Genomic DNA, 97,236 nt, shown 5'->3' on the forward strand with positions numbered 1-97,236 from the left:
AAGGCAAAACTTGGACGTTTCGAACAAGGTATCGATGCCTCTATCACCAGCAAAGCATTCCAGATGGCTCAACCTGCTGATTCAGCCGTTGTCGATACAGTGGCGCTTGCCAATGGTTATGCCGTTATCGTGCTAGACAAGGTTAATCTTGCTGAAGGTATCGATGACAACTTACTGGGTGCTCTTGAACAACGTCTGAGCGCACAATACAGTGAAGGTGATTACCGCGCACTGATTGCGACATTAAAAGCCAAAGGCGATGTGGTATACAGCTCTACGCAGTAATGAACGCATTGTGAGTTTACTCACTTAAATTAAAGGTCAGCATCAGCTGACCTTTTTTATGTCCGGAACACTTATGAAGATTTACTAGGGATGGGTATAAATCTTCGTTATGTCTGGAAGATTTATGCCAACCCCCATGGATGGAATAGGGCTGGTATTTATGTCTGGCCATAAATGTTCCATTCATTCATGGCAGTCAGAAAATTTATGCTTTTTAGAACCTAGAACCTAGAACCTATAGGCACAGCCAATTTAAGTAAAAAAAATGCATCACTTCAAAGTGATGCATTTTTTAAAGACTTAACTTATTTGGGATGACAAACACCCCATAAGTATTTGTCTAAATCTGTTCGACGTCGAAGTTAACTTCTGGATTAACATCTAGTTCATAATCCACAGACTCAATACCGAAGCCGAATAGCTTGAGGAATTCATCCTTATACTCACGGTAATCGGTAAGCTCAGCCAAGTTTTCAGTGGTGACTAATGGCCATTGTTCGCGACAATGCTGCTGGATCTCTTCTCTTAGCTCCCAGTCATCGAGACGTAAGCGGTTAGCGTCATCAACTTGTGGCGCCTCACCATCTTCACGATACAGACGCTCAGTGAACATGCGGTTGATCTGTTCCATACAGCCTTCATGTAGGCCTTCTTCGCGCATCTTTTTAAATACCATGGCGATATATAGAGGCATGACCGGAATAGCCGAGCTGGCTTGAGTGACTACGCTCTTAAGTACGGCGACATTTGCGCTACCACCTGTGATAGATAATTTCTCATCTAATGCTTTAGCCGCGCGGTCAAGATCCATTTTGGCTTTACCCAGGGCGCCATGCCAGTAGATAGGCCAAGTCAATTCTGTGCCGATATAGCTATAGGCGACGGTCTTGCAACCATCGGCCAGTACCCCAGCCTCAGATAACGCTGCTAGCCACAGCTCCCAGTCTTCACCACCCATGACTGTCACTGTGTCTTGGATCTCTTGCTCGCTGGCAGGCTCTACACTGGTCTCGATAATAAGATCTTTATTAGTGTCTACTGCGGTAGCGGTATACGTCTCGCCAATAGGCTTGAGCGCTGAGCGGATAAGCTCACCCGAATCGGGTAATTTACGCACTGGAGAGGCTAAAGAGTAGACCACCATATCGACTTGGCCCAAGTCGGCTTTAATAATGTCGATGGCTTTTTGTTTAGCTTCATGACTGAATGCATCACCATTGAGGCTCTTAGAGTACAAACCATCGGCTTTGGCAAACCTATCGAAGGCTGCAGAGTTATACCAGCCGGCAGTGCCTGACTTTCTTTCAGTCCCTGGTTTTTCGAAGAAGATACCTAGAGTGGCTGCGCCACTGCCGAAGGCGGCAGCAATACGAGAAGATAGACCATATCCACTTGAAGAGCCGATAACTAAAACTTTCTTAGGGCCGTTTTTTAAGCTTCCCTTTGCCTTAGTGATATTGATCTGTTCGAGTACATTAGCTTCACAACCAACAGGATGAGTAGTGGTGCATATAAAGCCACGTGTTTTAGGTTTGATTATCATGTTTCAGCTTCTCTTTAAAAAGTGACGATAGGATAATTAATCAAGAGCCAAATGGCACTGATTATTCCTGATTTTCTTTAAAAATGGCCAGTGGTAAGAGCAGTTTACTGGATTTAAATATCGTTTAAGACGGTTAATCTTGATGGTTAAGCATGGATGAACTGACTATACCCTATGGGTTAACCATGCTTCTTGAGTGTCCTGTTGTGTCGTTTCTGACTAAACAGAGTTAGCTCCTGGATCAGACGTTGAGTATATTCATGTTTTGGTGCATTGAATAATTCTTCTGTTGTCGCTTTCTCAACCATCTCCCCATGATGAAGCACCATCACCTTATCGCTAAAGTGACGAATGATGCTGAGGTTATGCGACACGAAAATATAAGACAATCCCATCTCTTTTTGAAGTTTTAACAGTAAGTTGAGAATTTGCGATCGGACCGAAAGGTCAAGGGCGGTGAGCGCTTCATCCGCTATGATTATTTTGGGGTCCAACATCAGCGCACGGGCAACGGCAACGCGTTGCTTCATCCCCTCTGAAATCATGTGAGGATAGAAATCCGCGTGTTCGGGTAACAGACCCACCTTTCTGAGTTTATCAACGACTTGTGCTCTACGCTGTCTGGCATCGAGTTTGGTATTAAACTTGAGTGGTTCATCGAGTAAATCCCCGATTGTCAATTTAGGATTCAGTGATGTGTTGGGGTCTTGAAAAATCATCCTGATGAGTTTACATCTCTGCTTTAGGTTTCTTTTTTCCAGCGCTTCACCTTCGAAATAAATCTCGCCACTACTGCGGACTTCGGCGCCAACGAGTATCCTTGCCAGGGTGCTCTTTCCCGAACCAGCTTCGCCAACAATCGCTAAGGTTTCACCAGTATTGAGCTCAAAGGAGACCGGAGACAAAGCTTGATTATACTCACGTTTAAACCCTTTGTAGCCTGCATAGAAACGCTTACTTAGGTTGTTAACTTGAAGCAGTGGTGTCTTCATTACATGTTTCTTCTTGGTAAGGGAAATGACAGGCAAAATAGCGATTTTTTTTATGACTTAAATTAGGACGGATCACGCATTTCTTTTCGGCGCGTGGGCACCTTGGACCGAGTCGGCAACCTATGGGAAGATGTTGCAGTGCAGGTGCTGAGCCTGGTAGTGTGCGCATGATCGATTTGTGAGCGATTTGTCCCGTGTGGTCCGGAATATTATTAAGCAGTGTTTTAGTGTATGGATGATAAGGATGGGCTAAAATTTCAGCCGTAGGGCCTGACTCCATGATTTGTCCACAATACATTACCGACAGTTGATCACACCAGATTGATAAGGTCTCGAGCTCATGACTGATCAACAGAATGGATACATCCTGTAGCTGGTTTAATTTAGTCAGCAGGCGAAAGATCTGCGCCTGTGTGTCCATCTCCATGGAATTGGTTGGCTCATCGGCTATTAATAGCCTAGGTTGGTTGGCAATAGCCATGGCTATCATCACCTTTTGACACTCGCCTTCGGATAGCTCCCAGGCATAACTGGCCATGACTTTTTGTGTGTCCTTGATGCCAACCTTATGCAGCCATTTTTTGGCGGTCTTCCTTTTATCTGCGTTGCGTCGCCAGAAAGGCAGTTTTTTATTTTCTGGCATAGCTTCAACAAGCTGAGTGCCGACACAAATAACAGGATCTAGGCTGCTGGATGGGTCTTGAAATATCATGGCCATTTCGCTTCCCATCAGGTTGCGTCGCTGCTTCGAACTCATCTCTAACAGATTGTGTCCATCCCACAACATGCGATCGGCCTTGATCGTCCAGTTATGGCCTGGAATCCCTAAGATAGCTCGAGCTAATAAGCTGCGGCCAGAACCGGACTCTCCAACTAAGCCGTGAATTTCAGCCGGGTTGATGGTTAAGCTGACTCTATCCAGTGCCTTGACGCGCCCGTGAGGGGTGTCTAGTTCAATGGTGAGGTTACGAATATCGAGTAAAGGCATAATCAGGTATCAACATTAATTATTGATCGGCGACAGTGCAGATCGTAAGCCGTCACCGACTAAGTTAATGGCTAGGACACAGCACAAGATGGCAATGCCGGGTATCGTCACAGTCCATGGGGCGGTTAACAGGTTATCCATTCCCTGGGATACCATGGCGCCCCATTCAGGGCTCGGGGCTTGTGCGCCTAAGTTTAAGAAGCCCAGCGCGGCGATATCTAAAATGGCTGCCGAGATCCCTAAGGTGGTTTGTATGATTAATGTGTCCCATATATTTGGCATGATGACATACCAGAAAATTTGAAACTGATTCGCACCATCGAGTTTTGCCGCTGTGACATACTCTTTTTGCAACTCTTCATGAATGGCTTGATGAATGGCACGGACAAACTGAGGCGTAAGCGCAATGCCCACGGCCCAAAAAACGTTTTCTAATCCCGGTCCCATCACTGCGACTACTAATATCGCCATTAGCAGAGAGGGGATTGACAACAAGGCATCGAGCAGGTGACTGAGAATACTTGATTTTAGCCCTTTCATCATGCCTGAGATTGAACCGATAATAAAACCGAGAATCAATGATGCGAGGACTATGCCTAAGGCCATACCGAAGGTTAAGTGAGCGCCATGGAGCAGGCGACTGAAAATATCGCGACCTAAATCGTCGGTACCAAGGAAGTGCTCTACTGTTCCGGCTGCATCCCAGGATGGTGCCAACAAGAGTGCGTGTGGATCTTGCTGCTCCGGAGCATAGGGGGCGATAAGCGGACCAAATAGGGCCAGCAATAAGAAACAAATCACAGTCCATAATCCAGCAAAAGCGAACGGATTATCTGAAAAAGCATGCCAGAATCTGCGCATTGGAGAGGGTATCTCATCTTCCTGATAGATCTTAATTTGCGGCATAAAGCTCTTTCCTGCTTAGGGGGTTGATTGCCGTATGAAGGACTTCAATCATGATACTTAAAAATATGATGATCAAGGCAACTGCTAACACACCGCCTTGGATTACTGTGTAATCCCTTTGATAGATGCCCGAGACTAACCAGGCTCCTACACCTGGCCATGAGAAGATGACTTCAACAACCATGGCATAGCTGGCGAATGTGCCTAACATGAGACCTAGATTTTTCAGCACAGGTATCAAGGCGTTGGGAAGGGCATGACGTAACACTATGTGACTGGTATGTAGGCCTCTGGCCTCTGCCGCCTTAATGTAGGTCTTATCCATGATGGATATGATCGCCGAGCGTGTGCTTCTCAGCACCACAGTGAATGGGAGTACGGCCAGTGTAACAGCGGGCAATATGATGTGCTGCAGGGCATCGATAAAGGCTGAGTCTGCATAGGGTGAATCTGAAACAAGCGTGTCAATCAGCACAAATCCTGTGACAGGGGCAATTTCATAGAGCAAGTTTAGCTGACCAGAGATGGGCAACCAGCCCAGTTGTACACCAAACCAGAGTGATAAGGTTAAACCCAGCCAAAAAACAGGAATAGAATATCCAGTTAAGGTGATGGTCATTATGGTGTGTTGGGTGATCTTGTTTTTACTCATCGACGCCAAAACGCCAAGGGGTATACCGAAAAGCAGTGCTAACATTGCAGCGACAATAGCCAGTTCGAATGAGGCGGGTAATACTGCCGCTAGCTCATCTGTCACTGGTTGCTGTGATGTAGCTGAAATCCCCAAATTACCCGTTAACCTTTGCTGAAGATATCCAATAAATTGGCCGAATTGGTTGCTCTCGAGTCGATAATCTTGATCGATTTGTGCGATCTGTTCGACTGTTGGCGCATGTATGCCGGTCAGCGAAAACCGTATCTCGACTGGGAAGTGGTGTGTGGCGATAAACAGCACCGCGAGTAGTACCAAGGATGTGGCCACAAACAGATTCATTCTACGTAACAGATATCGAGCCATTATCTTACCTCCTCAATAGTCATCATATCCCTATGGCGATCGGCATTAAAGGATATTCCACCAAATGGAGTGAGCTGGCTATTATCTATTCCTTTTTTCTTCAAAATAAGTCGGGTCGCATGGGCAAAGGGCAGCATAGGTAGCTCTTGTGCAAATAGAGCCTCGGCCTCTTGGTAGAGGGCTTTACGTTCTTTTTTTGAAGTGATTGATTTTGCTTTAAAGAGAATCTCATCGAATTTTGGGTTACACCAACGGGAGCGATTACTGTTCGACAGTACGGATGCGCAGCTGAGGATCGGAGTAAAGAAGTTGTCTGGATCGCTGTTATCGGCATTCCAACCTATAAGCACAGAGTCGTAGCTCCTTTGACTTAATTTCTGGTTGAATACACTCCAATCATAGCTAACGATATTGACCTTAACGCCGATGTCAGCCAGGTCCGCCTGAATGAGTTCAGCCGTTTTATGAGCGTTAGGGTTGTATATACGCGCGACGGGCATGGCCCAGATATCGATAGCGAGATTTTTTATGCCTGCTTCTCTTAAGAGTTGTCTGGCTTTCTCGGGATTATAATCTACCAGGCTTTGATTTTTCGAATATGCCCAGGACATTGGCGGGAGCATGCCCGTGGAGCCAACAGCTGTCTTCTGGTAAACCGCTCTGAGAATATTATCCCTGTCTACGGCGTGGGCTAGGGCTCTGCGTACTCTGACATCATTAAAGGGGGCTTTTTGAGTATTAAACGCCCAAAATGCGACATTAAATCCAGGCAGTGAATCTACTTCTAGTTCATCATGTTCGAAAACAACCGAGAGCTCACCAGCCTTTGGGAGGGCGGAGACACTGCAATCTCCTGTGATGAGTTTAGCCAGTCTGGTGGTACTCTTAGGAGTGATATCAAACACTAACAGTTCTGCGCTGGGTAAGCGTCGCCAATAATCCTCATTACGATGGTAGCGTATATAGTCGTTTTTGACATATTTCACCAGCTGAAAAGGTCCAGTGCCGACGGGCTCTCGGTCAATTTTTTCTGATTCACCTTTTTCAACCAAGGTATCTGCATATTCGGCCGACAAGATAACGGCAAACCCAGATGCTAAGTTGGCGAGAAAAGAGGCATCTTTATGCTTTAGATGGAAGGCGACTTCATAGTCAGACAGTTTTTCAATTGATTCGATCTGTTTATCGAAGCCTATGCTCTGAAAAAACGGGTATCCCGTCTTGGAGATATGATGAAATGGGTGGGATGAATCGATAACCCTGTTGAATGAGAACAACACATCGTCAGCATTGAAATGACGTGTCGGTGCAAATTTTGAGGTGTGATGAAAATTAACTTCTCTTCGTAATTGAAAGGTGTAAGTTAATTCATCGTCACTGAGTTGCCAATGTGTGGCTAAGGAGGGTTCTATCTGGCCGGATCTTATATCGTAATCCACTAGCCCATTGTAGATCTGCTGTGAAGTTGCATCCACCGTCGTTCCTGAAGTGACCAGTTGAGGATTGAAAGATTCAGGGTTCCCCTCGGAGCAATAGACTATCCCAGGTGGGACTAGCTTGGGGCCACAACCTGCAAGCAAAACACAGATGCAGGATATGGTAGGGTATAAAGATAGACGCTTAAGCAGCACTCTCATCGACAGATCAATTTTTCAGGGCTTTGGTGGCCATTTTAGCAGTGCTGATCGTCGATGAGCAATGAACATATGTTATTAAGGCGTATTAAGTTTTATCGAGTAAGTTGTATTTTTTTAAAATGCCGCGTAATTGGTGATAACTTAAGTTTAAAAGTTCGGCGGTTTTCTTTTGATTAAATTGACCCGCCTCTAATGCTTGTTTTAGAAGTGAGACTTCCAAACTTTCACAATGTTCTTTAAAATCAATGGGGAAGGTTATTTGGTCACAGCTGAGTTCAGCTGAGTCCGATGACACTGCATCGCTGCTCGCAACCGGAGCTTGGTTGCTAGCCAGATGTTGTCTCTCGCGTGTCTTCACTCTTGTTGTAGGGCGATAGGGGGAGGCAAAAGGGTCGACCACGATATTGGTAATAGGCGTTTCGGTGTCAGGGTTTCGATAGACGCTTCTCTCCACCACGTTTTTAAGCTCTCGTATGTTACCCGGCCAGTTATGATCCATCAGTTGTTGTATCGCTCTGGGGTTGAAGCCGGGAAATAGCTCATGCTTTAGTTGCCTTGCCATTCCTATGGCAAAGTATTCGGCTAAGGTCATGATATCTTCCTGCCTGTGACGCAGAGGAGGCAAGGTGATCACATCAAAGGCCAATCTGTCGAGTAAATCGGCTCTAAATTCACCGGCTTCGGCTAAGGTGGGAAGATCTTCGTTAGCCGCGCAGATTAACCTGACATCTGTTCGTACTGTTTTACTGCCACCTACTCGCTCAAATTCACCGTACTCTATTACGCGAAGCAATTTTTCCTGGATCAGCCCAGAAGTATTAGCGAGTTCATCGAGAAACAAGCTACCGCCATCGGCGCGCTCAAATCGACCCTCATGCTTTTTATTTGCGCCAGTAAAAGCACCGGCATCATGGCCAAAGAGCTCACTTTCGAGTAAGTTTTCACTCAGTGAAGAACAATTAAGTTTAATAAAGCTTTGATCCCAACGTGTGGACAGGAAATGGAGGCGTTCTGCAATGAGCTCCTTACCTGTACCACGTTCGCCAATAATAAGGACGGGCTTAGACAGAGGTGCGATCTGTGAAACATGCTCCAATACTTCGAGGAGCGCATTTGATTGACCGATAAGATTATCTTGCTGAAATTGATTTGCCACAGTAAGTTTTAGTCTTTAACGCTAATAGTTGGTGAAAATAATAATAAGACCCTCTGTTATTAAAAGAAAGAAAAAGTTAATATATTGGTTAAGTTACTGTATTTTATGAAATATGAAAAGTTGGCACAGAAAGTGGATTAATATCTACGAAACCAACGTTAATTTAAGGACAGCATTATGGGAATTTTCTCTCGCTTCGCAGATATCATTAATTCAAATATCTCTTCATTACTGGATAAAGCCGAAGATCCAGAAAAAATGGTTCGCTTGATTATTCAAGAGATGGAAGACACCTTAGTAGAGGTTCGTTCTACATCGGCCAAAGTATTAGCAGAGAAGAAGGAGATAATCCGTCGCATCACTAAGGTGCAGGAGCAGGTCCACGACTGGGAAGGAAAAGCCGAGCTTGCATTGTCGAAAGACCGTGAAGACCTTGCTAAAGCTGCTCTGGTTGAAAAACAGAAGGCGAGTGAGCTTGCCGATACCTTGACTCATGAACTTGTGGTTGTTGAAGAGCAGATTACTCGCTTAAAAGAGGAGGTTAACTTGCTGCAGCAGAAGCTGGCCGATGCCAAGGCTCGTCAAAAGACCATCATTATGCGTAAGCAAACAGCATCTTCACGTTTAGAAGTGAAGAAGCAACTTGATTCTAGCAAGATAGATAACGCTATGAGTAAGTTTGAGCAGTATGAGCGTCGTGTAGAGGGACTCGAGTCACAAGTCGATGCCTATGACCTGGGCAATAAGAAAAGTTTAAGTGATGAGTTTGCAGCACTGGAAGCTGAAGACTCTGTCAATGCCGAGCTTGAGGCATTAAAAGCCAAAATAAAGAGCAGCAAGGCAAAGACTAAAGCCAAATAATTACAATTCAGAGGTGAGTTATGAACATGGATATTTTAATGGCCCCAATTATTATTTTTCTGATAATCGTGGCTCCCATTTGGCTGATACTTCACTACCGCAGTAAGCGTCAGGTGAGCCAGGGACTTACTGAAGAAGAGTATTCACAGCTTAATGAGCTCATTGGCAGAGCCGATAAAATGGCTCAACGTATCGATACATTGGAAGCGATTTTAGACAGCGAATCACCACAATGGAGGGGACGCAATGAGTAACAGTGACATCAGACTTTGGGCGGTTTCAACCGGCGGGGCAGACTCTTTAAATCGGGGAGTAGCAGTAAGCTATAGTGGCAACAGACTTAGGGTGGTTACAATCGGCGAGGCAGGCCTTTTAACGCGGAGGAATTGAAATGAGTGACACTAGAGGACGTACCTTATATCGCATTCCTCAATCAGGTAAAATAGCTGGGGTTTGTTCTGGAATCGCAGACTATTTCGGCTTTGAAACCTGGCTAGTAAGAGTCGTCGCCGCTTCAATATTTCTTTTAGGTGGCTCGGGAATTGTGTTGATCATCTATGTATTACTTTGGATGATTTTAGATATTAAACCCGGGACCGACAAAAATAAAAAAGCGCATAAGGATATAGAAATAAAGAAAAAGGTTTGGCAATCGGGTGAGCCTCCGAAGATGGCTCTGCGTGATGTAAACTCTCAATTTAGAAGTTTGGAAATCAGGCTTCAAAAATTGGAACGTCATGTCACCTCGGACAGTTTCGACTTGAAACAAGAGATCAATAACCTTTAATCCTTCCAATGGGCGGCCCTGTCGCCCACATAACTTTAAGTGCAGGCTATGGGTCGTATCAACCGCTCTTTATCTAAGTTTGGCAAAACAGTCAGTAATAAAACCCAATCATTCGCCCATAGGGCTTCAGATCGAAATATCAGATTAGCAGTCACTGGACTCTCAGGTTCAGGAAAAACAGCCTTCATCACAGGCCTTGTTAATCAACTTCTTAACGCGGGTCTCTCAGGAAAGAGTAATAACCTTCCTTTATGGCAAGTCACCAGAGATGAGCGTTTGTATGGCGTAAAGCGTGCGCTTCAGCCTGACTTGACCGTGGCAAGTTTCGACTATGATTTAGGCATGAATGCCTTAAAGCAAGCCGTTCCGCAATGGCCTGCATCGACACGCAATATTAGTGAAATCAGGTTAACCCTCAAATATCAACCTAGCCAAGGAATATTGGCTAAATTCACCGATAGCGCCAGCCTGTATCTGGACATTATCGACTATCCCGGAGAATGGCTACTCGACCTGCCTATGCTCAAACAAAGCTATGAGCACTGGTCCATGGCGCAGGAGCTGCGTAAGCCGATATTGGCTAAGTCACAATATTATCCGGATTTTGTTACGGCCTTGGACTCGCTGGAATTAGGGTCTAATGCCGACGAAGCAGAGTTAAAGCACATCGCCGAGTTATACCGACAGGTATTGGTAGATTGCGTGCATCAACATGGTTTTTATTATGCTCAGCCGGGTCGATTACTCCTTCCCGGTGAGTTTGCCGGCTCCCCAGTATTGGCTTTTTTTCCTTTGCTAAATACATCCGAAGATGCGCGGGAAAGTCTTGAAAACACCCATGCTAACTCGGCCTATCAAGTATTGAAAACCCGATACAAAGAGTATCAGGACAAGGTGATAAGGCCTTTCTATAAAGACTATTTTTCTACCTTTGACCGTCAGTTGCTACTGGTCGATTGTTTTACGCCGCTAAACAGAGGCAAGGAGCAGTTCGATGATATGACACAAGCGCTTAATGGCATCATGGAGAGTTTTAAATTTGGACAATCTAACCTATTAAAACGCCTGTTTTCCCCCCGAATCGATAAACTGCTCTTCGCGGCGAGTAAGGTAGATCATATCACCCGGGATCAACAAGGTAATGTGTTGTCATTACTGACCCAACTGGTTAAACAGAGTCAGAGACAGGCGAAGTTTGAAGGCTGTGAGGTCGAGACCATGGCCATCAGTGCCATCAAGGCTACCCAGCACGGAATGATCAGATCGGGTAAGGGCGAAATAGAAGTCGTCAAAGGTGTCAGTTTGAATGAGAGAGAGCCAATTACCCTGTTTCCGGGGGAAGTGCCAAAATCATTGCCTGGGGCTAACTTTTGGGGCTCTCAGGGGTTTGAGTTTACCAGCTTCGCGCCACCTAATTATGCTCCTCAATCAGATGAAGCCGATTTTGAACATATACGACTAGACCACTTGCTGCAATTTTTGCTCGGTGACAAGCTTAAATAGTTGGCCGTGTTGAGAGAATCATATGAAAGATAGAGAAGCTGCCTCTTCGCAAGAGAATAAGAAAGATAGTGAAAAAGAGGCTGAGCATACGATAAAACAGAAGCAGGTATTTGAATCCAGAGCGGGTGAAGTAGCGCCAAGCTTTCGGGAAGCTGAGCGATTCGAAGAGCAAGCTCAATTTATTGAGACCCCTCATGATAAAGAGGAGGAGGTCTTGACCGATGAGGTCATAGATAATGAAGTCGCCTCCAGCTTATCCGAACGTTCTGGATTATTTGAAAATAGTTCCAAACGTACAGTCAAACCTCGATGGTCTGTGCTTGCCAAACTTATCATCATGGGACTCATCGGCCTGGTTATCACAGAGACGACTCTGGGACTGAGGGACGCTTGGTTACAGAGCCCTTGGTTATTCGGTTTGTACTCCAGTGTGACTTTATTGATCACGTTATGGGCGGGGAAACTCATATTTCGTGAATGGCGTCATTTACTCAGGCTAAAGTCGGTGGAAGAGGCGCAACAAACCGGGGATAGACTCGCTCAAAGTATGCAGCAGGGTGAAGCCGATAAATTTATCGGTAATATCATCACTAATCTACCTGAAGGCATTGACTTTAATAAGTATCATGACGCCAGCCGAGATGGGCATAATGATGCTGAAAAGTTGATTTTATTCGATGAGATCATATTGAGTGATAGAGATAAAGTGGCAAAGAAAATTGTTCGCCGCTTCGCTCAAGAGTCGGCGCTGTTATTAGCGGCAAGCCCTCTGGCAGTGCTCGATATGGCCATTATTCTCTGGCGAAATCAACGTATGATAGTCAAGATTGCCCACTGCTATGGTATTGAATTGGGTTATTGGAGCCGTATCAAGTTGATAAGAGGTGTTATCACTAACATCATCTATGCTGGCACCAGTGAAATTGTCACAGATCTTGGCACTCAATTGCTTTCAGTTGAGATGTCCGGTAAGTTGTCCGCCCGTCTTGGACAAGGACTCGGTGGCGGCCTACTGACGGCACGTCTAGGTTATCAAGCGATGGCACTGTGTAGACCACTCTCCTTTAAAGAGTCTTCCAGGCCAAGGCTTTCAGGAATACATAAAGAGTTATTGTTAGATCTTAAGGAGTTATCTTCTTCGGTATTTAATGGCAAGGTCAAAGAAAAAGTCAAATGTAATAAAGACTTTACATCTTGAACTTGATTATTTCTCATCCGCTGTTTACTCCGGATAGTGTCTGGGTACATGGTTAAATAACTATCGGTATTTACGTATAATAAAATTAACCGCCGGTGGATACTCAAGTGCAGACCTCGGAGAAATTTTATGCAAGAAAAGTGGAAGCAGGCCACGCAAGTCATACACGCTGGACGTATCAAAGACAGTTCAGGGGCACTCGTTACCCCCTTGTGCCAGAGTGCGACTTTCGTATTTGATAATGCACAACAGGGAGGTGCCAGGTTTTCCGGCGATGAAGCTGGCTATATCTATACTCGACTGGGTAATCCGACCACAGCTGAGTTAGAGCGCAAAATGGCTCGACTCGAAGGTGCCGCAGCGGCAGCGGCTACGGCCTCTGGCATGGCGGCGGTTTCTTCGGCGCTGCTGGCTAACCTTTCACAAGGCGATCATCTGGTTGCTTCCAAGGCCGTATACGGCTGTACCTTTTCACTCATGAGTACTCAGTTAAACAAGTTTGGTATCGACGTCTCATTGGTTGATTTTAAGGATCTCGATGCGATTTCTGCAGCGATAACCGATAAGACCAGAGTGCTTTTTTGTGAGACACCAGTTAATCCTCACCTTGATGTTTTTGACTTGGATGCACTGGCGTCTATTGCAAAAAAGCATGGTTTGATAAGCGTCATAGACAATACTTTTATGACTCCCTTACTACAGCAACCTCTGGCTCACGGGATCGATCTGGTTGTTCATAGTGCGACTAAGTATCTCAACGGACACGGTGATGTCATTGCCGGAATCATCTGTGGCAGTGATGAGCAGATAGAGAAGATAAAATTTGAGACCATGAAAGATTTAGGTGGAGTCTTGTCTCCCCATGATGCCTGGTTGATCTTGCGGGGGCTCAAAACCTTAGATGTTAGAATGGAACGGCATTGTGATAATGCCGACAGAGTGGTCGAATATCTGTTATCTCATCCGAAAGTACTTAAGGTGTATTACCCGGGAATCGAGGGGAGCTATGGTCAGTATCTTCTTGGTAAACAGATGCGCAGGGGTGGTGGAGTGATTGCCTTCGAGCTCAATGCAGACTTAGACAAGTCCATCGAGTTTATCAATAGTCTGCAATTATTTTCTATCGCGGTGAGTTTAGGTGATGCCGAATCTCTCATACAACATCCAGCTTCTATGACCCATGCTACCTATGAGAAAGAGCAGCGGGAAGCCGCTGGCATAGGAGAAAATTTATTACGTATATCTGTGGGGCTAGAATCAGTTGAAGATCTTATTGTCGATCTGGAACAAGGCTTAGCTAACATATAACTCAATACCAATCGACATTTGTCCAATTTCATTATGGAGCCTATATAAAAAAGCCGCATCATGTCATTCATGAAGTGGCTTTTTTATAAGGATAATGCCTAGAAACTCCAGAAAGTATGAGCAACAACGTATAGGACTAACATACTGATAAAGTTGATTATCACACCCGCACGCATCATCTCTGACTGCTTGATAAAACCTGAGCCGTAAACAATGGCGTTGGGAGGAGTCGCCACTGGCAACATAAAGGCGCAAGAGGCTGCAATACCAATAAGCACAGATATCATGATAGGGGATAACCCCAGTGGTTCGGCAATTGCTGCAAATACAGGTACTAGTAATGCGGCACTGGCTGTATTACTTGCAAACTCGGTGAGCATCACTACAAAGAAGATGACAGCTAAAGTAAATAATGCCATATGTGTGTTACCGAAAATATCAGTAACCCAGTGTGCCAGAAACACACTAGTGCCAGTGGCTTTTAAAATTGCACTTAATGTTAAACCACCACCAAACAAGATCAAGACCCCCCAGTCTGTGGTTCGCTCAATCTTCTTCCATTCAACCAGACCAAGACCCGCTAACGTGACGACTGCGCCGAGTGCAACCACAGTATCAAACTGGGCAATGCCTCCAAGTGCTTGAGCGATAGGCTTACTAAATATCCAGCAGCAAACTGTGATAATAAAAACCAGGAGAGTTAATTTACCCTGAAAATTCAGCTTAGTATCAGAAGTCGGTATTTTACATATCACCGAAAGATCGGGCTTAAGGAACAGATACAAAGCAATAAGCATACTTGGTAGCATCAAGGCGACGGTGATCAAGCCAAATTCTAGCCAATCACTGAAACTTAAACCAACTTGTGCAGCGGCAATGGCATTAGGAGGACTGCCGACTAGAGTCCCTATACCGCCGATATTGGCTGAGTAAGCAATACCAAGAAGCATAAACAGATAAGTGTTCTTATGCTCTTTGAAATCAAGCTGCTGTAGAATTCCCAGTGCCAGAGGCAACATCATGGCTGCGGTTGCAGTATTGCTTATCCACATAGAGAGTAAAGCCGTTATGCCAAAAAGTAACATACAAGCAATGCTAAGTTTTCCTTTCGAGGCGGTTAGCACCTTTTGTGCTATGAGTTTATCTATTCCTTGATGGTTCAGGGCCGCTGCTAGTACAAACCCACCGAAGAAAAGGTATATGATTGGGTTAGCGAAGTTACTCATCGCCACTTTGGTTTCAAAGACGCCGAGAACAACAGCAAGAATAGGGATTAATATTGCTGTAATACTGATATGAATCGCTTCAGTTAACCACAAGATGGCAGCGAAGATCAGAATTGATAAACCAGTATTAATGCCTTCTTCGAAGGGAAGAAAGTTATACAGCATGATAAAAAGGACAATATCGGTGAATAATATGACCAGTTTTTTCTGTGGGGCACCGGTATTTTTTTTGATCTGTTCCATCTAAGTTCGACCTTCTTTCTCATTATTATATTTAGCACACACTAACCTAGACGAGGACTTCGGCATAATAATTTGAGGTGTATCTTTGTTACATTCAAGTAGAAATGATTGAGTGACAGGTATGGTGTTTTAGCCATTTGTGTGACAAGTCTTACGGCGCTCTGATCGAAAAAATATGTGATTGAATTTCAAATTTGCACTCACCTTCTTAAAAGCTTGTCAAAATGAAAATTTCCAAAACTAAAAACTGTGACACCCGTCCGGTTTAACTTCTTTTGGGTTGCCGTTAGATCTAAAAATGGCAAGAAGTGAGGGCTTGATCTACATTTAATGAGTGGCTAGGGATAAATGGATTAACGGCTGCATATTAACGGAATAATACTCAACATGGAGTTACTATGAAAAGCACACTCGTATCTGCGACACTTATGGCTGCAATTTTTTCACTCAGCGTCTACGCTGGTGAGGTTTCTAGCCAATCGAAAACGACCCATCAAAATGAAAATGCACGCCAAGTTCAACAGCTTAATGTCAATATCAACACATCTTCAATAGAGGAATTGGTTTTACTTAAGGGAATAGGTGAATCAAAAGCGAAAGCGATTGTCGAATATAGAGAGACTAACGGCAAGTTTAAGGTGATCGGTGATCTTTCAAATGTGAAGGGTATCGGGCCTAAGCTTGTTGAGAAAAATAGGGTATTTCTAAGCTTATAGCTCAGATCTATAGACTATCTGTTTATAGAAACAGCAGTCAGCAGTCAACAAGACGATAGTTGCTGTTTAGGACTTGATTGCTCGGCGGGCTTAGTAGATAATGCTCGCCGTTCTCTGAGGTATTTTACTCAAAGAAAGCAATGGTGACCTTAGGGTCCCCTCGCAATGATAACTTGTGAACTCGGCCAGGCCTGGAAGGGAGCAACCGCAGCAAGTGACTCATGTGCCGGGGTGTGGCTCTAGGGGAACCTCCAATCTCCTGGTACATCAATATCCTATACATCAATAGCTTACGTCATAATCACCTCTGGTGGTACATTTCGTGAGAATCAGTTCAGTACAAACTCTCCTTATTTGCTCCAATCTGGTTATGGTATGCGCGTATAGTCGTACCTGAAATTCTGCGTTCTAGTATTGGCAAGCGCGAGCTGAGAAAGTCATTAGCCACCAAAGACAGATTTTAAGCTGCTCGTAAGTCACTGCAAGTATTGGTCAACTTTATAAGAAGATGCAAGGGAGCACTGCAAGTGACTAATGTACTGATGTGTGGCTCTAGGGGAACCTCCAATCTCCCCTAGTTCATCCTTTTCTATTTCAAAATACTTCTTCAGTGACTAACCATTATTTTCAGCTGTTTTTCTTATGCAAGTTAGCCTTGAGAAATGCTCTCGATTTCTCCAATGCGGTTTGGATTTCAGATCTCATTTCGGACAGCTCACTGTAATCCTCAAAAAAATAGGTATCGACCAGATGCCGTATATAGCGAACCGGGAGCTGGTTTAGAGTGACACAACAAAGATCTGCCAGATAGTCTTCCGGTAATTCATCGAGTAATCCTTCATCGGACAAGAGTTCCATAAGAAGGACTTCGTAATAGTTTCGAATTTCTAATTGCATGCAGATGCTCCGTGACAGTTAGTGTCTAATAAGAAAGATAGTTTAGTTTGCAATCATATTTATATAGCGGCAATAGAAAAGTGCAATATCTTCAAAGATAACTTTAGCGCTAATTCGGCATTAATGCCTCTCACCTCTACTAAATCCGGATACAAAAACGCCAGCAAGTTATGCTGGCGTTTGGCTTTTATGCGAGATGGACGCTGTATTTATAGCTGCTGAATGGCCCAACCCATAAACTCTTTACGGGTCTTATCATCGGCATGAAGCCACCAGTACTGCAACATCTGTTGGGCATGCTCGCCTTTATCGGCTTTATTCCCTGCAGCCGGAACCATTGGCATAGCATCAATTGGGGCCGGGATACTGACTGGAGCCGTCGGTGTCGAACTTGCCGAGGCTGCAATCACAGCTCCACCAGTAGCAGCAGTCGTTATCGCTGCAATGTCTTGTTTATTTCCGCCACCAAATAGGCTAGTCACGAAGGAGTCTTCGGTGAAGTCTGTTTGAAGGACCTTATAATTTACAGTCCCCTTGTCAGTGCGGGTGATCACCACCTGCGGAGATTTAGCGAAAGACTTAGGTTGTTTTACGATGTCGCCATCGGCGGGCTTCAATGTGTACTCATAGTCGCCATCAACTGCAAGGGTAACGATGAAGGGAGATGACTTGATAAAGCTTTCACTGTCACTGAAATCATCTTGAACCATATCATGGTAACGGATCGCAATCTTGTGTGTGCCCTGGCCTAATTCAAGATCTGATTTATGGCTGAATAAACTGCTTTCGACTTTCTTACCGTCGATGGCCAGATATTCAAATGACATTGGGATATTCAAATTAGCTGCCAGGGCCGAAGATGAACCCAGCAGAGCCAAGATTGCGGTGATAGACATGAGTGACTTCATTGTTGCTCCTTAACGATTAAAAGGCTTATAGTTTTGAGAGAATGGACGCTCAAACGCTTGAATGCGATCTTCTATATAGCTGATGGCTTGTCGACACTTTCCTAGTCGTCGATGAACCAACAGGATCTCATTTTGCATCTGGATTTTGTCAGCACTATGACAGTTATTCAGTTGTGATTGCAAAATGAGGATTTTCTGTTCAAATTTACTCACCCAATTGAGATGTTTGTTGAGCTCTGCATACAGTTGGTGACTATTATGCATGACTCCGGCGGCGATCCAATTGAAGCCGCTCTCATCGTGGGACTTATTTCTACGCCTCTTTGCTTGGGCGACTCGAAAAGCTCTTTGCTGCGATGCCGAATTGGCCCCTAATGAGGTGGTATTTAGCGCTCTTCTTACGGCGGTAAACCTATCTTGGATACGTTCACAGCTCAAGGCTATGGTATGGGTAGATATGTTACCTTTTATCAGCTGACCTAGCTGCTTAATACTCTTGTTTATCTGTTCTATACAGGGCGCAAGCTTAGCGCCGGATTGGATAAAGAGTTGGTCGTTAAATCTGTCGGTATCTCTAAGCAGTTTCTGCTCTCTCTTGGGCAAATTAGCATCGTGTTGAAGCACGTCCTGCTCTAGCTGCTTCAATTGGACTGATAACTGCCTTAGGAGTTCATTCGTATTCATAGTTAGACCCATGCATCCCAAGCTAACTTTGCCGCGATCAACAATACCAGAGTGATAAATGCGGGTCTGATAAACTGGACGCCGAATTTTATCGCCGTTCTTGCACCGATAAAGGAACCTAGCATCATACATAGACCCATTGAAAGACCGATAATGACATTCACTTGCCCAAGTGTGAGAAAGATCACTAAAGAGGTGAGATTACTGGTGAATGTCATTGCTCTGGCTAAGCCACAGCTGTGAAGAAGCGGCAGCTTATGGTAAGTGGTACTGGTTATAGTCCAGAATGCGCCTGTACCAGGCCCGGCGAAGCCATCATAAAATCCAAGTGGAAAGCCTTGGAGCCATTGCTTAATTTTAGACGCTGGTTGCTTAAGTGGTGTGAATGTATTGCAGCCCATGGCATTGGGTTTGAGTAGCGTGTAAATCGCAATAATCATGATCATCAGTGGTAGCAGTTTTTCTAACCAACGGCTATCGATAAGAGAGACGATGAAGGTGCCAGCTATCGCGCCGAAAAAAGTGGCTATAAAGGTGTAGTACCACAACTGAGGCGTGAATAGGTTTTGTTTATAATAGGTATAGGCAGCCGTAGAAGACCCAAAGCATGCGGCTAATTTATTGGTGCCCAGTGCCGTATGAGGATTGATGCCCAAAGCGAGAAGGGCCGGAATAGAGAGTAAACCTCCACCTCCCGCGATGGCGTCGATAAAACCTGCGAGTAAACCGATCCCGGCTAGAATGGCCCAAGTGCTGGGTTCAAACAGTAAATCCAAAAAAAAATCCTACTCAATTACGCGTCTGAAGGGGGGGAGTGCATCGAGCAGTGATTTTCCATACCGTTTAGTGACTAAACGTCGATCTAAAATCGTGATACGTCCATAGTCTTGCTCGTTGCGTAGTAATCTACCACAACTCTGTATTAATTTGCGCGAAGCATCGGGGATTGTCAGCTGCATGAAGGGATTTCCGCCTTTTATCTTGATATATTCCGCGTGAGCCTGTTCGACGGGAGAGGTGGGCACCGCAAAAGGCAGTTTTGTGATGATCAAGTTAGTCAGGTAATCGCCCGGTAGATCTAATCCTTCAGAGAAGCTACCTGTACCGAATATGATACTAGGTTCATCGTTATCGCATCGTTTCTTATGGGCCGATAAAATTTCTTGTCTGGAAATAGTGCCTTGGATCAGTAAGCCTGTTTTGATCTTACTCTCGACCATATCGACGACCTTCTCCATCTGCCAATAAGATGCGAATAAGACTAAGGTGGCCATCTCACCTTCAATCAGGGCTAAGATCTGCTGGGCGAGTTCTTCGGTGAATTTTTCGTCCGTAGGCTCATTGTTCATCTGAGGCAGAAACAGGGTAGCATTCTGTTCAAAGTCGAAGGGCGAGTCCATGGCTAGAAAGCGGCTACCGTCGTTGAGTGACAGGCCAACTTGATGGGTGAAATGATTAAAATTATTTAAGGCTCGTAAAGTCGCGCTGCAAAGCACCACACCTGCGGCCTTATCCCAAAGTAGCTTTTCTAACATGAAGCCGACTTCTATGGGGGATGCACTGAACAGGTAATCTGTCTGTTTACCGGTTAATATTTCAATCCAGCGTGCCATAGGAGCCCCTTTGGGGTGATCTTCCTTCGCCATCATCTTCCACAGCTTCTGGAGATTTTCCAGCTTCTGCAACATGAAGCCCGTTTCTGTGAGCAGCTGTTCGGCTTGATGTTTTGGAATATCGCCATCTTTTATGGCTTCACTGAGCAAGGCTAACATCTTATTGAACTGCTTGAGGGCCGTAGTCGATACCGTGGCTAAGTTCTCTGCCTGGATAAGCAGCGCCTGGGGTAGCTTGCCATGCTCGAAGCGTAAACGATTCTCAGGATTGTCGAACCTGTGTGTTTGACTATCACAAAAATGAGCTATCTGAGTGAGTTGACCCGTAAGATCGGTAATATGGTCCTGCATTGCCTGCGCCGGGCCTATGATGTGGTTACTCTTTATTTGGTTTTGTAACTTGCTACAGGTCTTCTCTATTTTCTCCAGCCAGTCGACTGCGCCCCTGAGTGTGGTTTGTGCGCTGGAGAAGTCTCTGGCAACCATTGGCAGGTGGTGAGCTTCATCTATGATGTAATACACGTCTTCGGGATCGGGCAGAATGACTCCACCACCTAGTTCCAGATCGGCAAACAAGAGGCTGTGGTTAGCGATCAACACATCCCAGTTATCGATATCTTCACGTGCTTTATGGAAAGGACAATTCCTGTGGCTGGCGAGTTGTCTGTGACAGCTGTGTTTATCACAAGCTATCTGCTGCCATAGGTGGTCGGGGAGCTGTTTGACTAAGGTGTCACGCTCGCCGTTCCATTTACCTTCATGGTACTGCTTCAATAATGTCTGCAGCAGCTTTATCTGGCTGTTGTCGGGTTTGGTCTGCCACATCGCCATCTGAGTGCTGTTATCGGATCCGATTAACATCTCTAATTTAGATAGGCAAACATAGCGTTGCCGACCTTTGACTAAACCGAAGGTAAAGTTTAGCTCAGATTGCTGTAAAAAGAAGGGCAGGTCCTTGTGCAACAGCTGCTCTTGCAGGGCTACGGTCGCAGTGGCGATACAGACTTTTTTCTTACTGGCCAGTGCCAATGGAATAGAGCCTAATATGTAGGCTAATGATTTACCTATCCCTGTGCCAGCTTCGACCACGATAATTCGCCTGCTTTTATCGTATTCACCGGCTAAGGTCTTAGATATTTCGGCGACTATGTAGTTTTGCTCACGCCTTGGACGAAAGTCAGGCAAGGAGTTTGCAATACCTTTATATATGGAGCGGATCTGTGTTTTTACGTCGGCCGATAGCATAGGTATATATGGAAGAGAAATAGAGCTGTACATAATAACAGTGATTGCATAGCCTTAACTACTCTAATTTTATATTATTGAGTTAAATGTGATCCCATTTTCATCGAGTCCTTGTTTTGGATAGACAAATTATGTCAGTAAAGCCCTCTTTAGAGCTCAGTGGAACCTCATCGGTTAAGGGGCGGATTCTTTCTCGCCATACGGTGCAGCATTCGGGTATGGCTTGGCTGCATTATTATATTAAAACCACCGATGGCCCCGTTTTAGTCAAAGTTCCTCATGCTGAATATATGTGTTTCTGTGCAACATCTGCTGTGCCCAGTCTGCAAGCATTGCCGCAGTCAGCAAAACTAAGACTGGTGGATCTGCCGCTTAATAACTTTAATAGCGACCCTGTCACCGCCATTTATGCGAGCTCATCACAAGTATTCAGACAGGTGATCAGAGGCGCTGTCGATCTCGGCATTCCTCTGTTTGAAACTGATATTCGTCCAGAACACAGATACTTGATAGAGAGATACATAGCGCTGGATGTAGAGTTTATCGGTCAATTCGATCCTCAAAAGCAGGGAGGACTGGCCAGTTTTACTGCCACTCGAGCAAGAAAAAACTCTGTTGATATCCAACTTCAAGCCATATCTCTCGATTTTGAATGCAGTATGTCGGGCGAGCTTTACTCGGTCGGCCTCTACGGCAAGACATCAAATGACGAGTATAAGAAAGTGATCATGGTGGGCTCACCTTGTGAGATAAGCAGCGATACATCGGCAATATCTGATGACCAAGCTGATTATATAGAGTGGGTAGCTGATGAGAGAGGACTTATCCTCAGTTTAATTGATTGGTTTGCAGAGTATGATCCTGACATCATCATAGGTTGGGCCGTGGTGACGTTCGATCTGGCGCTTGTTTATAGAAGAGCAAAACTACATGGGATCAAGCTTGCAATCGGCAGGGGAGGCGCTGAACTGAGCTGGAAAATTCCGGATAAGTACCGTCCTGAGACTCTTTCTCTGCCCGGCAGAGTTGTGTTAGACGGCATTGATTGGTTAAAGGCGGCATTCTATCGATTCGATAGTTTCTCATTAGAGTCTGTTGCACGTGCCTTGCTCGAGGAGGGCAAAGCATTGCCCAGCGGTAAGAAGGGGGTTGAGAATCGAGGAGAGGAGATAACCGAGCTATTTCATCATAATAAAGCAGCGCTCGCCCACTATAATTTAACCGATAGCCGCTTGGTGTGGGATGTGTTCAAGAAAACCCAGTTGTTTGAGTTTGCTTTAGAGCGTTCTAGGCTGACCGGGTTAGAGCTCGGCAGAGTCGGCGCCTCGGTAGCGGCATTCAATAACTTATACTTGCCTCACCTGCACAGGGCGGGTTTCGTTGCCCCCGCAATGGCTACTAGCCAAGGATTAGAGAGTCCGGGTGGCTATGTGATGGATTCTATCCCCGGCCTTTATAAGCATATCTTAGTGCTCGACTTTAAGAGCCTTTATCCTTCCATCATCAGAACCTTCTTAATCGATCCTAAAGGACTTATCAAGGGACTGTCGGAACCTGAAGCAGATAATGTTGAGGGTTTCTTGGGAGCAAAATTTAGCCGGGATTCTCCCATATTACCAGAGCTGATTAAAACACTCTCGGAGCATAGGGAAGAGGCGAAGAGCGAAAATAATGCGCCGCTGTCACAGGCCATAAAGATAATTATGAACTCTCTCTATGGCGTATTAGGCTCCCGTGGTTGTGTATTCCATGATGCCAGGCTTGCTAGCTCTATTACCCTAAGGGGTCATCAGATAATGAAACAGACACGAGCCTGGATTGAGGAACTTGGCTACCAGGTCATCTACGGCGATACCGATTCAACCTTTGTCTGGCTGGGGAAAGATCCGACGGATATCGATGTCGATAAGATAGGTAAGGGCTTAGTTGAAACGATTAACACTAGATGGAAACATAAGTTAGATAAAGAGATGAATTTAGCGTGTCATCTAGAGTTGGAATTTGAATGTCATTATGAGCAGTTTTTTATGCCAACTCTCAGAGGTTCTACTGAAGGGTCTAAGAAACGATACGTAGGTGCTTTTACTAATCATGAAGGAGAATTGCAGCTCGTCTTTAAAGGAATGGAGCAAGTGCGCAGTGACTGGAGTCCGCTTGCCAGACGTATACAAGAGGCACTCTATTACCGGCTATTTTCTAAAGAAGATGTGATGGCCTTCTTACAAGAGGTGGTCAATGACTTGATGCAAGGCAAGTTGGATGAAGAACTCGTCTTTAGTAAGCGCCTGCGTAGAGATATTGCCGATTATACGGCTAAGTCATCTCCTCATGTTAAGGCGGCGAAAATGATGTGCGACTTTTCAGGCTCTGAGCGTTTCTCAAAGAGGGGGACTAAAATTGAGTACCTTATGACACTCAACGGCGCCGAACCGGTTAAGTATCGTCAATCTATTATTGATTATCATTACTATTTAACAAGGCAGCTTGCCCCCATCGCCGAACCTGTTCTAGGTTTGCTCGATAAACGCTTCTCGGACATCAGCTCTAAGCAGATGTCGTTAATTTAGTGAGTACTTTCTTAAGATTGTTCTGCTTTTATGTTAACAAATGGTTTATCGTCTGCTATAAAAAGGTTTTCTTGGTTAAAATGATGAAAAAACAGGTGGTTTTTGTGACTTTCGTCTTTGAGCGATAACTAATCTTTTGCTAACCTCAGCTGCAACTAGGAAGACAAAGAACAATGGAATGACAAAAAATAGAACCAAGCAGACTGAAAACATAAAGGTTAGACATCACATGAAAAGAACTTTAGTAGCATCGGCATTGGCAGCCGTCATATTTGTCCCGTCAGTATCGGCAATTGAAATCTATAAAGATGACAAAAACTCAGTAGAGATCGGCGGTTGGATGGATGCCCGCATCATCAACACTCAAGGTGCTACAGAGGTGGTAAATGGTTCATCACGTATCAACTTTGGTTTTACCCGTGACATGGATAATGACTGGAAAACATTTGTAAAACTTGAGTGGGGTGTAAACCCATTTGGTACTAGTGACATTGTTTACAGTAGCGAGAGTAACTTCGAATCTCAAAGTGGTGACTTCCTTACCAACCGTCTCGGTTATGCAGGTCTTGCACACGATAAGTATGGTTCACTCTCTATCGGTAAGCAGTGGGGCGTTTGGTACGACGTAGTCTATAACACCAACCTGGTAAACACTTGGGATGGTAATGCGTCGGGTACTTACACTTACAACAAGGCCGATGGTGCAGTAAACGGTACTGGTCGTGGTGATAACACAGTTCAATACCGTAATGCATTCGGTGATGTCAGCTTCGGCCTGCAAGTGCAGCTAAAGCAAGATAGTTTTGATCTGATTGAAGATAATTCTTTAATGTTCCCGACAGCTGATAATAGCGTGATGATCGGTAGCCCAATGGCTATTACGGGTGACTCTTTAGGTACAATTGAATACAACAATACTGTTGGTGGCTCTATCACTTATGCTGCCACAGATATGCTAACGCTTACTGCTGGTTTTAACTTAGGTGAGTTTGACGGTACTTTGGAGTCTGGTGAAGGTATCTCTGAAACAGACTACATCTATGGTGCTGGTTTGACTTGGGGCGGGTTTGAACAACCTGGTTTCTATGCGGCGATTAACATCAACAAGAACGAATTCCATGATACAGATAACATTGGTCGTTTAATGCCTGATGCTGTAGGTCTTGAATCACTGTTCAGCTACAAGTTTGATAATGGTCTTAAGCCTATCTTTGCTTATAACTACCTAAAGGCTGGCGACGCTTATGAAGCACTTTATAATGATGGCGAGTTTAAGCGTCAGTTTATTGTAGCGGGTCTTCACTATGTGTGGGATGAGCAGACAATGCTTTACATCGAAGCCCGTAAAGACATGAGTGACTTCAATGTTGCAAACCAGACTCCAGATGAGAGTGATGGCGTGGCAATCGGCATTAGATACTACATGTAATAAGCTGGCTACTTAGCTTGTTGTAAACGCCCTATACGGGCGTTTTTTTATGTGCGAAGAATACTTCATATGGGTAAATATTCTTGTGTAATTAACCAACCCATCAAATATATATGACTACTATCTCCTAGACTCTATTTTCCAGATTGAAAAACAAAAACTGACAAACCGTACATTAAAGTTTACGTAAACGAGAACTGTGGTAGAGAGCTAGAGTCGACATATACAAGTTTAATTATGTCAAAACACTCTTAATTTAATCTTGTTATGAGGGGAATGAAAAATTCAAAAGCGATATCCATGTTTTCTCGTGACTCTAATGTGCTGTTTTTAAATCGATAATTAATAATGTCGAAAGTTAATCCCTTCTTCTTGTTCATTCCTTCTCTTACCGCTGAGCATTTTACTACAACTCTTGTGAGGATTTAAATCAGCTTATAAATCTTTATTGTATACAAAATAATCAATAAACTGGAACGTCTGTGAAAGTTAGCGTGTACTTGTTGATTAAATGTTTCATGTGTGGTCTTATTTGTTTGCGAATGTATTCCAATGTAACGATTTGTGTTCATTCTAATGCATTTAAAAAATATAAAAAATAAGAGTCCAGGGAGAAACAACATGTACAAAAATAGCTTATTAGCTAATTCAGTGCGTTTCGCACTAATTAGTGGTGCTGCAGCAACAGCAGCAATTACAGCTCCAACAGCTTTTGCGGCTGATGAGTCTGCAAACGTAGAGAGAATTTCAGTAACGGGTTCACGTATCAAACGAGTAGATATTGAAGGTGCCAACCCAGTTACAGTAATTGAAAGAAGTCAGCTTGAAGATCTCGGTATCACTGATATCGGTCAGCTAATTCAAAAACTTCCAGCAATGAACGGTGGTGTGGTTACTTCGACGACAAACAATGGCGGTTCGGGGGCTGTAACTGTAAACTTACGTGGTTTGGGATCAATTAGAACTCTAGTCCTTATTAATGGTAAACGTACGGTTGATGGTGGTGACTTTCAAACTATTCCAGCATCTATGATTAAGCGTGTTGAAATTCTTAAAGATGGTGCTTCTGCTATTTACGGTGCAGATGCCGTTGCTGGTGTTGTAAACATCATTACTCGCAATGATTTCGAAGGTGTTGAAATTAGTGTTCAGCGAAAAGAGTGGACAGAAATCACTGATGGGGCCGCTAACGATTCTGTTTCATTAATCGCGGGTAAAGCTTTTGACGGTGGTAATATCGTTTTCGGTGCAGAGTACAACAAGCAAGAAGGCGCTGTACAGGGACAGTACGAAGGTGTTAAGCATTTCCAAGAGCCTCTGCACGTAGGGGATGTTGAAGATTTTGAAAAGAATGGCCTAACTGATGATAACTCTGTTTTTTGGGGGTCTTCACGTATTCCAAATGGTCGATTCTTACCTAATGGTGCTACTGGCGGACAAGTTTTTGATCCTAGTCTAGCTGGATGTAGTGGTAGTGTCCCTGCATCAACGAGTTGTTTCCGTGATGCAAATAATGATTTTTATAATTACTCTCCAGTAAACTACCTACAAACCCCGTTTGAACGCATCAACGTCTTTACTGAAGGGAATTTCGAAATCTCTGATTCTGTGAGATTTGAAAGTGCAATTCGTTTGAGTAATCGTAAATCTATTCAGCGTTTAGCTCCAATGCCTTATGATTCTCGATTTGATCCAGGTGCAAATGTGAGAGATGCTGACGGTAATGCTGCTCAAGGTATTTCAGCCGACAGTTATTACAACCCATTCGGTGTAGATGTAACAGATGTTAGACGTCGTGTTACTGAAAGTAACCGAGAGTTCTCACAAGATGTAACTAACGTTCAAGCTGTTGCAGGTTTCTCTGGTGAGTTCGCTGAGGTTTGGGAATGGAATGCCACTTATAATTGGGGCTACCGTACACGTACAGATATAGATAAAGGTCAGTTTGTTGCTGCAAACATTGCTAATGCATTAGGTGCTTCTTTTATGGACACGGATGGTGTCGTAAAGTGTGGTGAAGCTGGTGCGATTATCGAAGGTTGTACTCCAATGAACATGTTTGGGGAAGGAAATATTTCTCAAGAAGCATTGGACTATGTTGAAGCCGACCTCACAGATACATACAATACTCGTCAAGATGTATTAACTCTTAACCTCACTAATTCAGAACTGTTTGAATTACCTGCAGGTTATGTTGGAATGAGTGTAGGTTATGAATATCGTGATGAACAGTACACTTATTCACCTGACTCGGGTAAAGCGAAAGGTGCAGTTTCAGGTAACAAAGGAGCGGGTACTGAAGGCGGTTACCGTGTAAACAGTCTCTTTGGTGAGTTTGTTGTTCCTATTTTAGCTGGTGTTCCGGGTGCTGAACTCTTAGAAGCTAATGTCGGTGTTCGTTATGATAACTTTAGTTCATTTGGTGGTAATACTTCGGTACAAGGTTCACTGAAGTATATGCCGATTTCTAGTTTACTTGTTCGTGCTACAGCGGGTAATGTTTTCCGAGCTCCATCTGTAGATGAGCTGTTCAGCTCGCCAGCCGATGATTTCGACCAAGCTGTCGATCCATGTAGTACGATTAACTACGGTGGCTTAAGTGCTGATGGACAAGCACGTTGTATGGCATCTGGTGTAGCTGCTGGTGGATATGAGCAAACCGATACTCAGGTTCGTGGTCGTTCTGGTGGTAACCCAGAATTGCAACCTGAAGAAGGTGATACATTTACGGTTGGTTTGGCATGGTCTCCAGAGTTTATTGATGGTTTTAGCTTAACCGTTGATTACTGGGATATAGAGTTAACTAAAGGCATCGATGGTTTAGGTGCTCAAGCGACTATGGATCTGTGTTATGAAGAAGGAATTGATGAAGCTTGTGGTCAGATAAATCGTATGCCAAGTGGTAATATCGATACAATCAATACTACCAACCTTAACCTTGCAGACGAAAAAGCGACGGGTTTAGATACTGAGATTACTTACAGTTTTTCTACTAGTATTGGTGATTGGCGTACAAGCTTAAACTGGACGCATTTAATTGAGCGTGAGAAAACTGCATATGAAGGTGCTGATGTAATTGAATTGAATGGGCGAATCGATACTTCTACTGCAAGAGATGTTTATCCAACTGATAAAGCTAATTTCTTTCTCAATTGGGGTTTAGAAGATATTTCGATTACTTATAGTGCTGAATATATATCTTCAATTGAGTCTCCATATTTCTTCTTCGATGAACAAGACCAACATATTGAGTCGCAGTTGTATCATGATATTACGGGTTCATATATTTTCCCAACTAATACAAAGATAACTCTTGGTGTAACTAACATTACCGATGAAAAAGCTCCATATCTTGATCAAGGATTTAACGCTAGCACAATCCCTGAAACTTATAGAGTTAATGGTCGTGGTGCATTTGTAAGAATATCGCAAAAGTTTTAAATAATTAAGATATAGATTTTAATTTTGTAATGCCTATCGGTGATCACTGATAGGCATTTTTTATATTAAAATGTCTCTAGAATTACTTCAGTATCTCTTTGTCAGATGTGTAACCGATATTTTGGTTATGCACCACTAGTTAGCCATTAAACAGGCCTACAAACTATTCTCATGAACAAAAACAACAATTGAATGCAAGGTTAAAGCAAATGGTGGCGATTAATAGGCAACGTTCTCCAGTAATACATCAAAGAAGAGTTTAATCTCGGTAGTTTTTGGTTTCAAAATAAGATGCTGATTCTTCTACTTCAGGAGTACAGTAATGAGACAATATTTAAAATCGCTCTTCTAAATAGCTGAGCCTGCTAGTCGTGCAGTCATATGTATGGATAGTAAATTTGGACATAGATCTGCCATGGATGATTTTTAAACCTCTCTATTTTACCACTTCCCATTCTGACCTATCTTTCTACACTGTTTAACCAGAGAATATTTTGGAGTGTAGATAAAAAGAGAGACAATATTGAGTTCGCGAAGCAGTAGACCCTAACTCTATAGAAATAGTATTGAAGACTTGATTTTTTACCGCTAAAACGCAACAGAATAGATCGCGCGTTTTTGTGAATATTTCATAGCATCACATTTGGGTTCAGTGAAACGCTCTACATTGAAAATGATGGAATTATCACCTAATATCCTGTTCTGTCGAAATTAAGTCACTCACCAGAGAATTGTCATTGTGATCTGCGTCACGCCAAACCTTGTCGTGCGCTCGGTGTGAATCTTGGATGTAATTGAATCTACACATTAGCATTTAGCAAAGAAATGGATTGCTTTTAAAGGAGAATATATAATTAGTTTACTGGTAAAACCAGCAACTGTTGCGAGATTGTGAATAATATTGCCAGTTTGTTGCTGCGTTATTGTTAATTAAAACCAAAGTCTTACAGCGTTTTTTTTGTCTTTAAGCCCTGACTCCTGTTAATCATATGATATATGACTTGTTCGAAAACCTGCCTTTTGTAGCTTTTCCCCCCTCTAATGCCTTTTTTCACTAGTTTTAGGTCGTTTCAATTGTTGACACAGGTCAACAATTTGTGAAATGATGCCAGCGGTGCTACACCTTATTCGGTGTAGAAAAATAAGATAATAATTAACAATCACAAGAGAAAGACATACTTATAAGCAGGAAATTATCGCAAATATAAGCGGAATTCCATGTTGTTAATAAGTTAAACCTTTTTAATTTTACTTCAAATTGGTTGGGAACTATGTCCAAGGTAAGCAATAAAACAAAAATCGCTACAGCGCTCGTAGGCGCACTAGCCTTAGCTGGCTCAAACTTAGTGATTGCAGATCCTCTTTCTGACGTTCAGAAGGCTGACAGCAAAATTCACGCTGAAGCAGCAACATCTCAAAAGAAAGTAGATAAGTACTTTGACCAAGCTCAGGACATGGTGTTCGAGTATGGTTCAGTTGCAGATGAGCGCGAATCACTAAAATCTTACAATGATTACGTTGCTGGTCTGGTAGCAGATCAAGAAGCAACAATGAAATTAATTCAAGATGACATCAATGGCGTTGATACACTTCGTCAAGGTGTTGTTCCTCTTATGTTTAAGATGGTTGACGCACTGGAGCAGTTTATTGCTCTGGATCTTCCTTTCAATCAAGAAACTCGTATTGAGCGCGTAAACAATCTTAAGGCACTATTGAACAGTGCAGAAGTGACACTTGCCGAGAAGTTTCGTCTGATCCTTGATGCATACAGCATCGAGCGTGAATACGGCAGTTTCGTTGCCGTTAAAACCGGTCAGCTTGAACTCAATGGTAAAGAGGTCTTGGTTGATTTCTTCAACTTAGGCCGAGTAGCCCTTTATGCACAGAGCTTAGACCAGAAGTCAGCTTGGATGTTTAACGATGAAACTAAGGCATGGGATGAGCTAGATGAAAGCTATCTTCGTGAACTGACTAAAGGCATCCGCATTGCACGTAAACAGGGTGCTCCGGATCTATTCTCGTTACCAATCCCTGCTGCGGAGGCTGCACAATAATGAAGAAGTTAATAACTACAGCAATCGTTGCTGCAACCCTGGTTTTATCTTCAGGTATTGCGAGTGCAGCAGATGCGCCTAAAACGATCGACCAGCTGCTTAAGCAGGTTCAAACAGATCGTGCTAATGCTTCGAAGACAAACAAGAAGCGTGAGCAAGAGTTCAGAAATGAACGTGGCGATAAGGCCGCTCTACTTAAACGTGAAAAGAATGCTTTAGCTACCGAGCGTCAACGCGGTAAAGATTTAAGCCAAGCTTTCTTGGATAACGAGCGCAAAATTGGCGAGTTGGAAGAGAACCTAAAAACGGCTCAAGGTGACTTGGGTGAGATGTTCGGTGTCGTTAAAGGTGATGCCGGTGATTTCTCCGGTAAACTGGTAGCGTCTAACATCAGTGCTCAATATCCTGGACGTGATGTCTTCATCGCAGAACTTGGTGCGCGTAAGCAACTGCCAAAGATCGACGAACTGGAGCGTTTCTGGGAAGAGCAGTTATTTGAAATGGCGCAGTCTGGCAAGGTTGTCAACTTCGAAGGTGCTGTTACCGATATCGACGGTAATATCCGTAATACGACCATCACACGAGTGGGTGCCTTTAACTTACTTGCCGATGGTAAATATGTTGTTTATAACGCCGACCTTGGTCTGATTCAGGAGCTATCGCAGCAACCATCCGGTTACCAAGTCAAAGCTGTGTCTAAGTTTCAGGATATCACTTCTGGTATCGCTCCTCTCTACATAGATCCTATTAAGGGTGTGTTGTTGAGCATCTTCACGCAGAAGCCGACTATTGAAGATCGTATCGAAGCGGGTGGAACTATCGGTTACATCATTATTGGCCTGCTTATTATCGGTGCCATCATCTCTATCGAGCGTATAGTCACGCTTACTCTTGTAGGCGCTAAAGTTAAAGCCCAACGCAAAAATCTGGATAACCCAGGTGACAATGCCTTAGGTCGTATTCTTAAGGCTTTCCACGACAACAAAGATGTCGATGTTGAAACGCTGGAACTTAAGCTTGATGAAGCCATTCTGAAAGAGACACCGGCACTAGAGGCTCGTATCTCGATCATTAAGGTACTCGCTGCAATCGCACCTATGATGGGTCTACTCGGTACAGTAACCGGTATGATTGCTACCTTCCAAAGCATCCAGTTGTTTGGTACTAGCGATCCTAAGCTTATGGCTGGCGGTATCTCGATGGCATTGATGACTACTGTACAGGGTCTGGTCGCTGCTCTACCTCTGATGCTTATGCACGCAATTGTTATTGCTCGCAGTAAGTCAATCGTACAGGTACTTGAAGAACAGAGTGCAGGCATGGTTGCGACTCACGCTGAGAAGAGGAACGCCTAATGTTATTCCTGATGGATATCTGGGATTCCGTCAGGGGCTTTATGGCCGCCGGAGGCGATGTTCTCTGGTTGGTCGCGGCAGTGTTGTTTGTCATGTGGGTATTGATGCTTGAACGTTACTGGTATCTCAATTGGATATCACCAAACGAACATAAGGCAATCATAACCTCATGGGATGCCCGAGAGGATTCTACCTCTTGGTATGCACACCGCATCCGTGAAGCCTGGCTTTCCCAAGCGAAACAAAATTTGAATGCACGTATGCTGTTTATTAAAACCTTAGTTGCCATCTGCCCTATGATAGGTCTTTTAGGCACAGTGACAGGTATGATTTCGGTATTCGATGTGATGGCAGTTCATGGGACGAGTAATGCTCGTATGATGGCAGCTGGTATTTCAATGGCGACCATGCCGACAATGGCGGGAATGGTAGCGGCGTTATCGGGGGTATTCTTTAGTACTCGTCTGGACGCTAAGATGAAAATCAGTTTAGAAAAGCTAAAAGACAGCATGCGTCACCACTAGAGAGAGATTGAACATGGCACGTAGAAAGCATTCCAGCGTGGAAGAGGAAGCTCAAATTGATATGACACCGATGCTAGACATCGTGTTTATCATGTTGATCTTCTTCATTGTAACAACTTCGTTTGTTAAACCTTCAGGCCTTGATTATACCAAGCCAGAAGCGTCTACAGCGACTAAGAAGCCCTCTGCTAACATCTTCATCGGTGTGAGCAAGACAGGAACCATTATGATGGAGAACCGTCTGGTCGATATCGAGCGTGTAACTGCAAACGTAGAGCGTATGCTTGCAGAGGCTCCAGAAGCGGCCGTGCTAATCCAAGCCGATAAAGATGCCAAGCATGGTCTGGTTATCAAGGTAATGGATAGTGTGAAGAAGGCGGGCGTAGATAAGATATCTGTATCGGCGGGGAAAGACTAATATGCTTAGAGGAATAGTATCATTACTACTTGGTGGTGCTGTGACTTATGCCTTATTTGTCTTCATGGCATTTTTGATAGGTGGCGGTCCAACCCGCCACGATGCTTCAACAGAATCACCTATCATCGAAATAACCATGAGCAAAGAGGATGCATCAGCACAGAAGAAACCTAGGGTTAAACCTAAGCCTCCTGCGCCACCTGAGCAGCCACCTAAGCCGGATACAACTCCGCCTGACAGTTCATCTGACATAGATACAAACATGTCATTTAACATGGGTGGTGTTGAAACTGGTGGTGCAAACACAGGCTTTAAACTGGGTAACATGATGACGCGCGATGGTGATGCTACACCTATCGTTCGCATCGAGCCTCAGTATCCGATAGCCGCAGCACGCGATGGTAAAGAAGGCTGGGTACAGCTTAGCTTTACCATTAACGAACTCGGTGGTGTTGAAGACGTTAAAATTATTAAGGCTGAACCTAAGCGATTGTTTAACAAAGAAGCTAGGCGCGCACTTAAAAAGTGGAAATATAAGCCGAAGATTGTTGACGGTAAGGCACTTAGACAAACTGGTATGAAAGTTCAGTTGGACTTCACCTTAGACAAAGGAGGCAGATAACGATGCGTAAACTTAGTTTAAGAACGACTAGTATAGCTGCCGCTTTATTACTTTCTTTTGGTGGTAGTTTAGCACTAGTTCCGGCAGCATCGGCTGTCGAGAAGTGTCCTATCGAGAGTCGTAAGTCTAAAGCCGTTGGTCAAAGTGCAGCGAAGAAAGTGCAAAAATCTTTCAAAGCTTATACTGAAGGCGACGTTGACGGAGCCATCGCGATATTACTCGAGGCCAACCCTAAGAGTGATTTCGATAAAGCATATATTGACCGCATGTTGGGTAATTTCTACGCCGAAAAGTCTCAGATGGGTACAGCAATTAAGTATCTTAAGACTGCTGTCGATGCCGATATCTTAGGTGGCGGTGACCATGCTGCGACGCTGAGACTTTATGCCGACCTCTTGATTCAAGAGAAGAAGTTTAAAGAATCGATCACTTATTACTACAAGTGGATGGAGTTTACCTGTAAAGAGGATGCTCAAGTCTACCGTCGTATAGGTATTGGTTACTCAGAGCAGAAGAACTGGAACAAGGTTCTTGAGGCCGCTAACAAGGGACTATCACTGTCTGATAAGCCTGATAAAGGTTTGTATCAGATGAAGCTAACGGCTTACTTCAATCAGAAGAAGTATCCGGAAGCGGTAAAAGTGCTAGAAACCATGGTGCCACTTTTCCAGGATGATAAACGTCTTTGGGTTCAGTTAGCTCAGTTTTATTTGATGACTGAAAAGTACACTAAGTCGTTAGCCACTTATGATCTTGCTTATAAAAATGGTTTTCTTGAGACTGCGGGTAACATTACTCGTTTAACTCAGCTACTTGCACAGAATGGTTCGCCATACCGTGCAGCCAAAATATATGAGAAGCACATGAAGTCGGGCATGATCAAAGAGGAAGAGAAAACTCTTGGGATTTTGGCTGGTTTCTATCACAACGCGAAAGAGTTGAAAGAAGCTGCTTCATATTATGGTAAGGCTGCAGATGCGGGCAACAATGGCAAATATTATCTAAGACAGGGTCGAATCCTGTCTCTGGATGGTAAGTCTAAAGCCGCTGTTTCCGCGTTTAAGAAGTCACTCGACGCAGGCATTGATAATCCGGGTGAGGCTCAATTTGAGCTAGCACTTGCTTATTTAAACCTTAAGCAATATAAGTCTGCTTATTCGCGTGCTAAGTTAGCGGCGAAGGATAAGAAGACGGCTCGTTCAGCGAAGAGTTATATCTCTTATATCAAAGAGAAGGCACGTGTTCATAACGTAACACTGTAACTTTAACTTGACTAAATGAGTTTTTAAAAGCCCCGAAAGGGGCTTTTTTATTGCTGTGAATTCCTAGAAAACTGCAATCTTACTAGAACTTAGAACCTTCATTTACTGCATCTGCCTCAACTCAATATGTCGATGTTTTTCCATCTCTAATTCATGAGTTAAATTCTCTACGTCTTGAAAAATCAACTCTATGCTTAGGTTACGCGCCGGCGTGCAAGTATAGCCAGCGAGTTCGTAATCGATGTGACTCGTGTGTTTTTTGCCGTATTCTATATTGAAGTTTTCAATTTTCTTTTCAATTCTATGCAACACAATCTGAGTACCAGCCTCATCAATGTTGAATAACCCTAATGCAAAGCTGTTATTGTTGAGTCTCGCTACTAGGTCTGTTGTTCTTAAGATGGCTTCTTGTACCTGTTTCATAAAGAATTCGAGCAGATGAGGTTGCTTAACTGTTTCATGTATGTGCGGGCACAGATACAATAGAGCCAGACTTTGGTGATCTCTGATATGGCGATGCCATTCGCGGTTGAAAACCTCCATAAAGTAGGTTTGATTATAGACGCCAGTTTCTGGATCTCTGAAACCTGAGTTGCGAAATGAATAGATCATAGACTGGCTCCTTTCGGTCCTACAAAGAAGAAGATTGAGATAGCTGTATAAATATAGCAGTACAAATAATTTTGTACGTTTGCAATAAGTATAGAAAATAACAAGCAATTGCACCGAATATAGGGAAAGAAACAGATGAGAAGAGCTTTTTTAGCCGTATCAATAGGGTTAGTACTGGGGATCACAGGCTGTTCAGATAATGAAAATAAAGTAAGCAAAGACGCAGGTTCAACCGCAATCAGTACCTCTTCTGAAGTCGTACAAACCAGCCAGAAAAAAGAAGCATCTGTAGAGCAGGCTTACCTGGCATTGGTGGACGAATTCTTTAAGGACTATCTTAAGCTTGAGCCTATCTATGCCACATTTGTTGGGGTCAATGATTATAACGATCAGTTTGGCGGTGATCTTACAAATGAGTATTTGAAGACGCGTCATGATTTAAATACCAGTTATTTGGCAAGAGTCAAGATGATAGACAGAAGTGCTTTATCTCCTGAGCTACAGCTAAGTTATGACATGTTTACCTATGATAGAAATGTCGCTCTGGTAGATGAAACATTCCCAGCTCGTTTCATGCCAATGAATCAGTTCTACAGCACAGTTATCAGTATGGTACAACTGGGCAGTGGTGAAAGTGCTCAACCATTTAATACCGTCGAAGATTACCATAACTGGGCATCTCGTTTATCTGGGTTCATCGCCTGGACTAAGCTTGCACAAGAGCGCATGGACGAGGGAGCAAGAAGCAAGGTCGTTCTGCCTCGGGTGTTAGTCGAGCGCATTATCCCTCAGCTTAAGGCTCAGCTTGTCGATGATGCCAGTAAGAGCTTATTCTACGCGCCAATAAATAATCTGCCGCAGAGCTTTTCTGATACAGATAAAGCTGAACTCACCGCGAGTTACACTCAACTTATCAATCAAGAGTTAATCCCGGCACTAGCCTCATTAACTGAGTATTTCGAGACTAAATATCTCTCTGTTGCCCGCGCTAGCGATGGTTGGTGGGACTTACCTAACGGTAAAGTTTGGTATCAGCATCTGGCTAATTCCCACACGACTACCCTGATGCCAGTGGATGAAATCCATCAGATTGGTCTGAGTGAAGTGGCTCGTATCTTGTCTGAGATGGATAAGGTACGTGAGCAGGTTAAATTTAAGGGAGATTTGAAGGCTTTCTTCGCATCTCTGTCATCTGAGCCAGAATATTTCTTCACTGATCGCCAGGGCCTTATCGATGGTTATATGAGCCTTAAAGAGCAGATAAATGCTGAGCTACCTGAGTATTTCAATATAATGCCAAAGGCCGATTATGTGGTTAAGCCAGTGGAAAGCTTCCGTGAGCAGTCTGCGGCTGGTGCATCATATGAATCTCCAGCCGTTGATGGCTCTCGTCCTGGTGTGTTCTATATCAACACCTTTAACTTAAAAGCGCAGCCTAAGTGGGGGATGACGACCCTGTCTCTGCATGAGGCTGCCCCTGGACATCACTTCCAAATAGCCATAAAGCAAGAGTTAACTGGAGTGCCAGAGTTTCAACGTTTTGGCAATTACACTGCGTTCGAAGAGGGCTGGGCCCTGTATGCCGAATATTTAGGGGTTGAGATGGGGCTGTTCAATGACCCTTATCAGTATTTTGGTAAGCTGTCTGATGAGATGCTACGCGCTATGCGCCTAGTGGTTGATACCGGCCTTCACGCTAAAGGCTGGACACGTGAACAAGCGATTCAATACATGAAAGATAACTCGCCCATGGCTGAGTCGGACATCGTCGCCGAAGTTGAGCGCTATATGGCTATACCTGGACAGGCACTGTCCTATAAAGTGGGTCAACTCAAGATTCTTTCTCTTAGAGCTGAAGCGGAAGCTGAATTAGGCGATAAGTTCGACCTAAAAGTCTTCCATGATCAGATCTTAACCTCAGGCTCTTTGCCTATGGCGGTGATGGAGTTGAAGATCCATCATTGGATAGAAACTCAGAAGTAATTGAATACGAGATTAGTTAAACACAGTTTCATCAGCTAAAGCTTTTTAAACCCGGCTTTTATCAATATACTGGCTGGGTTTATTTTTTCTAAAATTTGTCATCGCTAAGGTATCTAGATACTGGCAGGCAAATTCATCACAACGTTAGGAGTTACACCATGGTACAAGCCACAGCAAGACATCTACTAGTTAGCAGCGAAGATAAATGTGAAGCACTTAAGCAGGAAATCTTAGCCGGTGCAGATTTTGGTGATGTGGCAAAGGCTAACTCATCTTGTCCGTCGAGTGCTCAAGGTGGTGACCTTGGTTCTTTCGGCCCAGGCATGATGGTTAAAGAGTTTGATGAAGTCGTGTTCAATGCGCCTCTGAATGAAGTTCAAGGCCCTGTTAAGACACAATTTGGTTATCACCTGCTTGAAGTGACAAGCCGCGGATAATTAGCAAAAGGTCATACTCTATGCTCGAACTCTATACCGATCGGCTCAGGCTTCGCAGTCTCAGAGCCGATGATTGGGATAATTTCTTGATGCTTCATCAAGATCCTATCATCAATCAATTTGTCAGACAGCCGGTCGTGGCGTCTGTGATTCTGGAAAATTTCGAGCATAGGTTAGTACCCTGGCAATATGAATCCGGTGACTGGTTGACTCTGGTCATAGAGGAGATTGGAACCGATAAATTTATTGGCTATACCGGATTATATTGCGTTAATCACGATTGTGACCGCGCCGAAGTGGGTTATATGTTAGCCAACGAAGGTCAAGGTAAGGGTTATGCTACTGAGGGTCTTAAGGCGGTCATTGACTGGGCTTGCTTAAGTTTTCAGGTGCACAAGTTTATCGGCCTGTGTGCGAAACAGAATATCGCATCGGTAAAAGTGTTGGAGAAAAATGGCTTCCAACTGGAAGGCGTGCTGAGAGACAACTATAAAATCGATGATATCTGGATTGATGATTGTACTTATGGCCTATTGAGCCATGAAAGAGGCGAATAGGTATTATCCTTGTCTAAGCTCGGTGCTATAATCTCATAAGAATTTTGATTAAAGGTAATACGTGTGACAGCACAAATAGAAACCTTGGCCCTATTGCCAGGTGAAGAGTACATAGAGTTATATAAAATTTTAAAAGTCCAGGCCATGATTGGCGGGGGCGGTGAAGCTAAATTCGTTATTAGTGAAGGCAAGGTAACCGTTGACGGTGAAGTTGAGACCCGTAAGCGTAAAAAAGTCCGGGCTGGTGAAGTGGTTTCTTTCAATGGCGAGTCAGTACAGATAGTCATTGCACCTTAATTGGTGATTGAATAACAATTAAGTGGAGTAATAAATGCAATTTCCAGATGATGACAATGGCAAGATGCTCGCAGCGATGGCCGATGCGGGTATTGATCTGACCAAGCAACTTGATGTCGACTTCTTCCTTGTTTTTGATGACCAAAGAGATGCCGAGTATGCCAGTGAAGAGCTGGCAAAGTCTGGGCTTGAAGGTGAATTTGAGCTTCATCTCAACGACGAGCTTGGCCAGTGGGAGCTGATTGTTTGTATTCCCATGGTTCCTGAGTATCAAGCCATAGTCGATCGAGAAGTTGAGCTCAATACATTTGCCCAAGAGTTCGGCGGCGTGACCGATGGTTGGGGCGTGATGCAGCATCAAGAGGGCGACGATGAGTTTGCCGATGACGAGCACGAATGTAGTGACGAGTGTAAGCACTAATCAGTCTGCTACGCATCTCGATTGATGCCACTTGGTGGCGTTTTTATTGGGTTTACATCGCTAAGCGATGAGATGACAGATATTTTGTATTAAGCCACCATTTGAGTGGCTTTTTTTATGCCTCTAATTCATGATGTAGCATCAAATGGTTTACCATACTCACACCTAGATTTAACAAGTTGGGTAATAGCCACAGAAGGACCAGAGAGAATGGCAAAGCAGATAAGTTTTGGAACTCCAGTCAATGATGCCGAACGTTGGGCTTTTTCCTTGTTGGCGGATGAGCTACCCGATAATTACATATTACTCACCAATGTGGAGATCCCAACTAAATCCGGGCAAGCCATGGAAGTTGATGCGCTGGTTATCGGCGAATGGGGTGTGTATGTCGTCGATGTCAAAGGCTATATAGGACGCTTAGATGCCGGACTTCATGCCTGGTCCTTAGATGGCAGGCAGGTGGATAACAGTCTGGCCAAGGCCAACTATGTTGCCCGCGTTCTGGCGGGTAACGTCAAGCATAAGATCCCTGTTGGTGTCTATGCGCCCTGGTGTCAGGGAATGGTATTTGTGACCGGACGCAGGGGTGAGGAGATTGAGCTGGAGAAGCAACAAGGGTCTTTGAGTATCTATACGCCGCAACAGATCGTTGCCGCTCTGACCAAGGAGTGGGGGCTTACAGCGCCTCGCAGCCATCAGGTGACTGATGAGCAAAAAGAGATGGTGCTTAAAACCATAGGTCAGGTCGCCCTTGTTGAGCAACGTAATAATAAGATCCAGGATTTCACTAAGCTCAAGTGTCTGTTCATTCAAAGTGGCTTAGAGGTCTGGCAGGCAGAGTACAATCCTGGTGGGTGGACGGCTCCCTGGTTACTGAAAATTCTGATACCGACTCAGTTTGTCGATAAAGAGCAGTCAGAGGAACATGAGAGTCGTTTGCGATCTGAGTTTAAGCGTCTGCAAGCGCTCACTGGCTGTAGTGGCGTTCCCTATTGCGCACCGCTTATACAGGATGGTGAGCAGCTAGTACTTCCAATAAGGATGCCAAGAGGCTTACCATTAAACATACTTGAAGCTGAATCATTAACGACCTATCAACTGCTTGAGATCTTAAGGCGCTCAGTCTCTGGTCTGCAGCAGATCCACCGCAGAGGATATACTGTTGGTGGCTGGACAGGGAACTGTATTTTTGTATCTGATCTGGGGGATGTCGAGTTTATTGATATCAAAGATAACCTCAATAGCAGTGAAGATATTCAAGCTTATGCAGCAGGATTCCAGGCTCTAGCTGAGCAGACTAAACAACCGCGTGTATACCAATGGTATCGTTTGGCGGCTAAAGGCGGCACAGTCGATCTTGATGCCCTTAGATGTGATCTGTCGGCACTGATAGATAATGGCGTTTGCGATACCTTGCCGGAGCGAGTAGAAATCACCACTGGGGCGATAATCGATCACCACTATAAGCTGGAGCAATTTATCGCGGCAACGCCTAATAGCCAGTTCTGGCGTGCAACCCACATCCAGGGGCAATATCAGTGTGGTGTTTCAATTTATACTAAGGTAGAGGCCAAATGGCCCACCTTGAGTAACTTATATCGTAGCCTGTCTAAATTACATCACCCCCATGTCGAAAAGGTGTTGGGTTTTGGCCAGTTGCCCCTGAGTGACGAGCTCTTTATCGCACGAGCATGGGAGTATGGCGTATCTCTGGATGAGCTGCCTGAAATTCAATTGGGTCAGCCTGTGATGTGGTTTACGCAGCTGCTAAGCGGATTGCAATATATGCATCAGATGGATATTTATCATGGTGCCATTTGTCCTAAAAATATTATCTGTAACCAAGAGAAAGCTATCTTAGTCAACTTTGGCATCGGCTTAGACATTGCGACTAGTCACTACGCCAGTCGCTATGCCGACCCTAAACTCTGGGCCGCAGAAGGTGATGCTGAGAGAGATCTTTATGGTTTAGTGGCCGGCTTTATCTCCACTTTGGCACCTATGTCATTGCAGGGAGACGGAGGACGTGAGGGGATTATTCAAGCGCTTAATTCTTTCGATAAGCAGTGGTTTGGTGAGAAGACCTTCGATACCTGCATGAAGGTATTAAATTTTGAATTCGAGGCTACGCCGGGAATGAATTATCTTCAAGCCTTCGATGTGGTAGATAGTTTAGTTTAAGGGGTATTTTCACCCTCAAACATAAAAAGAGAAGCTCTATTTGGGCTTCTTTTTTATGTTTGATACTCTGTGACGCTAGGGTTTAGGAGCTAGGAGTTGCTAGTTACGGTAGGGGGCGAATATCTCTAATAACCAATCGATAAAGGCTTGGGCTTTGAGTGACAGGTTACTGGATTTTGGGGTCAACACGTAGTAGATGTAAGGACTGGTGAAACCTGTATCGAAGGGGATAACTAAACTTCCATCAGCCAGTTGCTCTTCGATAAAAAATCTTGGAATAAGTGCGACTCCCATGTCACCAGCTGCTGCTTGGCTGAGCATATAGAAATGTTCCATGCCAAACTTCTTATCTGTGGTCAAAGCCAGTCCAACCTGCTGTGACCAGTAGGGCCAAAGCTCTGGCCTGGTCGTGTGTTTAAGCAAGGTCATCTTGTTGATGTCTTCGACGGTGTTAAGTTGTTCGGCTAACAGAGGGGAACATACCAAGCAGAGATCTTCATCCATTAGCTTGATAAAGTTGGCATCTGTCGGCTCATTCTGAGCACTTCTGATGGCGATGTCACAACGGCTCTTATCGAAATCTACCGCAAAATCGCCAATGGAGAGATCCACATACAGATGAGGGTGTCGCCGCTTAAATTCCTCCATCCGGGGGATAAGCCAATTGATGGTGAGGCTAGGCAAGACGTTGATAGAGAGCGTCTGAGTTCGCATCTGTTGTGACTTTATCTCATCTGTCGCATTATTTATGGTCTGCAGCGCCGACTGCACCTGAACGAGGTAACGTTGGGCATCATCAGTGAGCAATAATTTTCTATGTTGGCGAATGAATAAGGGGACGCCTACAAATGACTCCAATCCCTTGATCTGTTTGCTGATGGCCCCATGAGTAACGAAGAGTTCGTTGGCCGCTTTGCTAAAACTCAAGTGTCTCGCGGCAGATTCAAAAGCCAGGAGTGAATTGAGTGGTGGAAGAGGTGAATGCATCATGTGCCCGCTGATTATTTGTGTGAGAATATCTCACTCTAAGTGGACGATAACTCCTTTGCACATCTTGTGCAAATATCGTCTAATAATACCATTCTACGCGTGTAAACTATTTTGAGACTTATCTATGCCATTGGAACTATCCTATGAACTTATCGCACTCCTGTTTGGCGTGGCTATGTTGGCAGGCTTTATCGACGCGATTGCGGGAGGCGGTGGTTTAATCACTATTCCAGCACTTATGTGGGCAGGTCTTCCGCCTACAGCAGCACTGGCGACCAACAAGCTGCAAGCCTGTGGTGGCAGTTTCTTTGCCAGCCTATACTTTGTGCGTAAAGGCATGGTGAAACTCGGTGAGATGAAGTTGGCTATCGCTTGTGCCTTTGTCGGTGCCGCTATTGGTACCATAGCCGTACAGATGGTCGACACAGCTTTCTTAGAGACATTATTACCCTTCTTAATTCTAGGTATAGGTGGCTACTTTCTGTTTTCAAAGAAGATCAGCGAAGAGGACAAACATCAAGTCTTTACACCTGTTATGTTTGGTTTTACAGCAGCATTCGGCGTTGGGTTATATGATGGATTCTTTGGCCCGGGAACAGGCAGTTTCTTCGCATTAGCCTTCGTGTCTCTTGCTGGTTTTGGCCTCGCCAAAGCCACAGCTCATGCCAAAGTGCTCAACTTCTCGACCAATATTGCCTCACTCATTTTTTTTGCCATCGGTGGCAAAGTATTTTGGTTGCTCGGAGGTGTCATGCTCGTTGGTCAGGCAATCGGAGCCACTCTGGGCTCCAGACTCGTCCTGACTAAGGGGACAAAAATAATCAAGCCATTGGTCGTCACTATGTCTATCGCCATGAGTGTAAAGCTACTGTCGACACAATATGATCTTTTTGCTTGGGTTTAACTGAGCTTGAGAGTGTGGATTTTGCCAAAACTTCTACCTTAATATGGTATAAAGTGTTCCTGACATTTCCCATATTTATATGGGGCAGATGATGGGACTCCCGAAAATGTGGGATCATCTTTGACCCTGCTTTGAAGCTAGCAGCATCTACATAAGTTGATCTATAAGACCATTCGACATTATCCTGTCTGACCTTTTTATCGTATAAGCTTAAAAACGACTACCGTAAAAAAGAAAACTCCTATAGCATACCCCATAATGTAGATGTGGCAGCAGCCAAGTTTACCAAGCAATTTATGCTTGGTAACCAGCGCAACGCATAAATACTAAGCTTTTATGTGTTTTGTCGTATACTTTTACATTTATATTCGAACGGTGAATTCGGATATAAACTTTTGTTTTTCACCAACAATTATGAGTAAATATAATGGCTAAAGGTACAGTTAAGTGGTTCAACGCAGATAAAGGTTTCGGCTTTATTACACCTGAAGATGGCAGCAAAGATCTGTTTGTTCATCATTCAGAAATTCAAGCTGGTGGCGGATACGCAACTTTGAGTGATGGCCAGGCTGTTGAATTCGAAGTTGGCCAAGGTCAAAAAGGTCCTTGTGCAAATAAAGTAGTTCCTGTTTAGATAGGTAGCTGCACATAAAATGCAAAGGCAGTCGGACACGTTAATGCGTGCCGACTGCTTTGGGCATTATGTGCCAATAAGTTTTTAGTGGGTGATGTCTAAATGGACAATGCATCAATTTTTATTAACATTTAAGATTCGCCACTCTTAACCTACTTTCATCTCTCAACATTTTCGCAAGTTATTTGAGGCTATGGTATTTAGCCAATTGACCAAATACCAAACCAGCTCAATGAAACAAACCTAAGAAGATATTTGACACTTGTTATCTGACAAGTAAGCACGGCAGCCTAAGAGTTTGCATAAGCCTTCTCAACTACTTCTGCGATAATCGCAATTCCTTCACGCATCTTGGCTTGATCTTGCACATAGTTCATTCGTAAGCATTGGTGGGCATGCTCCCACTTTTCCTCCGATTGTTCTTTCTGTCCAAAGAAGAAATATTCTCCCGGTACTATCAATACTCCACGAGCCTTTAATCTGGCATAGAGCTCCATAGTGGTGATAGGCAATTCATCGAACCAGAGCCAGAGGAACATGGCACCTTCTGGTTTATGAATTTTGAACCTGCTGTCTGTGATGGATTGCTGTAACAAAGACAGTGCAAACTCTGATTTTTCTTTATAAAAAGGTTTGATCACCGATTCGCTTAAACGTAATAGATCGCCTGATTCAATCATGTGCTTGGCAATGGCTGGGCCGAATCCTCCGGGGGCTAGGCTGATAATGCCATTAAGATTCGTCAGCGCCTGAGTGATCTCCTCATTGGCTATCACGATGCCGCAGCGCACGCCGGGTAAACCCAATTTGGATAAACTCATACACAGTATGGTGTTGCTGTTCCAAAATGGTGTCACTTCTTCGAAGATGATATTCGGGAAAGGGGTGCCGTAAGCGTTATCTATGATAAGAGGAATGTCATTTTTGCGTGCTAAGAGGTCTAATTTGGATATCTCAATATCGGTCAACACGTTGCCCGTGGGATTGGTGGGGCGAGACACACATATTGCTGCTACCGAGTCATCCACTTTTAGCTGCTCAAAATCCACATGATACTTAAACATGCGGTTATCTAGCATCTCGATTTCGGGGCGGTAAGAGACAAATATATCATCGTCCAGTCCGGCATCACTGTAACCTATATATTCAGGTGCCAGAGGTAAGAGTATTTTCTTGTGGCTGCCATCAACTTGCTTGCCAGCAAGCAGATTAAACAGGTAGAAGAAGGCACTTTGGCTGCCGTTGGTCAGGCTGATATTTTTCTCGCTGATATCCCAGCCATAAGTCTCCCGTAACAAGCCCGCTAAGGCTGTTAGAAAGGTATCTTTACCCTGAGGACCATCATAGTTACCTAATGCCGCTATCAACTCACCGTTTGCCAGCATCTCGCTTGCTGCTTGGTGAAAATAATCCTGCATCGCAGGAATAGTGGCAGGGTTGCCACCGCCCAACATAATGGCGCCTGGTGTGCGTAGCCCATCATTGAGATCATTCATCAACTGATTAATGCCGGAGTTACGATTAAATTTTTCACCAAACTTTGAATACTGCATGAGCCTAATACCTAAAAATCGTAATTTCTTATGAATACCTGTAGTAACAATATTCAGTAAGAAACGCACTCATTATTTCATTTTTAAGTGCCTAATTTTGCAATCCATCATGTTTTGCGAAATAAATCGCAATTTATTTGTTCAGTTTAGGCTTATGGGAATAGGGGGAAGATATGAGTTGATGTAGTGCCTTTTATGGTGAACACTAAAAGCTAGGAATTCCGTTTCCCAATACAGTGTAGATGCGGCTTTGAGAGTTCAGGGATGGGCTATCAAGCTTTGACTCATTGTGTGTTACGGCACTGTTTTCTTATCACTCGCTTATAATTGTCTCATAGATATGCTTTACCAGTAATCGTATTTTTTAGTTCGAAAATTCGACTTGTACAATTAAGCCTGGTTGGTTATCCAGTAACTCTATTTTCCCGTTATGCAGTTGTATAATGGCTTTGACTAAGGTTAAGCCTAAGCCAAAACCAGCCACACCACGGCTTTTTTCAATGCGATATAAGCGCTGAAATACTTTTTCCTTTTCGATATCACAAATACCAGGTCCATTATCGCTAACAGTAAAACCACGGGGTGTTAACTGAACGCTGATTTGTGCTTTATTTCCGGCGTACTTACTGGCGTTTTCTAGCAGATTATATATGGCTCGAAACAATAGCGTTGCATCACCTTGAATAGAGAAGGGCTCAGCGCTTTCTATACTGACAACTTGCTGTTTCTCTTCTGCAAGCGGCTCTACTAAATCCACAGCATCGATAATGACTTGCTGTAAATCAACCGTTTTAAAGTGTTTGGTGTTGCTCTCTTTCTGTTGCTGGAGCCTAGTCAATTCAAGCATTGCACTAAAGGTAAATAATATCTCGTCGAGCTTATCTAGCATAGATTCTAGCTGCTCACTGGGGTGATTCAGTTGCTGTTTAGTTAATATCTCCGATTCAATTTGCTGCCTTAAATGGCTCAGTGGCGTGCGTAAATCATGAGCAATCGCATCAGTGATCCCGGAAACCGTTTCAAAGGAGTGTTGCAATTGATTGAGCATGGTATTGATATGTAAGGCCATATGATCATATTCATCATTATGGTCCGATACTGCGACACGTGCGTTCAATTGACCTGATTCAACCCGTAAGGCGACTTGATTAAAGCTGTTAATGCGTTTTAACACCCGCATTGAGAAAACTAAGCCCGTTATTATGCCGAGCAATACGGCCAGTAATAATGCAACGGCTGAGGCACTGATAAATTGTGCTTTAAGTTCATATAATGATTCATCGTCGACAGCCACTATGAGCGTTCCAGAGGCCATAGGCTGAGCACAACCGGAAACCAGCCTGATCTCATCAAATTGGTCTAACCAAATCGGGAAACGCGATAAGCTCGGGCATTGCGATAAAGTCGTAGGGGGGGCGCTAAGTCTACCAATGAGCTGTTGCTCTATTTGATAACTCAGAATGTATTGACGTGAACTTTGAGCCTGTAGCTTAAATTGTTCAATAAACTGCTCTGTACTTAATTGCTCAGCAAGTGATGTTTGCTGAGCAATAATATTAGCCATTTGTAACCCTTGTTGGCGGTTCATTTGACCAATGCTCAATTGATACAAGACTACCAGTAAGATGGTCACCACCGATAATAACAAGCCAGTATACAAACGAGTTAAACGCCACACCGAGTGGGCGGTTTTAACGCTGCTCCACCATTCTGTAACCGACGCCACGTACTGTTTCCAGTAAAGGGGTAAGACCATCAAATTCTACCTTTTTACGCAATCTTGCCATATGAACATCAATAACATTCGTTTGTGGATCAAATTGATAGTCCCAAACTGCTTCAAACAATAACGAGCGAGATACCACCTGTCCGCTATGCTCCATCAAATAACGTAACAGCTTAAACTCTTTTGGCAGCAGGGAGATTTCAGTTGACCCTCGGAACACCTTATGAGAAAGCAGATCCATTTTTAGATCGGCAACGTGCAAAACGCTGGTTAGCTTTTCGCTGTGAGTACCTTTGCGCTGAATTAAGATCTCAATACGCACGAGCAACTCAGAAAGCGCAAAAGGTTTGATTAGGTAATCATCACCGCCTTCACGCAGCCCTCTTACACGTTCAGAGACGCTATCTAAGGCACTTAAAATAAGTACTGGTGTTTGTTTGCCTGCATTTCTTAACGTCGATAATACCGTTAAGCCATCTAATTTAGGTAGCATCCGGTCAAGCACGATTAATTGGTAGTCGCCTTCAAGCGCTAAGAATAAACCATCTTGGCCATTATCCGCTAGATCAATCTCGTAGCCCTGTTCTTTAAGGGCTTTTTGTAGGTATTGACGAGTCGTCTGGTTATCTTCAATAACAAGAATTCGCAAAAAGTTTCCCTAGGGGAGTGCTACTCCCCTATAAATGTTGACTGAATTAGCGCTTCATTACTGGAATGGCTTTGCCAGTAGTTACATCTACAATGACACGTGTAAGGCCTTGCTCGCCCATGAGTTTAAATTTGTAGAATGTAATGCCTTTTTTGTTCTCTAATTCAAACTCAAAAACATCAGCACTGTATTTAAGCTGTAATTGGGCAATGGTCGCGCCTAAGTTAAATTTTGACGCTTGTAACTCCTGTAACGCTAACAGGTCATCATTATCTAATCGACTTAAGCTATTTTTAGTTTTATGTTTTAACACCGCACCATCTGCAAGGCTTAATTCAATGTCATGCTTTTCTTTTGTTTCAAGATTGACAGCTTCAATATCATAGGTTGCTTGATTATGATGATCATCAATTTCAAATTCGACAATGTGCTTAGCGTAATCTGTACTTACCTTCTCAATCGCCTGCTCTAAAGTGAAATTAGCGCGTTGTAATGCTAGTGCGGACAGTGCATCGTCTTCACGACCCGCAAATGCTGATAGTGATGTGAAGGCCAGCGCTGCACAGATTAATTTAGTATATTTCATTTTGTTATCCTAGTGGGTTGTTGGTTGAGAACTGAATTGTACGTGTTGTCCCTTGCACCAACGTGGATGAATCATTACAAAAAGTTAATCCTTAAACTAGGTATTTATTGCATCAGAATCTAGTCATCACGGGGAGCAGTTAAATGAGCTTAACTCAAAAAAGACTAACACATCTTTAGCTGCAAAAGTGATTGTCACAGGGTTATCATGCTTGTGAAACGGCGATAGTTTTCTTACTATAGCTAAATCAAAAAACAGGTTCTCCATCTTCCTCATTTTAATCGAGAATGCATGAAATTTATCCACACTTCTGACTGGCATATTGGCAGGCAGCTACATAACCAGAATCTGCTCGAAGATCAGCGCTTCGTGTTAAATCAGATCGTTGAATTCGCCGTCGAACATGATGTCGATGCCGTGATTATTGCCGGTGACATCTATGACAGATCTATTCCACCAGCTAATGCCGTGGCGCTGCTCGATGAGGTGGTGAATCGTCTCGTTAATGAACTTAAGATACCCGTAGTCATGATCGCGGGTAATCATGATGGCCATGAACGTCTTGGCTTTGCCTCGAGACAGATGACAGATAGTGGCTTGTATATCATAGGTCCGCTGACCAAAAACGTTGCGGCGATAGAGCTTAAAGGCAAGCAGGGCAGTGCCGTTTTTTATGGCTTGCCTTACGCCGATCCTGCCACTGTGCGTCATGTGTTTGAGTGTGAAGTGACGAGTCATGAAGAGGCTATGGTTAAATTGCTTGAGCAAGTGCATATTCATGACAGCCAAGATTTACCCAAAGTGGTGATTAGCCACTGTTTCCTCGATGGCGGCAGCGAGTCTGAGTCTGAGCGTCCGCTGAGTATAGGCGGCGCGGATAGAATCTCTCCAAGTTTATTTACTCCGTTTAATTATACGGCGCTGGGTCATCTCCATGGGCCGCAGTATAAGGGGGCTGAGCATGTCAGGTATTCCGGCTCCATGCTTAAGTACTCTTTCAGTGAGCAGCATCAAAATAAATCAGTCACCTTGGTCGAGTTAGATAATCAAGGTAAAGCTAACGTAGAGCTATTGCCACTGGCTGCGATGAGGGATGTGCGCATCATCGAAGGGGAGTTGGCTGAGTTACTCGAGCAAGGAAAAACAGACGTCAATCGTGAAGATTACCTGATGGTGAGACTGTTAGATAAAACCGCCATTTTAGATGCCATGGGTAAGTTGAGAAGCGTATACCCTAATGTGCTGCACTTGGAGCGCACGGGCTTGATGGCGGATAATGGCAGAGTAGAGCTTAGCCGGGATCACATCAAGAAGGGCGAGTTGGATATGTTCAGTGATTTCTTCTCTCAGGTATCCGGAGAGCCAATGACAGAGGCACAGCAACAGGCGATGACAGCGGCAATCGATGAGTTACACAAAGTGGAGAGTGCATCATGAGGCCATTAAAACTGGTGATGTCGGCCTTTGGCCCCTTCGCGTCGACCCAGGAAACCGATTTTTCGGCGCTGGGCACCAATCCATTATTTTTGATCAACGGACCAACTGGCGCGGGTAAAACCACGCTTTTAGATGCCATCTGTTTCGCTCTATACGGTAAGACCACAGGTGATGAGCGTGAAGGCAGTCAGATGCGCTGCGACTTAGCCGTTGACAGTCTACTCACCGAGGTGACTTTTAGTTTTGCCCTGAGTGATATTCAATACCGCATCCGCCGTGTACCCGAACAGCAACGCGCCAAGAAAAATGGTGATGGTTACACGGTGCAGAAACCTGAGGCTCAGCTTTACCGTATCGATAGTGACTGTAGCGAGCATCTGTTGGTGGCGAGTAAGGTCTCTGAGGCTACCGCTGAAATTGAGCAACTCACAGGTCTGGATGCCGACCAGTTCCGTCAAGTCATGGTGCTGCCCCAGGGTAAGTTCCGCGAACTCCTGATGGCAGACTCTAAAGACAGAGAGAAGATATTCAGTCAGCTGTTTCAGACTCAAATTTATCGTAAGATTGAAGATAAACTCAAGTTTCAGGCTTCTGCAATTAAAGCTGAGGTTCGGGATCACCGCAACAGACGCGATGGGATCTTACACAATATCGAGCTTGAGTCAGATGAAGCGTTAAACGCTGAGCTTGCCGAGTTTTCACCTAAACTAACTCAAGCCGTTGAGAGTAAAGAGAAGGCGAGCCTTGTCTTTATTGATGCCAATAAGCAGTTTGAGTCTGCCAAGTTACTGACCAATGATTTCGATGCTCTGGAAAAATTGCAACAGTCAGCTGCAGTATTAGATGAGCAAAATCAGGCGATAGAGCAAGACAGAGCAAGGCTAGAAAGCGGTCAAAAGGCGCAGCAATTAAAACCAGTGTTAGATGTTTCACTGTCTCGTGAAAAAGAAGTCGCTCAAGCTCAAGATAGCCTGGCTCGAATTCAATCTGCTAAGCAGAGCAGTGAGCAGGCACTGGCCTTAAGCAAAACCAAGTTTGACTCATTGGCTGAGTTGGATGTGGAACTGCAACGAGCACAGAATGAAGCGCAAAAGTTAATTCAATTGGAGCCTCAGCTTCAAGGATTAGATGGTCTACAAAAATCGTTCAGTCAGGCAACAGGTGAACGTGATCAAGCCAAAGAAAAAGGTATTAAAGAGAAGGGAGTATTAGAAGTTCTAGCAGCTGAAAAATATGCCGCAGAGCAACGAATCTCTCAGTTAGAGCAAGGTGCTAGTGAGCAGGTTAATGCCCAGCAAGCTGTCACTGTTCAAAACGACTTGATTGAGCGTTATCTGCAGTGGCAAAAGGCGAGTATCGAATCTAGTCATACTGAACAGGCCTTGAAACAGGCAAAAGAGAAAGGTCAACAACTCAAGTCTCGTTTTAGCGAAGCGCAAACGAGCCACCGACAACTGCAGCTGATTTGGCATCGTGGGCAAGCAGCAAGTTTAGCATTGCAGCTTAGTCCTGGGCTGCCGTGTCTGGTATGTGGTAGCGTTGAACATCCCAATCCCGCTCAAAGTGAGGAGCAACTGCCAACTGAAGAGGAGCTGCAACAGGCTCAGCGAATTGAAGAATTGGCAAATGAAGCCCTTAACCAAGCTAGAGCCGATTACTCAGGCTTAAACACTCAATATCAAGTGCAGTTGAAGCAATTAGATGAACTTCAGCAAAGAATTGGCGACAGCTGTACTCAACCCATTGAAAGTTTGCAGTCACAATTGCAGGAGTTACAGCAGCAGCTTACTAAAGCCAATACTGCCGCTCAGCAATTAATTCAGCTAAGGAAGCAAATACAAAACTGGCAATCGAAGGAGAGGGATCTGCAAACGGAGCTCGATGCTGAACGAGAGCATTTTCAAAAGCTGCAGAATCTCGTATCGAGTCTTAAAGGACAAGTGGAGCAAGCATCAGCCGCTATACCTGATCAATATCGTAGCCTAGATGTACTCAAAAATGCGATTCGCCAAGCTAATGCCCATGTTACGGCGCTACACCAAAGCATAAACACCATACGCCAGTCTCATACACAAGCACTGGAGCAAGATGCGGCACAGTCTGCAGCTTTAGCCAGTGCTCTGTCGAACAGTGCTCAGGCAAGGGAGTTAAGTCATGAGGCTCATGCGGAGCTAAGTAGCCAATTATCGAGTTCAGGTTTTAGTGATAAGCAGGCATTGACCCATGCTTTGTTATCCAGTGAAGTCCTTAAAGATATAGCCGATGGAATCGCTAACTATCAGCAGGCTTGTATTGCCAATCAGACGACCCTAACTCAGTTCAGTGAGAAGCTTGACGGGCAAGTAAGGCCTCAATTAATCGATGTTGAGGAGCGGGTGGCGACGAGTCAGGCAGAGCTGCAAGCGGCTGAGCATAGTTGGCAACTCATTCAGAGCAGAGTCACACAATTGGTTCAGACTCAAAAGCAGCTAAACGACGCCGATTCTCAGGCCAAGAAACTTGAGGATGAGTATGCCGTTATCGGTACCTTATCTGAAGTGGCTAATGGACAGACAGGCAATAAGATAAGTTTACAGCGCTTCGTCTTGAGTGTGCTGCTCGATGATGTGCTGCTCGAGGCGAGTCATAGATTACAGATGATGAGCAAGGGGCGTTACCGACTGATACGTAAAGAGGAGAGGGCGAAGGGCAATAAGGCCTCAGGACTCGAGCTGGAGGTGGAAGATGCTTACACCTCTAAGGTGCGCCCCGTGGCGACCCTGAGTGGCGGAGAGAGCTTTATGGCAGCGCTTTCTATGGCGCTGGGGTTATCAGAAGTCGTACAGGCCTATGCCGGTGGGATTAAACTCGATACCCTGTTTATCGATGAGGGTTTCGGCAGCTTAGATCAAGACTCACTGGATTTAGCTATTCGTACCTTGATGGATCTGCAATCTTCTGGCCGCATGATAGGGGTTATCTCTCATGTCTCCGAGATGAAGGAGCAGATAGGCACCCGCATCGATATCATCAAAACAGCCCAAGGCAGTGAAACGGTTATCGTTCTGCCTTAAACGAGTGCTTGCTCAAAGTCAGTTAATTAATACATTGGTTCTGTTCAAATAGAGGGTTCCAATGCAAGTTAAATCACATTAAGAATAATTATTCAAAATTCTCTAGTCGATCAGTTTGTACTTTGTCTTAATTTTGGTATAAGTTATCTCGATTGTTTATCCCTATGGATGAACAAGCCAAATTTATACAAATGTAACAAAACCGTGTGTCATGCCTTGATATAACACCACTTATATCACTCATTCCAAGAATGGATGACACTTTGTTGACAGGATAGCTCCGGTTTTTTGTACTAAAACAAAATAAGTTAGATGGGGCTACAAGTTGCGAACGGGTAAATTTTCATTTCTTAAGGTTTCTTTTTTAAAGTCACCTCTATCGACTATTCAGGCACTCTTGTCTTTACAAGAGTCTAATTTTAACAAAAAAGTCATGCTGGGCGGGGGACTAATCATCGCTGCAGCCATTCTATGGCCGACGAATAACGAATCAATGCCCCAGCGCATTCCGATCGATTTAGATATCGAGACCTTGATTGCTCAGCTTAAACCTACTACTCAAACAGAAAATATCATCACAAGGCCAGATTTTATTCATAAGATCACCAGTGGCGATACTCTGAGTGGACTCTTCATGCAGGCTAGCGTGGATCAACAAACCATGTACCGGGTATTAGAGGCCGACTTAAATGTGTTGGCATTAGATACGTTAAAGCCGGGTAACCAGATAAAATTCTGGCTCGATGACAAGGGAGAACTTGAAAAATTAGAGCTCTATTTCTCTGCGGCACATCAAGTGGTGTTTACTCGCTTCGATGACGGCAGTTTTAATGTCGATGATATCAATATCGAAGGGATCTGGCGTAATCGCAGTGTCTTTGGCGAGATCCATGGGTCTTTCTATGTTTCGGCCAAGAAGATAGGTTTGAATGCTGGAGAGATTCAACGCATCGAGTCTCTGCTAAAAGAGAAGCTCAATTTCGCTCGAGATCTTCGTGCGGGTGACCGATTCTCGGTATTGATGAACGATCAGTTTATCGATGGCACTGCAACGGGTGTCAGTGATATTTTAGGTATTACTATTCATCGTGGCCGCAGTGACATTACCGCCTTTCAAAATAGTGATGGTAATTTTTACGATGATCAGGGCCGCAGCCTGTCACGTGCATTTCAGCGTATTCCGCTGCTGAAGAACTACCGTATAAGCTCACGTTTTAATCGTCATCGCCATCACCCAGTGACAGGGCGGACGTCCCCTCATAATGGTACAGATTTCGCCACGCCAATCGGTACTAAGGTCATTGCCCCCGGTGATGGTATTGTCACTCTGGTGACTAACCATAGGTATGCCGGTAAATATGTGGTGATACAGCATGGTAATAAGTACCGAACTCGCTATCTGCACTTGTCGAAAGCCTTAGTTCATAAAGGACAACGTGTTACTCGTGGTCAGGTAATAGCTCTCTCGGGTAATACCGGGCGCATAACTGGCCCGCATCTTCATTATGAGTTTCATGTTAATGGTCGTCCAGTGAACCCAATGACAGCCAATATTCCTATGTCCAGTAAGTTGTCTAAAAAGCAGATGGATGAGTTCGAGCAACTGGTCAAGGTACGTAAGATGATGATGGGTCAGGTTTAAGCTTATTATTTGATTCACGCCTTTCAATAAGATGAATGATTAAAAATATCAGCCTATGGCTGATATTTTTTTGTCCTATGTTTGATGTCTATTAGGTATAGGGATTCTGATCGTGTTCGACTAAGGTCAGTAGCAGCCTAAGATCAAACTCCAACTGATGGTAATCTCCTTCCATATGACAACAGAGTTGATAGAAAGCCTTGTTGTGATCTTTCTCTTTCAGGTGCGCCAATTCGTGCACCACTACCATTCTTAGCAGAGATTCTGGGACACGTTTTAACCGGGATGAAATGCGAATTTCATTCTTTGCCTTAGTCTTACGGCCTTGAGCTCGGGACACAAAGGAGTGTAATCCCAATGCCTGATGACTGAGGGATATTTTATCGTCATATTGGACTTTCGACAGGGGCTGAGACTTACGCAGGTAGCGGTTCTTTATTGCTATGGTGTAATCGTATAGGGCCTTGTCGGTGCGAATATTGTGGATATCCCCATGACGGTTCAACAGCACAGACTGAAGTTTGCCATTTTCAAGTAAGCTAGCCACTTGATCTTTTATTTCTTGGCGGTAACCGTTGAGGTATTTAAGCTGATTTTCCATGAGTTAATCTGATATAGGTTGTTTTTTAAAGGCATAAAAAAGAGGGCGTTTAGCCCTCATATTTATTTAGCAGCTTAAGTCATAAAAACTTAGCTGTCTGATTGGTCATCACCCCAAACATTAAAAATATGCTGATTATGGTAAGCATATGCCGCATCAAATGCAGGCTTTTGGAATCGTTTAAGCCCCAGACCTTCGAAATCTACCTGAGGTGGGTTTCGTTTCAGGCGCTCTTTGACTGTCACTGGCGAAATCAAGATAACTGGCAAGTCGAGCAGCTGAATGGCGGCTTCGGCCTTGAAGCTAGTGGCACTACCAGCCAGTTTACCTTTCTGCTCACGTGAAATGATCACGATTTTATCGACATGGTAATCTTCCATTAGCTTCTTAAAAGTGAATTGAAAATCACGAATCGATTCGGTAGCTTCCGAATGTGAAATGATGAATGATTGCTGACGACAATCTGGTATATTAAATGTCTCACCTTCATAGCTCAGCAGGCTAATTACCGCTTCACCGCCTTTTAACTCTACGCCACAAACTCTCATGTTAACCCTTAAAAATATTCTTGATCACGCTATGTTACGTTAGCTGATAATCGTAAATTGATACTCAGCCGCCAAACGCATCTAGCGACTATTTAATACCATTCCATATAAGTATCTGCTCAGTTCAGAGACTCACGCAGTGCGGGTTTCAAAGCCCTTTATGCTACGTTTAATTTTCTCGATATAGAATAACTATTAGCTTCAAACATTCACCTTGCCTACAGTGCTTTGAATTCCCGCTGAATTATCAGATACTTACTCGGAATGGTATAACTGTTTAGTTTACTCTGGTGTTTCCTGAAGCTTTGATTTTGGCTTTCTTAGCATAGGAGCATCACCGACATCAATACCTGTGATGAAGCGCTTATCTTGCTTCTTAGGTTTAGTCTTTGCCTTACGCTTGGCCTTGTTTTCCGTGGCTTTCTTGCTTGTTGCCTTAGTTCTCTTGTTGGTTTTTGGCTTATCTTTCAAACCAGAGAATTTAGCGGCTAAACCATCGATAACCGTGAGTTTGAATGTCTTACGCAGGAATACCTGTACTTGCTTGAAGCTGAGCCAATCTTTAGGTCCGACGAAAGAGATGGCATCACCCTTAGCCCCGGCACGACCCGTACGACCAATTCTGTGGACATACTCTTCGGCAAACTTTGGCATGTCGAAGTTAATCACCAGAGAGACATTGAGAAGATCTAGCCCTCGTGATGCAATATCTGTGGTGACTAATATTTTCTGCAGGCCGCGGCTAAATTGATCCATTATCTGATTGCGGTCATTCTGCTTTAAGTTACCGCTCAGAGATGCGGTCTTATGCCCGGATGCGGCTAATTTAGTCGCCAATCTGTCGGTATCTTCACGAGTCGCGGTGAAGATGATGATCTGCTTATGAGTCTCATTGTTTAAGATACTGTCGAGCAAGGCTTCTTTATGATCTAAGTGATCCGCAAGATAGATACGTTGGGTAATATCTAGGTTTTCGATATTACCTGCACCGACATCCACATGCTCAGGAGACTTAAGTAATTCGGCGGCAATATCATTAATCTGACCATGATCTAAGGTGGCCGAAAACATCAAGGTTTGGCGACGTTTATGATCGGCGGCCTTGTTAATCGCTTTTAGCTGTTCGGCAAAACCAAGATCTAACATACGGTCGGCTTCATCTAAGATAAGCAGTTCGAGACCATTTAGATGTAAATGGTGCTGGGCGAGATGATCCGCCAAGCGACCCGGAGTCGCCACCACGAAGTGTGGGTCACGAGCGAGTAACTTTGCCTGGTCGTTAAAGTTCTCACCGCCCAATATCTTCATCGCCTTGTATTGCGTGTTGGCGACTAACAAACGAAGCTGGCCATAAACCTGGTTAGCAAGTTCTCGTGTTGGCAATAAAATCAACACTCTAGGATCTCTTTTACTCAATGCCCTAGTCGAAATTATCCTCTGCATCGCCGGTAACAAAAACGCTAAGGTTTTACCTGAGCCTGTTTTTGATGACGCCATCAGGTCTTTTCCTGACAGACCTACTGGTATAGCCTGCTGCTGGATCTCTGTAGGCGTTTCAATGCCCATATGATCGAGCGTATCTAACAGACGTTTATCCAGTGAAAAATCGGTAAATTGCAAAGGTGTACTCCAAGTTTGATTCGACTGCGTATTATAACCTGACTTTAGTTGCTGGGGCCATAAACATCACGAAATCGTGATCGGTTTGCATGCTCTTTAAGCGAAGCGAAGCGCATATCTCAAGGTAATCAATGTTTATTTTTGCTTGGCTTTTACTCATCAGATAAAAATAATGAGTGGCCAAACTGGCTTGATGATTATAATTTCTTTGTCTTTTTGATGGCTTACGCTTAAAATCTCCTAGTGTTCTCATACTAAGGTACGTATTGAGTAACGCTTTGTCCGCTGGTAGAGGGACCAGATAAAAGATTAGATAAAGGATTAGATAATGTATTCGTTGAAGCGCACTTCCTCTCTTGTTCAAATATCGGCCTTGTCACTTCTGGCAAGCAGTTCATTTTTTGTCATGGCAGACGACATGACTCAAGCTAACGAGGTTAAAGGCAACGACCCCCTAACAGTACAGGATGACAGCTTCTTCTATCTTGGTGCCAAAGGCGGCTGGGTTAATTATCAAAATGCCTGCGAAGCTCAAGCTGTCGATTGCGATGCCAACGATTCTGCCTGGGGCGGGTTTGCGGGTTATCAATTTCACCGCAATTGGGGCGTTGAAACCGGTTACAATGATTTTGGTCAAGCGTCGGCAGTTTACCCTGAGAGTGGACTGTTTAACGAGTATATAGGCACCATGAAAGGCTGGGAGTTTTCATTGAAGGGCAATCTGCCACTCACCGAAAACCTGGACCTGTTTGGCAAAGCGGGTACATTGAGATGGGATGGTAACAACACAGGCCCATTTTCATATAACAGTGACAATGGCTGGTCTCCCATGGTCGGCATCGGTTTGGAATACAAGTTCACCCCGTCTTGGGTTGCGCGTGTTGAGTATCAATATTTCGACTCGGTTGGCAGCGATCTGCTTGGGGGGAGTAATATCCACTTCACCAGTTTAGGGCTCAGCTATCGTTTCGGTCAGACTAAGTCAATGGCTAAGCCTGTGACTCAGCCTGCGCCAGTTGCAGTGGAGCAAGTTGTCATAGCACCAAGCCCAATTGTCATCGCCGCAGTGACTCAAGCGGTACATTTCGATTTCGATAGTCAAGTGCCTTTGCAGACGCATATCTTGGTTGAAGTTGCCGAGCATTTGAATCAATACCCAAGCTCGTCTGTGGTGCTTCAAGGCTACACCGATGCTGTTGGCACTTCAGACTATAACCTTAAGCTATCAAAACGACGTGCCGAGTCCGTCGCCAGTTACCTCAAAGAGCTAGGGGTGAGAGATATACAGATTAGCATCGAGGCTTTAGGTGAGACCCATCCCGAGATCGATAACATGACCGAAGCGCACAGAGCCAATAACCGCCGGGTATATATCACCATCCCGGAGATAACAGTGAGCCAGGACAGCGATGAGTCGGCTCTATGATAGCGTGTTAATTATTCTTCATGCTTGCCTATCCTATTATGGATAAGCGCGTTTAGTGTGTAATATTAGCCGATGGTGATGCATCGGCTTTTTTATATCGTTTTTGATATCAGCTTTTTTATATCCAGAAGAATTGGCTTGGAGAGAATGAATGGCAACAGTTGGAATTGCACTGGGCAGTGGTGCGGCTAAGGGGTGGGCTCATATTGGCGTGCTCAATGGACTCGCCGAGATGGGGATCTATCCCGATAAGGTGTCAGGCTGCTCAATCGGTGCGCTTGTCGGTGCTGCTTATGCCAATGAACAGCTAGAGGAACTTGAACACTGGGTGAGAAGCTTCTCCAGCTGGGACGTCTTAGGCCTGATGGATCTGACTTGGCGAAAAGGGGGGCTTATCGGAGGCGATAAGGTCTTCGATGTGATTCAGAGCCGTATCGGCGATCTACAGATAGAAGATCTCAATAAGCCCATGATCGCCGTAGCTACCGATCTCTATTCGGGCCAGGAGATTTGGTTTAGGGAAGGAGACCTTCGTCATGCCATTCGCGCTTCCTGCTCTATGCCTGGCATATTACCGCCGGTGAAAGTCGGTGAACGTTGGCTGGTGGATGGCGCCGTGGTCAATCCGGTTCCCGTATCTGTCAGCAGAGCCATGGGCGTCGATGTGGTCATCGCGGTGGATCTTAACGGTCAGCGTCGTGGTCGTATGCAGGTCTTACCTGTGGACATGACCTGTAATAAGCCATCACTTGAGGAGAGTGTCAGAGCACAGGAGCATCAAGATACTGGCTTTATGGATCTGCTTGCTCGTGGCCGGGAATATGTCAGCCACCTTAGCGAAAAATTTACCAAGGGTAGCCGCTCAGATCCTGGCATGTTGGCGGTGATGTCACAATCTATGGATATTCTCGAGCAGCGTCATAAACGCGCCAGACTCATGGGCGATCCACCGGATATCTGCCTGATCCCGGATCTCGGTGATATAGGCACCATGGAATTTCATCGTGCAGGAGAAGCCATAGCGGCGGGAGAGTTGGCGGTTAAACATGCCAGACATCAGATAGAAGCAGTACTAAGCAAGTACTAAATATGTACTTGATTAGTACTAAGAGAAAACCATTAATATGCTGGACATTAATCTCTTTTTAGGCCTTCTCTGGCCTCCAGAGATAAGTACATCCATATACAAAAAGGGCCTATTCGGGCCCTTTCAATTTATCATCTTCTCAAATAAGCGAAATGCTATCAGCTTAGTTTTACTACCATCTTACCGCGGTTCTTCCCTTCGAATAAGCCGATAAAGGCTGCGGGTGCCTGCTCGAGTCCTTGGTAGATAGTCTGCTCGGCCTTGACAGCTCCCGTCGCTAACCATTGACCCATCTGTTTGGCAAACTCAGGGTAATGATCCCAGTGTTCGAATACGATGAAGCCTTCAATTTTAAGCTTCTTGATGATGATCATGGCAAGGTTATTCGGGCCTGGAGTCGGCGTCGTATCATTGTATTGAGAGATCATGCCGCACACGGCGATTCTGCCGTGGTCATTCATGTTGTTCAGTGCGGCGGTGAGATGTTCGCCACCGACATTTTCAAAATAGACATCTATGCCATGGGGGGTAGCCTGTTTCAGTGCAGTGCTAAGATCCTTTGTCGTCTTGTAGTTAATCACAGCATCGACGCCTAAGTCGCGCAGATGAGCGGCCTTCTCGTCGCTACCAACGGAAGCCACCACCTTGGCTCCCATTAATATACCGAGCTGGCACACGACGCTGCCTACTGCACCCGCTGCACCAGAAACAAATAGGGTGTCTCCCTCTTTTAAGGCGGCGATTCGGGTCAAGCCTGTCCATGCCGTCATGCCTGGCATACCTAAGACACCGAGGAAGTGAGATTCACTCATTGGGGTATTTGGGAGCCTAGTATGATCGCTGCCATCGGTGACATAATGACTACGCCAGCCGTGCATGGCACTGACTTTGCTGCCGATTGGGAACTCGGGATTGTTGGACTCTATCACTTCGCCTATCGAACCGCCTTCCAGTACCTGGCCTATCTGAAATGGTGTAATATAGCTCTCTCTATCGATCATGCGACCACGCATATAAGGGTCTACCGACATCCACAGGTTTTTAACCAGAAATTCACCGTTGGTGATAGTCGGCAACTCCACCGATGTCTGTTTGAAATTATCTGCTGTAGGCATACCCTCTGGGCGAGAGTCTAATAGGATCTGATTGGCGTTCATAAAACCTCTTTGCTTTGCGCGCTAATTAATTGTGGTAAACTCTACACTTAAACTTTTTACCGCGCAACTAGTTTGCGCGCAAATTAAAAGTTCAATGTGTAGATTCGTTAAAATATAGAGTGTAGATGCGGGTACAATGACTGCCAGCGATCTTGTAAACTTAATCAAGCAAAATGCTGAATAACGCCTAAGGTATGAATAGTGACCGATAATCTTCATTTAAAAATGAACACAAACGATACACAAGCAAGCAGTTGCCTGTCGGACAACGTCTGTTTTGCCCTGTATACCGCAGGTAATGCCCTAGTGCGTGCCTATCGTCCCTTACTGGATGAATGTGGCTTAACCTATCCACAATACCTGGTGATGCAGGCGCTCTGGTTAAATGATGGTGTCAGTTTGACTCACCTGTCTCAGGCGACACGTCTGGATTTAGGCACCTTGACGCCCATAGTCAAGCGGTTAGAGAACAAAGACTTGTTGATCCGTGCCATCGACGCCGAGGATGAGCGCAAGAAGGTCATCAGAACCACTCATGAGGGGCTCTCGTTGAAACAAGAGGCATTAGCACTCAAGCAAGTCTTGCTCGATAAAGTCACCCTCTCTGAGCCTGAAATAGAGTCTCTGAGGAAGATGTGCATGACCTTAACTCAAGACTTAAATAGGAAATAATGAGATAGATTCAGCATGTTTATGGTTTTCTCTTCATTATTTGTCATTTAATTTATTTTACGGCATGTTTCCTGCTTAATAGTTGCATATTTCTTTTTTATGTCGGTATTTTGACAATGAATCCAATCACTAGCCTTGCCAGCCAAATTAACTCAGGGACTATCGCCGGAGGTAATGCCAATTCTGCCGGGGCGAAGAGTACCAGCCTGGCCGACAGTTATGGTGTTAACAGTCATCAGACTGAAGCTGGCTCGAGCAGTGATAAGGTCAGCCTGAGTCAATCGAAAGAGGCGGCGACTGGGCTCAATAGGGATGGGATTAAAGACGAATCGGTGTCTCTGTCACCTAGGGCTGCCAGGGCACAAAAAATTGAAGCCATGGCGAAAGACTTTTTCTCTAAGGGGGACTTCTCTGCTGCCGATCTGCCAAAACTTATCCAACGCTTGCATCAAGACGGGATCTTGTCAGATACCCAGCTGAATCGTCTGTCAGAAGGCGGCTTCGACTTACCAAAAGTTCAAGGTCAGCCCGATGATTTTAAAGCATTTATTCAAGATAAGCGTGAAGAGTTAACCGCCAATGGCGACACCCAAGGTATGACAGGTGTCCTGATTAGCCTACTCGATGATGCCGAGAGCGTGCTTAATCAAATGGATAATGCACAGAGTAAAGAGGTGGGTCAGCAAGCGACTCGGGTATCGGCTCAATTGAATATTTATCTTAAGAGTGATACCCAGATGTCATCGAGCGATCGTGAGCAGTGGCAGGGGCTTAAATCTGTGATGCAGCTTGCATCCTCCATGGGAGAAAATCAACAAGCGGTCGGCATGGTAAATAGTTACCTGAGTCTCGGCAGATTTTAGTACTCTTACCATGTAAGTTTTTCAGTGTTATCCACTTTTTCGAATACTTTTGTTTCGTTTTCTCATTTGTTCTATCTGCCAGTCCATCTAGCTTGCTTCATTCCTAAGGTCAAGGCCACTCTTATCAATAAGTGGTCTTGTTGGCAGGAATAATTTCTTGTTAAAACCTATCCCCAAAATCATGATCTCGATCAATGTTCTTTCTATGACTTTGTAGCTTAATACACAGCATATTGTGTTCCACGGTTAATTTAGCACTATATATGGTGTTATTTCGACGTCACTTGAGGAGAGATTGAACAATGCCAGTGGTTATTAAGCGGGATGGTTACCGCACGCCTTTTGACGAAACAAGGATTAGAGACGCTGTGGTGGCTGCAGCGAACTCGGCAGGTATTGAAGACAAGAGTTACGCCGTGAGTGTTGCCTCCTCTGTCGCTAAATGTGTGGCAGAACATGCTGAGATAGATATTCACGAGCTACAGGACTTGGTCGAGAATCACTTGATGGAAGGCCCTTATAAGTCCCTCGCTCGCGTCTATATCGAGTATCGTCATGATAGAGATCTGCACCGTGAAACAAGCAGTCGATTGAACCAGGAGATCCGCGGTTTAGTCGATCAGACCAATGCGGCTCTGATGAATGAAAATGCCAATAAAGACGCTAAAGTGATCCCGACTCAGCGCGACTTGTTAGCGGGTATCGTGGCTAAACATTATGCTACCCGACATATTTTACCCAAAGATGTGGTTGCCGCTCATGAGTCCGGTGAGATCCATTATCACGATCTCGATTATGCGCCTTTCTTCCCCATGTTTAACTGCATGCTGATCGATCTCAGTGGCATGTTGACTAAGGGCTTCAAGATGGGTAACGCCGAGATTGAGACGCCTAAATCTATCTCTACAGCAACGGCCGTGACGGCGCAGATCATCGCCCAGGTAGCCAGTCATATCTATGGTGGTACCACGATTAATCGTATCGATGAAGTCCTGGCTCCTTTTGTTGCTAAGAGTTACGACAAGCAGTATCAGCTGGCGTTGGACTGGGGGATCACAGATGCGAAAGCCTTCGCTACCGCGCAGACTACAAAAGAGTGCCATGATGCGTTCCAGTCTCTTGAGTATGAGGTCAATACCTTACATACGGCCAATGGACAGACACCCTTTGTCACCTTTGGTTTCGGTTTAGGCACCTCCTGGGAGTCTCGCCTCATTCAGTCATCTATGATGAAGGTTCGTATTGCGGGTCTGGGTAAGAATCGTAAGACGGCAGTATTCCCTAAGCTAGTCTTTGCCATTCGCGATGGTATTAATCACAAGGCGGGTGACTGTAACTATGATATCAAGCAACTTGCGCTTAAATGCGCCACGACCCGCATGTATCCGGATATCCTCAACTATGAGCAAGTAGAGAAAGTGACCGGCTCTTTTAAGACTCCTATGGGGTGCCGCAGCTTCCTTGGGACCTATGAAGAAGATGGTGAGCTGATCCACGAAGGTCGTAATAACTTAGGTGTGGTGAGTCTGAACCTACCAAGGATTGCGCTGGAAGCCAAAGGCGATGAAGCGGAATTTTATCGCATCTTAGATCTGCGTCTCGCCATCGCCCGTAAGGCTCTGGATACCAGAATTGAGCGTTTAGAAGGCGTGAAAGCGCGTGTGGCGCCAATCCTGTATATGGAAGGGGCTTGTGGAGTCAGGCTTAGAGCCGATGATGATATCTCAAGTATCTTCAAAAATGGTCGCGCCTCGATTTCTCTGGGCTATATCGGATTACATGAGACGATCAATGCCCTCTACGGCACAGATAAGCATGTTTATGATTGTGAAACCTTGCGTCAAAAAGCCATTGAAGTCATCGAGTATATGAAAGCAGCGACCAACAAGTGGCGAGAGGAGACCAGCTATGCCTTCAGTCTCTACAGCACACCTAGTGAAAACCTCTGCAGCCGTTTCTGTAAGCTCGACACTCAGGTCTTTGGCGTGATCGAAGGAGTGACGCAGAAGGGCTATTACACCAATAGCTTTCATCTCGATGTTGAAAAGCAAGTTAATCCATACGACAAGTTGGATTTTGAGCAGCCTTACCCTGCATTAACTAATGGCGGTTTCATCTGTTACGGCGAATATCCGAATATGCAGAATAATCTCGAGGCATTGGAAGATGTGTGGGATTACAGTTATAGCCGAGTGCCATATTACGGTACCAATACGCCTATCGATGAGTGTTATGACTGTGGCTTTACTGGCGAGTTTGAATGTACCAGCAAGGGCTTCACCTGCCCTAAGTGTGGTAATCATGAACCGAGTCGGGTCTCTGTGACTCGTAGAGTCTGTGGCTACTTAGGCAGTCCCGATGCGAGGCCCTTCAACTTTGGTAAGCAAGAAGAAGTGAAGCGCCGGGTAAAGCACCTTTAATAAATCTGCTTCGCTTATTTATATGTAATAAAAAGCAAGGTGTTACAGAGTCAGTAGCGCCTTCTCTATTTACTCGGCAGGTTGGAATTGTGCTATGAACTACCATCAATATTATCCTGTAGATGTTATCAATGGCCCTGGAACGAGGGCGACTCTATTTGTCACCGGCTGTGAGCATCAATGCCGTGGCTGCTATAATCAAAGCACATGGAACCCCGATCATGGGCATCGATTTGACTTACAGATGCAGCAGCGAGTCATTAACGATCTGAAAGATAGCCGGATTAAGCGCAGAGGCTTATCACTCTCAGGTGGAGATCCTCTCTACCCTGAGAACATCTCAGAGATACTCGCCCTGGTTAAGCGAGTTAAAAGTGAGTGTCCCGGTAAAGATATTTGGTTGTGGACCGGATACAAGTTAGCAGAGTTATCCGCCGAGCAAAAGAGGGTGCTAGATTATGTCGATGTGCTGGTGGATGGCAAGTTTGAGCAGGAGAATGCAGATGTCAGTCTGGTTTTTCGTGGTAGCAGCAATCAGGTAATTCACAATCTGGTAGAAAAGCGATAACTGTATTCATTCAGTTACTGTTATAATGGCGGCCATAGGTTTCAAATCATTTAAAAAACAGCCGCGCATTGAGGCTGTTTTTGCATTTTACAGAATATTTTTAAGGCACGAGCATGAATTTAAAAGAAGAGCTTCATGGACTTAACGACAAGCTAGAACAGTTTCGTCGTAAATTAGCCGCTGCAGAAAAGCGCGGAGATAAAGGCATCATGTTGCAATTTAGACAGGAAATAAACGCAGTGAATAAGCGTATTGCCAGCGCTAAGACTCAACAGACCCGTGAGTTGAGTAAGCAAGGCGGCTCAGTAGTTAGCTTAAAATTCAAGCGTCCTCTGACGAAAGCTGAGCAGGCTGACATGGGTAAACTTAAGAAATCCGTAAAAGGGCTGGTCGTGGTTCATCCTATGACGGCACTCGGGCGTGAAATGGGTATCAAGGTGGTCACAGGCTTCGCACCAAAAGAGTTTTAATTATCTAATTTATTCCGGTTAGACGGTTATTCTTTAGTGAGCGATATCATGTTTTTCTATCGTCGTCAGGCGTATCATTCCTACCTAATGTAGGTGGAGTGCTAGTATTAGGCGTATCATTCCTATCTGAAGAGAGAGGAATGCTAGTATTAGGTGAATCAATAGCCGATTAAAATGCTAGGGTATTTCACTTACTGGTAAAACCAGATAATATTCCTCCCTTCACTGCAAGATAGAGTGGAAGGGTGGGTTATAAAACCGTCGTTTTTAGACATAGGTCATTCTCGTTGTTTTTTCTGATTTATAGTCATCTCAGGGAAAGAGAGTCTTTAAGGTTATTTCATGTCGATCAAGTATATCGCTTCTTCAAAACTCCCGACGCCTTGGGGCGTATTTGCTATGCACGGTTTTGAAGATACAGAGACTGGAAAAGAGCATGTTGCGCTGACATTGGGCGAACTGGACAGCCAGAGCCCGATCCTTGGACGTATTCATTCAGAATGCTTAACGGGTGATGCTCTATTCAGCCTACGCTGTGATTGTGGCTTTCAGCTGCAGACTGCGATGCAAAATATTGCCGATGCGGGTCAAGGTTTTCTCCTTTACCTTCGTCAAGAGGGGCGTGGCATAGGTCTGCTCAATAAGATCAGAGCTTATGAGCTACAAGATCAGGGTGCCAATACCGTCGAAGCCAATGAAAAACTGGGTTTCGCCGCCGATATGCGTAAGTACGATATGATCTTGCCCATGATGGAGAAGATTGGCGTCCAGAAAGTCAGATTAATGACTAACAATCCTCGCAAAGTAAAAGCGATGAAAGAGTTAGGCATAGAGGTCGTCGAGCGTATTCCGCTACAAGTGGGCAAGAATCGCTATAACGAGTCCTATTTGAAGACCAAGTCAACGGAACTTGGCCATCTGATGTCTGAATATCATTTTGCTGATGAAGGCAAAGAATAACGTCAGTTGTAGATTTTCCTTCATTCTGTCGCTATATTCAGAGCCATACTAATAATATAGTTTCTATATCTTATATATGGTTCTGAAATCAGTTCTTATCGCGCTAACACTGCTTGGATCTTTTTCTGTCTATGCTGAAGAAGATTTTACCCATTACGCGTTTGCAAATTATCTAGGCAGTGGTATCTATAAAACCTCAGGGCAGAATGCTACTGTGGTTAACATACCCATCAGTTTCGAACTCTATAAGAATGATACTGAATCTCTCACCCTGCGCACCCCTATATCGCTGGGCTTCTTCAATTTTAAATGGAGCGATCTTCCTGAGGCTGACCTGCCCTCCAGCGTCGGCACCATGACGATAACCCCTGGCATTGAATATCGTGTCCGTACCTCAGAGGATCATGAATTTCAAACCTATGTAGATCTTGGCTACGGTAATAATTTTACCTCAGGTACCAATGTCGCTATCTATTCAGCAGGTGTCTCCAGTTTACTGGATCTTGAATTAAGGCAGTCAGCACCAGTCTGGGTTAACCGACTGTTTTTCGCTGGCTATGCCAGCTTCGATGGGACTCAGAGTGAGACCTATTCTGCACTTCAATCTGGTATCGATATAGGGACAAATATTCATTGGCGCTGGGATTGGTTAGGCGTCGATGTCGAGCCCAGGGTGTTTGCTGCTGGTTATTGGTACTTCGATAAACTCAGGTTCGCTACGCCATTTGGTGAAGATGTTTTGGTGTCGAATAGTTTAGAAGTGGGCGCAACCTTAGCGTTTTCTAAGCCAATCCTTTGGGATTGGATGGGAATTGACCGCTTGGGTCTCAGTGTCCGGGCCGGTGATGGCGTCAAGGTATGGCGTTTGATCTTTGAGTTTCCTATCTAGGCTCTATCTTACACTTAGTTTCAGTATTTAGATTTCTGAGTCTAGCTTATCTCTGAGAAAATCCAGAAATACCCGAATTTTTGGTGAAATTAATTCCCGCTTTAGGTAGAGCGCATAGGTCGAGCTCAAAGGAGCACAGGGGCTAAATAGATCCTGTTCCAGTATTCGGACTAAGCTGCCATTTTTCAACTCATCTTTCACTGCCCACAGTGGAATTAAGGCAAAACCTGCATCGTTCAATAATAGTTGTTTCTGACCATTGACAGAATTGACCGTGAGCCCTTCAGAAATGGTCAATTTTTTAAAAGTATGGGGGGGCTTAGTTTTCATAACGAACCATTCACGCCAGCCGGCATAGCCATATCTTATACAATCAAATTTATGTAAGTCGTTTGTTGATAGTGGCAGTCCATTATTGGTAATGTATTGAGGGCTCGAGCAGAGCAAGAAGTTATTATCGGTCAGTTTGCGGGCGATCAAGTTAGAGTCCGGCAGGTGACCGCTGCGTATGGCGATATCGACATTCTCCTCCACCATATCTATGACACGCTCGGTTAATTCCAGCTCAATTTTCACCTCCGGATATTGGTGTATAAACGCTGGGATCAATGGCAGCACACAACTTTCACCGAAGCCAACTGTCATACTGACTTTCAAGTGACCCTTAGGGTTTTGCTGTAACTCATTTACCGCCCTGTGAGCCTCATCGAGCTCGGAGACGATACGCTGAGAATACTGATAATAGGTTAAGCCTGCTTCGGTTAAGCCTATATTACGGGTATTTCGATTGAGTAGGCGAATGCCAAGTTCTTTCTCCAATGCCACCAACTGGCGGGAGATGGAGGAGGGCTGAATATCGAAGATTCGACTCGCTTTCGAGATGCTGCCGGTTTCTACGACACAGTTAAAATAGTGCAACCGAGTGAATATGCTCATGAGTGTATCTCCATTTTGGTGTGATAAAGCTAGAATAGCATTATTGTCTAAAAGACAAAAATGCTTTGCTTTATGGTGCCTTGATGGTTTGTTAGGCAATAACTAAAATAGCTTCATTAACATTAACTAGCCATTCAATGATAGAGACGATAAATATGAAAGCCATGATCATAAAACAACTGGGTTCCAGCGATGTGTTCCAACTGGCCGAAAAAGCCAAGCCGGTATTGAAGTCAGGCCACATGCTGGTGGAAGTGAAAGCTTCGAGTGTGAATCCGTTAGATACTATGTTGCGCTCAAGCGACACTCCTTGGTCTGCTAATTTACCTGAAATACTCCACGGTGATGTTGCCGGTGTGGTGACTGAAGTGGCCGATGACGTGAGTCACTTCAAGGTTGGCGATGAGGTTTATGGCTGTGCGGGGGGAATTGCGGGTATCGATGGGGCATTAGCGGAATTTATGTTGGTCGATGCCGATTTAATGGCTCTTAAGCCTAAAACCTTGACCATGAGACAGGCTGCCGTGCTGCCTTTGGTGTCTATTACTGCATGGGAAGGCTTATGTCATAAACTCAAGGTAAAGCAAGGCGATAAGGTGCTGATCCATGGCGCAACGGGTGGGGTTGGCCATGTGGCAATTCAGTTAGCCAAACATCTTGGCGCCGAGGTCACCGCAACATCGACGCCGCGTAATATGAAGCTTGCCGCGAGTATAGGCGCCGATCACTTAGTCGATATCAAGGTGCAGTCTGTGTCCGACTATGTTCAACAGTACACCAAGGGCGTGGGGTTCGATGCCATATTCGATCCCGTGGCCGGTGACAATATTCAACTCAGCTTCGAAGCCGCTCGATTTAATGGTGCTGTTGCCACCACTTTACCCATCGATAATGTATTACAGGTGGCGTTGAAGAGTTTGAGTTTTCACAGCGTGCTTATGCTTATCCCTATGGTCGAAGGCATTAATCGACAATCCCACGGTGAGATCTTAACTAAGATAGCCGAGTTGGTGGACTCTGGTATTATCAAACCTCTGCTCGATGAGTCTGACTTCACTATCTGGCAAGTCGCCGATGCACATGCTCGTTTAGAATCCGGCGCAGCAGTTGGAAAAATAGCATTAAGGGTGTAGTCACCACCTAGCTAGGCTGAATGTAGACAAGAATATTCATCACTTAGTCACCGATGTTTGCTATAAGAGGTAGCCCCCATATATGGTGCTACCTCTTTTTTGTTCAATCAGCCAGAGTAAATCAGTTTACTTTGGTATTTCTGTTACTTTTTAGATAAGCATGAGTCGCTCGAAAACTAATCACCTGAGTGAATGGTTACTATAATTAAAAGATGTTTAGTCAGCTGCCCTGAACAGAGTTAGGTATTTTTAACTTGTTTGGTAGCTCTTTTAACAGGACGGTCGCCATGTTCACATCACGTGTATTGGGGTCATTAATCTGTGTTCTCCTACTTTTATTTACTGACGTCGAAGTCGCAGTAGCAAACTCAAATGCCGAAATAAGCCAAGAACTCACCACGCTCTATCGCGCTGCCAGGAAAGTCATCTCAGTCAATCAACAACATATCAACGATGCTTCTATAGGTGATAAAGGGTTGTCGGGTGAATCTGTAAAAGAGCAGGCTCTGGTCAATTATGCACAGGCCAGTGGTATTCCCTTAGATACAGACCAACTCACCGATGCCCAGACTGCCATGTTGATTGCGGTCGTGGCTGTCATGGATGAAAATCAGGATTTAATCAATGAACAAGGTGTGGGATTTAAAGGTTTCTTACCCGCAATTTTTGCCCGGCAGGTGGCTAATAAGTTCAGTTCCAGTATGGCTGGAAAGATGAAAATCAAGTTAACGGCACCTAAGACTTATGTGAGAAATCGTGCTAACAGGCCTGATAAATGGGAGAACAATGTTATCGAAACCCTGTTTAAGAGTGCAGACTATATGAAGGGAGAGCCATTTTCTGAGGAATCTAAGGTCAAGGGCAAAGATGCCTTTAGATTTATCTTACCTGAATACTATGGTAAGTCATGTTTAGGCTGCCATGGCATGCCAAAAGGAGAGAGGGACATTACCGGTGGCAAGAAAGAGGGAGGTGTATTAGGTGAGTTAGGTGGAGCGATCAGCTTAATCATCTACCAGTAGAGGTAGTAGTGGTATGTTTAAAAATATGACTATATCGACCAAACTGGTTGCAGGCAGCTTTGGTTTCTCGGCTGTAATGGCATTTGCATTGATCTATGTGCTGACAACGGTTGAAAGTATCTCTTCGATTAGTGTTGAACAACAAGTGTTAGTCGAGCAGCAGATTAACGCGATTAGGCACCAGGAAGAGATGCAGCTTCTGCAGCGAGTAGAGCGTAATAAATACTTACTGGCGAGTGAGATCGATAAAGAGTTTCGGGAGCTCAGGGCCTGGCTGTTGGATCTGTCGGTTAGCTGGTTAAACGAAGCGGAAGATCAGGCAAATATCACCCAGGAACACCTTAATAGTAAGCTTGCGGAGCTGGCGACTCAAGACGGGGATTTAGCTAGGACACTCACAGATAAAACTCAGGCGTTTTATGATGTGATGCTTGAGGCTGTGGATGCTTATGTCGATGATAATCGAGTTAAAGGTAACTCATTGATTGCCGGCAGCAGACAGCAGGCTGAGGATATTGAGTTGTTGATTTTGCACTTTCAACAAGCCGCGGATAAAAACTTCGAACAGGTCAGCCTACAAGCGAAATCGGCGAGTGTGGACGTCACTCGTTCCGGAAATTTGGTGAGGGAGGCGGCTGACAGGATAGTTAACAAGACCGCTGAATTGTTCACCCTGTCACTCATATTACTTATCGTTATCATTCTATTGAGTATTATCTATACCTATGTGATGCGTAGAGAGATCTGTACCCCCATAGAACGGCTTCGCAGCACAGTTGAGTGTATCGAGAAACAGTCGGATCTGACTAGCCGCTTCGAAGTCAGGAGTATGGATGAAATTGGTGTCACAGGTGTCGCTTTCAACCGTATGATGGAGCAGTTTGGCACTATCGTGAGTAAGGTGACCGATGCTTGCCAGCAGCTCGATGCAGCAGTTTCCGATCTGGTGAATATTATGCAGGAGACCAAGCAGGGAGTCGTGCTACAGCAGCAATCTACTGAGCAAGTCGCTGCGGCAATCAATCAGATGGCCACTACGGTACAAGAAGTGGCCCAACATACCGAGCATGCAAAACAGGCAACACTTAATGCCACCGATGCAGCGAGTCATGGCCGTCAAATGGTAGAGAGTTCGGTTGAGCAAACTTTAGGCCTCTCAAAAATGATTTCAGATGCTAATCAGGCTATTGCTCGAGTTGAGAAAGATAGCAGCGTCATCGGGACTGTACTGGATGTGATTCGAGGCATATCCGAGCAGACCAACCTTCTGGCGCTCAATGCGGCGATCGAAGCGGCGAGGGCGGGTGAAGCGGGTCGAGGTTTTGCGGTTGTTGCAGATGAGGTACGTACATTGGCCCAGAGGACTCAAGATGCAACGGAAGAGATAAATAAGATTATCAGTAACCTGCAGTCGGGTACGCAACATGCGGTAAGTGTCATGTCCCAAGGTGATGACGATGCTAAATCTGTCGTTGACCAAGCAGAAAAAGCCGGTGCTGCGCTGAAGATTATCGAAGAGCAAATCACCGAAATTAATCAACTTAATGCCATGATTGATTCTTCTGCAGAGCAGCAAGCCTTGGTTGCCGCTGAGATTAATCAAAATATAGTGTCTATCAGTGATGGGTCAATTTCAACGACTCAGGCCGTAGAAAAAACCGTATCGGCCAGTGAAAACTTGTTGCAACTGTCACGACATTTAGCCAGCTTAGTCCAGCAATTTAAGGTCTAAGCCAACTCAATTCTATTAGCTTGGTTTATTACCACAAAGAGCCGCAATCGTGTCCAGCGGCTCTTTTTTTCAGCAATCCAATTACCTAGTTACACTGAGACTTACCTGCTTCATAACAAGTTGGCTGACGTGGACAAACAGCCCCTCTGGAGCAGATGAGTCTGGCTTGAGTATCTATGCCTCGCTCGACCCAGTTGATATTGAGAATTTTAGCCACACTGGTTAAGTCCTTCTTTATGGCCTTGGGGATCTCGGCTTCGCCGCCATGCTTAACGCAAGCTTGTTTTAATTCTGAGGCCATCGCATTAGCGTCTCCTCCCTGAGCTTCGATAGCGGGGTTGAGATCTATGCCGGCACAGAGTACGTGATTGTTGCCCGCCATATCTTTTACTCTTATTGACTCACAGCTGTAAATCCTAGGCTCATTGTCGACATCGAGTATCGACAGTTGTGCAGATGAGCCAGTACTGGTTTCATTGATTTTTCTAAATACAGCCCAATGCTGACAGGGGTCTTGAACTAAGCGCATATTGCCCCAGGGAAGTGGAATACCGTTGCCGCGATAGACGGCTTTTAATTTCCCTGGCGCATAGGCATCGAAATAATGCCAGTGGGGATAGGGAGAGACAACCGTCATGCGGCGCATGGCAACCGATGCGGACACCCCCACTTTTTCATGAACATTTATCTCATAGCCATGACGATCTAACATCTGCCTGAAAGGGACTTTGGGGCAAAGCAGGGCGCCGGCAAAGAAACTGGACTCAAAATCACGCCAGGCGTGGAGAATGTCCTGTGCATTGACCGTCGAAGACTGTGGTGTGCCATTGTCCATCTCGGTACTGACCTGACTTCGTCCAGTGGTGAGTACAGATTTCAATCCATCCTTGTTGTGCAATACACAGTGGCCTATGTGCACCGCCAGATCATACTTGAGTCGAGTCGGGTTCGATTTCAGGTGTTTATTGATATAGATGGTCGAAGGCGGTTCAAAAAATGAAGTCACTAGTTGAGTGGAGGTGGCCCCCATCTCATCAATAACATCTTTGGGGGCACGGTCGACCCATTTTATCTTGAGGCCCATACCCTTAGCGATATCCATGATATCTTCCTGGGCGAGTGGCAGGCGTTTCTGTCCTATCTCTTCGGCCGCACGTTCAAGATCCGGGAAGTGATTCTGATGATGTTCCTGATGGGCGCGGATCAAAAGATGAGCAAACTGTCGTCCGGTGACCCCTGTTTGTGACAACATCTCAGGTATGGCAATCTGTAATATATCTTTGGAAAACAAAAAACTTGGCTCCAGCGCCATGCCGTTTATGCCACCACGGCGGCCTTTATCTGGCGTGATAGCTTGATCTTCAGGTACATCATCTAAAAACCAATCGACCTCTTTCTGAAATACTGCCGCGATGACGGCTAACATGCCTGCACTGGGCACTCGTTTACCGCGCTCTATCATAGACAGGTATGACACTGAGGGGGCGGTTTCCGGGTCGACCCGAACACAACGAGCAGAAAGATCTTCCATGGTGAGATGGTTTCTTTTTCTTAGGTTACGAATTTTAGTACCAAGAAAATGTGATTTTCGCATTAAGCTTTTTGTTGTTCTCATTTTGTAAAATTCACACTGTATAATTTTAATTGTGAAATTGTAGTCAAAAATTAGCTAGACTACAAATCAAGCAATCGAGAAAGAATGAATATGAGTGACTCACTTGAAGTAAAAATGAAAAGCTAGGTGATAATTCAATTATAAAAATACTAGTCGTTTGTTAATAATGGAAAATAACCCGAGATTGATTTGAGAGGATAAGGCTATGGATATATCAACTATCAGCAGTGAATATGGCGAGCAAAACTTTACAAACCTTATCAATGCCGGAATTGTCAATGTGAAAACTGCAGAAGCAGTCACTGATACTGACATTATGGCTAATGCCAAACAGTTTCTGGATAACACCTTTCCATTAGCTAAAGGTTCTCATAAAGAGGTGCGTAGTTACGTGGTTTACTATCAACAGCTGTTGATGTTTTTTGCCGACGGAACCCATACGGGGCTGAAGAATTCAGGGCAATTTGTTGCGCTAAACGGCCATAAGAGTGAACCTGAAGCTATCTTGCTTAACAGTAACGGTACCCATGTGGAACTGAGTTTCGATCGCGGCGGCAAGACAGGTATTAAAGACCAGGCCCACATAGATGATGTCAGGCTGGAAGGCCATGAATATTGGATTAGCTTACTCAATATTGAAGAGAAGCGAATCATTGAAAACTCACAAGCTTCGCAAATCTTCACGGCAAAAGATGGCAGCGAGTATCCGCTTAAAGGCTAATACCAATTGATACTATAAATATAGAAAAGCCGGACAGACGCTAAGGTCTATCCGGCTTTTTGATGTTTGATTCAAGTCGCTAGGTTTTATCCAAGCAGCTAGTTGCCCCAGATATTGGTATTGAGCTGATTGTCATCATCGCTATTGTTATCAGAGTTAGCATTTGACCTGTTACTCGCCTCTCGTAGGCTCTTATCACTGGCCTGATAGTGATCATCTCTTGGCTTTCTTGCCGGTAAAGGTAATTTATTCATCTTCAAATAAAGATATTCAACCTTCTCTCTTGCCCAGAGGGTCTTACGCAGGAAGCGCAAGCTGGATTTAATACTTGGATCATGATTAAAGCAACGAACATCGATGCGAGCGCCTAGCTCTTCCCAGCCATAATGTTCGACTAAGTCGGTGAGTAGGTCTTCTAGCTTGATACCATGTAGTGGATTGTTTACTTGGGTCATGAGTTCATTAGATTAATTGATATTGAGTTAATTATATCAGTTAACCAGCAAGATTGAACAGGGGAGGTTTTAGCGTAGGAGGAAAAGAGGGCGCATGCGCCCTCAACAAAATGTATAAAGCTGAATAGGTTTACTGGAAAGTAAGCTCCCAATTGTTGATGGTGCCAGTATCACGTCGAGCACTGTCTACCGCTTTTAGTGTCCAGTCACCTGCAGATTCAACACCTGTCATATCGACGGTGTAGCTTTGGACTATGTTGTTTGTGCTGCCGCCAGCGTTATCATGCAAGATAGCAAATTGACCCGATGGGCTATGCAGCTCGACTTGTAGATCACCAATATAAGTGTGGCTGATATTCACTTTCACTGTCACGGTTCCAGAGTCACCGGTTCGAGTGGCAGATATCGGGCTAGTAACGCCGACTGAGCTGTTATCAGGAATGGAGTAACCGTTAGTGTTGGTGTAGGTTGCCGGGCCACCTGTATTTCCGCCACCGCCAGTAGATTCCGTGAAATTAGCGACTAAGCTGACTCCGCTAAAGGCAGTGTAACCTTGAACCATCACGTAGTAAGTGCCGGCTTGCGCATTACTGATAGGACAAGACTCACTGTTGCCGCCTTCCCATGAGCGACAATCATAGCTGCCAGTGGTTGGCGCCGCTGCGTACTGCACATACATATCCGCATCGCCACTGCCGCCACTCATGGTAAAGCTCAAATCAGTTGCGTTAGCCGGGACATCGACAGAGAAATGAAGCTCGTCATTCTTAGCGCCTGCCAAGCTGTTTTTCGCTACACCGTTTTCAAGCACAAACTCTCCTGGACCTGTGCCCGGATCGGTAGGGCCATCACAAGAGGCATCGAGATAAGCCTTAGCGGCTACCGCATCGATAAGACCATAACCTGTTTGATTATCACGTCCAGCAGTACCAAGATCTTCCGCCGTTGCATTTAATGCTGAGCGGATTTGCATGGCGCTACACTCTGTATGATGACTCCATACTAATGTTGCCACACCCGATACATGAGGGGTCGCCATCGAGGTGCCGTTGTAGTATTCGTAATCTTCGTTTGCCGTGTTAGCGACAGTGACCGTTGAGCCTAACCGTGCTTGTAAGGCCTGACCCGTTGCGCGATCGACTGAGACAGAAACCAGTGGAGCTTCGTTGTTGGTATCGACGAGGAAGGGATTTTGTAGGCCCGGAAGTTCGGTATTACCATAGACGATAACTGCACTTGCTCCTGCTGAGTTACAGGCTTTAACTGCATCTATCTCGGGGTAGCTAGCGCCCTGATTACCGACGCGCTCAACTAAACAAACCTTAGCGTTCATATCGCCACAGTTAAAACTGCTACCAGAAACCGAACACTCTGCTAATTCTCCGGTGACACTGTCATTAACTGGAGTTCCAATATGGTCGGTGCCAGACTTTACATAACGATTATGTGGGACGATACCATTATCGAAGTAGGACTGGCCGTCGATGGTTATGTCGGCTAAACGTCCTTCACCCAATGTCACTGTCGATAGAATCGCTTCACCTGGACCTGAGATCTCAACCTGATTAGTGTATTGGGAAAATGCAGCATGATCTTTGTTGTTATCAACGGCTGCCACAGACATTACCGCATCGTAAGAAGCCGGATAGCTGTGAGTACTATCACCAGCGTTACCTGCCGCGGCAATTAATAGCACGCCATTATTCGCGTGAGCCGTCATGGCGTTCTTTTCTGTGGTGCTGGAATTGCCACCACCCAGAGACATAGTGACTACGTTAGCGCCGTTACTGACGCAAGTATCTATGGCCGAAACTAGAGATGAAGAGTACCCCCAACCAGCTTCGTTAAATACCTTGATCACATGAATGTTGGCTGTTTGGTTTGGCATCACACCAACAACCCCTGAGTTGTTGGCGATGGCTGCAATGGTGCCTGCCACATGAGTACCGTGAGCATTATTGTTACCTGGATCGAACCAGTTTCCAGTACCTGAATTATTGGTGCCCGTGACATTATTGCCACTCAAGTCACCATGGTCGCGATCGTAACCCGAATCGATAATACAGATGGTGCGATTACCAGCCATGGAGTCACTCAAGCTGGTAGCGCCCACATAGGTTTGACCCCATGGAGTTGTTTCACTCAGCAGGTGTCTGGGCATGTCTTCTTCAACATAATCAACATCTGAACGAAGACGAAGGGATTGAATACTCTTTGAGTCGAGTTTGGCTGTATAGCTATTACTGCGACCAATGCGCTTCATCTCTCTTGCTGAAACACTATTGAGTGCTCTGTGATGAGAGAAGACTTCGTTAGTTCTTGGCACATAGCTCATCACACTCATTTCATCAGACGCTGATTGGAAACTTGAAGCGGCTTGAGCATTTTTAAATTTTACAATATAGCGCTTAGGCAGCGGAGATGTTTGTTCAAAACCTGTAGCACTCGATTGAAGCCCCGGGGTAAAGGTCGGCGCAGCTTGCACATTAGCTGAAATGGCGATTGCCAAGGCAGATAAGCTGAGTGCAACAGATGTTGTTTTGCTTATTGTCATAGTTGTCTTCCATGTTAATTAGAATTAATCATTATTATTAGGTCTATTTTTAGTGGAAACTAAAATAAACTGGTTACTCGTCAGTGAATGTAACTGTATGTAATTGAATTGTAAAATTAACGTTAACACCTTGGTGTTATTTGGCTGGAGAGGGTAATTAAATCTTTACTGCATAGTTATTGCGTTTAAAACGCATTAATTCGCGGGTTTGGTAGGTAATTGTGAGTTGGTATGCGGATAGTGATGAAATCAATACATTTAGAATTCAATATCCTAAATGATTTTCATTGTGGTTTTTTAATGTTTTATTCTTGTAAGGCATTGAAAGTATAGGTTAATAGTATTAGTTGATATTGGTTATAATATATTCTTAAAAGTAATATTGATGAGTGGGAACAACGCCAATTACTAAGGTTTGTCATAGGGTTAAGGTAAACTTTTGCCAAATTGAAGCTAATGCTGAGCCTCTAAAGCTTTAACTTTATCTAGCATGAGAAAGGGGGATTTGGACGAGTAATACCAATCGGTATAAGAAGTGCTAAATACTCGCTGAGTGACCATACCTTTATACTGATTGGTATAAAGGTGCATAAAAAGTATGAATCTGAGGAGTCAGTGATCTAGACCAGGTGTATTATTAAGGTGTCGATAACTCTTCACAAGGTTTAGTGAGTTATCGACAAATCATGCTGAGCTAGTCGCTTAATTATTGTTTGTCATCTTGCTTAAACTGACTCAAAGTTTCAAAACCACCGCCATTATAGCTCTGAGTGAAACCTTCCGAGACTAAGGTATCGAAAGCGATACCGCTGCGTCGGCCACTGCGACAATAGAGTACAATTTGAGTGTCTTTGGCGATGTCGAGCATTTTTATTTCAGCGGCTATCTCTTCGAAAGGGATATTGATCGCGTTATCTAAATGTCCCGCCGCGAACTCCTCTGCCGTTCTGACATCGATCACTGTGGCCCCCGCATCTATCTTATCCCATGCGACTCTCGGGTCTTTATCAGCCGCCAAGGCGAATTGACTCATCAAGAGGCTAAGTAACGCGAAAATGACCATAAAGCTGTAATTTTGCATACTTCTATGGGCGATATTTATCTGATTCTTCACTTTATTTTCCTTATATTTATGAATGAATATGACGAGTTAGTTTAGATGCTTTTAATCTCTATACTTTTAACTTATAAACATTGGGCGCTTGCTAATGCATTAAGCAGAGCAAGCGTCGGCAACAATCTAAGGTTTCACTATTCAGTATAACGTTCGGAAGGCATAGGGTAAATGTGTACCCAAGTATCCTTACACAGGGGGAATCAATGCCACTTAAGCTAACTAATCTTTGAGATAATAAGTTAAGGTTGAGACGACTCTCACACGCTTGATATAAGGGGTATTGCTGTCCCTATCGGATATACTAAATTGGCCCTGAGAGGCATTTTTTATCTTACCGAGTACCGAATCTGAGTCCTGGGCAAACTTATCGGCTATTTGTCTGGCATTGGTCGTAGCGGCTTGCACCATAGCGGGCTTGACAGAGTTGAGCTCTGTGAACAGAAACTCAGTCCTACTGTTGTAATCTTGATTTGAGATAGCAATGCCTTCTTTGGCCAGCTCGAGCATATTTTGTCTGCTTTCTAAGAGAAGGTCGACTCTCTGGGTATAGATAGAGATGGTCACTTTGGCCGCGTAGCGGTATTTCACATTGGGGTCCACATATCCCTGTGCCTGCCTGTCTTCGATTGAGGGCTGAGAGCTGGATATCTCATCGATGGTAAAGCCTTGTTTAAGCAAGAAAGAGATCACCTTGTCTGTCTGAGTTTGTACCGTCTGATATAAGGTTGTGAGGTCATTGTCGACTTCGGTGAAGCGGATTGGCCAAATAGCGACATTGGCTTTAACTTCCTGTTCGGCAAGCCCCTTGACGGTAACCGTTCTATCCATGGACTTCATCTCGATTAGGCTATGTCCAATGCCATAGCCCAGCAGTGCCAGACCAAAACAGAGTAAGGAGCCTAATATAAGTGCACTTATCGCGTTGTTTTTATTCATTCTAATCCAATTCCTTGAGTGGAAACCTGAATAAATAGTATAGATTTATTTTGCTATTGAAATCTAGCTAAGAAGTTTTTAATAAGCGCATATCCTGATATTTTCTTCAGGCAGCAAAAAGCCGCACTGAATGCGGCTTTTTCATGACTATCAGGGACTAAATAAATTTAGAACTTGTAGTTGTACTGCATAGAGTAGTAAGTCGCATCAGAGCGAGTGCTGGCATGAATATCACCTACAACTTCACTCATTTCTGTCAGTGACACATCTTCACCGCGGACGAAGGCTATGCCGAAGTCGAGACTGGTGTGTTTAGACAGGTTGTAAGTTGCACCTGCTGTATACCAGTTACGATTTGAGTCCGGGATTGAGATAGAGCTGACCTCGCCGACTACGCCTTGGTCATGCATGTAACCGGCACGAAGTGTCCAAGTGTCATTAAGTGTGTAAGTACCACCGACGCTGAATAACCAAGAGTCATCCCATGCGTAATGTTTAAGTTGAACATCACCTGGGTCCGAAACTGAAATCTCATCAAAATCGCCCCATGTGCTTAACTGAGCCGTGTAGTGAACGGCAAACTTGTCAGTCAGCTGATGAAAACCTGCAACCTGGAAGATATCAGGCATAGGGATATTGATCTCTTCAAAATCAACTCCACCGTAGTTCACGGTACCATCTGCACTCATTTCTGGACTGAAACGATAACTGATGCCGAAACGGTTATCAGCATTGATTTCATAAACTGCACCGACGATACCACCGAATGCGACGCCATCGGCATCAACATCAACTAGATCAACTGGTACGTATGAACCACCTTCACCTAATGGTAACTCTCCAGAACGAGTCAAGGTGCCTTGGCCATAGATAATATCGACACCAGCACCGACGCTGAAATGTTCGTTGATGCGGTAAGAGGCACTTAGATTGAAGTTAATGGTGGTGACTTCTGTTTTACCAAGTAAGTCTACAGGTGCGGGAACTTTTACACCGCCACCTACAGGAACAGGGTTCGATAACTCACTAGTATCGGTACCTGTACCGAAGTTACTGAACATAGCCACACCGTAAGCGAACTTGTCGTTTACCGGGTTAATATAGTAAAAGTTAGGGATGATCTTGGCTTCCGCCGCATCATCGACAGAACCATAGTTCAGACCTGTATCGCCATGAGTAACATCGCTAACCTGAACCTGTACATCGGCGTAAGTCAGGCCCATAGAGAGTTGCTTCTCATCAAACAGCGCCATAGCTGCCGGGTTGCGAGATAGCACAGAAGCGTTATCTGCGATGACGGCGTCACCAGCGAAAGCACGGCCAATTCCGGTAGCCGATTGGCTGTTTAATTGAAAACCTGCGGCCATAGCTTGTGTACTTGCAAGCGTAACGGCGATAGCTAATAAAGTCTTGTTGAAGTTTTTCATCATTATCATCTCTGTAATTTTAGGACCGGAAATTCAAACTCAGCTTTTGTCCGCTTTTTTAAAGTTTGATGTGAGTCCACTTGTTAGACCAGTGCATCTTAGGGTTGGTTTTTCCCACCAACAACTCCGACCAGTTGCAAATGTCAGTTGCATTTTTGTTAATTAAATCATGAGTTTTGAGGTTATTGATGTGTGTGTATTTTAACCGTGAGCTGGAGCGCCTATCATGAGGCGTATCAAGGCTTTTACTGGGTTTGAATTTACGTTGCGGGCTTGTGAAAAATAGGGTTGAAAATAAATAAAAAAAATAGCGTACACGTGTACGCTATTTTGGGTTTTTGAGGGGCTAACGTCTTATTTTTAGTGCTTATAGTTTTGAAGTAAATACTCTAAACTGCTCTTTTACCTTATCGGAAGGGGCAGATATTTTACTCACAATCACACCTGATAGCGTTGCTAAAATGAAGCCTGGTAAGATTTCATAGATATCGAAGATGCCACCAGAAAGCTGTTTCCAGATCACAACTGTGAATGCACCGACTATGATAGTCGCCACCGCACCATTTCGACTGTAAGCACTCCAGAAGAGCGAGAGTAACACCACAGGACCAAATGCCGCGCCAAACCCTGCCCATGCATAACTCACTAGTCCAAGAACGCTGCTTTCTGGGTTGAGTGCAACGATACCGGCGATAATGGCAATCGCGAGTACGCCGATACGGCCCACTAACATCAGTTCTTTGCTGCTGGCTTCTGGGCGTAGCCACTTCTTATAGAAATCTTCGGTGATGACACTAGAGCAGACCAAGAGCTGTGAATCTATGGTGCTCATGATGGCCGATAAAATCGCGGCGATAAGCAGACCGCCGATCCATGGGTTAAATGCTGCATGTGCCAGGTGGATGAAAACGGTCTCAGGATTGGCCAATGGATCGTTGGCGAAGTACAGGCTACCGGCTATGCCCGTTGCTAATGCACCTATGAGGGCGATAACCATCCAGCTCATGGCGATACGACGCGATAGCGGAATATCATTGGCACTCTTGATGGCCATGAATCGAGACAGGATATGTGGTTGACCGAAATAACCTAAGCCCCATGCGAGAAGTGAGATTAAGCCGATGACAGTGGTGCCTTCATTGAACATGGAAAGCATGGCCGGGTCGATACTGTCTAGACCATTTTGGGTTTCAGGCTGACTGAAGATAGCCACCGGGACGATTAATAGGGCAACCAACATCAAACAACCCTGGAAGAAGTCGGTCCAACTGACGGCAAAGAATCCACCGACAAAGGTGTATGCGACAATAATGGTCGAGCCGATAATCAAGGCTAAGGTGTAATCTAGGCCGAAGACTTTTTCAAACAGTATCGCACCGCCTACCATGCCAGACGAAGCATAGAAGGTGAAGAAGACTAGAATAGTGACCGCTGAAACCAGCTTGAGTAAGCCTTTGCTGTCTTCGAAGCGTTTCTCGAAGAAGTCGGGTAGAGTGAGGGCGTTATCGGTAAATTCCGTGTATATACGAAGACGCTTGGCCACGAAGAGCCAGTTTAACCAGGCGCCAAAGACCAGACCTATACCAATCCAAGCTTCGCCTAATCCACCCAAATAAACTGCACCGGGTAATCCTAGTAATAGCCAGCCTGACATATCAGATGCACCAACACTCAATGCGGTGACGGCCGGGCCCATGCTTCTGCCACCTAAGATATAATCGTCAACTGAGTCTGTCGCTTTATAGGCCCATAGGCCGATCCCCATCATTAGGGCGAGATAGCCGATGAAGGTAACTAATATCGGTAATTCAATATCCATGCTTATGCCATTATTATTTATTTTAAAATGTGGGCGACATGCTAGCAGATGTTAGATGCGAAGCTCAATATTGATTGGAAATGTGAAGCTGGTAGGTCCTGTGGTGACCCGGTGCCACCACAGGTTGTTACGAGTTTAGATGAATATTTGTTGAATCTCTTCCTCTACGTAACTTATGTCTGCATCATTTTCACTAACGAGTAACATGTAGGCGTTGTCGGTTGTGAAACCTCTTCCCTTGTACTTGTCATCGGCAAAGGCTTGTTCGAGCACCATACGCTCCTCAATGGGGACGATAAAGAGGGTAACCTTGCTATGCTCTCCCTGCATAACCAGATGTAGGCTCTTCACGCCTTGAAAGTCACAAAAAGTGCTGTAATAGACTTTACCGGGTTGTTGAGTGAACTTGGCATTGCCTATTGTACCCATAGAAGCCAGCTGAAAATTAACATCCTTAAAGCTGACATTTTGATCTACGCTCAGTGCTTTAGTCTCATGATACACATGGGCGAGGGCATGTTGCCCTAGATCGACGGGAGCCATCCTTAATAGGGTGAAACTGATCCCTGCGATAAAAGCGATTGATGCGACAAGTGCCAACGTAAACCCGGACTTACGTCTCTGCCTCTGATGCTGATGCAGCTGTTGATTAAGCAGCAATTTGGCCACTAAATCTTCCGGTACATCAATTTTTAAGGCTCGCTCAAGTTTTTTATCGAGCTTCTTTAATTCATTGACGAAAGCTGCACGTTCAGGGGCAACTTGCATCGCCGCTAAAAAATCATCGTCCTGACAGTTTGGCTCTCCATAGGCTTGACGTCTAAACTTCAGCTCATCCATTGGATTGACCTCTTACTTGTGGTTGTTCTATTAAATCTTTTAACTGGTTTCTGGCACGAAACAGTCGAGTCATTACGGTATTACGGTTGAGATCTAATATTTTTGCAATCTCTTCGCCGCTAAAGCCACCAATAACTTGTAAAATTAAAGGTTCACGGTATTCGATCTCTAATTTTGAGATCTGTCTGCGGATCAGATGCTGCTCTGCATTATCTTCGGTGCTCGTGGAGATATGATCTTCCAGTTGCTCTTGCTCAATATCTGAGTAATCGAACTGTTTCCTCTCGAATCGACGGGCATTCTCTCTTCTCACTATGGTGATAAGCCAGGCTTTAGCCGCTTTATCATCCTTTAATGACTCGAGTGAGCGCCAGGCTCTGAGAAAAGTCTCCTGAGTGATATCTTCCGCAATATGCTTATCCCCGCATAACCAGTAGGCGTAGCGGAATATATCTGCATGGAGTGCCCTGACAAGGCTATCGTATCGTCTTTGTTTACTTAGCATGTCAGAATTGACCGAGGAATCGGGTTTTTTATTTCGCAGGCGATTAAACATTTTTAAATTAGTGCTCGATTAACTACCACAATAGTGGCTAGCTTAACCTGCTTGAAGGGAATGGCAAGAAGTTAACTATAACTTCTTGCCAAAGGCGTTGAGAGGTCTACTTAGGATTAAGATCCACCAGTGCAGAGGTCCGCTGCTGAACCTTCTTATTTTTCGATGATTTCACCGCTTCGATGATCATCTGATAATTCACTGGAGTTTGTTCCTTACTGAAGGCGCTGATCTGCAGCTGCGAAATGACCTGGTTCAGCTCGAGAGATAATCCGGCAATATCGGCAAGGCTCATGGAGCGAGAATGTTGCTTACTGTAATGAGTTTGAAGCGCCGTCAATACTTTTCCGGCGTTTTCCTCTTTACAGGCAGCTTCCAACGTCGATAAGTTAGTTCCTTGCTTAGCCGTTAGGACGGGGGAGGCTTGGCGTTGAACATTCTCATTGTTGCTTACTGCATCAGGTATGTTGTGGGTCGATGCCGAGTCACCCTGGTTAGTGGTGAGTTGTTTAATCTGACTGCGACTCTTTTGCCAGAGCGCTAAGGTGGCTAACCATAAGGCGGCAAAGATTAAGCTTAACCAAGGCCAGTAGTCCGATGTATCTGTAGCAGAAGTATTAGTTATCTGAGGTAAATTGATTTCTGCTACGTCGCTGCCTATCACTGTGATGGTTCTGGCGGGGAGCGTCGCTTGCTCCTGACGTTTAGTGTGAGGATTCCACCAAGGCACTGTGACGGCCGGTAAGGTGTACTCTCCGGCTTTGGTTGGCACTATGGCTAAGGTTTGGGTCAGCTGTGACACCATCTGTTTATCTCGCAAGAACGTCTTGCGTACCGGCTTCTCCGGGTAGGTTTTAAGATCTTGGGGGACTGGTATTAGGATCTCCGGTAAGCTAGTGTCATCCGTATTCGATGCCAGTAAACTGATGGTACGTGTGATAGGGTTCCCGACTTGATATTCCTGAGTCTCTTCCGGCCAGTCTTCACTTAGCGCGACCAGATCTGATACTAACCATTCACCGTGATACTCATTGGGTATAGGGTTAATAAGTAAGATAGATTTCGCGGCTCTGGCTTCCATGGGGCGGCTTTCATTGAAAGAGAACATGCCGCCTCGACGAGAGCCTTGCACTAACACATCGCCCGAAAAACCTGTGCCGTCTATGGTCAGTTCTCCGGGTAGATCGGCAATGATGCCGTATGTGCGTTCGATGACTCGGTAGCGGCGGCCATTGAAAATTTCTGTCGTATCGACATCTTCACCCAGTTGCTTGATCTGTGCACCATCTAAGTTAGGGGCACTTAACAGCCCTCGCTGAAGATCCACCGCTAAGAAGAGTTTCACTTTATAGATGATGAGTTGTCCCACATAGGCTTCTTCAGTGGATAAGCTGGTACGTATAAACAGGTTCCTCATCTGCTGGGGTTGACTGCCTGCAGCGACGACACTGAGTTCGATAGGTGTAGATTCGACTCCGTCTATGCTCAAAGAGGGGATCAAGATAGTGCCGGCATGCTTAGGTGCCAAGAGGATTTGCCAACGAGTTTGCTTTCTCGAGTCGAAATTAACAATTTGTGTGCTGCGGCTGACACTGGTGCGTCCCACAATGAAGTCTTTGAGCAGGGGGGATGTATCTAGATCCCCGGTTTTGACATCATCGTCGGCACTGATGGTCAGTACTAAATATTCCTTTTCAACGGCAGGGTTTCTATCGACAGTTGTTTCCAGCTGGCTAATGGCAAAAGTGGGAATGGAAAAAACTAGCGTCATTAAGGCTAGTAATAAACGTCTGGAAACTACCATTGCTGCTGATCCTTAGAGTTAGCATTTTGTCTTGCACGTTTTTGATATTCGAGTTGCATCTTATTTCTCAGTAAAACTTGCGGGTCGTCGACCAGAGATCTTAACGCACGCTCCATCTCAGGAGGAAGTGCTTCTGGTCCTTCATGCATTTGAGCCGCTTGGGCTTTTGCCTGAGCTTCTTCCTCTGGATTTTCATCGGCTGCTTGGGCGTTTTGCGAACGAGCCTGCTGCTCTTGCTCTTCTTGACTATCATGGCTGTTGGTTTGTTTGTCCTGCTCACTGTCTTGGTTATCTTTTTGAGACGGCAGTTTGTCCGGATCGGCCTGCATGTCGGCATCGTTATTCTTACTTTTTGAGTCTTGATTTTCTGAGCTCTTTTCTTCCGAGCTTTTATCTTCCGGGCTCTGATCTCCTGAATCCTCTTTATCTGAGGCACTGTCTTGCTGTGAGTCATTGGATTGTGATTGCTGCTCTTGATCAGATTTTTGCTGCTTATCTTTGTCTGAGTCTTTGTCGGCATTGTCCTCAGACTTTTCTTGTGAGTCTGACTTGTCTTGATCTGGGCTATCTTGCTTCTGTTGCGCTAATTTTTTGGCAAGTTCTAGGTTATCCTTTGCACCAGTCAATTCCGGGTTTTGTACTAATGCCTCTTGATAACGTTTTATCGCCTCATCATATTTATTCTGCTGCATCAAGCTGTTGCCTTGATTGAACAAGCCGCTAGCGGAGTTATCCTGTTCGAACAATGACAAAGCCTCATCATACTCTCCAGCCTTATAAAGGGCGCTGGCTTGCCATTGAGGAGATGTAAAGGAATCTGACGCCTGCTGATAATCCTCTGCCTGATAGGCTTGCATTCCTTGTTGATCTTGGGTTTGCCAGAGATTGTCCCAGGTCGATGCCTGAACCGGAGTTGGGATATAGACGATAAAGAGTGCAACGACCGCAACCAATCCATGCCTGAAACTAAGCAATACAGGCAGCAGGAGTAATAGCGCGATATAGGGGCCAGCATCTTGCCAGATCTCTCCATCGAGTTCGGTTGCCTTAGTATCGCCGGTTGTCGACAACCAGTTTTGCATCTGCTCGAGATCCCGCCCATCACTTCTATAGGGAATTAATACACCATCTGCAGCCTGTGTCAGCTCATTGAGCAACGAATAGTTCGTCTTAGCGACGACTACTTGGTCGGCATTATCCCTGAGTAGCTGTCCATCTGGCAGACGAATGGGTGAGCCTTGCTCACTGCCAAAAGCCATAATGGCTAAGCGGTATTGGGTGTCTTGTAAGACGGCTTTTGCTGCACGCATCTGTTGAGTCGATACGCCGTCTGTGAGCAATAAGATGTCACCGCGTATGTGTCCTCCTTGAGCGAGTAGGTTTTTCCCTTGTTCCAACGCTGCTACTAAGTTAGAGCCTCGAACCGGCATTATATCCGGTGATAAGGTTGGCAGTAGGTTGAGTAAGGTTGCTCTATCCCGCGTCAAGGGGCTGATGGTGAAAGCATCCCCTGCATAGGCGATGAGTCCGGTTTCACCCTCTTCAAGTGCGTCGATAAGGTCGGTAGCTTTAAATTTTGCTTGTGACAATCTATTGGGGGACAGATCGCTTGCGTACATAGACAGAGACATATCCATGACGATAACTCTGCCCTGAGCCGCTTCGTATACTGGCAGAGATTGCTTAGTGAACGCGGGTCCCGACAAGGCAAGCACGGCCACGAGCCAAGCTAATCCGAGATACCATAACTTGCTGCGCTTTATCTCGTTAGTCTGGGTGACTAACAGAGAGGCTAGATGGGGAGCAATGTAACGATTCCATGTCGAGTTTTTTCGTTCACTGCGCCACAGTAATAGGATGAGGATTATCAGAGGGATGAGTGCGAAAAACCACTCAGGTCGAAGAAAATGCATGTTTATCTGTCTCCTCGACGGGCCGTTAACCATTGCACGGGTCGATTAAATAAGGGGAGTTGAGATAGTGCCATTAAGATAGTGAGCAACAAGGCGGCAGTCAATGGCAGATAAAAAAGTTCCGATTGAGGTCGATAGCTGAGTTGATCTCGGCTAATGGGCTCGAGTTTATCAATTTCTTGATAGATCTGCTCCAGATCCTGAGAACTTCTGGCCCTGAAGTACAGGCCTCCTGTGGTTTTTGCCAGGGAGCTTAGTTGTGCTTCATCGAGATCCATCGACGGGTTGACCCTCTCTGTACCGAAGATAGAACGTCTCTCCATGACATCTGCGCCGACGCCGATTGCGTAGATCTTCACTCCACGCTTAGCGGCGATAGCGGCGGCTTGATCGGGAGAGATGGAACCTGAATTATTGGAGCCATCGGTGAGCAGCACTAAAATCCGATTACTCTTGTCGACCATGTCGAAACGTTTAACCCCTAAGGCTATCGCTTCGCCTATGGCGGTTTGTTTGCCGACTAGTCCTATTTGAGCTTCCTTTAGAAATTGCGCGACAGAGCGTCTATCCTGGGTCAGGGGGGCCTGCAGATAAGCATGATCGGCGAACAGAATAAGGCCTAACTTGTCTCCCTTACGACGTTCGATAAAGTCACTGACCACATCTTGTATCATGGTAAATCGATCCACAGTTTGTCCGTTGAGCACCATGTCTTCAATCTGCATACTGCCGGAAAGATCCACTGCCATCATAAGATCGCGGCCCTTACTTGGCAGCTCGATAGCATCACCCATCCACAAGGGGCGCGCAACGGCAATCACTAACAGCACCCAGACTAGCCAGTAGGCTTTACGGGAATGTGCTTGTTGCTGAATTTGCTCAGCCCCATTTTCACCTATGCCGGGCAGATGAAGATGACCGCTGATTTCGACTTCTTGTTGCTGTTTTCTGAAAATGAGTGGCAGTGGCAGAAGTAAGAGTAACCAGGCCCATGCGAGAGTCAGCATTGTGCCTCCTTGTTGTTGGTACCGATATTCTTAGCGTCTTCTTTCAATGGTAAGGCTTGCTTGAGCCAGTCGGTGGCTAACATCTTGAGCTCTTCGGCCTCTTTTTGAGTCAGGCCTTCTCTCTGGTAGCGCCTGTCGAGCAGGGCTTTCAAACGCGGATTAACAGTGTTAACTTGCTGCGTCATCCACTGGTGCCAACTGTCGCCTTGAAGACCAGCCACCTGTTCCCTTGAGAGGTAACTCATGGCTGCGCGTTTGATTAAGCTATTTATCTGAACTGGGATATCGGCGGCATGTTTATCGCTAGATGTGTCCAATGATGCGATGGCTGATAAGACTTCGCGTTTTGGCGCCCTGTGGCGCCTTGCTTGTTTGAGTTTGAACATGAGAGCTGTGACAGCTATCAATATCAGTGCTAGAACCAGCCAGTAACCTAAGGCCATTGGCATGTTACTGATGGCCTCGGGTGTATGAATGTCTTTCAATACGGTGAGGGCGGGATTGGCTGTGGGCTGCATTATCTTAACGCTCCAAGTTGATCGTTAAGGGTCATGCCCGCATCTAATGTGCGTGTGTGAACATTTAATTTTTGCATCATTTGAGTAAACTGGGCTTGGGTCTGAAGTTGTTTTTGCAGCCAGGTATCATAGCCGGCTCGATTGAGGGTTAGCTCCTTATTGCCATCTTTTACTGGCAGCTGGAACTGTTTGGGCAGTGTTAGCTTGCCTTGTCTCAGGGGGTCTGTGATTAAGAAGGCCCCCATATCGCAATGGCGTTTTAGATCTGACAGAGGCGCAAGACAAGACTCATTGAAATTGCTGCCATCGCTGATTATCCAGATCAATGAACCAGGCTTAGCTATGCGCCTGAGCCTTTGACATGCACGGAACATATGATCAGGCTCAGCCTGATGTGTAGCCAGCCGAGCCAGTTGTTGCTTATGCACTGATTCGATGGCTGAGATGAGTTGTAAGATGCCTTTCTGGCGGCTTCTGGGCTTGAGTTCAATATGCTCATCTTCTGTGGCAATCAATGCCCCTAATCTGTCGCTGTGTAGGATTGCACTCCAGCCAAGAGTGGTGGCCAGATGTGCAGCCTGTACCGATTGCAGCAATAAGCTGGAACCAAAATAGAGGCTGTGGCTGAGATCGAGTAAAATCAGTACTGGCCGCTCGCGCTCCTCAACGAAGAGCTTAGTATGAGCCTTACCCGTACGAGCCGTAACGCGCCAATCTATGGTTCTGACATCATCACCGGGTTGGTATTGCCGTACTTCGGCAAACTCCATGCCCCGGCCCTTAATCAGACTGGCCCTGTGTCCCGAGAGACTCGCACGGGCTTTAGAGCGTTTCTCGGGAAGCGCTCTGGCGATATTTTGGCATGCTAGCAGCTCTTTTTGATTCAGGTTTACCCCGTCGGCAAAAAGAGGGAGGACAATTTCAGACACTTAAGGCACCGCGACTTGAGACAAAATATAATCGATCACTTGGTCGCTACTCACGCCTTCGGCTTGTGCCTGATAACTCAGGAGTAACCTGTGTCTCAATACATTGGGTGCCACGGCTTGAATATCTTCCGGTGAAACAAAATCGCGCTCCAGTAACCAAGCTCGTGCTCGGGCACAGCGCTCCAATGCGAGTGTGGCTCGTGGGCTGACACCATACTCAAGCCAACTGGCCAGTTCATCGCTGTAGCGTTGCGGCTGTCTGGTCGCCATCACTATGTCGACGATGTATTTCTCTAACGGCTCGGCGAGATAGAGTTCCAGTGACTCTTCGCGGGCTTCGAAAATATCTTTCTGAATGATAGGTTCTACAGTGGGAGCCGCTTGCTTCAAGGCTTCTTTACGTGACATACGCATGATCTCGAACTCAGTTTCCGCACTGGGATAATCCAGCTTGAGATGCATCAAGAAGCGATCTAGTTGTGCTTCGGGTAGCGGATAAGTCCCTTCGTTCTCTAGGGGGTTTTGCGTCGCCATGACCAGAAACAGTTCAGGTAATTTATAGCTATTCTTACCTACGGTAACTTGACCTTCCCCCATTGCTTCGAGCAGAGCCGACTGAACCTTGGCTGGGGCTCGGTTGATCTCATCGGCTAAGATAAGATTGTGAAAAATAGGGCCAGCTTCAAATTCAAATGTCGCCGTTTGAGCACGATAGATGTCAGTTCCGGTTAAATCGGCTGGTAGTAAATCCGGGGTAAACTGAATTCGATGAAAATCCCCTTCGACGCCGTCACATAGGGCCTTTACCGCCCGGGTTTTCGCCAGACCAGGAGGTCCCTCGACGAGTAAATGTCCATCTGCGATCAAGGCTATTAATAAGTTTTCGGTTAGGACAGGTTGTCCCAAAATGACCTGATTAAGGTATTCGCGTAACGCGTGAAATCGACTCAAAGGCATGATGTTACTCGGCTTGTTTTTATTCGTTAAGTTATAGACCAACGACATGGTAAAAAATTCACATAGGGTTTGGCTAGTGCCAATTTACCTTTTGTGTATATAAAGTCATATTAATTGTACGACTTAGTTATATGCTGCATTGTCGCTTTAACTACATTTAGATATTTGTAATATGCATATATAGGACAAGATAAATCAAAATAAACTTCATTAAACATTGTTAATAAAGGTTTTTTTAATATTTTTCAGCCTAAAAACCAAACAGGTGTTTAAAACTTTCCTGTAAGAAGTTAGAATCAGATCACACTTTAATGGTCTGACCTGTTATATGCAGTACAGTCGGACAGATTAAAACGCGGCAAGGAAATAATAGCGTCAAGAGCTAAATATCGGCTAGGCGTATAAGAAGAGGGCGGCAAATGAGTCACAGACAACAGGTAACGAACGCCAAGGGCGATCGTATTGCAATAGTAATGGGTTTAAGAACCCCATTTGCTAAACAAGCTACGGCGTTTCACGGTGTTTCGGCACTGGACATGGGCAAGATGGTCGTCAACGAGATGTTGTCTCGTTCGGAGCTTGATCCTAAGGAAATAGAGCAGCTCGTATATGGACAGGTTGTTCAGATGCCTGCGGCGCCTAATATTGCCCGAGAAATTGTGTTGGGTACAGGTATGAATGTGAGTACCGATGCCTATAGTGTTAGCCGTGCATGTGCTACCAGTTTTCAGTCTACGGTCAATGTTGCCGAGTCAATTATGACGGGTAATATCGATATCGGTATCGCCGGTGGTGCCGATTCATCTTCGGTTCTGCCGATTGGTGTATCGAAGAAACTGGCTCATGCGTTAGTCGATCTGAACAAGGCCCGCTCTTTCAGCCAGAAGCTGGCTATCTTCAGACGTTTAGGAATAAAAGATTTGTTCCCTGTTCCACCAGCTGTTGCCGAATTTTCTACTGGCATCTCCATGGGCCAAACCGCAGAACAGATGGCTAAGACGTATAACATTAGCCGCGCCGATCAAGATGCTTTAGCACACCGCTCTCATACGCTTGCCACTGAGACATGGAATGCGGGTCATCTTAGAGATGAGGTCATGGCGGCTCATGTTCCTCCTTATAAGCGTTTTATCGACCGTGATAATAATATTCGTGAAAACTCTAGCCTGGAATCCTATGCCAAGCTAAGACCTGCATTCGATCGTAAGCATGGTACCGTTACCGCGGCCACCAGTACGCCATTAACCGATGGTGCTTCGGCGGTGTTAATGATGAGTGAGAGCCGTGCTAAAGCACTTGGCTATGATCCCATCGGCTATATCAAGAGTTATGCTTTTAGCGCCATCGATGTGTGGGAAGACATGTTGATGGGCCCATCTTATGCGACGCCTCTGGCATTGCAACGTGCGGGTATGGAACTCGAAGATCTGACGCTTATCGAGATGCATGAGGCCTTTGCGGCTCAAACACTTGCCAATATGCAGATGTTTGCCTCGAAAAAGTTCGCCGCAGAGAAACTCGGCAGAAACCGAGCCATAGGTGAGATAGATATGAGCAAATTTAATGTGTTAGGTGGCTCACTCGCTTATGGTCATCCTTTTGCCGCAACGGGCACTCGATTAATCACCCAAGTCTGTCGTGAGCTAAAACGTCGAGGCGGTGGTACAGGACTCACCACGGCCTGTGCGGCAGGTGGTTTAGGTGCAGCAATGATAGTAGAAGTGGAGTAATTCTTATGGAAAAGACATTTAATTTAGTTCGCCGTGAAGATGGCATCGCCGTACTGACGATAGATGTACCCGGCGAAACCATGAATACCTTGCGCACCGAATTTGGCCCTGAGATCACTGAAATATTGGCGGAAATTAAAGCCGATAAAAGTATCAAGGGCCTAGTGTTAGCTTCTGGAAAGAAAGATTGTTTCGTTGCCGGTGCTGATATCTCCATGTTGGATGCTTGTACTTCTGTAGAAGACGCTAAGGCGCTGTCACAGCAAGGACATATCGTATTTAACGAACTAGAAGCCATGTCTATCCCCGTGGTTGCGGCGATAGATGGTGTGTGTCTGGGCGGCGGTCTGGAGCTGGCATTGGCGTGTCATCAAAGAGTATGTAGCCAAAATGGCAAGACCATGATGGGCGTACCTGAGGTGCAGCTAGGCCTGTTACCCGGTGGTGGTGGAACCCAGAGATTACCTAGACTCGTTGGTATTACTACGGCATTAGATATGATGCTAACGGGTAAGCAGATCCGCCCTAAGCAAGCGTTGAAGATGGGCTTGGTCGACGATGTTGTCCCCGAGTCGATACTGTTAGCTACCGCGGTTGAAATGGCGCTTAAAGGTAAACGTGCGCCTAAGAAGGTGAACAAGTCTCTGGTCAACAAGTTGCTCGAAGGCACTCCAGTTGGCCGAAATATCATCTTCGATCAAGCCGGTAAGCAAGTTCAGAAGAAGACTCAAGGTAATTACCCAGCGCCTGCAAAGATTATCGATTGCGTGCGCCAAGGCATGGCTAAGGGAAAAGCCAAAGGACTCGAAGTGGAAGCCAGCCATTTCGCCGATCTGGTCATGTCGACAGAGTCGGCCGCATTAAGAAGCATCTTCTTTGCCACGACCGAGATGAAGAAAGAGACTGGCGCCGGCGATGTTGTGCCTCGAAAAGTCAACAAGGCAATGGTACTCGGTGGCGGCCTCATGGGCGGCGGTATTGCATCTGTGACGACCACCAAAGCTAAGATCCCGGCGCGAGTCAAAGATATCAGTGAGCAAGGACTTAGCAACGCACTCTCTTATGCCTATAAGCTTCTCGATAAAGGCGTAAAGCGTCGCCATATGACGCCATCGGCTAGAGATAATATCATGTCGCTGATGACCACAACCACTGAGTACAAAGGCATTAAAGATGCTGATATCGTGGTTGAAGCCGTATTTGAAGACTTGAAGCTTAAGCATCAGATGGTAAAAGATGTCGAACGTGAGTGTGGCGAGAACACCATTTTCGCTTCAAATACCTCTTCACTGCCAATCTCACAGATTGCCGAGGCGGCTGCTCGTCCCGAAAATGTCATCGGTTTGCATTATTTTTCTCCGGTTGAGAAAATGCCGCTGGTTGAAGTTATCGCCCATAAGAAAACCTCGCCCGAGACCATAGCAACCGTGGTTGCCTTTGCCCGTAAGCAAGGTAAAACGCCAATAGTGGTACAAGACGGTGCCGGTTTCTACGTGAATCGAATTTTAGCCTTGTACATGAACGAAGCTGCACAATTGCTGCTTGAAGGTCAAAGTGTTGAACATCTAGATAAGGCACTGGTTAAGTTTGGTTTCCCTGTCGGCCCTATGACATTACTCGATGAAGTTGGTATTGATGTAGGCGCGAAGATCTCTCCTATATTGGAAGCTGAATTAGGTGAACGATTCAAGGCGCCTGCAGCGTTCGATAAGCTACTGAGTGATGACAGAAAGGGTCGTAAGAACGGTAAAGGCTTCTATCTGTACGGTGGTAAGGCCAAGAAGAAAGGTAAGCAAGTCGATGAGAGTGTTTACCAAGTCCTAGGCTTGAAACCTGGCGTGAATGCTGAAGTTTCTGAAGTCGCGCAGCGATGCGTAGTTCAGATGCTCAATGAGGCTGTACGTTGTTTGGAAGAGGGGATTATCGCATCACCTCGTGACGGTGATATTGGTGCTATCTTTGGTATTGGCTTCCCGCCATTCCTGGGTGGACCATTCCACTATATCGATACACTAGGAGCTGGCGTCTTAGTTGCTAAGTTAGAGAAATACCAAGCTAAGCACGGCAACAGATTTGCACCTTGTGATAAGTTAAGGGAGATGGCTGAGACCAATCAGCGCTTCTTCGACTGACCTAAGTTCGATCGAGTTAGGTTCGAGGTGTAGCTAGCTAAGGGTAACTTTAACCTAAATCGAACTAGATTATTTAACAATGCGGCAACATAACGCCGCATTTTTTTGTTTCTAAGGAAAATCCCCGCCTAATTTATGTTCACTTTCTATGATGTTTTTTGTACAATCCCGCGGCTTATAGGGTCAGAATAGATTGAGGTGGTAGATTAGTGCTGGTATTTACAAATGTACAAAGTGTTGTAACCCTTATTTGTGTGCTTTTTCTATCGGGTATCGTCATGGGGAACTTAGCCTTTCGAGCTGGGTTGGGCGTCAAGCGCTGGATCTTGCTGGGACTGCTGATTGGTCCTGTAGCCTATCCGTTATTTAATACCCATAAACATTATGCTTGGCGACGTTCAGTCGGTAAGTCTTCAGGATCATTAAGGTTCTAGTTTTCTGTTTCTGTTCTGCTGCGTCAGTTTCGATGAGCAAGCTGTAGTTATTAAGTATAAATCCCTAAATAACGAAGTTAAAAAAGGAGCCCTAGGCTCCTTTTCTGTACTTGCTTCACGAGTTATCTAACATATCAGCTCACGGATAATATAAGTCTACTTCCACCACACTTTGGCAGGGATAACTTCTAAATGGTTCAGTCCTTCTGGAAGCTGTACTTTGATACGGGCTGGCTTGTGAGTTAGGCCTAGTGCTTTCTTAATTGAATCAAACATAATAATTCTCCTTAGACCTTAAGCAATTTCTTGGTTGATGAACTTAACGTGTGGAGCACCGGCGAGTTCAACAGGCTTGAATTTCACGTGTGGAGCACCAGCGAGTTCGATAGGCTTGAATTTCACGTGTGGAGCACCAGCGAGTTCGATAGGCTTGAATTTCACGTGTGGAGCACCAGCGAGTTCGATAGGCTTGAATTTCACGTGTGGAGCACCAGTTAGCTCGATAGGCTTGAATTTCACGTGTGGAGCACCAGCGAGTTCGATAGGCTTGAATTTCACGTGTGGAGCACCAGTTAGCTCGATAGGCTTGAATTTCACGTGTGGAGCACCAGCGAGTTCGA

Annotated in this window: 83 protein-coding genes, 1 other RNA gene and 1 pseudogene (1 of these 85 only partly in view); 45 read left to right on the forward strand and 40 right to left on the reverse strand. The window is 45.0% G+C overall.

What is annotated here, in order from left to right:
• On the forward strand, nucleotides 1–285 hold the final stretch of the coding sequence (locus FS373_RS02360) for a SurA N-terminal domain-containing protein (RefSeq protein WP_144047275.1). 1,581 nt of this gene lie to the left of the window's left edge; 285 of the gene's 1,866 nt are visible here — the last part of the coding sequence; its start codon lies off the left edge, out of view; it ends in the stop codon at nucleotides 283–285.
• 340 nt (nucleotides 286–625) lie between these two features.
• On the opposite strand, the gene fabV is transcribed toward FS373_RS02360, so the two are convergent.
• From fabV to pspF, 7 genes are all read right to left on the reverse strand, one after another.
• The gene (gene fabV, locus FS373_RS02365) at nucleotides 626–1,828 is read right to left on the reverse strand and encodes an enoyl-ACP reductase FabV (protein WP_144047274.1); all 1,203 of its coding nucleotides are present in this window, start codon (nucleotides 1,826–1,828) and stop codon (nucleotides 626–628) included.
• A gap of 179 nt (nucleotides 1,829–2,007) precedes the next feature.
• A complete protein-coding gene (locus FS373_RS02370; RefSeq protein ID WP_144047273.1) occupies nucleotides 2,008–2,820 on the reverse strand; it encodes an ATP-binding cassette domain-containing protein in 813 nt (270 codons plus the stop codon).
• Nucleotides 2,795–3,808, reverse strand: a complete 1,014-nt coding sequence (locus FS373_RS02375; RefSeq protein ID WP_144047272.1) for an oligopeptide/dipeptide ABC transporter ATP-binding protein — start codon at nucleotides 3,806–3,808, stop codon at nucleotides 2,795–2,797. The genes FS373_RS02370 and FS373_RS02375 overlap by 26 nt, the downstream gene beginning before the upstream one ends.
• A gap of 15 nt (nucleotides 3,809–3,823) precedes the next feature.
• Nucleotides 3,824–4,714, reverse strand: coding sequence for an ABC transporter permease subunit (locus FS373_RS02380; protein WP_144047271.1), 891 nt, complete (start codon nucleotides 4,712–4,714; stop codon nucleotides 3,824–3,826).
• Entirely contained in the window at nucleotides 4,701–5,732 is a 1,032-nt protein-coding gene (locus FS373_RS02385; protein WP_144047270.1) for an ABC transporter permease, read from the reverse strand. The genes FS373_RS02380 and FS373_RS02385 overlap by 14 nt, the downstream gene beginning before the upstream one ends.
• Nucleotides 5,732–7,369, reverse strand: coding sequence for an ABC transporter substrate-binding protein (locus FS373_RS02390; protein ID WP_144047269.1), 1,638 nt, complete (start codon nucleotides 7,367–7,369; stop codon nucleotides 5,732–5,734). The genes FS373_RS02385 and FS373_RS02390 overlap by 1 nt, the downstream gene beginning before the upstream one ends.
• A gap of 85 nt (nucleotides 7,370–7,454) precedes the next feature.
• Nucleotides 7,455–8,525 (reverse strand): phage shock protein operon transcriptional activator, encoded by a 1,071-nt coding sequence (gene pspF / locus FS373_RS02395; RefSeq protein WP_144047268.1) that lies wholly within the window; start codon nucleotides 8,523–8,525, stop codon nucleotides 7,455–7,457.
• A 177-nt stretch (nucleotides 8,526–8,702) separates the two neighbouring features.
• Between pspF and pspA the strand changes: the two genes are divergently transcribed.
• The 6 genes from pspA to FS373_RS02425 all read left to right on the forward strand — a co-directional run bounded on the left by pspA (nucleotide 8,703) and on the right by FS373_RS02425 (nucleotide 14,182).
• Nucleotides 8,703–9,386 (forward strand): phage shock protein PspA, encoded by a 684-nt coding sequence (gene pspA / locus FS373_RS02400; RefSeq protein WP_144047267.1) that lies wholly within the window; start codon nucleotides 8,703–8,705, stop codon nucleotides 9,384–9,386.
• A gap of 20 nt (nucleotides 9,387–9,406) precedes the next feature.
• On the forward strand, nucleotides 9,407–9,640 hold the full coding sequence (gene pspB / locus FS373_RS02405) for an envelope stress response membrane protein PspB (protein ID WP_005502001.1): 234 nt from the start codon (nucleotides 9,407–9,409) through the stop codon (nucleotides 9,638–9,640).
• A 137-nt stretch (nucleotides 9,641–9,777) separates the two neighbouring features.
• Nucleotides 9,778–10,173 (forward strand): envelope stress response membrane protein PspC, encoded by a 396-nt coding sequence (gene pspC / locus FS373_RS02410; RefSeq protein ID WP_144047266.1) that lies wholly within the window; start codon nucleotides 9,778–9,780, stop codon nucleotides 10,171–10,173.
• A 48-nt stretch (nucleotides 10,174–10,221) separates the two neighbouring features.
• Nucleotides 10,222–11,676: a YcjX family protein gene (locus FS373_RS02415; protein ID WP_152828976.1), complete on the forward strand. Its 1,455-nt coding sequence runs from the start codon at nucleotides 10,222–10,224 to the stop codon at nucleotides 11,674–11,676.
• Between the two features lie 22 nt (nucleotides 11,677–11,698).
• On the forward strand, nucleotides 11,699–12,874 hold the full coding sequence (locus FS373_RS02420) for a TIGR01620 family protein (protein WP_152828977.1): 1,176 nt from the start codon (nucleotides 11,699–11,701) through the stop codon (nucleotides 12,872–12,874).
• A 129-nt stretch (nucleotides 12,875–13,003) separates the two neighbouring features.
• Complete coding sequence (locus FS373_RS02425; RefSeq protein WP_144047264.1) at nucleotides 13,004–14,182, forward strand: trans-sulfuration enzyme family protein; 1,179 nt, start codon at nucleotides 13,004–13,006, stop codon at nucleotides 14,180–14,182.
• Between the two features lie 98 nt (nucleotides 14,183–14,280).
• Here FS373_RS02425 and FS373_RS02430 read toward each other — a convergent pair whose 3' ends face one another.
• Nucleotides 14,281–15,651 (reverse strand): SLC13 family permease, encoded by a 1,371-nt coding sequence (locus FS373_RS02430; protein WP_152828978.1) that lies wholly within the window; start codon nucleotides 15,649–15,651, stop codon nucleotides 14,281–14,283.
• A gap of 398 nt (nucleotides 15,652–16,049) precedes the next feature.
• Between FS373_RS02430 and FS373_RS02435 the strand changes: the two genes are divergently transcribed.
• From FS373_RS02435 to FS373_RS32665, 3 genes are all read left to right on the forward strand, one after another.
• A complete protein-coding gene (locus FS373_RS02435; protein WP_144047262.1) occupies nucleotides 16,050–16,367 on the forward strand; it encodes a ComEA family DNA-binding protein in 318 nt (105 codons plus the stop codon).
• A gap of 149 nt (nucleotides 16,368–16,516) precedes the next feature.
• An RNA gene (gene ffs / locus FS373_RS02440) (signal recognition particle sRNA small type) lies at nucleotides 16,517–16,613 on the forward strand.
• A gap of 137 nt (nucleotides 16,614–16,750) precedes the next feature.
• Nucleotides 16,751–16,831: a hypothetical protein gene (locus FS373_RS32665; RefSeq protein WP_416221750.1), complete on the forward strand. Its 81-nt coding sequence runs from the start codon at nucleotides 16,751–16,753 to the stop codon at nucleotides 16,829–16,831.
• Between the two features lie 163 nt (nucleotides 16,832–16,994).
• Here FS373_RS32665 and FS373_RS02445 read toward each other — a convergent pair whose 3' ends face one another.
• From FS373_RS02445 to dinG, 5 genes are all read right to left on the reverse strand, one after another.
• On the reverse strand, nucleotides 16,995–17,264 hold the full coding sequence (locus FS373_RS02445; RefSeq protein ID WP_144047261.1) for a late competence development ComFB family protein: 270 nt from the start codon (nucleotides 17,262–17,264) through the stop codon (nucleotides 16,995–16,997).
• A 209-nt stretch (nucleotides 17,265–17,473) separates the two neighbouring features.
• Nucleotides 17,474–18,172: a DUF2057 domain-containing protein gene (locus FS373_RS02450; protein ID WP_144047260.1), complete on the reverse strand. Its 699-nt coding sequence runs from the start codon at nucleotides 18,170–18,172 to the stop codon at nucleotides 17,474–17,476.
• A 9-nt stretch (nucleotides 18,173–18,181) separates the two neighbouring features.
• Nucleotides 18,182–18,856, reverse strand: coding sequence for a primosomal replication protein (locus tag FS373_RS02455; RefSeq protein WP_144047259.1), 675 nt, complete (start codon nucleotides 18,854–18,856; stop codon nucleotides 18,182–18,184).
• Between the two features lie 2 nt (nucleotides 18,857–18,858).
• On the reverse strand, nucleotides 18,859–19,632 hold the full coding sequence (locus FS373_RS02460) for a sulfite exporter TauE/SafE family protein (protein WP_144047258.1): 774 nt from the start codon (nucleotides 19,630–19,632) through the stop codon (nucleotides 18,859–18,861).
• Between the two features lie 9 nt (nucleotides 19,633–19,641).
• Nucleotides 19,642–21,714 (reverse strand): ATP-dependent DNA helicase DinG, encoded by a 2,073-nt coding sequence (gene dinG / locus FS373_RS02465; RefSeq protein WP_152829103.1) that lies wholly within the window; start codon nucleotides 21,712–21,714, stop codon nucleotides 19,642–19,644.
• 131 nt (nucleotides 21,715–21,845) lie between these two features.
• Between dinG and FS373_RS02470 the strand changes: the two genes are divergently transcribed.
• From FS373_RS02470 to FS373_RS02510, 9 genes are all read left to right on the forward strand, one after another.
• Entirely contained in the window at nucleotides 21,846–24,281 is a 2,436-nt protein-coding gene (locus FS373_RS02470; RefSeq protein ID WP_152828979.1) for a DNA polymerase II, read from the forward strand.
• Nucleotides 24,282–24,510: 229 nt separating this feature from the next.
• Nucleotides 24,511–25,710: a porin gene (locus tag FS373_RS02475; RefSeq protein WP_144047257.1), complete on the forward strand. Its 1,200-nt coding sequence runs from the start codon at nucleotides 24,511–24,513 to the stop codon at nucleotides 25,708–25,710.
• Between the two features lie 621 nt (nucleotides 25,711–26,331).
• Complete coding sequence (locus FS373_RS02480; protein ID WP_185976855.1) at nucleotides 26,332–29,151, forward strand: TonB-dependent receptor domain-containing protein; 2,820 nt, start codon at nucleotides 26,332–26,334, stop codon at nucleotides 29,149–29,151.
• Nucleotides 29,152–30,422: 1,271 nt separating this feature from the next.
• Nucleotides 30,423–31,205, forward strand: a complete 783-nt coding sequence (locus tag FS373_RS02485; protein WP_144047255.1) for a DUF3450 domain-containing protein — start codon at nucleotides 30,423–30,425, stop codon at nucleotides 31,203–31,205.
• Complete coding sequence (locus FS373_RS02490; RefSeq protein ID WP_144047254.1) at nucleotides 31,205–32,560, forward strand: MotA/TolQ/ExbB proton channel family protein; 1,356 nt, start codon at nucleotides 31,205–31,207, stop codon at nucleotides 32,558–32,560. Before FS373_RS02485 ends, FS373_RS02490 begins: the two co-directional genes overlap by 1 nt.
• The gene (locus FS373_RS02495) at nucleotides 32,560–33,084 is read left to right on the forward strand and encodes a MotA/TolQ/ExbB proton channel family protein (protein WP_144047253.1); all 525 of its coding nucleotides are present in this window, start codon (nucleotides 32,560–32,562) and stop codon (nucleotides 33,082–33,084) included. The genes FS373_RS02490 and FS373_RS02495 overlap by 1 nt, the downstream gene beginning before the upstream one ends.
• 13 nt (nucleotides 33,085–33,097) lie before the next feature.
• Nucleotides 33,098–33,502, forward strand: coding sequence for an ExbD/TolR family protein (locus FS373_RS02500; RefSeq protein ID WP_041419965.1), 405 nt, complete (start codon nucleotides 33,098–33,100; stop codon nucleotides 33,500–33,502).
• Nucleotide 33,503: 1 nt separating this feature from the next.
• Nucleotides 33,504–34,124 (forward strand): energy transducer TonB, encoded by a 621-nt coding sequence (locus FS373_RS02505; protein WP_144047252.1) that lies wholly within the window; start codon nucleotides 33,504–33,506, stop codon nucleotides 34,122–34,124.
• Nucleotides 34,125–34,126: 2 nt separating this feature from the next.
• Entirely contained in the window at nucleotides 34,127–35,386 is a 1,260-nt protein-coding gene (locus tag FS373_RS02510; protein WP_144047251.1) for a tetratricopeptide repeat protein, read from the forward strand.
• Nucleotides 35,387–35,488: 102 nt separating this feature from the next.
• Here the strand turns inward: FS373_RS02510 and FS373_RS02515 are convergent, their stop codons facing one another.
• Nucleotides 35,489–35,998, reverse strand: a complete 510-nt coding sequence (locus tag FS373_RS02515; protein ID WP_144047250.1) for a diguanylate cyclase domain-containing protein — start codon at nucleotides 35,996–35,998, stop codon at nucleotides 35,489–35,491.
• Nucleotides 35,999–36,133: 135 nt separating this feature from the next.
• Here FS373_RS02515 and FS373_RS02520 point away from each other — a divergent pair, with 135 nt between their 5' ends.
• From FS373_RS02520 to FS373_RS02545, 6 genes are all read left to right on the forward strand, one after another.
• Nucleotides 36,134–37,981 (forward strand): DUF885 domain-containing protein, encoded by a 1,848-nt coding sequence (locus FS373_RS02520; protein WP_152828980.1) that lies wholly within the window; start codon nucleotides 36,134–36,136, stop codon nucleotides 37,979–37,981.
• Between the two features lie 158 nt (nucleotides 37,982–38,139).
• Complete coding sequence (locus FS373_RS02525) at nucleotides 38,140–38,418, forward strand: peptidylprolyl isomerase (RefSeq protein ID WP_144047248.1); 279 nt, start codon at nucleotides 38,140–38,142, stop codon at nucleotides 38,416–38,418.
• Between the two features lie 20 nt (nucleotides 38,419–38,438).
• A complete protein-coding gene (locus FS373_RS02530) occupies nucleotides 38,439–38,975 on the forward strand; it encodes a GNAT family N-acetyltransferase (RefSeq protein ID WP_152828981.1) in 537 nt (178 codons plus the stop codon).
• 63 nt (nucleotides 38,976–39,038) lie between these two features.
• Entirely contained in the window at nucleotides 39,039–39,272 is a 234-nt protein-coding gene (locus FS373_RS02535) for an RNA-binding S4 domain-containing protein (RefSeq protein WP_144047246.1), read from the forward strand.
• A 34-nt stretch (nucleotides 39,273–39,306) separates the two neighbouring features.
• A complete protein-coding gene (locus FS373_RS02540; protein WP_152828982.1) occupies nucleotides 39,307–39,693 on the forward strand; it encodes a ribonuclease E inhibitor RraB in 387 nt (128 codons plus the stop codon).
• Nucleotides 39,694–39,903: 210 nt separating this feature from the next.
• The gene (locus FS373_RS02545) at nucleotides 39,904–41,874 is read left to right on the forward strand and encodes an NERD domain-containing protein kinase family protein (protein WP_144047244.1); all 1,971 of its coding nucleotides are present in this window, start codon (nucleotides 39,904–39,906) and stop codon (nucleotides 41,872–41,874) included.
• A 99-nt stretch (nucleotides 41,875–41,973) separates the two neighbouring features.
• Here the strand turns inward: FS373_RS02545 and gcvA are convergent, their stop codons facing one another.
• A complete protein-coding gene (gene gcvA, locus FS373_RS02550) occupies nucleotides 41,974–42,861 on the reverse strand; it encodes a transcriptional regulator GcvA (RefSeq protein WP_144049042.1) in 888 nt (295 codons plus the stop codon).
• A gap of 127 nt (nucleotides 42,862–42,988) precedes the next feature.
• On the opposite strand from gcvA, the gene FS373_RS02555 reads away from it, so the two are divergent.
• Nucleotides 42,989–43,768 (forward strand): TSUP family transporter, encoded by a 780-nt coding sequence (locus tag FS373_RS02555; protein WP_144047243.1) that lies wholly within the window; start codon nucleotides 42,989–42,991, stop codon nucleotides 43,766–43,768.
• A gap of 427 nt (nucleotides 43,769–44,195) precedes the next feature.
• Entirely contained in the window at nucleotides 44,196–44,402 is a 207-nt protein-coding gene (locus tag FS373_RS02560) for a cold-shock protein (RefSeq protein WP_144047242.1), read from the forward strand.
• Nucleotides 44,403–44,692: 290 nt separating this feature from the next.
• On the opposite strand, the gene FS373_RS02565 is transcribed toward FS373_RS02560, so the two are convergent.
• The 4 genes from FS373_RS02565 to FS373_RS02580 form a co-directional block, all read right to left on the reverse strand.
• Complete coding sequence (locus tag FS373_RS02565; protein WP_144047241.1) at nucleotides 44,693–45,955, reverse strand: valine--pyruvate transaminase; 1,263 nt, start codon at nucleotides 45,953–45,955, stop codon at nucleotides 44,693–44,695.
• 364 nt (nucleotides 45,956–46,319) lie between these two features.
• Nucleotides 46,320–47,711, reverse strand: coding sequence for a HAMP domain-containing sensor histidine kinase (locus FS373_RS02570; protein ID WP_144047240.1), 1,392 nt, complete (start codon nucleotides 47,709–47,711; stop codon nucleotides 46,320–46,322).
• Complete coding sequence (locus FS373_RS02575; RefSeq protein WP_144047239.1) at nucleotides 47,647–48,330, reverse strand: response regulator transcription factor; 684 nt, start codon at nucleotides 48,328–48,330, stop codon at nucleotides 47,647–47,649. Before FS373_RS02575 ends, FS373_RS02570 begins: the two co-directional genes overlap by 65 nt.
• 46 nt (nucleotides 48,331–48,376) lie before the next feature.
• A complete protein-coding gene (locus FS373_RS02580; protein WP_144047238.1) occupies nucleotides 48,377–48,916 on the reverse strand; it encodes a PepSY domain-containing protein in 540 nt (179 codons plus the stop codon).
• Between the two features lie 291 nt (nucleotides 48,917–49,207).
• On the opposite strand from FS373_RS02580, the gene FS373_RS02585 reads away from it, so the two are divergent.
• From FS373_RS02585 to FS373_RS02595, 3 genes are all read left to right on the forward strand, one after another.
• The gene (locus FS373_RS02585) at nucleotides 49,208–50,353 is read left to right on the forward strand and encodes an exonuclease SbcCD subunit D (protein ID WP_144047237.1); all 1,146 of its coding nucleotides are present in this window, start codon (nucleotides 49,208–49,210) and stop codon (nucleotides 50,351–50,353) included.
• A complete protein-coding gene (locus FS373_RS02590) occupies nucleotides 50,350–53,406 on the forward strand; it encodes an SbcC/MukB-like Walker B domain-containing protein (RefSeq protein WP_144047236.1) in 3,057 nt (1,018 codons plus the stop codon). The genes FS373_RS02585 and FS373_RS02590 overlap by 4 nt, the downstream gene beginning before the upstream one ends.
• A 325-nt stretch (nucleotides 53,407–53,731) precedes the next feature.
• Nucleotides 53,732–55,048, forward strand: a complete 1,317-nt coding sequence (locus FS373_RS02595; RefSeq protein ID WP_416221744.1) for a peptidoglycan DD-metalloendopeptidase family protein — start codon at nucleotides 53,732–53,734, stop codon at nucleotides 55,046–55,048.
• Between the two features lie 91 nt (nucleotides 55,049–55,139).
• Here FS373_RS02595 and FS373_RS02600 read toward each other — a convergent pair whose 3' ends face one another.
• From FS373_RS02600 to FS373_RS02610, 3 genes are all read right to left on the reverse strand, one after another.
• Nucleotides 55,140–55,649 carry a M48 family metallopeptidase gene (locus tag FS373_RS02600; protein ID WP_144047235.1) on the reverse strand — a complete coding sequence of 170 codons (510 nt, stop codon included), beginning with the start codon at nucleotides 55,647–55,649 and terminating at the stop codon, nucleotides 55,140–55,142.
• 89 nt (nucleotides 55,650–55,738) lie between these two features.
• Nucleotides 55,739–56,197, reverse strand: a complete 459-nt coding sequence (locus FS373_RS02605) for a DUF3010 family protein (RefSeq protein ID WP_144047234.1) — start codon at nucleotides 56,195–56,197, stop codon at nucleotides 55,739–55,741.
• 282 nt (nucleotides 56,198–56,479) lie between these two features.
• Nucleotides 56,480–57,817: a DEAD/DEAH box helicase gene (locus FS373_RS02610; RefSeq protein WP_144047233.1), complete on the reverse strand. Its 1,338-nt coding sequence runs from the start codon at nucleotides 57,815–57,817 to the stop codon at nucleotides 56,480–56,482.
• Nucleotides 57,818–58,145: 328 nt separating this feature from the next.
• Here FS373_RS02610 and FS373_RS02615 point away from each other — a divergent pair, with 328 nt between their 5' ends.
• Both FS373_RS02615 and rssA read left to right on the forward strand, forming a co-directional pair.
• The gene (locus tag FS373_RS02615) at nucleotides 58,146–59,243 is read left to right on the forward strand and encodes an OmpA family protein (RefSeq protein WP_152828983.1); all 1,098 of its coding nucleotides are present in this window, start codon (nucleotides 58,146–58,148) and stop codon (nucleotides 59,241–59,243) included.
• Nucleotides 59,244–59,394: 151 nt separating this feature from the next.
• The gene (rssA, locus tag FS373_RS02620; RefSeq protein WP_144047231.1) at nucleotides 59,395–60,330 is read left to right on the forward strand and encodes a patatin-like phospholipase RssA; all 936 of its coding nucleotides are present in this window, start codon (nucleotides 59,395–59,397) and stop codon (nucleotides 60,328–60,330) included.
• A 158-nt stretch (nucleotides 60,331–60,488) separates the two neighbouring features.
• Here rssA and FS373_RS02625 read toward each other — a convergent pair whose 3' ends face one another.
• Complete coding sequence (locus tag FS373_RS02625; RefSeq protein ID WP_152828984.1) at nucleotides 60,489–61,487, reverse strand: NADP-dependent oxidoreductase; 999 nt, start codon at nucleotides 61,485–61,487, stop codon at nucleotides 60,489–60,491.
• A gap of 225 nt (nucleotides 61,488–61,712) precedes the next feature.
• Here FS373_RS02625 and FS373_RS02630 point away from each other — a divergent pair, with 225 nt between their 5' ends.
• The 7 genes from FS373_RS02630 (at nucleotide 61,713) to FS373_RS02660 (ending at nucleotide 68,329) form a co-directional block, all read left to right on the forward strand.
• Nucleotides 61,713–62,159, forward strand: a complete 447-nt coding sequence (locus FS373_RS02630; RefSeq protein ID WP_144049040.1) for a MarR family winged helix-turn-helix transcriptional regulator — start codon at nucleotides 61,713–61,715, stop codon at nucleotides 62,157–62,159.
• Between the two features lie 116 nt (nucleotides 62,160–62,275).
• On the forward strand, nucleotides 62,276–63,022 hold the full coding sequence (locus FS373_RS02635) for a hypothetical protein (RefSeq protein ID WP_144047229.1): 747 nt from the start codon (nucleotides 62,276–62,278) through the stop codon (nucleotides 63,020–63,022).
• A 302-nt stretch (nucleotides 63,023–63,324) separates the two neighbouring features.
• Nucleotides 63,325–65,442 carry an anaerobic ribonucleoside-triphosphate reductase gene (gene nrdD, locus FS373_RS02640; RefSeq protein ID WP_144047228.1) on the forward strand — a complete coding sequence of 706 codons (2,118 nt, stop codon included), beginning with the start codon at nucleotides 63,325–63,327 and terminating at the stop codon, nucleotides 65,440–65,442.
• Nucleotides 65,443–65,536: 94 nt separating this feature from the next.
• On the forward strand, nucleotides 65,537–66,010 hold the full coding sequence (gene nrdG / locus FS373_RS02645; RefSeq protein ID WP_144047227.1) for an anaerobic ribonucleoside-triphosphate reductase-activating protein: 474 nt from the start codon (nucleotides 65,537–65,539) through the stop codon (nucleotides 66,008–66,010).
• A gap of 113 nt (nucleotides 66,011–66,123) precedes the next feature.
• Nucleotides 66,124–66,480, forward strand: a complete 357-nt coding sequence (locus tag FS373_RS02650) for a YibL family ribosome-associated protein (protein ID WP_144047226.1) — start codon at nucleotides 66,124–66,126, stop codon at nucleotides 66,478–66,480.
• A 342-nt stretch (nucleotides 66,481–66,822) separates the two neighbouring features.
• A complete protein-coding gene (gene ribA, locus FS373_RS02655; protein ID WP_144047225.1) occupies nucleotides 66,823–67,440 on the forward strand; it encodes a GTP cyclohydrolase II in 618 nt (205 codons plus the stop codon).
• A gap of 76 nt (nucleotides 67,441–67,516) precedes the next feature.
• Nucleotides 67,517–68,329 (forward strand): hypothetical protein, encoded by an 813-nt coding sequence (locus FS373_RS02660; RefSeq protein ID WP_144047224.1) that lies wholly within the window; start codon nucleotides 67,517–67,519, stop codon nucleotides 68,327–68,329.
• A gap of 27 nt (nucleotides 68,330–68,356) precedes the next feature.
• Here FS373_RS02660 and FS373_RS02665 read toward each other — a convergent pair whose 3' ends face one another.
• A complete protein-coding gene (locus tag FS373_RS02665) occupies nucleotides 68,357–69,265 on the reverse strand; it encodes a LysR family transcriptional regulator (protein ID WP_152828985.1) in 909 nt (302 codons plus the stop codon).
• A 155-nt stretch (nucleotides 69,266–69,420) separates the two neighbouring features.
• On the opposite strand from FS373_RS02665, the gene FS373_RS02670 reads away from it, so the two are divergent.
• The 3 genes from FS373_RS02670 to FS373_RS02680 all read left to right on the forward strand — a co-directional run bounded on the left by FS373_RS02670 (nucleotide 69,421) and on the right by FS373_RS02680 (nucleotide 73,152).
• A complete protein-coding gene (locus tag FS373_RS02670) occupies nucleotides 69,421–70,398 on the forward strand; it encodes a zinc-dependent alcohol dehydrogenase family protein (protein ID WP_144047223.1) in 978 nt (325 codons plus the stop codon).
• 287 nt (nucleotides 70,399–70,685) lie between these two features.
• A complete protein-coding gene (locus FS373_RS02675; protein WP_144047222.1) occupies nucleotides 70,686–71,420 on the forward strand; it encodes a c-type heme family protein in 735 nt (244 codons plus the stop codon).
• A gap of 13 nt (nucleotides 71,421–71,433) precedes the next feature.
• Nucleotides 71,434–73,152 (forward strand): methyl-accepting chemotaxis protein, encoded by a 1,719-nt coding sequence (locus FS373_RS02680; protein ID WP_144047221.1) that lies wholly within the window; start codon nucleotides 71,434–71,436, stop codon nucleotides 73,150–73,152.
• 85 nt (nucleotides 73,153–73,237) lie between these two features.
• Here FS373_RS02680 and FS373_RS02685 read toward each other — a convergent pair whose 3' ends face one another.
• Nucleotides 73,238–74,767: a DUF3612 domain-containing protein gene (locus FS373_RS02685; protein WP_144047220.1), complete on the reverse strand. Its 1,530-nt coding sequence runs from the start codon at nucleotides 74,765–74,767 to the stop codon at nucleotides 73,238–73,240.
• A gap of 205 nt (nucleotides 74,768–74,972) precedes the next feature.
• Here FS373_RS02685 and FS373_RS02690 point away from each other — a divergent pair, with 205 nt between their 5' ends.
• Entirely contained in the window at nucleotides 74,973–75,488 is a 516-nt protein-coding gene (locus FS373_RS02690) for a malate synthase (protein WP_144047219.1), read from the forward strand.
• A 98-nt stretch (nucleotides 75,489–75,586) separates the two neighbouring features.
• Here the strand turns inward: FS373_RS02690 and FS373_RS02695 are convergent, their stop codons facing one another.
• The 14 genes from FS373_RS02695 to FS373_RS02760 form a co-directional block, all read right to left on the reverse strand.
• Entirely contained in the window at nucleotides 75,587–75,943 is a 357-nt protein-coding gene (locus tag FS373_RS02695; protein WP_144047218.1) for a VF530 family DNA-binding protein, read from the reverse strand.
• A gap of 130 nt (nucleotides 75,944–76,073) precedes the next feature.
• Nucleotides 76,074–78,497 (reverse strand): S8 family serine peptidase, encoded by a 2,424-nt coding sequence (locus tag FS373_RS02700; RefSeq protein ID WP_152828986.1) that lies wholly within the window; start codon nucleotides 78,495–78,497, stop codon nucleotides 76,074–76,076.
• Nucleotides 78,498–79,203: 706 nt separating this feature from the next.
• Nucleotides 79,204–79,578 (reverse strand): rhodanese-like domain-containing protein, encoded by a 375-nt coding sequence (locus FS373_RS02705; RefSeq protein WP_152829106.1) that lies wholly within the window; start codon nucleotides 79,576–79,578, stop codon nucleotides 79,204–79,206.
• A 255-nt stretch (nucleotides 79,579–79,833) separates the two neighbouring features.
• Nucleotides 79,834–80,550, reverse strand: coding sequence for an SIMPL domain-containing protein (locus FS373_RS02710; RefSeq protein WP_144047216.1), 717 nt, complete (start codon nucleotides 80,548–80,550; stop codon nucleotides 79,834–79,836).
• A gap of 167 nt (nucleotides 80,551–80,717) precedes the next feature.
• Entirely contained in the window at nucleotides 80,718–81,977 is a 1,260-nt protein-coding gene (locus FS373_RS02715) for an OmpP1/FadL family transporter (protein ID WP_144049038.1), read from the reverse strand.
• Between the two features lie 367 nt (nucleotides 81,978–82,344).
• Nucleotides 82,345–83,796 (reverse strand): sodium/proline symporter PutP, encoded by a 1,452-nt coding sequence (gene putP, locus FS373_RS02720; protein ID WP_144047215.1) that lies wholly within the window; start codon nucleotides 83,794–83,796, stop codon nucleotides 82,345–82,347.
• 135 nt (nucleotides 83,797–83,931) lie between these two features.
• Entirely contained in the window at nucleotides 83,932–84,636 is a 705-nt protein-coding gene (locus FS373_RS02725) for a DUF3379 domain-containing protein (RefSeq protein ID WP_144047214.1), read from the reverse strand.
• The gene (locus tag FS373_RS02730; protein WP_144047213.1) at nucleotides 84,629–85,192 is read right to left on the reverse strand and encodes a sigma-70 family RNA polymerase sigma factor; all 564 of its coding nucleotides are present in this window, start codon (nucleotides 85,190–85,192) and stop codon (nucleotides 84,629–84,631) included. Before FS373_RS02730 ends, FS373_RS02725 begins: the two co-directional genes overlap by 8 nt.
• A gap of 106 nt (nucleotides 85,193–85,298) precedes the next feature.
• Nucleotides 85,299–86,996, reverse strand: a complete 1,698-nt coding sequence (locus tag FS373_RS02735) for a BatD family protein (RefSeq protein ID WP_152828987.1) — start codon at nucleotides 86,994–86,996, stop codon at nucleotides 85,299–85,301.
• Nucleotides 86,990–88,909: a vWA domain-containing protein gene (locus tag FS373_RS02740; protein WP_152828988.1), complete on the reverse strand. Its 1,920-nt coding sequence runs from the start codon at nucleotides 88,907–88,909 to the stop codon at nucleotides 86,990–86,992. The genes FS373_RS02735 and FS373_RS02740 overlap by 7 nt, the downstream gene beginning before the upstream one ends.
• Nucleotides 88,910–88,911: 2 nt before the next feature.
• Nucleotides 88,912–89,916 (reverse strand): vWA domain-containing protein, encoded by a 1,005-nt coding sequence (locus FS373_RS02745; protein WP_144047211.1) that lies wholly within the window; start codon nucleotides 89,914–89,916, stop codon nucleotides 88,912–88,914.
• Nucleotides 89,910–90,434 (reverse strand): DUF4381 domain-containing protein, encoded by a 525-nt coding sequence (locus FS373_RS02750; RefSeq protein WP_144047210.1) that lies wholly within the window; start codon nucleotides 90,432–90,434, stop codon nucleotides 89,910–89,912. The genes FS373_RS02745 and FS373_RS02750 overlap by 7 nt, the downstream gene beginning before the upstream one ends.
• Nucleotides 90,434–91,363 carry a DUF58 domain-containing protein gene (locus FS373_RS02755; protein WP_144047209.1) on the reverse strand — a complete coding sequence of 310 codons (930 nt, stop codon included), beginning with the start codon at nucleotides 91,361–91,363 and terminating at the stop codon, nucleotides 90,434–90,436. Before FS373_RS02755 ends, FS373_RS02750 begins: the two co-directional genes overlap by 1 nt.
• Entirely contained in the window at nucleotides 91,364–92,320 is a 957-nt protein-coding gene (locus tag FS373_RS02760; RefSeq protein WP_144049037.1) for an AAA family ATPase, read from the reverse strand.
• Nucleotides 92,321–92,739: 419 nt separating this feature from the next.
• Between FS373_RS02760 and fadI the strand changes: the two genes are divergently transcribed.
• On the forward strand, nucleotides 92,740–94,050 hold the full coding sequence (gene fadI, locus FS373_RS02765; protein WP_144047208.1) for an acetyl-CoA C-acyltransferase FadI: 1,311 nt from the start codon (nucleotides 92,740–92,742) through the stop codon (nucleotides 94,048–94,050).
• 5 nt (nucleotides 94,051–94,055) lie between these two features.
• Nucleotides 94,056–96,182 carry a fatty acid oxidation complex subunit alpha FadJ gene (fadJ, locus tag FS373_RS02770; protein WP_144047207.1) on the forward strand — a complete coding sequence of 709 codons (2,127 nt, stop codon included), beginning with the start codon at nucleotides 94,056–94,058 and terminating at the stop codon, nucleotides 96,180–96,182.
• A 728-nt stretch (nucleotides 96,183–96,910) separates the two neighbouring features.
• Here fadJ and FS373_RS02785 read toward each other — a convergent pair.
• Nucleotides 96,911–97,236: pseudogene (locus FS373_RS02785) on the reverse strand (hypothetical protein); the annotation flags it as partial.

It is taken from the genome of Shewanella sp. YLB-07 (assembly GCF_009377275.1).

Coding starts and splice junctions, on each gene's coding strand:
- fabV (WP_144047274.1), bottom strand. CDS start 1,828: ATGATAATCAAACCTAAAACACGTGGCTTTATATGCACCACTACTCAT.
- FS373_RS02370 (WP_144047273.1), bottom strand. CDS start 2,820: ATGAAGACACCACTGCTTCAAGTTAACAACCTAAGTAAGCGTTTCTAT.
- FS373_RS02375 (WP_144047272.1), bottom strand. CDS start 3,808: ATGCCTTTACTCGATATTCGTAACCTCACCATTGAACTAGACACCCCT.
- FS373_RS02380 (WP_144047271.1), bottom strand. CDS start 4,714: ATGCCGCAAATTAAGATCTATCAGGAAGATGAGATACCCTCTCCAATG.
- FS373_RS02385 (WP_144047270.1), bottom strand. CDS start 5,732: ATGGCTCGATATCTGTTACGTAGAATGAATCTGTTTGTGGCCACATCC.
- FS373_RS02390 (WP_144047269.1), bottom strand. CDS start 7,369: ATGAGAGTGCTGCTTAAGCGTCTATCTTTATACCCTACCATATCCTGC.
- pspA (WP_144047267.1), top strand. CDS start 8,703: ATGGGAATTTTCTCTCGCTTCGCAGATATCATTAATTCAAATATCTCT.
- pspB (WP_005502001.1), top strand. CDS start 9,407: ATGAACATGGATATTTTAATGGCCCCAATTATTATTTTTCTGATAATC.
- pspC (WP_144047266.1), top strand. CDS start 9,778: ATGAGTGACACTAGAGGACGTACCTTATATCGCATTCCTCAATCAGGT.
- FS373_RS02415 (WP_152828976.1), top strand. CDS start 10,222: ATGGGTCGTATCAACCGCTCTTTATCTAAGTTTGGCAAAACAGTCAGT.
- FS373_RS02420 (WP_152828977.1), top strand. CDS start 11,699: ATGAAAGATAGAGAAGCTGCCTCTTCGCAAGAGAATAAGAAAGATAGT.
- FS373_RS02425 (WP_144047264.1), top strand. CDS start 13,004: ATGCAAGAAAAGTGGAAGCAGGCCACGCAAGTCATACACGCTGGACGT.
- FS373_RS02430 (WP_152828978.1), bottom strand. CDS start 15,651: ATGGAACAGATCAAAAAAAATACCGGTGCCCCACAGAAAAAACTGGTC.
- FS373_RS02435 (WP_144047262.1), top strand. CDS start 16,050: ATGAAAAGCACACTCGTATCTGCGACACTTATGGCTGCAATTTTTTCA.
- FS373_RS02445 (WP_144047261.1), bottom strand. CDS start 17,264: ATGCAATTAGAAATTCGAAACTATTACGAAGTCCTTCTTATGGAACTC.
- FS373_RS02450 (WP_144047260.1), bottom strand. CDS start 18,172: ATGAAGTCACTCATGTCTATCACCGCAATCTTGGCTCTGCTGGGTTCA.
- FS373_RS02455 (WP_144047259.1), bottom strand. CDS start 18,856: ATGAATACGAATGAACTCCTAAGGCAGTTATCAGTCCAATTGAAGCAG.
- dinG (WP_152829103.1), bottom strand. CDS start 21,714: ATGCTATCGGCCGACGTAAAAACACAGATCCGCTCCATATATAAAGGT.
- FS373_RS02470 (WP_152828979.1), top strand. CDS start 21,846: ATGTCAGTAAAGCCCTCTTTAGAGCTCAGTGGAACCTCATCGGTTAAG.
- FS373_RS02475 (WP_144047257.1), top strand. CDS start 24,511: ATGAAAAGAACTTTAGTAGCATCGGCATTGGCAGCCGTCATATTTGTC.
- FS373_RS02480 (WP_185976855.1), top strand. CDS start 26,332: ATGTACAAAAATAGCTTATTAGCTAATTCAGTGCGTTTCGCACTAATT.
- FS373_RS02485 (WP_144047255.1), top strand. CDS start 30,423: ATGTCCAAGGTAAGCAATAAAACAAAAATCGCTACAGCGCTCGTAGGC.
- FS373_RS02490 (WP_144047254.1), top strand. CDS start 31,205: ATGAAGAAGTTAATAACTACAGCAATCGTTGCTGCAACCCTGGTTTTA.
- FS373_RS02495 (WP_144047253.1), top strand. CDS start 32,560: ATGTTATTCCTGATGGATATCTGGGATTCCGTCAGGGGCTTTATGGCC.
- FS373_RS02500 (WP_041419965.1), top strand. CDS start 33,098: ATGGCACGTAGAAAGCATTCCAGCGTGGAAGAGGAAGCTCAAATTGAT.
- FS373_RS02505 (WP_144047252.1), top strand. CDS start 33,504: ATGCTTAGAGGAATAGTATCATTACTACTTGGTGGTGCTGTGACTTAT.
- FS373_RS02510 (WP_144047251.1), top strand. CDS start 34,127: ATGCGTAAACTTAGTTTAAGAACGACTAGTATAGCTGCCGCTTTATTA.
- FS373_RS02515 (WP_144047250.1), bottom strand. CDS start 35,998: ATGATCTATTCATTTCGCAACTCAGGTTTCAGAGATCCAGAAACTGGC.
- FS373_RS02520 (WP_152828980.1), top strand. CDS start 36,134: ATGAGAAGAGCTTTTTTAGCCGTATCAATAGGGTTAGTACTGGGGATC.
- FS373_RS02525 (WP_144047248.1), top strand. CDS start 38,140: ATGGTACAAGCCACAGCAAGACATCTACTAGTTAGCAGCGAAGATAAA.
- FS373_RS02530 (WP_152828981.1), top strand. CDS start 38,439: ATGCTCGAACTCTATACCGATCGGCTCAGGCTTCGCAGTCTCAGAGCC.
- FS373_RS02540 (WP_152828982.1), top strand. CDS start 39,307: ATGCAATTTCCAGATGATGACAATGGCAAGATGCTCGCAGCGATGGCC.
- FS373_RS02545 (WP_144047244.1), top strand. CDS start 39,904: ATGGCAAAGCAGATAAGTTTTGGAACTCCAGTCAATGATGCCGAACGT.
- gcvA (WP_144049042.1), bottom strand. CDS start 42,861: ATGCATTCACCTCTTCCACCACTCAATTCACTCCTGGCTTTTGAATCT.
- FS373_RS02555 (WP_144047243.1), top strand. CDS start 42,989: ATGCCATTGGAACTATCCTATGAACTTATCGCACTCCTGTTTGGCGTG.
- FS373_RS02560 (WP_144047242.1), top strand. CDS start 44,196: ATGGCTAAAGGTACAGTTAAGTGGTTCAACGCAGATAAAGGTTTCGGC.
- FS373_RS02565 (WP_144047241.1), bottom strand. CDS start 45,955: ATGCAGTATTCAAAGTTTGGTGAAAAATTTAATCGTAACTCCGGCATT.
- FS373_RS02570 (WP_144047240.1), bottom strand. CDS start 47,711: ATGGTCTTACCCCTTTACTGGAAACAGTACGTGGCGTCGGTTACAGAA.
- FS373_RS02580 (WP_144047238.1), bottom strand. CDS start 48,916: ATGAAATATACTAAATTAATCTGTGCAGCGCTGGCCTTCACATCACTA.
- FS373_RS02585 (WP_144047237.1), top strand. CDS start 49,208: ATGAAATTTATCCACACTTCTGACTGGCATATTGGCAGGCAGCTACAT.
- FS373_RS02590 (WP_144047236.1), top strand. CDS start 50,350: ATGAGGCCATTAAAACTGGTGATGTCGGCCTTTGGCCCCTTCGCGTCG.
- FS373_RS02600 (WP_144047235.1), bottom strand. CDS start 55,649: ATGGAAAATCAGCTTAAATACCTCAACGGTTACCGCCAAGAAATAAAA.
- FS373_RS02605 (WP_144047234.1), bottom strand. CDS start 56,197: ATGAGAGTTTGTGGCGTAGAGTTAAAAGGCGGTGAAGCGGTAATTAGC.
- FS373_RS02615 (WP_152828983.1), top strand. CDS start 58,146: ATGTATTCGTTGAAGCGCACTTCCTCTCTTGTTCAAATATCGGCCTTG.
- rssA (WP_144047231.1), top strand. CDS start 59,395: ATGGCAACAGTTGGAATTGCACTGGGCAGTGGTGCGGCTAAGGGGTGG.
- FS373_RS02625 (WP_152828984.1), bottom strand. CDS start 61,487: ATGAACGCCAATCAGATCCTATTAGACTCTCGCCCAGAGGGTATGCCT.
- FS373_RS02630 (WP_144049040.1), top strand. CDS start 61,713: ATGAACACAAACGATACACAAGCAAGCAGTTGCCTGTCGGACAACGTC.
- FS373_RS02635 (WP_144047229.1), top strand. CDS start 62,276: ATGAATCCAATCACTAGCCTTGCCAGCCAAATTAACTCAGGGACTATC.
- nrdD (WP_144047228.1), top strand. CDS start 63,325: ATGCCAGTGGTTATTAAGCGGGATGGTTACCGCACGCCTTTTGACGAA.
- nrdG (WP_144047227.1), top strand. CDS start 65,537: ATGAACTACCATCAATATTATCCTGTAGATGTTATCAATGGCCCTGGA.
- FS373_RS02650 (WP_144047226.1), top strand. CDS start 66,124: ATGAATTTAAAAGAAGAGCTTCATGGACTTAACGACAAGCTAGAACAG.
- ribA (WP_144047225.1), top strand. CDS start 66,823: ATGTCGATCAAGTATATCGCTTCTTCAAAACTCCCGACGCCTTGGGGC.
- FS373_RS02660 (WP_144047224.1), top strand. CDS start 67,517: ATGGTTCTGAAATCAGTTCTTATCGCGCTAACACTGCTTGGATCTTTT.
- FS373_RS02665 (WP_152828985.1), bottom strand. CDS start 69,265: ATGAGCATATTCACTCGGTTGCACTATTTTAACTGTGTCGTAGAAACC.
- FS373_RS02670 (WP_144047223.1), top strand. CDS start 69,421: ATGAAAGCCATGATCATAAAACAACTGGGTTCCAGCGATGTGTTCCAA.
- FS373_RS02675 (WP_144047222.1), top strand. CDS start 70,686: ATGTTCACATCACGTGTATTGGGGTCATTAATCTGTGTTCTCCTACTT.
- FS373_RS02680 (WP_144047221.1), top strand. CDS start 71,434: ATGTTTAAAAATATGACTATATCGACCAAACTGGTTGCAGGCAGCTTT.
- FS373_RS02685 (WP_144047220.1), bottom strand. CDS start 74,767: ATGAGAACAACAAAAAGCTTAATGCGAAAATCACATTTTCTTGGTACT.
- FS373_RS02690 (WP_144047219.1), top strand. CDS start 74,973: ATGGATATATCAACTATCAGCAGTGAATATGGCGAGCAAAACTTTACA.
- FS373_RS02695 (WP_144047218.1), bottom strand. CDS start 75,943: ATGACCCAAGTAAACAATCCACTACATGGTATCAAGCTAGAAGACCTA.
- FS373_RS02700 (WP_152828986.1), bottom strand. CDS start 78,497: ATGACAATAAGCAAAACAACATCTGTTGCACTCAGCTTATCTGCCTTG.
- FS373_RS02705 (WP_152829106.1), bottom strand. CDS start 79,578: ATGCAAAATTACAGCTTTATGGTCATTTTCGCGTTACTTAGCCTCTTG.
- FS373_RS02710 (WP_144047216.1), bottom strand. CDS start 80,550: ATGAATAAAAACAACGCGATAAGTGCACTTATATTAGGCTCCTTACTC.
- FS373_RS02715 (WP_144049038.1), bottom strand. CDS start 81,977: ATGAAAAACTTCAACAAGACTTTATTAGCTATCGCCGTTACGCTTGCA.
- putP (WP_144047215.1), bottom strand. CDS start 83,796: ATGGATATTGAATTACCGATATTAGTTACCTTCATCGGCTATCTCGCC.
- FS373_RS02725 (WP_144047214.1), bottom strand. CDS start 84,636: ATGGATGAGCTGAAGTTTAGACGTCAAGCCTATGGAGAGCCAAACTGT.
- FS373_RS02730 (WP_144047213.1), bottom strand. CDS start 85,192: ATGTTTAATCGCCTGCGAAATAAAAAACCCGATTCCTCGGTCAATTCT.
- FS373_RS02735 (WP_152828987.1), bottom strand. CDS start 86,996: ATGGTAGTTTCCAGACGTTTATTACTAGCCTTAATGACGCTAGTTTTT.
- FS373_RS02740 (WP_152828988.1), bottom strand. CDS start 88,909: ATGCATTTTCTTCGACCTGAGTGGTTTTTCGCACTCATCCCTCTGATA.
- FS373_RS02745 (WP_144047211.1), bottom strand. CDS start 89,916: ATGCTGACTCTCGCATGGGCCTGGTTACTCTTACTTCTGCCACTGCCA.
- FS373_RS02750 (WP_144047210.1), bottom strand. CDS start 90,434: ATGCAGCCCACAGCCAATCCCGCCCTCACCGTATTGAAAGACATTCAT.
- FS373_RS02760 (WP_144049037.1), bottom strand. CDS start 92,320: ATGCCTTTGAGTCGATTTCACGCGTTACGCGAATACCTTAATCAGGTC.
- fadI (WP_144047208.1), top strand. CDS start 92,740: ATGAGTCACAGACAACAGGTAACGAACGCCAAGGGCGATCGTATTGCA.
- fadJ (WP_144047207.1), top strand. CDS start 94,056: ATGGAAAAGACATTTAATTTAGTTCGCCGTGAAGATGGCATCGCCGTA.